99 protein-coding genes, 1 tRNA gene and 1 pseudogene (2 of these 101 running past the window's edge) are annotated in these 115,005 nt (G+C 65.4%); 60 read left to right on the top strand and 41 right to left on the bottom strand.

Annotation, left to right across the window (positions count from 1 at the left end; translation table 11 throughout):
• Nucleotides 1–458, top strand: partial view of a BON domain-containing protein gene (locus ABIC94_RS07340; protein ID WP_354372371.1) — the 3' portion only. The gene continues 64 nt to the left of window position 1, outside the view; only the last 458 of its 522 coding nucleotides appear in the window; the start codon falls outside the window, past its left edge; the stop codon is at nt 456–458.
• A gap of 85 nt (nt 459–543) precedes the next feature.
• Here the strand turns inward: ABIC94_RS07340 and ABIC94_RS07335 are convergent, their stop codons facing one another.
• The 6 genes from ABIC94_RS07335 to ABIC94_RS07310 all read right to left on the bottom strand — a co-directional run bounded on the left by ABIC94_RS07335 (nt 544) and on the right by ABIC94_RS07310 (nt 4,131).
• The gene (locus tag ABIC94_RS07335; protein WP_354372370.1) at nt 544–1,101 is read right to left on the bottom strand and encodes a ferritin-like domain-containing protein; all 558 of its coding nucleotides are present in this window, start codon (nt 1,099–1,101) and stop codon (nt 544–546) included.
• On the bottom strand, nt 1,098–1,589 hold the full coding sequence (locus ABIC94_RS07330) for a hypothetical protein (protein WP_354372369.1): 492 nt from the start codon (nt 1,587–1,589) through the stop codon (nt 1,098–1,100). The genes ABIC94_RS07335 and ABIC94_RS07330 overlap by 4 nt, the downstream gene beginning before the upstream one ends.
• On the bottom strand, nt 1,576–1,959 hold the full coding sequence (locus ABIC94_RS07325; protein ID WP_354372368.1) for a hypothetical protein: 384 nt from the start codon (nt 1,957–1,959) through the stop codon (nt 1,576–1,578). Before ABIC94_RS07325 ends, ABIC94_RS07330 begins: the two co-directional genes overlap by 14 nt.
• Before the next feature lie 52 nt (nt 1,960–2,011).
• Nucleotides 2,012–2,389 (bottom strand): hypothetical protein, encoded by a 378-nt coding sequence (locus ABIC94_RS07320; RefSeq protein WP_354372367.1) that lies wholly within the window; start codon nt 2,387–2,389, stop codon nt 2,012–2,014.
• A gap of 53 nt (nt 2,390–2,442) precedes the next feature.
• Nucleotides 2,443–2,607 carry a DUF1328 domain-containing protein gene (locus tag ABIC94_RS07315; RefSeq protein ID WP_157615369.1) on the bottom strand — a complete coding sequence of 55 codons (165 nt, stop codon included), beginning with the start codon at nt 2,605–2,607 and terminating at the stop codon, nt 2,443–2,445.
• Between the two features lie 204 nt (nt 2,608–2,811).
• Nucleotides 2,812–4,131 carry a CHASE3 domain-containing protein gene (locus ABIC94_RS07310; protein WP_354372366.1) on the bottom strand — a complete coding sequence of 440 codons (1,320 nt, stop codon included), beginning with the start codon at nt 4,129–4,131 and terminating at the stop codon, nt 2,812–2,814.
• A gap of 131 nt (nt 4,132–4,262) precedes the next feature.
• On the opposite strand from ABIC94_RS07310, the gene ABIC94_RS07305 reads away from it, so the two are divergent.
• Nucleotides 4,263–4,895: a response regulator gene (locus ABIC94_RS07305; RefSeq protein WP_007837167.1), complete on the top strand. Its 633-nt coding sequence runs from the start codon at nt 4,263–4,265 to the stop codon at nt 4,893–4,895.
• 67 nt (nt 4,896–4,962) lie between these two features.
• Here the strand turns inward: ABIC94_RS07305 and ABIC94_RS07300 are convergent, their stop codons facing one another.
• Nucleotides 4,963–5,367, bottom strand: coding sequence for a response regulator (locus tag ABIC94_RS07300; protein ID WP_354372365.1), 405 nt, complete (start codon nt 5,365–5,367; stop codon nt 4,963–4,965).
• 236 nt (nt 5,368–5,603) lie between these two features.
• On the opposite strand from ABIC94_RS07300, the gene ABIC94_RS07295 reads away from it, so the two are divergent.
• Nucleotides 5,604–7,616: an AsmA family protein gene (locus tag ABIC94_RS07295; protein ID WP_354372364.1), complete on the top strand. Its 2,013-nt coding sequence runs from the start codon at nt 5,604–5,606 to the stop codon at nt 7,614–7,616.
• A 24-nt stretch (nt 7,617–7,640) separates the two neighbouring features.
• Here ABIC94_RS07295 and ABIC94_RS07290 read toward each other — a convergent pair whose 3' ends face one another.
• From ABIC94_RS07290 to gpmA, 3 genes are all read right to left on the bottom strand, one after another.
• Nucleotides 7,641–8,399, bottom strand: a complete 759-nt coding sequence (locus tag ABIC94_RS07290; RefSeq protein ID WP_354372363.1) for a HesA/MoeB/ThiF family protein — start codon at nt 8,397–8,399, stop codon at nt 7,641–7,643.
• Nucleotides 8,400–8,496: 97 nt separating this feature from the next.
• Nucleotides 8,497–9,939 carry a S41 family peptidase gene (locus ABIC94_RS07285; protein WP_354372443.1) on the bottom strand — a complete coding sequence of 481 codons (1,443 nt, stop codon included), beginning with the start codon at nt 9,937–9,939 and terminating at the stop codon, nt 8,497–8,499.
• 103 nt (nt 9,940–10,042) lie between these two features.
• Nucleotides 10,043–10,786, bottom strand: coding sequence for a 2,3-diphosphoglycerate-dependent phosphoglycerate mutase (gene gpmA / locus ABIC94_RS07280; RefSeq protein ID WP_354372362.1), 744 nt, complete (start codon nt 10,784–10,786; stop codon nt 10,043–10,045).
• Between the two features lie 106 nt (nt 10,787–10,892).
• Between gpmA and ABIC94_RS07275 the strand changes: the two genes are divergently transcribed.
• The 6 genes from ABIC94_RS07275 (at nt 10,893) to nadA (ending at nt 15,248) form a co-directional block, all read left to right on the top strand.
• Nucleotides 10,893–11,279 (top strand): rhodanese-like domain-containing protein, encoded by a 387-nt coding sequence (locus tag ABIC94_RS07275; protein ID WP_436317954.1) that lies wholly within the window; start codon nt 10,893–10,895, stop codon nt 11,277–11,279.
• A gap of 20 nt (nt 11,280–11,299) precedes the next feature.
• Nucleotides 11,300–11,560 carry a glutaredoxin 3 gene (gene grxC, locus ABIC94_RS07270; RefSeq protein WP_354372361.1) on the top strand — a complete coding sequence of 87 codons (261 nt, stop codon included), beginning with the start codon at nt 11,300–11,302 and terminating at the stop codon, nt 11,558–11,560.
• A 128-nt stretch (nt 11,561–11,688) separates the two neighbouring features.
• Nucleotides 11,689–12,153, top strand: coding sequence for a protein-export chaperone SecB (gene secB, locus ABIC94_RS07265; RefSeq protein WP_354372360.1), 465 nt, complete (start codon nt 11,689–11,691; stop codon nt 12,151–12,153).
• A gap of 25 nt (nt 12,154–12,178) precedes the next feature.
• Entirely contained in the window at nt 12,179–13,222 is a 1,044-nt protein-coding gene (locus ABIC94_RS07260; protein ID WP_354372359.1) for an NAD(P)H-dependent glycerol-3-phosphate dehydrogenase, read from the top strand.
• 17 nt (nt 13,223–13,239) lie between these two features.
• Nucleotides 13,240–14,118: a carboxylating nicotinate-nucleotide diphosphorylase gene (nadC, locus tag ABIC94_RS07255; RefSeq protein WP_354372358.1), complete on the top strand. Its 879-nt coding sequence runs from the start codon at nt 13,240–13,242 to the stop codon at nt 14,116–14,118.
• Nucleotides 14,119–14,126: 8 nt separating this feature from the next.
• Nucleotides 14,127–15,248, top strand: coding sequence for a quinolinate synthase NadA (gene nadA, locus ABIC94_RS07250; RefSeq protein ID WP_354372357.1), 1,122 nt, complete (start codon nt 14,127–14,129; stop codon nt 15,246–15,248).
• A gap of 130 nt (nt 15,249–15,378) precedes the next feature.
• On the opposite strand, the gene ABIC94_RS07245 is transcribed toward nadA, so the two are convergent.
• The 7 genes from ABIC94_RS07245 to ABIC94_RS07215 all read right to left on the bottom strand — a co-directional run bounded on the left by ABIC94_RS07245 (nt 15,379) and on the right by ABIC94_RS07215 (nt 20,965).
• The gene (locus ABIC94_RS07245; protein WP_354372356.1) at nt 15,379–15,741 is read right to left on the bottom strand and encodes a 6-carboxytetrahydropterin synthase; all 363 of its coding nucleotides are present in this window, start codon (nt 15,739–15,741) and stop codon (nt 15,379–15,381) included.
• Between the two features lie 19 nt (nt 15,742–15,760).
• A complete protein-coding gene (gene queE / locus ABIC94_RS07240) occupies nt 15,761–16,399 on the bottom strand; it encodes a 7-carboxy-7-deazaguanine synthase (RefSeq protein ID WP_354372355.1) in 639 nt (212 codons plus the stop codon).
• Nucleotides 16,396–17,247, bottom strand: a complete 852-nt coding sequence (gene panC, locus ABIC94_RS07235) for a pantoate--beta-alanine ligase (protein WP_354372354.1) — start codon at nt 17,245–17,247, stop codon at nt 16,396–16,398. Before panC ends, queE begins: the two co-directional genes overlap by 4 nt.
• A 12-nt stretch (nt 17,248–17,259) precedes the next feature.
• Complete coding sequence (gene panB / locus ABIC94_RS07230) at nt 17,260–18,159, bottom strand: 3-methyl-2-oxobutanoate hydroxymethyltransferase (protein WP_354372353.1); 900 nt, start codon at nt 18,157–18,159, stop codon at nt 17,260–17,262.
• Between the two features lie 76 nt (nt 18,160–18,235).
• On the bottom strand, nt 18,236–19,819 hold the full coding sequence (gene nadB / locus ABIC94_RS07225; RefSeq protein ID WP_354372441.1) for an L-aspartate oxidase: 1,584 nt from the start codon (nt 19,817–19,819) through the stop codon (nt 18,236–18,238).
• 32 nt (nt 19,820–19,851) lie between these two features.
• Nucleotides 19,852–20,688, bottom strand: coding sequence for a segregation and condensation protein A (locus ABIC94_RS07220; RefSeq protein ID WP_354372352.1), 837 nt, complete (start codon nt 20,686–20,688; stop codon nt 19,852–19,854).
• A 70-nt stretch (nt 20,689–20,758) separates the two neighbouring features.
• A complete protein-coding gene (locus ABIC94_RS07215; RefSeq protein ID WP_354372351.1) occupies nt 20,759–20,965 on the bottom strand; it encodes a DUF3460 family protein in 207 nt (68 codons plus the stop codon).
• 69 nt (nt 20,966–21,034) lie between these two features.
• Between ABIC94_RS07215 and ABIC94_RS07210 the strand changes: the two genes are divergently transcribed.
• The 7 genes from ABIC94_RS07210 to ABIC94_RS07180 all read left to right on the top strand — a co-directional run bounded on the left by ABIC94_RS07210 (nt 21,035) and on the right by ABIC94_RS07180 (nt 40,644).
• A complete protein-coding gene (locus tag ABIC94_RS07210) occupies nt 21,035–21,508 on the top strand; it encodes an outer membrane protein assembly factor BamE (protein WP_354372350.1) in 474 nt (157 codons plus the stop codon).
• Between the two features lie 421 nt (nt 21,509–21,929).
• On the top strand, nt 21,930–24,113 hold the full coding sequence (locus ABIC94_RS07205; protein WP_354372349.1) for a type I secretion system permease/ATPase: 2,184 nt from the start codon (nt 21,930–21,932) through the stop codon (nt 24,111–24,113).
• Nucleotides 24,110–25,594 (top strand): HlyD family type I secretion periplasmic adaptor subunit, encoded by a 1,485-nt coding sequence (locus ABIC94_RS07200; protein ID WP_354372348.1) that lies wholly within the window; start codon nt 24,110–24,112, stop codon nt 25,592–25,594. Before ABIC94_RS07205 ends, ABIC94_RS07200 begins: the two co-directional genes overlap by 4 nt.
• Before the next feature lie 219 nt (nt 25,595–25,813).
• The gene (locus ABIC94_RS07195) at nt 25,814–26,518 is read left to right on the top strand and encodes a hypothetical protein (RefSeq protein ID WP_354372347.1); all 705 of its coding nucleotides are present in this window, start codon (nt 25,814–25,816) and stop codon (nt 26,516–26,518) included.
• Nucleotides 26,515–39,171: a calcium-binding protein gene (locus tag ABIC94_RS07190; protein ID WP_354372346.1), complete on the top strand. Its 12,657-nt coding sequence runs from the start codon at nt 26,515–26,517 to the stop codon at nt 39,169–39,171. Before ABIC94_RS07195 ends, ABIC94_RS07190 begins: the two co-directional genes overlap by 4 nt.
• 495 nt (nt 39,172–39,666) lie before the next feature.
• Nucleotides 39,667–40,332 (top strand): AP2 domain-containing protein, encoded by a 666-nt coding sequence (locus ABIC94_RS07185; RefSeq protein WP_354372345.1) that lies wholly within the window; start codon nt 39,667–39,669, stop codon nt 40,330–40,332.
• Complete coding sequence (locus tag ABIC94_RS07180; protein WP_354372344.1) at nt 40,333–40,644, top strand: hypothetical protein; 312 nt, start codon at nt 40,333–40,335, stop codon at nt 40,642–40,644.
• On the opposite strand, the gene ABIC94_RS07175 is transcribed toward ABIC94_RS07180, so the two are convergent.
• Genes ABIC94_RS07175 through metG form a run of 3 tightly spaced genes read right to left on the bottom strand, consistent with a single transcriptional unit; the run spans nt 40,641 to nt 44,677 of the window.
• Nucleotides 40,641–42,317, bottom strand: a complete 1,677-nt coding sequence (locus ABIC94_RS07175) for a SulP family inorganic anion transporter (RefSeq protein ID WP_354372343.1) — start codon at nt 42,315–42,317, stop codon at nt 40,641–40,643. The two genes, ABIC94_RS07180 and ABIC94_RS07175, sit on opposite strands and share 4 nt — an antisense overlap.
• 46 nt (nt 42,318–42,363) lie before the next feature.
• Nucleotides 42,364–42,561, bottom strand: a complete 198-nt coding sequence (locus ABIC94_RS07170) for a hypothetical protein (RefSeq protein WP_354372342.1) — start codon at nt 42,559–42,561, stop codon at nt 42,364–42,366.
• A 19-nt stretch (nt 42,562–42,580) separates the two neighbouring features.
• On the bottom strand, nt 42,581–44,677 hold the full coding sequence (metG, locus tag ABIC94_RS07165) for a methionine--tRNA ligase (RefSeq protein WP_354372341.1): 2,097 nt from the start codon (nt 44,675–44,677) through the stop codon (nt 42,581–42,583).
• A gap of 94 nt (nt 44,678–44,771) precedes the next feature.
• Between metG and ABIC94_RS07160 the strand changes: the two genes are divergently transcribed.
• The 5 genes from ABIC94_RS07160 (at nt 44,772) to ABIC94_RS07140 (ending at nt 48,906) form a co-directional block, all read left to right on the top strand.
• Entirely contained in the window at nt 44,772–45,410 is a 639-nt protein-coding gene (locus ABIC94_RS07160) for an LpxA family transferase (protein WP_354372340.1), read from the top strand.
• A gap of 121 nt (nt 45,411–45,531) precedes the next feature.
• On the top strand, nt 45,532–46,563 hold the full coding sequence (locus tag ABIC94_RS07155; RefSeq protein ID WP_354372339.1) for an isocitrate/isopropylmalate dehydrogenase family protein: 1,032 nt from the start codon (nt 45,532–45,534) through the stop codon (nt 46,561–46,563).
• A gap of 25 nt (nt 46,564–46,588) precedes the next feature.
• Entirely contained in the window at nt 46,589–47,329 is a 741-nt protein-coding gene (locus ABIC94_RS07150) for a phosphodiester glycosidase family protein (protein ID WP_354372338.1), read from the top strand.
• Between the two features lie 43 nt (nt 47,330–47,372).
• The gene (locus ABIC94_RS07145; protein ID WP_354372337.1) at nt 47,373–48,071 is read left to right on the top strand and encodes a YceH family protein; all 699 of its coding nucleotides are present in this window, start codon (nt 47,373–47,375) and stop codon (nt 48,069–48,071) included.
• A 40-nt stretch (nt 48,072–48,111) separates the two neighbouring features.
• Entirely contained in the window at nt 48,112–48,906 is a 795-nt protein-coding gene (locus ABIC94_RS07140) for a phytanoyl-CoA dioxygenase family protein (RefSeq protein ID WP_354372336.1), read from the top strand.
• Here ABIC94_RS07140 and ABIC94_RS07135 read toward each other — a convergent pair.
• A complete protein-coding gene (locus ABIC94_RS07135) occupies nt 48,903–49,481 on the bottom strand; it encodes a redoxin domain-containing protein (RefSeq protein ID WP_354372335.1) in 579 nt (192 codons plus the stop codon). The genes ABIC94_RS07140 and ABIC94_RS07135 overlap by 4 nt on opposite strands.
• A gap of 76 nt (nt 49,482–49,557) precedes the next feature.
• On the opposite strand from ABIC94_RS07135, the gene ABIC94_RS07130 reads away from it, so the two are divergent.
• A complete protein-coding gene (locus tag ABIC94_RS07130; RefSeq protein ID WP_354372334.1) occupies nt 49,558–50,208 on the top strand; it encodes a TetR/AcrR family transcriptional regulator in 651 nt (216 codons plus the stop codon).
• Nucleotides 50,209–50,214: 6 nt separating this feature from the next.
• On the opposite strand, the gene ABIC94_RS07125 is transcribed toward ABIC94_RS07130, so the two are convergent.
• Nucleotides 50,215–51,408, bottom strand: a complete 1,194-nt coding sequence (locus ABIC94_RS07125) for a patatin-like phospholipase family protein (protein ID WP_354372333.1) — start codon at nt 51,406–51,408, stop codon at nt 50,215–50,217.
• A gap of 171 nt (nt 51,409–51,579) precedes the next feature.
• Between ABIC94_RS07125 and apbC the strand changes: the two genes are divergently transcribed.
• The 22 genes from apbC (at nt 51,580) to ABIC94_RS07015 (ending at nt 76,429) form a co-directional block, all read left to right on the top strand.
• Nucleotides 51,580–52,671 (top strand): iron-sulfur cluster carrier protein ApbC, encoded by a 1,092-nt coding sequence (gene apbC, locus ABIC94_RS07120; RefSeq protein ID WP_354372332.1) that lies wholly within the window; start codon nt 51,580–51,582, stop codon nt 52,669–52,671.
• Between the two features lie 50 nt (nt 52,672–52,721).
• Nucleotides 52,722–53,666 (top strand): LysR substrate-binding domain-containing protein, encoded by a 945-nt coding sequence (locus tag ABIC94_RS07115; RefSeq protein ID WP_354372331.1) that lies wholly within the window; start codon nt 52,722–52,724, stop codon nt 53,664–53,666.
• A 252-nt stretch (nt 53,667–53,918) separates the two neighbouring features.
• Nucleotides 53,919–55,664, top strand: a complete 1,746-nt coding sequence (locus ABIC94_RS07110) for an NAD(P)H-dependent oxidoreductase subunit E (RefSeq protein WP_354372440.1) — start codon at nt 53,919–53,921, stop codon at nt 55,662–55,664.
• Complete coding sequence (gene fdhF, locus ABIC94_RS07105; RefSeq protein ID WP_354372330.1) at nt 55,661–58,534, top strand: formate dehydrogenase subunit alpha; 2,874 nt, start codon at nt 55,661–55,663, stop codon at nt 58,532–58,534. Before ABIC94_RS07110 ends, fdhF begins: the two co-directional genes overlap by 4 nt.
• Nucleotides 58,535–58,613: 79 nt before the next feature.
• Nucleotides 58,614–58,961, top strand: coding sequence for a winged helix-turn-helix domain-containing protein (locus ABIC94_RS07100; protein WP_157615313.1), 348 nt, complete (start codon nt 58,614–58,616; stop codon nt 58,959–58,961).
• Between the two features lie 109 nt (nt 58,962–59,070).
• Nucleotides 59,071–59,754: a molybdate ABC transporter permease subunit gene (modB, locus tag ABIC94_RS07095; protein ID WP_354372329.1), complete on the top strand. Its 684-nt coding sequence runs from the start codon at nt 59,071–59,073 to the stop codon at nt 59,752–59,754.
• A 28-nt stretch (nt 59,755–59,782) separates the two neighbouring features.
• Nucleotides 59,783–60,532 (top strand): molybdate ABC transporter substrate-binding protein, encoded by a 750-nt coding sequence (gene modA, locus ABIC94_RS07090; RefSeq protein WP_354372328.1) that lies wholly within the window; start codon nt 59,783–59,785, stop codon nt 60,530–60,532.
• Entirely contained in the window at nt 60,529–61,320 is a 792-nt protein-coding gene (locus ABIC94_RS07085) for an ABC transporter ATP-binding protein (RefSeq protein ID WP_354372327.1), read from the top strand. The genes modA and ABIC94_RS07085 overlap by 4 nt, the downstream gene beginning before the upstream one ends.
• A gap of 37 nt (nt 61,321–61,357) precedes the next feature.
• On the top strand, nt 61,358–61,927 hold the full coding sequence (locus tag ABIC94_RS07080; RefSeq protein ID WP_354372326.1) for a DUF3305 domain-containing protein: 570 nt from the start codon (nt 61,358–61,360) through the stop codon (nt 61,925–61,927).
• A complete protein-coding gene (locus tag ABIC94_RS07075; protein WP_354372325.1) occupies nt 61,920–62,570 on the top strand; it encodes a DUF3306 domain-containing protein in 651 nt (216 codons plus the stop codon). Before ABIC94_RS07080 ends, ABIC94_RS07075 begins: the two co-directional genes overlap by 8 nt.
• On the top strand, nt 62,494–64,644 hold the full coding sequence (locus ABIC94_RS07070) for a 4Fe-4S dicluster domain-containing protein (protein ID WP_354372324.1): 2,151 nt from the start codon (nt 62,494–62,496) through the stop codon (nt 64,642–64,644). Before ABIC94_RS07075 ends, ABIC94_RS07070 begins: the two co-directional genes overlap by 77 nt.
• Nucleotides 64,641–65,324, top strand: coding sequence for a TorD/DmsD family molecular chaperone (locus tag ABIC94_RS07065; RefSeq protein ID WP_354372323.1), 684 nt, complete (start codon nt 64,641–64,643; stop codon nt 65,322–65,324). Before ABIC94_RS07070 ends, ABIC94_RS07065 begins: the two co-directional genes overlap by 4 nt.
• Before the next feature lie 113 nt (nt 65,325–65,437).
• On the top strand, nt 65,438–65,668 hold the full coding sequence (locus ABIC94_RS07060) for a formate dehydrogenase (RefSeq protein WP_354372322.1): 231 nt from the start codon (nt 65,438–65,440) through the stop codon (nt 65,666–65,668).
• Nucleotides 65,669–65,682: 14 nt separating this feature from the next.
• On the top strand, nt 65,683–68,670 hold the full coding sequence (locus tag ABIC94_RS07055) for a formate dehydrogenase subunit alpha (protein WP_354372321.1): 2,988 nt from the start codon (nt 65,683–65,685) through the stop codon (nt 68,668–68,670).
• A 9-nt stretch (nt 68,671–68,679) separates the two neighbouring features.
• Nucleotides 68,680–69,303, top strand: a complete 624-nt coding sequence (fdh3B, locus tag ABIC94_RS07050) for a formate dehydrogenase FDH3 subunit beta (RefSeq protein ID WP_354372320.1) — start codon at nt 68,680–68,682, stop codon at nt 69,301–69,303.
• Nucleotides 69,300–69,554 carry an entry exclusion lipoprotein TrbK gene (gene trbK / locus ABIC94_RS07045; protein ID WP_354372319.1) on the top strand — a complete coding sequence of 85 codons (255 nt, stop codon included), beginning with the start codon at nt 69,300–69,302 and terminating at the stop codon, nt 69,552–69,554. Before fdh3B ends, trbK begins: the two co-directional genes overlap by 4 nt.
• 11 nt (nt 69,555–69,565) lie before the next feature.
• Nucleotides 69,566–70,786, top strand: coding sequence for a formate dehydrogenase subunit gamma (locus ABIC94_RS07040; RefSeq protein ID WP_354372318.1), 1,221 nt, complete (start codon nt 69,566–69,568; stop codon nt 70,784–70,786).
• Nucleotides 70,783–71,196, top strand: a complete 414-nt coding sequence (locus ABIC94_RS07035) for a hypothetical protein (RefSeq protein WP_354372317.1) — start codon at nt 70,783–70,785, stop codon at nt 71,194–71,196. The genes ABIC94_RS07040 and ABIC94_RS07035 overlap by 4 nt, the downstream gene beginning before the upstream one ends.
• Entirely contained in the window at nt 71,193–72,068 is an 876-nt protein-coding gene (locus ABIC94_RS07030; RefSeq protein WP_354372316.1) for a formate dehydrogenase accessory sulfurtransferase FdhD, read from the top strand. The genes ABIC94_RS07035 and ABIC94_RS07030 overlap by 4 nt, the downstream gene beginning before the upstream one ends.
• A gap of 70 nt (nt 72,069–72,138) precedes the next feature.
• The gene (locus ABIC94_RS07025; RefSeq protein ID WP_354372315.1) at nt 72,139–74,655 is read left to right on the top strand and encodes an ABC transporter permease; all 2,517 of its coding nucleotides are present in this window, start codon (nt 72,139–72,141) and stop codon (nt 74,653–74,655) included.
• 84 nt (nt 74,656–74,739) lie between these two features.
• The gene (locus ABIC94_RS07020) at nt 74,740–76,200 is read left to right on the top strand and encodes an AAA family ATPase (protein ID WP_354372314.1); all 1,461 of its coding nucleotides are present in this window, start codon (nt 74,740–74,742) and stop codon (nt 76,198–76,200) included.
• Nucleotides 76,201–76,204: 4 nt separating this feature from the next.
• Nucleotides 76,205–76,429: a SlyX family protein gene (locus tag ABIC94_RS07015; protein WP_354372313.1), complete on the top strand. Its 225-nt coding sequence runs from the start codon at nt 76,205–76,207 to the stop codon at nt 76,427–76,429.
• Between the two features lie 397 nt (nt 76,430–76,826).
• Here ABIC94_RS07015 and trhA read toward each other — a convergent pair whose 3' ends face one another.
• Genes trhA through cyoA form a run of 8 tightly spaced genes read right to left on the bottom strand, consistent with a single transcriptional unit; the run spans nt 76,827 to nt 84,389 of the window.
• Nucleotides 76,827–77,489 carry a PAQR family membrane homeostasis protein TrhA gene (gene trhA / locus ABIC94_RS07010; protein WP_354372439.1) on the bottom strand — a complete coding sequence of 221 codons (663 nt, stop codon included), beginning with the start codon at nt 77,487–77,489 and terminating at the stop codon, nt 76,827–76,829.
• Between the two features lie 15 nt (nt 77,490–77,504).
• A complete protein-coding gene (locus tag ABIC94_RS07005) occupies nt 77,505–78,053 on the bottom strand; it encodes a response regulator transcription factor (protein WP_354372312.1) in 549 nt (182 codons plus the stop codon).
• Complete coding sequence (locus ABIC94_RS07000; protein WP_354372311.1) at nt 78,031–79,461, bottom strand: ATP-binding protein; 1,431 nt, start codon at nt 79,459–79,461, stop codon at nt 78,031–78,033. Before ABIC94_RS07000 ends, ABIC94_RS07005 begins: the two co-directional genes overlap by 23 nt.
• Nucleotides 79,418–80,242, bottom strand: coding sequence for an SURF1 family protein (locus ABIC94_RS06995; RefSeq protein ID WP_354372310.1), 825 nt, complete (start codon nt 80,240–80,242; stop codon nt 79,418–79,420). Before ABIC94_RS06995 ends, ABIC94_RS07000 begins: the two co-directional genes overlap by 44 nt.
• A gap of 35 nt (nt 80,243–80,277) precedes the next feature.
• Complete coding sequence (cyoD, locus tag ABIC94_RS06990) at nt 80,278–80,697, bottom strand: cytochrome o ubiquinol oxidase subunit IV (RefSeq protein WP_354372309.1); 420 nt, start codon at nt 80,695–80,697, stop codon at nt 80,278–80,280.
• Nucleotides 80,694–81,359: a cytochrome o ubiquinol oxidase subunit III gene (gene cyoC / locus ABIC94_RS06985; protein ID WP_354372308.1), complete on the bottom strand. Its 666-nt coding sequence runs from the start codon at nt 81,357–81,359 to the stop codon at nt 80,694–80,696. The genes cyoD and cyoC overlap by 4 nt, the downstream gene beginning before the upstream one ends.
• On the bottom strand, nt 81,352–83,364 hold the full coding sequence (gene cyoB, locus ABIC94_RS06980) for a cytochrome o ubiquinol oxidase subunit I (RefSeq protein WP_436317947.1): 2,013 nt from the start codon (nt 83,362–83,364) through the stop codon (nt 81,352–81,354). Before cyoB ends, cyoC begins: the two co-directional genes overlap by 8 nt.
• Nucleotides 83,361–84,389, bottom strand: coding sequence for a ubiquinol oxidase subunit II (gene cyoA / locus ABIC94_RS06975; RefSeq protein WP_354372306.1), 1,029 nt, complete (start codon nt 84,387–84,389; stop codon nt 83,361–83,363). The genes cyoB and cyoA overlap by 4 nt, the downstream gene beginning before the upstream one ends.
• A gap of 177 nt (nt 84,390–84,566) precedes the next feature.
• Here cyoA and ABIC94_RS06970 point away from each other — a divergent pair, with 177 nt between their 5' ends.
• The 6 genes and pseudogenes from ABIC94_RS06970 to ABIC94_RS06945 all read left to right on the top strand — a co-directional run bounded on the left by ABIC94_RS06970 (nt 84,567) and on the right by ABIC94_RS06945 (nt 98,155).
• On the top strand, nt 84,567–85,910 hold the full coding sequence (locus ABIC94_RS06970) for an MFS transporter (protein ID WP_354372305.1): 1,344 nt from the start codon (nt 84,567–84,569) through the stop codon (nt 85,908–85,910).
• 185 nt (nt 85,911–86,095) lie between these two features.
• Nucleotides 86,096–86,326, top strand: a pseudogene (locus tag ABIC94_RS06965) (IS3 family transposase); the annotation flags it as partial.
• 285 nt (nt 86,327–86,611) lie between these two features.
• Nucleotides 86,612–93,991, top strand: a complete 7,380-nt coding sequence (locus tag ABIC94_RS06960) for a VCBS domain-containing protein (RefSeq protein ID WP_354372304.1) — start codon at nt 86,612–86,614, stop codon at nt 93,989–93,991.
• A gap of 52 nt (nt 93,992–94,043) precedes the next feature.
• Entirely contained in the window at nt 94,044–95,756 is a 1,713-nt protein-coding gene (locus ABIC94_RS06955) for a type I secretion system permease/ATPase (RefSeq protein ID WP_354372303.1), read from the top strand.
• Nucleotides 95,753–97,090, top strand: coding sequence for an HlyD family type I secretion periplasmic adaptor subunit (locus ABIC94_RS06950; protein ID WP_354372302.1), 1,338 nt, complete (start codon nt 95,753–95,755; stop codon nt 97,088–97,090). Before ABIC94_RS06955 ends, ABIC94_RS06950 begins: the two co-directional genes overlap by 4 nt.
• A gap of 375 nt (nt 97,091–97,465) precedes the next feature.
• Entirely contained in the window at nt 97,466–98,155 is a 690-nt protein-coding gene (locus ABIC94_RS06945) for an HAD family hydrolase (RefSeq protein ID WP_354372301.1), read from the top strand.
• A gap of 9 nt (nt 98,156–98,164) precedes the next feature.
• Here the strand turns inward: ABIC94_RS06945 and ABIC94_RS06940 are convergent, their stop codons facing one another.
• Genes ABIC94_RS06940 through ABIC94_RS06920 form a run of 5 tightly spaced genes read right to left on the bottom strand, consistent with a single transcriptional unit; the run spans nt 98,165 to nt 102,239 of the window.
• Complete coding sequence (locus ABIC94_RS06940; protein ID WP_354372300.1) at nt 98,165–99,169, bottom strand: isopenicillin N synthase family dioxygenase; 1,005 nt, start codon at nt 99,167–99,169, stop codon at nt 98,165–98,167.
• A 16-nt stretch (nt 99,170–99,185) separates the two neighbouring features.
• Nucleotides 99,186–99,929 carry an amino acid ABC transporter ATP-binding protein gene (locus tag ABIC94_RS06935; RefSeq protein ID WP_354372299.1) on the bottom strand — a complete coding sequence of 248 codons (744 nt, stop codon included), beginning with the start codon at nt 99,927–99,929 and terminating at the stop codon, nt 99,186–99,188.
• On the bottom strand, nt 99,926–100,648 hold the full coding sequence (locus ABIC94_RS06930; RefSeq protein ID WP_354372298.1) for an amino acid ABC transporter permease: 723 nt from the start codon (nt 100,646–100,648) through the stop codon (nt 99,926–99,928). Before ABIC94_RS06930 ends, ABIC94_RS06935 begins: the two co-directional genes overlap by 4 nt.
• A 10-nt stretch (nt 100,649–100,658) precedes the next feature.
• Nucleotides 100,659–101,354, bottom strand: a complete 696-nt coding sequence (locus ABIC94_RS06925) for an amino acid ABC transporter permease (protein WP_354372297.1) — start codon at nt 101,352–101,354, stop codon at nt 100,659–100,661.
• Nucleotides 101,355–101,411: 57 nt separating this feature from the next.
• The gene (locus ABIC94_RS06920; RefSeq protein ID WP_354372296.1) at nt 101,412–102,239 is read right to left on the bottom strand and encodes an ABC transporter substrate-binding protein; all 828 of its coding nucleotides are present in this window, start codon (nt 102,237–102,239) and stop codon (nt 101,412–101,414) included.
• A 174-nt stretch (nt 102,240–102,413) separates the two neighbouring features.
• Between ABIC94_RS06920 and ABIC94_RS06915 the strand changes: the two genes are divergently transcribed.
• Together ABIC94_RS06915 and ABIC94_RS06910 are read left to right on the top strand one after the other, a co-directional pair.
• Complete coding sequence (locus ABIC94_RS06915; protein ID WP_354372295.1) at nt 102,414–102,836, top strand: group II truncated hemoglobin; 423 nt, start codon at nt 102,414–102,416, stop codon at nt 102,834–102,836.
• 37 nt (nt 102,837–102,873) lie between these two features.
• Entirely contained in the window at nt 102,874–104,097 is a 1,224-nt protein-coding gene (locus ABIC94_RS06910; protein WP_354372294.1) for an NAD(P)/FAD-dependent oxidoreductase, read from the top strand.
• 24 nt (nt 104,098–104,121) lie between these two features.
• Here ABIC94_RS06910 and ABIC94_RS06905 read toward each other — a convergent pair whose 3' ends face one another.
• Entirely contained in the window at nt 104,122–104,778 is a 657-nt protein-coding gene (locus tag ABIC94_RS06905) for a Smr/MutS family protein (RefSeq protein WP_354372293.1), read from the bottom strand.
• Nucleotides 104,778–105,455 carry a RadC family protein gene (gene radC / locus ABIC94_RS06900; protein WP_354372292.1) on the bottom strand — a complete coding sequence of 226 codons (678 nt, stop codon included), beginning with the start codon at nt 105,453–105,455 and terminating at the stop codon, nt 104,778–104,780. The genes ABIC94_RS06905 and radC overlap by 1 nt, the downstream gene beginning before the upstream one ends.
• 108 nt (nt 105,456–105,563) lie before the next feature.
• Between radC and ABIC94_RS06895 the strand changes: the two genes are divergently transcribed.
• Genes ABIC94_RS06895 through ABIC94_RS06885 form a run of 3 tightly spaced genes read left to right on the top strand, consistent with a single transcriptional unit; the run spans nt 105,564 to nt 107,931 of the window.
• The gene (locus tag ABIC94_RS06895) at nt 105,564–106,007 is read left to right on the top strand and encodes an FKBP-type peptidyl-prolyl cis-trans isomerase (RefSeq protein WP_157615257.1); all 444 of its coding nucleotides are present in this window, start codon (nt 105,564–105,566) and stop codon (nt 106,005–106,007) included.
• On the top strand, nt 106,004–106,972 hold the full coding sequence (gene ispH, locus ABIC94_RS06890) for a 4-hydroxy-3-methylbut-2-enyl diphosphate reductase (RefSeq protein WP_354372291.1): 969 nt from the start codon (nt 106,004–106,006) through the stop codon (nt 106,970–106,972). Before ABIC94_RS06895 ends, ispH begins: the two co-directional genes overlap by 4 nt.
• Nucleotides 106,969–107,931 carry a threonine/serine dehydratase gene (locus tag ABIC94_RS06885; RefSeq protein WP_354372290.1) on the top strand — a complete coding sequence of 321 codons (963 nt, stop codon included), beginning with the start codon at nt 106,969–106,971 and terminating at the stop codon, nt 107,929–107,931. The genes ispH and ABIC94_RS06885 overlap by 4 nt, the downstream gene beginning before the upstream one ends.
• Nucleotides 107,932–107,962: 31 nt before the next feature.
• On the opposite strand, the gene ABIC94_RS06880 is transcribed toward ABIC94_RS06885, so the two are convergent.
• Entirely contained in the window at nt 107,963–108,364 is a 402-nt protein-coding gene (locus ABIC94_RS06880; RefSeq protein ID WP_354372289.1) for a VOC family protein, read from the bottom strand.
• 62 nt (nt 108,365–108,426) lie between these two features.
• Between ABIC94_RS06880 and serS the strand changes: the two genes are divergently transcribed.
• The 3 genes from serS (at nt 108,427) to ABIC94_RS06865 (ending at nt 110,507) form a co-directional block, all read left to right on the top strand.
• Entirely contained in the window at nt 108,427–109,758 is a 1,332-nt protein-coding gene (serS, locus tag ABIC94_RS06875) for a serine--tRNA ligase (RefSeq protein WP_354372288.1), read from the top strand.
• A 59-nt stretch (nt 109,759–109,817) separates the two neighbouring features.
• Nucleotides 109,818–109,907 (top strand) — tRNA-Ser (locus tag ABIC94_RS06870).
• Between the two features lie 66 nt (nt 109,908–109,973).
• Nucleotides 109,974–110,507: a hypothetical protein gene (locus tag ABIC94_RS06865; RefSeq protein ID WP_354372287.1), complete on the top strand. Its 534-nt coding sequence runs from the start codon at nt 109,974–109,976 to the stop codon at nt 110,505–110,507.
• A gap of 19 nt (nt 110,508–110,526) precedes the next feature.
• Here ABIC94_RS06865 and ABIC94_RS06860 read toward each other — a convergent pair whose 3' ends face one another.
• On the bottom strand, nt 110,527–110,787 hold the full coding sequence (locus ABIC94_RS06860) for a helix-turn-helix domain-containing protein (RefSeq protein ID WP_354372286.1): 261 nt from the start codon (nt 110,785–110,787) through the stop codon (nt 110,527–110,529).
• A gap of 102 nt (nt 110,788–110,889) precedes the next feature.
• Between ABIC94_RS06860 and ABIC94_RS06855 the strand changes: the two genes are divergently transcribed.
• Together ABIC94_RS06855 and shkS are read left to right on the top strand one after the other, a co-directional pair.
• Nucleotides 110,890–111,228 (top strand): hypothetical protein, encoded by a 339-nt coding sequence (locus ABIC94_RS06855; RefSeq protein WP_354372285.1) that lies wholly within the window; start codon nt 110,890–110,892, stop codon nt 111,226–111,228.
• A gap of 217 nt (nt 111,229–111,445) precedes the next feature.
• Nucleotides 111,446–112,861, top strand: a complete 1,416-nt coding sequence (gene shkS / locus ABIC94_RS06850; RefSeq protein ID WP_354372284.1) for a surface-behavior sensor histidine kinase ShkS — start codon at nt 111,446–111,448, stop codon at nt 112,859–112,861.
• Nucleotides 112,862–113,034: 173 nt separating this feature from the next.
• Here shkS and ABIC94_RS06845 read toward each other — a convergent pair whose 3' ends face one another.
• Nucleotides 113,035–113,637: a response regulator transcription factor gene (locus ABIC94_RS06845; RefSeq protein ID WP_354372283.1), complete on the bottom strand. Its 603-nt coding sequence runs from the start codon at nt 113,635–113,637 to the stop codon at nt 113,035–113,037.
• 73 nt (nt 113,638–113,710) lie between these two features.
• On the bottom strand, nt 113,711–115,005 hold the 3' portion of the coding sequence (locus tag ABIC94_RS06840) for a tryptophan--tRNA ligase (protein WP_354372282.1). Its footprint extends 37 nt past the window's final position; the window shows 1,295 of its 1,332 coding nt (coding positions 38–1,332); the start codon falls outside the window, past its right edge; the stop codon is at nt 113,711–113,713.

Below are 115,005 nucleotides of genomic sequence, written 5' to 3'. Positions count from 1 at the left end.
TGGCCGGTGCGGCATTGACGCTTTCCGCCTGCGACAACTCGGACAACCGCACCGCGGGCGAGAAGCTGGACAGTGCGATTTCGAAGACCGAGAAGGCGGCCGATACCGCTGCCGCCAAGACCGGAGAGGCCCTCAAGGACGCCAAGGCAAAGATCGACGCCGCCAGCACGAGCGCGGAGGTGAAGGACGGCGTGGCCAACATGAAGGAAACCGCCAAAAACGCCGGTGCAGCGGTGACCTCGACGGTGGACGATGCCGCGATCACCGCATCGGTTTCCGCGAACCTTGCCAAGGACCCGGACCTGAGCGCCATCAAGATCGACGTGGACACCAAGGCCGGTGCCGTCAGCCTGAAGGGCCCCGCGCCCACGGCGGCCGCCAAGGCGCGTGCCGAGGAAATCGCCAAGGGCGTGCAGGGAGTGACTTCGGTGAACAACCAGCTCGAAGTAAGGAGCTGAGCGCGCTTTCTCCCTTCCAGCATCAAGCAAAAAGCCCGGCTCGTCCGGGCTTTTTTTGGGGCAGTGGCCTTGAGTTAGGCCTTGTTCAGTGGCCGAGCCAGTCCTTGAGCTCGTCCGCGTGCTCTTCCTCGTCGGAAAGAATGTCTTCCAGCATGCGCCGGGTCGTCGGGTCCTTGTCGCCGATGAGGCCGATCATCTGCCGGTACGTCTCCACGGCAATGCGCTCGGCCACGAGATTGGCGCGCACCATGGCCTGCAGGTCGGTCGACTCGTCGTAGCCGGCGTGGCTTCGCTCGAGCAGGTGGTTCGGGGCGAAGTCCGGCTCGCCGCCCAGCTGCACGATGCGCTCGGCAATGCGGTCCGCGTGCGCCGACTCTTCATTGGCGTGGACCAGGAATTCTTCGGCAATTGCGGGCGACGACACGCCGTTGGCGGTGAAATAGTGGCGCTTGTAGCGCAGCACGCACACCAGCTCGGTGGCCAGCGCATCGTTCAGCAGCTTTACGACATCGTCGCGCCAGGGGCCGTAGCTCGGCGTGACCGCACCTTCGTCGAGGCTGTTGGCCGCCGCCTCGATCGCTTTTTCGTCGAGTACCAAGTGCTCGTGCCTTGTCGGGTTCGCACCCGGAGAGTTCGCATTCATGGAGGGTCCTTTCGTGGGCTGGTGTTTTTCTGCTGCATCAACGTGTTGACGACGTCAGCCACGTCGGATGTCTTGAGCACAGCTGCCAGCACTGCGGTGAAAGAGAGCAGGCGCCATGGCTTGACCAGCACGATGGCGGCACCCGTGGCCGCAGCCACGGCCATGAGCTTGGCGGGCTCCTTGCGCGCGTAGTGTTCCAGCAAAGGGCGTGCAAGCTGGCCCACTGCATGGGCCGGATGACGGCGCCACCAGCGCTCGGTCATGCTGCGCGCCATCGATGCCCATCGACGGCGGTTGCGCGAGGAACTCTCCCGATTCGCACCGCCTGAGGCGTGCATCTCGGGATCATCCTCCTGCGCCGCGTCATGCCTGCTGCGAGCGTGGTCCCGCGGCTCGTCTTCCTCGTCGTTCAGGTGTCTGACGATGGCGCGGCGCGAAAGCGCAAGGCGCTCCTGCGGCGTGAGGAAGCTGCGGTCAGTGCCGTTCATGGCGGGCTCCTGCTTCGTGCAATGCCTGCAGATCGGCGTCGACCTGGGCGCGAAGATCGTCGAATGCGTAGCCGGGGAACGGCCGGCTCGCCATCCAGGCGCAAATAGCGGCAATCACCAGCGCAACGCCCGGCACCGCCACCAGCACCCAGTGAAAGCTGCCGTGCAGCACGCCCATCAACACTGCAACACCGATGAGCCCGAGCGCCAGCATGGCACTGGCCGCCGCCAGCACGCCGGCAACGATGCGCGCCACCAAGCCGCGCCCCGCCTCGGAGGCCTCTTGCCTCACGAGGGCGGCATAGTTGGCGGCGTGTTCGGCGATGAGTTCCGGATGTCCGAGCACCGTGGAAAAAATCGGATGAAGCATGGTGCGCGGAATCGGTGGAACGGCGTATCGGCGACTTTGCTATGCCAGCGAATCAGTATTCGTCGCGGCGGCTGCGGCTGGCCAGCACGATGAGTGCGGTGATCGCGGCGCCAGCCGCGGCGGCGATCAGCACCGAGCGCACGGGCTGGTCGGAGATGTAGCGGCCGGTGACGTCCGCAGCCTGCTCCAGCCGGCGCTGTGCGCGCGCGCTGGTGGTCGAAGCCGCATCCAGGCCGCGCTGCACGGCTTGCTGCACGCGCGCTGCCAGTTGCTCGACCGCCGGTTCCGCATCGCGGCGCAGTTCGCGGACCTTCTCGCCGGCTGCATTCACCGCGTTCTGTGCGTAGGCGCGGGTAGTTTCGACAGCCTCGTTGGCGGTCTGGCGTGCGTCGTCGGCGAGTTGCGAGGGAGTCTTGGTGGTCGTGTTCATGAAAATTTCCTTTCCGGGGATATGAATTCGGGAGCCTGTTGATCGTACCTACGCTACTTGCGTCGTAGCAAGCCGGCCAGGAAACTGGCAATGGCAAGTACGGCGAAGATCACGAAAAGGATCTTGGCGATTCCTACCGCGCTGGCGGCGATGCCGCCGAAGCCGAACACAGCGGCAATCAGCGCAATGACCAGAAACACCACGGTGTAGTGCAGCATGTGGACTCCTTCGAGACTTCGCTCGTTGTTTGAAACTGCACGTTCAAAGAGGGAATGAACGGCACAGGAACAACCTTAAGTGCCCCCCCTGCAAGACCCTGTCAGCGGCTGGGCGCGTGGAGCGTAGGAGACGACCGAGTTCCTCCCGGGCCGGCCATTGCCTGGTAGCGACGAGGCGCCGGCGGAGGAGGGGCCCGCAGTGCGTCAGACCGGCTTGACGACGGGCAGCATCGCGCTCAGGCGGGTGCCTCGGCCCGGCGTCGACGAGATCGTGAGCTTGCCCCGCGCGGCTTCCACCCGGTGGCGCATGCCCGCAAGGCCGTGCGTCGAGGGAAAAATGCGCAGCGGGTCGAAGCCCTTGCCGTTGTCGGCAACTTCCACGATCACGTGGTTCGCGTAGTTCTTCAGGACAATCGTCGCCTCGCTGGCCTCGGCGTACTTGCCGATGTTGGTCAGGCTCTCCTGCACCATGCGGTAGATGGTGAGCTGGCGCGACTCGTCCATGGTGACGGGTTCGAGCGCCATCTGCACCTGAATGCCCGAGCGCTCGGCAAATTCGCGTCCGAGGATTTCCAGCGACGCCACCAGCCCGAGGTTCGACAGCGACGATGGCCGGAGATCTTCGATGATCCGGCGCTTGAGCGCGATGCCGCTGTTGAGCAGCTCGGTCAGATGCTGCAGCCGCTGCGTGGCGTCCGGTGCCTCCAGCAGCCTCGACTTGAGGCGGGCGACGTCCAGCTTGGCCGCGGTCAGCAGCGAGCCGAGCTCGTCGTGCAGCTCCCGTGCGAGATAGCCGCGCTCGGTTTCGCGCACGTCCTGCAAGTGGGTGGCCAGCTCGGCCAGCGATGCGGTGCGTTCGCGCACTTCGTCTTCGAGCGCGTTGCGTTCGCGTTGCAGCGTTTCCTGCTGGCGCTCGCCGATGGAACGCAATGCATGCGTCTGGCGCAGATACAGAAAGAAGGCGAACAGGGCCGCCAGCGCCACGATGGCGGTGCCGATGCGCGCTAGCTGCAGCGACTTCATCACCTGCACCTGGCTTTCCTGCAGGGTCTTGTTGCTGGCCGCCACGAGGTCGTGGGCGCTCTTGCGGATCGCGTCCATTTCCTCGCGCCCCACGTCCGTCGTGATGACGAACTTCCAGGCATCCTCCTTGCCGTCCTGCCGCAGGCGCACGCTCATGTCCATTTCGGCTATCTTGCGCAGCACGTGCTTGGAGAGCTCCGCCAATTGGGTACGCTCGGCGGGCCGTTCGGCGTAAAGTTGGCGCAATGTGGCAAGGTATCCATCGACCTGCTTGACGGCCATGTCGTAAGGTTGGCGGTAGCTGGTTTCGCCGGTCAGGAGGTAGCCGCGCTGCCCGGTTTCGGCGTCGAGCATGCTTTGCAGGATGAGGTTGACCGTGGCGCGCACCTTTTGCGCCTCGTCGATGTTCGCCAGGGCCTGGGTCGACTGGCGGTAGCCGGCCTCGTTGATGCCGACGAGGGCCAGCGCAGCCAGTGCCGCGAGCAGGAGGCTCACGGCCATTTTTGGAGGAGCTAGCCAGTGCATGAAACTTTCAAAGGTGCTTTCAGCACAAGTTCGTGAATAATTGATAACAACCAGGGGATCGGCATGTTGCGGCTTCCTCGGCTGCGACACAACGAAGAAAGTAACAGATGATCAAAATTGGAATTGTGGACGACCACGCTATCGTGCGTTCGGGCCTGCGGCAGTTCTTCTCCGAGCACGTCGACTTGCGCGTGGCCGGCGAGGCCGCCAGCGGGCGCGAGGCCATCGAGCTCGTGCGCACCACCGAACTCGACGTGCTGGTGATGGATCTTTCCATGCCGGGACAGAGCGGCATCGACGCCCTCGCCATGATCCGCGCCAAGGCGCCGGACGTGGGCATCCTGATTCTGAGCGGCTACCCCGAAGAGCACTACGCGATGAACCTCATCCGCCAGGGCGCGAGCGGGTACCTCAACAAGGAGTGCGATCCGATCGAGATCGTCAATGCGATTCGCACCATCTCGCTCGGCCGCCGCTACATCACGCCGGCCGTGGCGGAACTGCTGGCTCGCCAACTCGACCGCAAGGACGATGCGGCACCGCACGAGCAGCTGTCGGAAAGAGAATTCCAGGTGTTCCTGAAGCTCGCCAAGGGCGAGACCGCGGGCGACATCGCCAAGACGCTGTCGCTGTCGGTCAAGACCGTCAGCACCTACCGCACGCGTCTCATGGAGAAGATGAATCTGTCTTCCAACAGCGACCTCACCTACTACGCGCTGAAGAACAAGCTGATCGATTGAGAAAAGAATCAGGCTGCGGCTGAAGAAAGAGGCAGGGAGGCCCGGCGCGGCTTCTTCTGCCTCTTTTTCATTCCGTGCCGGTGGCGGGGCGGTGAGCCGCCGCCTCCAGGATGCAGAAGTCGACCAGGGCATCGATCTCGTTCGACTTGTCGAACACCGCATCCACCCCGAATTCGGCGCAGCGCCGCCGGATGTCGGGCGTTGCATAGTTGCTGAGCACCACCACCTTCTGGTTCGGCCTGCGCGACGTGCAGGCCTGGAGCACGCCAAGGCCGCTGCCCTGCTTGAGAAAAAGATCGACCACCGCCAGGTCCCACTCTTCGCCGTGGTCCTGCAGCCATTGGCGTGCGTGCGCCTCGGTCTCGGCAAAGCCGACGACCGTCGTGCAGGTGAGTTCTTCCAGGGTACCAATGAGGTTTTCACGGATCGTGAGGTTGTCTTCGACGATGTATGTCTGCAATCTGGTATCCATGCCGAACCGCGCTTCCTCTGTGGGCAGGTGCTTCTGGCGAACGCCCCTGCGGGCGAAATACCTGCGCATCGAAGATTGAGGTGTCGCCGACCCGCATCATGCAGGGTTCGGAGGAAGGGTGTTGTAGGCGGGTTCTGACGCACAGGCCTCGCCGAAGCTCTCCGTAGGCAATGCCGCACGGTTTCTGCGGCCCATTGCCGACCCGGCAAGATCGACAGCAGGTATATCCACACTCCATGGCAACGAACGTCCTTCGCAATCGGCCGCTCTGGCTCAAGCTATTGGCGGGCTTCGTGCTGCTGTTCGCTGCGCTGGTGATGTTGTTTGCGTTCTTCCCTTGGGACACGTTGCGCGAGCCCATCAACCGCTACGTCAGCGAGAAGACCGGGCGCAAGTTCGAGATCACGCGCCGGCTCGATGTGGGCGTGGGGCTGCGTGGTGCCACCGTCAAGTTCGACGGCATCGAGTTCGCCAATCCTCCTTGGGCCCGCGACCCCTATCTGGTCAAGGCCGAACGCGCCGAGTTCGACATACGGCTCTGGCCTCTGCTTACCCAGAAGATCGTGATCCCGCGCCTCGCGCTGTTCAAGCCCACGCTGGGCCTTCAGATGGAGCCGGACGGGCGCCGCACATGGGCGCTCGGCAAGGACACCTCCGACCCCGGCAGCGTTCCCGTCATCGGGCTGATGGAGGTCGATAGCGGGACGGTCGATTTCCTGGCCACCCACCTGGGCGTCGATCTGCATGCGGAAGTGAGCTACGACACGAGCCGCGGCGACCTTCCGCTCAGCTATCGCATCAAGGGCCGCTACAAGGGCCAACCCCTGACAGCCGAAGGACGCACGGGCAACGTGCTTCAGCTGAGGTCGGCCGGCCAGCAGCCGTTTCCGATGGAGATCGATGCCGCGGCGGGCCAGACGCGGTTGAAGGCGCAGGGCACGGTGACCGACTTCGCCGATCTCGACGGCATCGACGCGAAGTTCGAGCTCAAGGGCCAGACCCTCGGCGCCCTGTTTCCATTGCTGGGCATCGCACTGCCGGAGACTTCTCCGTACGCGCTGGGCGGCGACCTGCGCAAGCGCGCCAAGCTGTGGGAAGTGGCGGGGCTCAAGGGCCGGCTCGGCCTTTCGGACATTGCGGGCGACATGCGCTTCGACCAGGCCGGCCAGGTGCCGCATCTTGCGGGCGAACTGCGCTCGCGCCTGATGGACATGGACGACCTGGGCCCGCTCATCGGTTTGCCGCCCACCGAGCGGTCGGCCAAGGCGGTCGAAGGCGTGGCGCCGCCGCCGACCATCAAGCAGGTCAAGCGTGCCGCGGGCGACAAGGTGCTGCCCACCGCCACGCTCGACTTCGATCGCTTGCGCGCGATGAACGCCGACGTGAAATACACGGCCGAGCGCATCCGCAACGTGCGCGACGTGCCACTCGACCGCGGCAGCGTGCAGATCAAGCTGAACAACAGCGTGCTCGCCCTCGACCCGCTCGATCTGGGCGTGGGCGGCGGCAAGCTGGCCGGCGCCATCCGCATCGATGCCACCCAGAACCCGGCGGACATCCGCGCGTCGCTCGACCTGCGCAACATGCAGCTCAATCGCCTGGTTCCGAAGATCGAAACCATGCGCAGCAGCTTCGGCAAGCTCGATGGCCGCATCAATCTCTCGGGCCGGGGCACCTCGGTGGCCAGCTGGCTCGGCGGGGCATCGGGAGATGTGGCGGCCCTGACCGGGCGAGGGCGGTTCAGCAACCTGCTGCTGGAGTTCATGGGCCTGGACGGCGCCGAGATCATCAAGTTCCTGCTGCGCGGCGACCAGAACGTCGAGTTGCGCTGCGCCGCGATGGCCTTCGACGTCAACAAGGGCGTCATGACCAGCCGCAGCATGGTGCTCGACACCGCCGACACCGTGTTCTATGCCACCGGCCAGGCCAATCTGGCAACCGAAAAACTCGACTTCGTGGTGCGCCCCGAACCCAAGGACGCGAGCATTCTGTCGCTGCGGACGCCGCTGGTCATCGGCGGCAGCTTCGGCTCGCCCTCCGGCGGGGTGCAGGCCGTTCCGCTGGCGGAGCGCGGCCTGGCCGCACTGATACTCGGAGCGATCAATCCGCTGTTAGCGCTGGCTGCGACCGTCGAAACCGGGCCGGGCGAGGATGCGGATTGCAAGAGCGTGCTGTCGCAGGCCAACAAGCCCGGCACCGGTCCGGCGGCGGCGGGTGCAGCCAAGGCGAAAGGCGCAAAGCAGCGCTGACGCCGAAGGCGGGGCCGGGCGCGGTCAGGCGCCCGTGCGCTGCGCGCACACGCTGCAATGCGGATCGCGCGCAACCTGCAGCGTGTCGAATGCGATGCGGCGGCCATCGAACATCAAAAGCTTGCCCGCCAGCGACGGCCCGATGCCCGCGAGCAGCTTCAGTGCCTCGCTGGCCTGGAGCGTGCCGATGGTGCCGACCACTGGGCCGAACACGCCAAGCACCGCGCAAAGCGTTTCCTCGAAGGCCGCGTCGGGCGGAAAAATGCAGGCATAGCAAGGGGAGGCTTCGTCGCGCGTGTCGTACACGCTCAACTGGCCGTCGAAGCGGATGGCGGCGCCTGCCACCAGCGGCTTGCCGTGCGCCACGCAGGCGCGGTTGACCGCGTGCCGCGTCGCGAAGTTGTCGCAGCAGTCGACGACCACGTCCGCGGCCGCGACAAGGCGCGACAGCAGCGCCTCGTCGGCGCGAAGGGCGTGCGTCTCGATGGCAATGCCGGGGTTGATGTCGCGCATGGCCTGTGCGGCCGATTCGACCTTCAGGCTGCCCACGCGTGCGTTCGTATGGGCGACCTGGCGCTGGAGATTGGTGAGGTCGACCTCGTCGTCGTCCACCAGCGTGACCTGCCCGACGCCGGCCGCCGCGAGGTACAGCGCCACGGGAGAGCCCAGGCCGCCCGCGCCGATGACCAGCACACGGCCGGCGCTGACGCGCGCCTGCCCGTCGATTCCGAATTCTTCGAGCAGGATATGGCGCGAATAGCGCAGCAGGTCATCGTCGTTCATGGTGGCTCATCCCGGGCCTGCGCCAAACGAAAAAATACCGCGGCCCGGCAGCGCCGGTTCCGCGGTATTTCTGGATCCGAAGGCGCAGAGGTCCAGATCAGTTTTCTTTCTTCTCGTCCTTGTTCTCGACAATGACCTGCGTCTTGCTGACCAGCACCGGCTGGCCCTTGAGGCGGTTGAGCGCCTGCATCAGCGGAAAGTCCTTGTCGGTGCCGAACTCGGGCACCTTGCGGTCCTGCGGCGGCTTCTTGGCTTCTTCCTCGAGGCGCTTGCGGGCTTCGTCGCGGGCCTTTTCGCGTTCGGGGTCCTTCGTTTCGGGCCCCTGGCCGCTGGCCAGGTGCTTTTCGAGGTCGGCCTCGCGCATACGCAGGGCTGCGAAGGGGCTGCCCTCGGCGCTTTCGTCGATCAGCACGTTGGGCACGATGCCCTTGGCCTGGATCGAGGTGCCGCTCGGTGTGTAGTAGCGCGCCGTGGTGATCTTCAGGCCCGTGTCCGGTCCGAGCGGGCGCACCGTCTGCACCGAGCCCTTGCCGAAGGTCTGGCTGCCCATGACGGTGGCGCGCTTGTGGTCCTGCAGGGCGCCGGCCACGATTTCGCTCGCAGAAGCCGAGCCTTCGTTCACCAGCACCACCAGCGGCACGTTCTTCAGGGCCGCGGGCAGGTTGCGCAGCGGGTCGCTGCCGGAACGGCGCTGGTAGAACTCGGGCGCTGCCTTGTAGACGGATTTGCTCTCGGCCAGCTGGCCGTCGGTCGAAACCACCGTGACGTTCTCGGGCAGGAAGGCGGCCGAGATGGCGACGGCCGCATCGAGCAGGCCGCCCGGGTCGTTGCGCAGGTCGAGCACCAGGCCCTTGAGGTTGGGTTCCGTCTTGTAGATCTCTTCGACCTTTTTCACGAAGTCGTCGACCGTGCGTTCCTGGAACTGCGACAGGCGGATCCAGCCGTAGCCCGGTTCCATGACCTTGCCGCGCACCGACTGGGTACGGATTTCCTCGCGCGTGATTGTGACCGGGAAGGTGCGGCTTTCGTCCTTGCGGAAGATGGTCAGCAGCACCTTGGTGTTGGCCTCGCCGCGCATGCGCTTGACGGCTTCGTTGAGCGACAGGCCGCGCACGGCGGTGTCGTCGATCTTGGTGATCAGGTCGTTCGGCTTCAGGCCTGCGCGGAAGGCCGGAGAGCCCTCGATGGGCGACACCACCTTGATGAGGCCGTCTTCCTGCGAAATTTCGATGCCGACGCCGACGAAGCGGCCCGTCGTGCCTTCCCTGAATTCCTTGAAGGACTTCTTGTCGAAGTACTGGGAATGCGGGTCGAGCCCGGCGACCATGCCGGAAATGGCGTCGGAAATGAGCTTTTTCTCATCGACCGGCTCGACATAGTCGCTCTTGACCATGCCGAAAACGGCGGCGAGTTGCTGCAATTCTTCGAGCGGGAGCGGCGCGAGCGAGCCGCGTGCGACTGTCTGCAACGAGACGGTGGTCAGGACGCCGGCAACGGCGCCAGCGGCGACCCAGCCGGTAATCTTCAATTTCTGGCCCATCATGAGTGATTGTCCTTGTCGGCTGTCGAACCAATATACACAGCTTGGAAGCAAATTGCCTGCCGGGGTTCCACGGGGGAGCGCCGCCGAGGGGCTTTCTTTTTCAGGCCTTGCCTTGCGAAGCCACCGCCGCAGCGGCCTTTTCGGCGGCTGCGGCGTCGCCGAGGTAGTAGTGCCGCAGCGGCTTGAGCTCGTCGTCGAGCTCGTAGACCAGCGGAATGCCGTTGGGAATATTCAGGCCGACGATGGCGTCGTCCGAAATGCCGTCCAGGTATTTGACCAGAGCCCGGATCGAGTTGCCGTGTGCCGCCACCACCAGGCGGCGGCCGGTGCGGATGGCCGGCGCCATCGATTCGTTCCAGAACGGCAGCACGCGCGCCACCGTGTCTTTCAGGCACTCGGTCAGCGGGATCTGCTCGGGCGAGAGCTTGGCGTAGCGCACGTCGCTGCGTTCGCTGCGCGGGTCGTCGGCTTCCAGCGGCGGCGGCGGGGTGCCGTAGCTGCGGCGCCAGACCAGCACCTGCTCGTCACCGTATTTCTTGGCGGTTTCGGCCTTGTTCAGCCCCTGCAGGGCGCCGTAGTGGCGCTCGTTCAGGCGCCACGAGTGCACCACGGGCAGCCAGGTGCGGTCGAGTTCGTCCAGGGTGTGCCAGAGCGTGCGGGTGGCGCGCTTGAGCACGCTGGTGTAGGCCACGTCGAAGTCGTAGCCCTCGGCCTTGAGCAGCCGGCCGGCCTGTTTGGCCTGCTCGATGCCGGTTTCGGTCAGGTCGACGTCGGTCCATCCGGTGAAGCGGTTTTCGAGATTCCAGGTCGATTCGCCATGGCGGATCAGTACCAGTTTGTGCATGTGGGAGGCCTTTGGCAGCGCTTGGGAAAAACCAGCATTCTAAAATCCCGGGTTTGCCATCCAAGGAACCCCCGTGAAATTGATCGAATTCGTCACCGCGAACTGGATGCTGATCCTGATCGCACTCAGCTCGGGTGGCATGCTGGCCTGGCCGCTGATCCGCGGCGGCGCCGGCGGCGGCACCCTCACGGCCCAGGGGGCGGTGCAGCTCATCAACCGCGAACGCGCGGTGCTGGTCGACGTGCGCGAACCCGAAGAGTTCGCCACCGGCCACATGATCGGCGCCAAGAACGTTCCCCTGAACCTGCTGGAAGAAAAGCTGACCGGTACGGTCAAGAACAAGAACGTGCCGTTGCTGCTGGTGTGCGCCACCGGAGCCCGCGCCCAGCGCGCCGTGGCCATGGCCAAGAAACTCGGTTACGAGCAGGCCCAAGCCGTCTCCGGCGGCCTGAAAGCCTGGAAAGAGGCTAACCTGCCCGTTGAAAAAGCCTGAATCTCCCTGAGATACATCCTATGCAAGCCGTCAAGATGTACACCACCGCCGTCTGCCCTTACTGCATTCGCGCGAAGCAAATCCTCAAGTCCAAGGGTGTCGAGCAGATCGAAGAAATTCGCATCGACAGCGACCCCGCGGCCCGCAGCACCATGATGGAGATCACCCAGCGCCGCACGGTGCCGCAGATCTTCATCGGCGACACCCATGTGGGCGGCTGCGACGACCTGATGGCACTCGACAGCCGCGGCGGCCTGGTTCCGCTCCTGCAGGGCGCCTGAAACACAAAGCAGCCGGGCGTCACGGAAGCGGTCCGGGCGCCGGGCGATAATCATCTGCTCATTCATCTGCAGCCCGCTGCGGGAACCTCTCCCCGGCGGGCATTGTTTTGATACTCGAAAGTTCAGCCATGGCCGACCAGCAAGCCCAAGATCCCGTTTTCCAGATCCAGCGCGTCTACCTCAAGGACCTGTCGCTCGAACAGCCCAATTCGCCCGGCATCCTGCTCGAACAAGAGCAGCCCACGGTCGACATCCAGCTCGGCGTGGACGCCCAGCCCGTGGCTGAAGGCATCTTCGAAATCACCGTGTCGGCCACCGTGCAGACCAAGATCCAGGACAAGACCGTGTTCCTGGTCGAAGCCAAGCAAGCCGGCATCTTCGAGATCCGCAACCTGCCTGAAGACCAGATGGGCCCGATCCTCGGCATTGCCTGCCCGCAGATCGTCTACCCGTACCTGCGCGGCAACGTGGCCGACGTGATCCAGCGCGGCGGCTTCCCGCCCGTGCACCTGGCGGAAATCAACTTCCAGGCCATGTACGAGCAGCAGCAGGCGCAGGCCGCCGGCCAGCCCTCGCCGATCGTCACGCAGTAAAACCCGGCACAGCGCCGCAACGCCGATGAAGATCTGCGTTCATGGCGCCGGTGCCTGGGGCACGGCGCTGGCTGTCAACGCGGCAACCCGCCACGAGGTCACGCTCTGGGCGCGCGATGCGGCCCAGGCCGACGCGATTTCGAAGGCGCGTGAAAACACCCGCTATCTGCCCGGCCTGGCCCTGCCGCCCGCACTGACGGTGCGGGCCGGCGATCTTCGCCAGGCCCAGGCGGGCGCCGAACTCGTCATCGTGGCCACGCCGATGGCCGCCTTGCGCCAGCAGCTCACGGCCTTGCGCGGCACGACCGCGCCGGTGGCGTGGCTCTGCAAGGGCGTCGAGCCCGCAATCGACAATTCCCCTGCCACTTTCGGCTTGCTGGCCCACGAGATATGGGCGCAAGTTGCTCCTGAATTGCTAGCGGGCGTGCTCAGCGGGCCAAGCTTTGCGCAGGAAGTCGCCGAAGGCCGGCCCACTGCGCTGGTGGCCGCGAGCCCGCATGCCGCGGTGCGCGAGGCGCTGGTCGAAGCGTTCCACGGCCCGGCCTTGCGCGTCTATGCCAACGACGACATCGTGGGTGTCGAGGTCGGCGGCGCGGTCAAGAACGTGCTGGCGATTGCCACCGGGCTTTGCGATGGCCTGGCCTTGGGGCTCAACGCACGCGCGGCGCTCATCACGCGCGGGTTGGCCGAAATGACCCGTTTCGGGCTGGCGCTCGGCGCGCGGGCCGAGACTTTCATGGGCCTTTCCGGCCTCGGCGACCTGGTGCTGACCGCCACCGGCGACTTGTCGCGCAACCGCAAGGTGGGCTTGCTGCTGGCGCAGGGTCATACGTTGGAGCAAGCCGTGGCTTCGCTGGGCCACGTTGCCGAAGGCGTGTATTGCGCGCGCACCGTGGTGCAGCGTGCGCGCGGCCTCGGGGTGGAAATGCCCATTGCCGAAGGCGTGGTTGCGTTGCTGGACGGCCGGCTGAGCCCGCAAGAGGCCGTCGCCTCGCTGACTGGCCGCGACCCGGTGCCCGAATCGGTCCACGCCCCCGCGGACTCGCGTGGTTCAACCCAACAAGACTGACGAGACAAAAAAGAGCCATGAGCCTTCGCTTTGATTTTTCGGCGCCGGCCGTGGCCGCGCTGGCCCAGGCCGACGCTGCCCGCGCCTTGCAGGAAGACGTGGCCGACGGTGATCTGACCGCTTCGCTGGTCGACCCCGGCCGCCGCGCCCGCGCCCGCGTGCTGGCGCGCGAATCGGCCGTGGTCTGCGGCGCACCCTGGGTCGAAGCCACCGTGCGGCAGCTCGATCCGCAAGCCCGCATCGAGTGGCTGTGCGGCGAGGGCGAGCGCTGCGCGGCCGACCAGACGGTGCTCGAAATCGAGGGCTCGGCCCGCGCGCTGCTGACGGCCGAACGCACCGCGCTCAATTTTCTTCAGCTGCTGAGTGCGGTCGCCACCAAGACCGCGCTTTATGCCGATGCCGTTCGCGGCACGCGCGCAAGCATCGTCGACACCCGCAAGACCTTGCCGGGCCTGCGCCTGGCGCAGAAGTACGCGGTGCGCACCGGCGGCGGCGTGAACCACCGCATCGGTCTTTACGACGCGGTACTCATCAAGGAAAACCACATCGCCGCGGCCGGCGGCGTGGCCGCGGCGCTGCGTGCCGTGGCGCCGGTGGCGGAACGCGCGGCCTTCGTCGAGGTCGAGGTCGAAACGCTGGCGCAGCTGTGCGAGGCGCTGGAGGCCGGCGCACGCATGGTGCTGCTCGACAACATGGACCTGCCGACGCTGCGCGAGGCCGTTCGCATCAACGACGAGGCCGGCGATGGCCGCAAGGCCGTGCTCGAGATATCCGGCGGCGTGACGCTCGAAGGCCTGCGCACCCTGGCTGAAACCGGCGTGGACCGCATCTCGGTCGGTGCGCTCACCAAGGACGTGAAGGCCGTCGATTTTTCGATGCGTTTCCAGGAAGGCTGAGGGCGGCCATGGTTTCTTCTTTCGTCATCGATGTCGACTACGAACAACCGGTGGCCGAAGCCGGCTCGGCCTGCGACACCCGCCACGCATGGGCGCGCGTGCCGCCGGAGCCTTCGCCCGACGAGCGCATCGCCCTGAAGGAGCGCATTCGCCGCCTGCTGCGCGAGCGCAATGCGGTGATGGTCTCGCATTTCTACGTGCATCCCGACCTGCAGGACCTGGCCGAGGAAACCGGCGGCATCGTGAGCGATTCGCTCGAAATGGCGCGCTTCGGCCGCGACCACGCCGCGCGCACGCTGGTGGTGTCGGGCGTGCGTTTCATGGGCGAGACCGCCAAGATCCTCTCGCCCGAAAAGCGCGTGCTCATGCCCGACCTGGACGCCAACTGCTCGCTCGACCTCGGCTGCCCGGTCGATGAATTCAGCGCGTTCTGCGACCAGCATCCCGACCGCACCGTGGTCGTCTACGCCAACACCAGCGCGGCCGTGAAGGCGCGCGCCGACTGGCTCGTGACCTCCAGCTGTGCGCTCGACGTGGTGAACGCGCTGCATGCGCAAGGCCGCAAGATTCTCTGGGGCCCGGACCGCCACCTGGGCGACTACATCCAGCGCCAGACCGGCGCCGACATGGTCAGCTGGAACGGCGCCTGCATCGTGCATGACGAGTTCAAGGCGCTGGAGCTCGAACTGCTGAAGAAGGCCCATCCCGCCGCAAGGGTGCTGGTGCACCCCGAGTCGCCGGCCGACGTGATTGCGCTGGCCGATGCGGTGGGCTCCACCTCGGCCATCCTGAATGCGGCGCAGCGCATGAACGCGAAGGAATTCATCGTTGCCACAGACAGTGGCATGCTGCACAAGCTGCGCACGCTGAACCCGGACAAGACTTTTATCGAGGCGCCCACGGCCGGCAATGGGGGCACCTGCAAGAGCTGCGCGCATTGCCCTTGGATGGCGATGAACGGGCTGGTGGAGCTGGCGAATGCGCTGGAAACCGGCGCGGGTGAAATTCATGTCGACTCGGCGCTGGGGCTGCGGGCGCGGGTGCCGATTGATCGGATGCTGGCTTTTACGGCTGGCCTCAAGAACGGCCAGGCGCCGGGAAGCTTGGTGGCAGGCATCGGCGCCGCCTGATCCCGTATTGCTCCTTCCCCCCTCTGGGGGAAGGCTGGGATGGGGGCTGGCGGCGCTGAATGGGCCGGCGGCGATGTGAAGGCCGCTTGCCCCCACCCCAACCCTCCCCGGAAGGGGAGGGAGAAAAAACTCAGAACTCCAGCGTGCAGCTATCCCCCAGCGCCTCTCTCCACACGCGCACCCGCGCGAGCGAAGCGCGAAAGTCCGGCAGCGCATCCGCAATGAACAGGCACAAGTTTTCCAGCGTCGGCGGATGCAGCCCCGCCACGTCGTCCAGCAGGTGATGGTCCAGGAGCTCGCGCACGTCATCCAGCCGGCGGCGCAGCAGCCCCAGGTCGACCACCATGCCCGTGATGGGATCGCGCTGGCCCGCAAGCCACACTTCGGCGTGGTACGTGTGGCCGTGAATACGGCGGCTGCCTTCGACCTCGATGTCGCGCTTCAGGGTGTGGGCGGCGTCGAAGAAAAAGCGTTGGCTGATGGTGAATCGCATCTGGAAAGTCTCTCCGCGCTCAGCGGATACCGGTGATCTTGTGGGTTTGTACGCTGAGACGCCACGCGGGCTGGCGCATGCATTCGGCAATGCACAGTTCGGTGTTGGCCACGCGGTCGGGCCCGTCCATCGGCTGCAGGAAGCGGTGCGTGAACTCGCCCGTGCGCGCCATGGTGTCGAGGTCGAATTCGGTCTGCGGCCACACCAGCTTCAGCTCTTGTCCGCGCTGCTGCACCCACGGTGCGCCGGCCTTGGGGCTGATGCAGAGCCAGTCGATGCCCTCGGGCGCCGCGACCGTGCCGTTGCTTTCCACGGCAATGCGAAAGCGCCGCGCATGCAGCGCGTCGACCAGCGCGGCGTCCACCTGCAGCAGCGGCTCGCCGCCGGTGAGCACTACCAGGCGGTGCTCGGCATCGCTGGCCGGCCATTGCGCGGCGATGGTGTCGGCCAGCAGGTCGGCAGTCTTGAACTTGCCGCCGAGCGTACCGTCGGTGCCTACGAAATCGGTATCGCAGAAGCGGCAAACGGCCGTATCGCGATCTTCCTCGCGGCCCGTCCACAGGTTGCAGCCCGCAAAGCGGCAGAACACGGCCGGCATGCCCGCCTGGCCGCCTTCGCCCTGCAGGGTGTAGAAGATTTCCTTGACGCTGTAGGTCATGAAGAAGCCGGGCTCCCGATCTCGAGGTTGTCGATCAGTCGCGTACCGCCCAACCGCGCCGCGGCCAGCGCCACGAGCGGTTCGCCAGTCAGCCCGAAAGTGGGCGCCTGCAGGTCGGCGCGGCGGCGCAATACAAGATAGTCCGGTTGCCAGCCGCGCTCCGTGAGCGTCTGCATTGCCCGCGCTTCGATTGCGGCCAAATCGCGTTCACCGGCTTGCACGGCTGCGGCCATGGCCTTCAGCGCCTTCGAGAGCTGCACGGCCTCCGCGCGCTCGGTTTCGCTCAGGTAGCCGTTGCGCGACGACAGGGCGAGGCCGTCGTCCGCGCGGAAGGTTTCGCTGCCGACAATGTCGATGGGCAGCGCGAACTGCCGCACCATGTGGCGGATCATCATCAGCTGCTGGTAGTCCTTCTTGCCGAACACGGCCACGCGCGGCTGCACGCACTGGAAGAGCTTCATCACCACCGTGCACACGCCCACGAAGAAGCCTGGGCGGAAATGGCCTTCGAGGATGTCGGCCAGCGCCGGGTCCGGGTGCACCTTGCAGGTCTGCGGCTCGGGGTAGAGCGCTTTTTCGTCGGGCGCGAACAGCACGTCGCAGCCGGCCGCGCGCAGCTTCTCGCAGTCGCTGTCCCAGGTGCGCGGATAGGTGTCGAAGTCTTCATGCGGCAGGAACTGCAGGCGGTTGACGAAGATGCTCGCCACCGTCACGTCACCCAGCGGCTTGGCCTGCTTGATCAGCGCGAGGTGGCCGTCGTGCAGGTTGCCCATGGTGGGGACGAAGGCGGGGTGCTTGAAAGCGGCCAGATGGCTGCGCAGTTCGGCGATGGTGTGTGCGATGTACATGGTCTCTGTTCCTTACCAGGCGTGGAGTCGATCGTCGGGGAAGCTGCCGTCTTTCACGGCCTGCACGTAGGCCTTGAGGGCGGGCAGCACGCCCGGCGCGTCGGCCATGAAGTTGCGTACGAACTTCGGCATCTTTCCGAGGTTGATGCCCAGCATGTCGTGCAACACCAGCACCTGGCCGGCGGTGCCCTTGCCCGCCCCGATTCCGATGGTGGCGCAGTGCTTCAGTTCATTCGTGAGCTCGGCGGCCAGTGCGGCCGGCACCATCTCGAGCACCAGCATCGTGGCGCCTGCGTCCTGCAGTGCGTGCGCATGCTGCTTCAACAGCGCTCCAGCATCGCCCTTGCCCTGCACGCGGTAGCCGCCCAGTGCATGCACGGTCTGCGGCGTGAGGCCCAGGTGGGCACACACCGGAATGCCGCGCTCGACCAGGAAGCGCACTGTCTCGGTGGTCCAGCCGCCGCCTTCGAGCTTGACCATGTGCGCGCCCGCCTGCATCAGCACCGTGGCGCTGCGCAAGGCCTGTTCGCGCGACTCCTGGTAGCTGCCGAAGGGCAGGTCGGCAATCAGCCAAGCCGTGCCCTGCACGCGGCGCAGGCCCCGCGAGACGCTGTCGGTGTGATAGCGCATGGTGTCCAGGCTCACGCCCACGGTGCTGTTCAGGCCCTGGCAGACCATGCCGAGCGAATCGCCGACCAGCAGGCAGTCGATGCCCGCGGCATCGGCCATGGCCGCAAAGGTGGCGTCGTAGGCGGTGAGCATCGAGATCTTCTCGCCGCGCGCATGCATGTCGGCCAGGCGCGGCAGGCTCACGGGCTTGCGCGATGCGGGCAGCGAGGCCGAGGGCAGCGTGCCGTAGGGCGTGGCGGCCGTCGGCGTTTCGGACGAAGGGGTTGCTGTGGTGTTCGACATGGTTGGGTTTCTCCCTGCGGGCGTCGGTGGCCGGGCATCCTTGAATGAAGAAAAAGTTTGAAAGCGGGTGGGGTGGTCAGCGGGCCGGCGGCGTCAGTACCGTCGGCGAGGAGGGCTCGGCGAGCGAAGGATAGTCGCGGCTGAAATGTAGCCCGCGGCTTTCACGCCTGGCCTGCGCCGAGCGAACGATGAGTTCGGCCACCTGAACCAGGTTGCGCAGTTCCAGCAGGTCGCGTGTGACGTGGAAGTGGGCATAGAACTCGTGAATCTCGGCCTGCAGCAGTGCGATGCGATGGCTCGCGCGCTCCAGCCGCTTGTTGGTGCGCACGATGCCCACGTAGTCCCACATGAAGCGGCGCAGCTCGTCCCAGTTGTGGGAGATGACCACGGCCTCGTCGGCGTCGGTCACACGGCTGTCGTCCCACTGTGGCAACGCGACGCCTGTGCGTCCCGGAGCAGCCGCAATTGCGCCGGCGGCGGCGCGCGCGAACACCATGCATTCGACCAGCGAGTTGCTCGCCAGGCGATTGGCGCCATGCAGGCCGGTGCAGGCGGTTTCGCCGATGGCGTAGAGGCCCGGCACGTCGGTGCGGCCGGCCAGATCGCTCAGCACGCCGCCGCAGGTGTAATGCGCGGCCGGCACCACCGGGATGGGCTCGCGCGTGATGTCGATGCCCAGCTCCGCGCAGCGCGCGAGGATGTTGGGAAAGTGCTCGTTCAGGAACGCCGGGCTCTGGTGCGAGATGTCGAGGTACACACAGTCCAGGCCGTGCTTCTTCATCTCGAAGTCGATGGCGCGAGCCACCACGTCGCGCGGCGCAAGCTCGGCACGCTCGTCGTGCTGGGGCATGAAGCGGGTGCCTCCCGCCGATTCGGGCAGCTTCAGCAGCCCGCCCTCGCCGCGCACGGCCTCGCTGATGAGGAACGACTTGGCATGCGGGTGGTACAGGCAGGTGGGGTGGAACTGGATGAACTCCATGTTCGACACCCGGCAGCCCGCGCGCCAGGCCGCGGCAATGCCGTCGCCTGTAGCCGTGTCAGGGTTGGTCGTGTACAGGTAGACCTTGCCCGCGCCGCCCGTCGCCAGGATGGTGTGCGGCGCGCGAAAGCTCAGCACCTCGTCGGTTTCGTCGTCGAGCGCGTACAGGCCCAGGCAGGCCGGGTCGTCCAGCCCCAGCTTGGGCCCGGTGATCAGGTCGACCAGCGTGTGGTGCTCGAAGAGGGCGATGTTGGGCGTGCGGCGCACGCGCTCGATCAGCGTCTGCTGCACGGCCGCGCCGGTGGCGTCCGTCACGTGCACGATGCGGCGCTGGCTGTGGCCGCCTTCGCGCGTCAGGTGCAGCCCGCCGTCGGCTTCGGCGGAAAACGGCACGCCGAGTTCGCGCAGCCAGTCGATGGCCTCGGGCGCATGCTCGACGACGAAGCGCGTGGCCTCGGGGTCGCAAAGCCCGGCGCCGGCCACCAGCGTGTCTTCCACATGCGCATCGAAGCTGTCGCCCGCAGCCAGCACGGCCGCAATGCCGCCCTGCGCCCAGGCGCTGGAGCCATCGTTCAGTGCGCGCTTGGTCAGTACCGCCACGCGGTGCGTCGGCGCCAGGTGCAGCGCCGCCGAGAGGCCTGCGAGGCCGCTGCCGACGATGAGGACGTCGAAGTCGCGCACGGCGGAGCTCACGGAAATGGACGCCGGCGAGGTCAGGCCGGCGAGTACGCCAGCCGGACGTAAATGGGCGCGAAGGCCTCGGCCTGCGTGATGTCGATCAGCGTTTCCTTCGCGAGCTCGAGCATCGCGATGAAGGTGACGATCAGCACCGGCGCACCGCGCGACACGTCGAACAGCTTTTCGAACTCGACGAAGCGCCGCCCCTGCAGGTGCCGCAGCACGATGCTCATGTGCTCGCGCACGTTGAGCTCCTCGCGCGAAATCTTGTGGTGCTGGATGAGCTTGGCGCGCTTCATGATGTCGGCCCACGCGTCGCGCAGCTCGACCACGTTCACGTCGGGGAAACGGGGCTTGAGCGACTGCTCGATGTAGACCTGCCCCTTCCAGAAGTCGCGCCCGTAGGTCGGCATGGCGCTGATGGAGGCGGCCTGCAGCTTGGTCTGCTCGTATTCGAGCAGGCGGCGCACCAGCTCCGCGCGCGGGTCTTCGGCCTCTTCGCCTTCCGCCACCTTCTTGGGCGGCAGCAGCATGCGCGACTTGATCTCGATCAGCATCGCGGCCATCAGCAGATACTCGGCCGCGAGCTCCAGGTTGGTCTGGCGAATTTCGTCGACGTAGCTCAGGTACTGCCGCGTGAGCCCCGCCATCGGGATGTCGAGGATGTTGAAGTTCTGCTTCCTGATGAGGTAGAGCAGCAGGTCCAGCGGGCCTTCGAAGGCCTCGAGAAAAACCTGCAGCGCCTCGGGCGGGATGTACAGGTCCTTCGGCATCGCGAACAACGGCTCGCCATAGAGCCTGGCGAGCGCGACCTGGTCGACCACTTCGGGCATGCTGGCCACGAGCGTGTCGTTGTCCTCGTTGTCCTTCATCGGGTGCTTGCTATCATTTCAATAGCTGCATGCGCGACGGCGGCGAACGATGGATGCCGGCTGGGCACCATTACTTGACTTGGGTCTGGTAGACGTACGGCTGCTGCGGCACGCGGGCTTCGCTGTATTCCTCGAGCAAGCTGCGGTCGAGGTGCTTGTCCCACAGCAGGGCGCGGCCGGCACGCTGTTCGGCTTCCAGCGTCGGCTTCTTTTCTTTCATCTCCTCGATGAAGCTGGTGATCTCGGAGGTGTAGTGGGGGCGGCGGAAGATGGACATAGACTGGACCTTTGTAGCGCGAATTTTACCGGGGATGGCATGAAGCGACGACAACAGTGGCGGATAGGCATGGCAACGGCCTTGCTGGCGGCAGTCATGGGGCTTGCGGGATGCGATCCGCAGCGCATCAGCGAACTGGAGGAGGGCGTCTCGACCGAAGCCGACGTGCGCGCCAAATTCGGCCAGCCCGAGAACATCTGGGACGCGCCCAACGGCCGCGTGTTCGAGTACAACCGCCAGCCGCAGGGCCAGAAAAACTACATGATCATCATCGGCGCCGACGGCAAGATGAGCGCGCTGCGCCAGGTGCTCACGCCCGAGAACTTTGCCAAGGTGCAGCCGGGCATGATGATGGAAGACCTGCGCAAGCTGCTCGGCAAGCCCGCGAAGGTCACGCCCTACGCGCTCAAGCGCGAAACCGAATGGGAGTGGCGCTGGGTCCAGCCGCCCAGTTCGCCCATGGTGTTTACCGCCACGCTCAACGACGACCAGCGCGTGGTGCGCAGCGGCTCTTCACCCGACCGGAGCACCGAGGCAAATTAGTTGGCTTACTCGGTGCAGCTTGATTGCTAAAGTTAATTCGCGGCCTGTGGGCCGATATCACATCTGCACCGAATTCATTGGGCGGTCCTGGGTCTCCTCGGCACAGTTGCAGATGGAAATAGCGGCGACCTAGCCGTGGGCGACTTATGGCTGAAACTTAATAACTACCTGTCTATGAGGGTTGTGGCTATGTGCTCCCGGGTCATGTGAAATATGTCGCGTTTTCACCTCTGATTTTGTGTGGTAAGTTATTTTGTTAATAGTTATTTCAACCGTCGGCTGACAATCCCAACGATCGCCCGAGGCTCCATGTACTTAGGCGGATAAAAAAAGCCTAGGGAGAAAGAGTTTGGGAGAAGCAGAGATAGCCGTTGCCTTACAGGCAACGGTGCAAGCGAGCGCAAAAACGTCCGCAGCCCCAGTGCCATTGGCGCATCCGTCCTTGGTCGCCCTGTGCACGGTGGCCCGCTTCCACCAGATCGCCGCCGACGCTGCCCTGCTGTCGCATCAACTGGGCCTGACCCCTTCCGAATCCGTCGACACCGCTACGCTGCTGCGTGCCGCCAGGCAGCTCGGCCTCAAGGCCAAGTCCTCCCGCACCACACCCGAGCGCCTGTCCTTGACGCCGTTGCCCGCGCTGGCCGTGCTGCGCCACAAGAGCGAGGACGGCAGCACCAGCGAACGTGTCGTCATCCTGGCCCAGTGCGACGCCCAGCGCGTGCTTCTGCAGGATCCCTCCGCCGCCTCGGCCGAAGCCGCCCGCCCCGTCATCGAACCCCTGGAGGTCTTTGCCGCCCACTGGACCGGCGAACTCATCCTCATCACCAGCCGCGCCAGCCTCGCGGGCGAACTCGCCAAGTTCGACTTCTCCTGGTTCATCCCCAGCCTCGTCAAGCACAGGAAGCTGCTGGGCGAAGTGCTCTTCATCTCCTTCATCCTGCAGCTGTTCGCGCTGGTCAGCCCGCTCTTCTTCCAGGTCGTGATGGACAAGGTGCTGGTGCACCGCGGCATGACCACGCTGGACGTGCTCGTCATCGGCCTTGTCGTCGTCGTCGTCTTCGAATCCTTGCTGAACGGCCTGCGCAGCTACATCTTCAGCCACACCACCAACCGCATCGACGTCGAGCTCGGCGCACGGCTGTTCCGCCACCTGGTGCAATTGCCGCTGGCCTACTTCCAGGCCCGGCGCGTCGGCGATTCCGTCGCCCGCGTGCGCGAGCTCGAGAACATCCGCAGCTTCCTCACCGGCAACGCGCTGACGGTGCTGCTGGACGTCGTCTTCTCCGTCGTCTTCGTGGCCGTGATGCTGTTCTACAGCGTGCCCCTCACCCTGATCGTGCTCGTGAGCATGCCGCTGTACTTCGGCCTGAGCCTGGCAGTCGTGCCCATCCTGCGCCGGCGCCTGGACGAGAAGTTCGCGCGCGGCGCGGAGAACCAGGCCATGCTGGTGGAGACCGTCAGCGCCATCCAGACCGTCAAGGCCACCGCGCTCGAGCCGGCCTTCGGGCGCCGCTGGGACAACCAGCTCGCCGCCTATGTCTCGGCGAGCTTTCGCACCCAGAACCTTGCGAGCTGGGCCCACGAAGGCGTCAGCCTCATCGGCAAGCTCGTCAACGCCGCCACCCTCTGGTACGGCGCCCACCTGGTGATGAACAACGACATGACCGTCGGCCAGTTCGTCGCCTTCAACATGTTCGCCCAGCGCGTGAGCCAGCCCATCATGCGCATGGCCCAGCTGTGGACCGACTTCCAGCAGACCGGCATCTCCATGGCCCGGCTCGGCGACATCCTCAACACCCGCACCGAGGTGCCGCCCAGCACCGCCGCCCAACTGCCCGCGCTCAAGGGCCGCGTCACGCTGGACAACCTCACCTTCCGCTACCGCCCCGAAGCCGCCCCCGTGCTGCACGGCGTCAGCCTCGACGTGCGTCCCGGCGAAGTCATCGGCATCGTCGGGCGCTCGGGCTCCGGCAAGAGCACGCTCACCAAGCTCATCCAGCGCCTCTACAGCCCCGAGCAGGGGCGCCTCCTGGTCGACGGCATCGACATCAGCCTGATCGATGCGGCGCAGCTCAGAAGACAGGTAGGCGTGGTGCTGCAGGAGAACACGCTCTTCAACCGCAGCGTGCGCGAGAACATCGCCGTGGTCGATCCGGCTGCGCCGCTCGAGGCCGTGATGCACGCCGCGCAGCTCGCCGGTGCCCACGAATTCATCAGCGAACTGCCCGAGGGCTACGACACCATGGTCGGCGAGCAGGGCGCGAGCCTCTCGGGCGGGCAGCGCCAGCGCATCGCCATTGCCCGGGCCCTGTTCACTCACCCGCGCATCCTGATCTTCGACGAGGCCACCAGTGCACTCGACTACGAGAGCGAGGCCATCGTGCAGCGCAACATGGCGCACATCTGCAAGGGGCGCACGGTCTTCATCATCGCCCACCGGCTGAGCGCCGTGCGGCATGCCCACCGCATCATCGTGATGGACAAGGGCCGGATCGTGGAAGGGGGCACGCACGAGGCGCTGCTGAACCGGCCCAAGGGCATCTATGCGCACCTGTGGGCGATGCAGGGCGGCGGGCATCCGACCGAAGGGGCGGGAGCGGTATGACACCGGAAGTCTCCACCACCGCCCCCGCGGCCAATGCGCCGCATGCGCGGGACATGCGCCACCCCGCGCTCGAACTGCTCGGGCGCTACCGGGCCGTGTTCCGGGCCGCCTGGCAGCACCGCCATGAACTGGCCGGACCGAAGCGGCTGTCCGACGAGTCGGCGTTCCTGCCCGCGGCCTTGAGCCTGCAGGACACGCCCGTGCATCCGGCGCCCAGGCGCTTGGCCTTCGCGCTGATCGCGCTGTTCCTCATCGCCCTGACCTGGGCCATCTTCGGGCAGGTCGACATCGTGGCCGTCGCGCCCGGCAAGATCATCGTGAGCGAGCGCACCAAGATCATCCAGCCGCTGGAGGTGAGCGTGGTCAAGCGCGTGCTGGTCAAGGACGGCGACCACGTGGAGGCCGGACAGGCCCTGGTCGAGCTCGACCCGACCACGGCCACCGCCGACAAGACCAGCATCGACGAGCAGTTGAAGTCGATGCAGTCCGAGGTGCTGCGCACGCGCGCCTTGCTGCAGGCGCTCAACATGCCCACGACCTCCCGGGCGCCTGAGCTGGGCAAAAGCATGCCAGCCGGTTGGACAGAGGTCGACATCGCCGCCACCCGGGCGCAGTTGAGCGACGAATGGAGCGACATCACCGCCAAGCTCGCCAAGGCGGCTTCCGAGATCCACCGCCGCCAGGCCGAGATCGCCACGGTGCGCGAGATGGTCGCCAAGCTGGAGACGACGGTGCCCATCGCCAAGCAGCGGGAGGCCGACTTCCACCAACTGGCCAACCAGGGCTTCATGTCCAGCCATGCGAACCAGGACCGCACGCGCGAGCGCATCGAGCTGGAGCGCGACCTGGCCACCCAGCGGGCCCGGCTCGCTGAAGCCAACGCCACCCTGCGCGAGAGCGAGAACACCCGGGCCGCCTACATCGCCGAGACCAAGCACAGCCTGCGCACGCGCGAGGCCGCGGCCGAACTCAAGCGCCAGCAAGGCACGCAGGACCTGGCCAAGGCGGGGCAGCGCGAGCGGCTCACCACCTTGAAGGCCCCGGTGGCGGGCACGGTGCAGCAGCTGGCCACCCATACCGAGGGCGGCGTGGTCACGGAGGCGCAGCCCCTGATGGTGATCGTGCCCGACGGGGCGCAGGTGACGGCCGAAGTGACCCTGGAGAACAAGGACATCGGGTTCGTGAGCCCGACCCAGGACGCGGCGATCAAGCTGGAGACGTTCCCGTACACGCGCTACGGCACGGTGAACGCGACGGTGAAGACGGTGACGGCGGATGCGGTGAATGACGAGAAGCGCGGGGCGATCTTCCCGGTGACGCTGAGCCTGAACTCAACCACCATCGATGTGGATGGCAAGCCGATCAAGCTGAGCCCGGGGATGAACCTGACAGCGGAGATCAAGACCGGGAAGCGGCGGATTATTGAGTTTCTGCTGAGCCCGGTTCAAAAGGCGACCGGTGAGAGCTTGAGAGAGCGGTGAGCTTGCACGTGCACAAATGCGCCAATTTAGCGGACCAATGAATCAAGAAACAAACAGCAGGAGGAAGTTCATGAGCCAAGACCGGATGCGGATCAGAACCCACACGAATACGGCCTGGGCGCGAGCCTGCTGCTGTGCGCTCACAATCGATTCATTCACAGTTGCCACTACCGGTTGCGCCAGTCTTACGCGCATGTTGTTGTCTACGGGGGACGGCACATGAGAGACGTCGTCAATGTTGGGTCGCGCCCCGTGCCATCGATCATGGCCAAACTTGTGTTGGGTGTTTGCATCGTGTTGGGTGTTGGCGATATTCAGTACGTTTACGCGCAAGCAGCCGAAGCTGGCTACGTGGCGCTCGGCAAGGGCCAGGCGGAACAGCGCATGCTGAGTCGTCTGGTTGAGATCGCGGAAGGCCCGCCACCAACAACGGAATCTCTCGCCGCAGAGTTCGGGTTTGTGTATCAGAAGGCACCTAACTACAGCGAGGGCATGCAGGACTACTACGCCACAGGGTCACTTCCGTTCGATCCTGGTTTTGCGGCGACGTACCTTCATATGCCGGCAGGCACTCTTCACGCCATGTTGGACATGCCGGCAAGGCCATCTCCAGAGAGCGTGGACATCTCTTTTAAGTTTGCCACGAAGAACGGGGAAGGTTTTCCTTTTTGCGTTTCTCGAGATGAGCTGGATACGCGGCTCAAAAAAGCCAGCTGGAGCTTTCATGTCAGGACAGTTCAGCCGCACAGCTTGCACGTAGAAGGCTATACCAAGACTTTCGGTGGCTATGACCGAAGCGCAAGCATGACGCCCACCTTGCCCAGTTGCATCACCGAGTTCAGAGTCACCTACGCCAAGGTCACCACGCCACTCGGACCCGACGCTCGCCCGACCCGCTCAACCACCCAAGGAGGAAAAAAATGACAACACCCAATTTCACCGCGACGTCGACGCTTTTTCGGAATGTCGATCCGCTAATTCCACGGAATGGTCCAGGGTTCACAGCGCTTCTGGCGGCCATCAATTCCTCCGAGGACATGCGTCAGCGGTTTGCTGCATTTCAAGCCCGCGGAGGCACCTTTCAGAACGGCGGCACGTTCTCCGAAGACGCCAGCATCTTGAATCAGGCGTTGAATTTTCAAGCGGGCACCAATGGCGCACCCGACACGATTCAGATGAGTGACGACTACTTCATCGCATTCGGCAACAAACCCACTGCGCTGGCAGAGTTGATACGGGTGGTGGGCCACGAGGTTTCTCATTCCGCGCGCGCCGTCACGGTGCGAAACGAGTACGCCGCCTTGGCGGCCGCCATTGCGGGGCAAAGCAAGACCCCGGAGAACCTGTCCGCCTACGTACGGAATGCATTGAACGTCAGTTTCGGCGACGAAGCCATGTCCTACATCGACGACTGGAATTTGCGCATCAGCGCACTCAAGGCGAGCGATCCGAACTTCAATGCGGTCCAAGCCGTGAGCTCATTGCAGTCGCAGGGCTTGCAATGGGACGCTTTGCGACAGTATGCCGATGCGACCACGGGCTTGATCGATCCCTTCGGCGCCCAACTCAATGGAAAGACGGCCTACGAAGCTGCAAAGGCCTGGACTGCTGCACAGCAGCCATCCGGCACTCAAACCGACTATGTGGCGTACTACGCCAAGAGTCAAATCCAGTGGTTGATGACCAACAACTATCTGGCCTCCAACCAGATATTGACCGTCGAGGGGCTGAGTCCGAATCGCTTGGTGCTTGCCGGCTTTCAGGGCAGTGTCCGCTTGGCGGATGCAGCGCATGCCGGCGCGTACACAGACGTTGCGGTGGGACGCGCGTCCGGCAGCACAGCGACCAGCGCTCCGGCCGACTACACGCTGACATGGCGCAACGGCAACGACTCCGTGGCGGTGCGCAGAACCTACAGCGCCAGCGCGAGCACCCCCGGAGCGTTTGTGGTGCAGGAGGATGTGCTTGTTGTTCGGAACGGGGTTACTCTGTACGTGCCGAGGATCGGGGCGTTGGGTCTTTCAGATTTGGATAGAGCCGCCCTGACTCAGGGCAACGACACGGTAGTGGCCAGGATCGTCGCATCCGAGTCGGGCGTCTATGTCGCCACGCAGAATGCTGCCGGAGGATTGACCTACTCGAACGAATCGGGACAAGCGATACAGGTGCCGCCGCGCGACATTGCACCTGGCAGCAGCGCCTCAACGAGCAATGCGGCGACCGCCCTTGCTGCCTTGGGCGCCGATACTGAAAACGAAGTTGCGCGTGAGAGCGCATGGTCGGCCATGCTGGCGGACTACCCTGAAGGAAGCTGGCTCCGAACGGATGCCGATGGAAGCATTCGGCTGCTGAGTTCCAACGACGAATTGCTGGGCACTGTGGTACGCACAGGGAATGAGACGAGCGTCGTTTCTGCCAACGGCACGCGATTGCAGGTAAGAACGGATGGATCGTTTTTGAGCAGCTATCTGAATGATGGCACCCGACTCGTCCACCAATTGCAGCCTGACGGGAGTCGTACGACTTTTGTCGAAGACGCGGATGGCAATGTCCGCTCCAGCCAGAACGTCCAGACCTTCGACGACGGCAGCACCATCGTTCGGGATGTCGATTTCTCGACCCATTTTGTGAATGAGACAGCCACCGCCACCGACGGCACTGTTCACAGCAGCGTCACGACCCCGTTCGGACAAGCAGCCAACGGCACGGAAACCAACGCCTTCACCCTTACGACCGCCAACACGCTCGCCGCGGCAGAAGAGGCCGCACATGATCCGAATGCGCAAGCCGCCCAAGTCACCCAAGGTCAGGTTGCAAGTGGTGGAAGCTGGAACCTCAGCTACAACGCCGACGACCTGAACAACGATCAGTATGTCGGTGGCATGGTGGACAACACCAGTGCCGCGGCGATCACTCAAATCCTGGCAGACGGCTGGCGTCCGGGCAACGGCAACACGGTGGCCCCGGTGATCGACCCGAGCGGCAACTTGCTCGGCAGTGGCTTGTACAACCCGGATCCTTGGCTGATCGGCAGTTGGCTCAACACGGCGAACACTCTGGCCCAATTCACACTGCCGACTGACCCGCTGGTGCTCGACCTCGACGGCAATGGCGTCCAGCTCACGCAGTACGGCACGGCCCCTGTGCTCTTCGACACCGACAACGACGGCGGCAGCCTGGAGCAGACTGGCTGGGTCAGCGCCACCGATGGCATCGTCGCTGTCGACCGCAACGGCAACGGCAAGATCGATGACATCAGCGAAACACTTTCCGAATACTTCGGTGGCGCCGCAGGCACAGGCGGTAACGCGGGAGAGAAGCGGTTCAAGGATGGCTTCGCTGCGCTGAAGAGCCTGGACAGCAACAACGACAATCTTTTCACCAGTGCAGACGCGGCGTGGGACAGTGTGAAGGTGTGGGTGGACGGCAACCACGACGGCAAGAGCTGGAACGATGCCAATAGCAACGGCGTCATCGACGGCGGTGAGGCCAGTGAACTCAAGACCTTGAGCGAACTGGGAATCACCCAGATCAACCTCGCCAACACGGCGCAAAGCGGCGAGGTGCGCGACGGCAACGAAGTGCTCGCGCGCGGGACCTTCGTGCAGAACGGGCAAACCAAGGAAGCGATCGCAGCGAACTTCCTGGCCAATCCGAATGGCAGCACCAGCAACACGTCCGGCAGCGGCACCGTCGTCAACACACAGGCAGGCACCAACACATCCGCCACCAGCTCCTACGTGGCTGGCAATGATGCAGGCGAAACCATCGATGTGACCAGCAAGGGGGTGCGCAATGCTGCGGGAGCCGATGGCAATGATGTACTCACTGGCGACGCCAATAACAACTGGCTGGCCGGTGGTTTGGGAAGCGACACTTTCAATGCAGGCGCCGGTGATGACATTCTGCTCATCGATGCGAACGATCTGCAGCAAAACATCCATGGTGGTGCAGGCACGGACATAGTTCAAGTCGTCGGCGACCGGGGTGTCATGTTCAATCTGTCTCAAGCCGAGGTGGAGGTTGCGCAGGGCGGCCGTGGCGACGACATGTTTGTGGCGGATGGCCGGAGCAGTGTTTTCATGCGGGGCGGCGATGGCAATGACGTCCTGATCGGCAGTTCAGCCGCGGACGCCTTGTCTGGCGAGAACGGCGACGACCTGATCGATGGCGGTGCGGGCAATGACGTGTTGCGCGGCCATCGGGGGGAAGACAACATTTCCGGCGGAGCTGGTGACGACCTCCTGGATGGCGGCCTGGGCGACGATGGCCTGTTTGGCGGCCTGGGCAATGACGTGCTCAAAGGCGGGGCTGGCGATGACACCATCGATGGCGGTGATGGCACCGATGCCATCGAGCTCCAGGGCAATTATTCCGAGTACCGCATTCTCAAAACCGAGGGCGGCGTCTGGATCAGCGATAACGTCGCCGGGCGCGATGGCACCGACTTTGTGAAGAACGTCGAGCGGGCCAACTTTGCCGACGTGAGCCGGGTCGAGATTCCCAGCAGCAGCAGCGTCGGGCTGGAGAACCCGCTGCCGGTCAAGGACGTGCTCAGCAAGGACAAGAACGGGATCAGCTTCGACCGCACCAATCCACATCTGATCGGCAAAGCCCAATTGCTCGCGAACGACATCGACTGGCAGGGCGATGCGTTGCAGATCGCCCAGTTGTTCGATGTCACGGGTGGCACGGCCAGCATCACCTCCGCGGGCGACGTACTCTTTACGCCCGATGCCAGCTTCACTGGCTTCATGGGGTTCAAGTACACCGTGATCGACAGCAAGGGCAACGTGGCCGCGACGATCACCGATAGCAGCACCGGCCAATCTGCCGGCATGCGCGCGGCGGTGTACCTCAAAACTCCGGACATGCCGAGCGATCCGCTGGTGACGGACCAGTGGTACTTGGCTGACGCCAATATCCTGCCTGTCTGGAAGGACTACACCGGCAAGGGCGTGCGCATCGGCCAGTTCGAGCCGAGCGGTTCATTCGGCACGACCAAGGAGGTGCTCGACTACCGACATGGCGACCTTAAAGACAACATCGACGCGCAGTGGCTGGCCAACGCGCAGCCGGGTCAGTTGGCCGGCGAAGGCAGCGAAGGTAAATTCAGCGAGCACGCCACGATGGTTGCGGGCGTCATGGTGGGCAGCAGGAACGGCATCGGCGGTGTCGGTGTCGCTTACGGTGCGACCGTGGCAGGCCATTGGCTGAGTGCCCAAGACTTCAGCACGCTGTCGAAGATGCAGCAATACGACGTGGTCAACCACAGCTGGGGCGCGGCCAGCAACTTCGACGTGAAGTTCACCCCGGCAAAGCTCGGGAGCTTGCCGGAGGCCTATGAGGACGCGATCCAGTTCGGACGACATGGATTGGGGACCGTCATCGTCACCGCCGGCGGTAATGACCGTGCGAAAGGCGGCGACACGAACTACTCCAATATCTCCAACACCCGCTCCAGCATCATCGTCGGCGCCATCAATGCGAAGACGGATTTGGGCCTGTTGCAGATCGGTGGCAAGCCCTTCTCCAGCCCCGGTGCCAGCATCCTCGTGAGTGCGCCCGGCTCCAACGTGAGTTCCACCTCTCGTCTGGTGCAAACCAGCAATGGCTCGACGTTCGGGGCGAACGAGACGGTGGCCCAAGGGACCAGTTTCGCGACACCCATCGTGAGCGGCATCGTGGCATTGATGCTGGAAGCGAATCCGTCGTTGGGGTATCGCGATATCCAGCAGATTCTGGCCATCTCCGCGCGCAAGGTCGATGACGCCAGTACTAGTTGGCAGACCAATGGCAGCAAGACCTGGAACGGCGGCGGCATGCACGCGAGCCATGACTACGGCTATGGCGAGGTGGATGCCCGTGCCGCTGTTCGCCTGGCGGAGACCTGGACCAACCAGGAGGCGTACGGCAATGAAAACAGCTTGCTGCAGCCCGTCGCATCCGGTGCCCTGAATCTGGCCATTGCGGACGGGAACCCGAACGGTATCAGCCACACGTTAACCGTGAGCAACTCACCCATCCTCGTTGAGCATGTAGAGGTCCGACTCAACATCACCCACGCTCGGCCGGGCGACCTGATTGTCAAGTTGATCTCGCCGTCCGGGACCGAGTCGGTCCTGATGAATCGGCCCGGCAAAGCACCGGGCAGCGCCGCATCGGATCGAGGCGACGCCAGCTTCAACGGATCGAGCACGCTCGACTATGTGTTCAATACAGCGCTGCTGCGCGGCGAGTCGGTGAACGGCAATTGGACCCTCAAGGTCATCGACACGACGACCGGTGACGTCGGCACGCTCAACAGCTGGAGCATGGATGTCTTTGGGGCAGTCTCCAGGGTGGGGGATGACCAATACGTTTATACGAACGAGTTTGGCCAACTGGCGGCCACAGCTGGGCGCAATGTGCTCAACGATACGAATGGGGGACAGGACACGATCAACGCGGCAGCGATCAGCAGCGCGAGCCGGATTGACCTGAGCGCCGGAACGGCGACGCTGGCCGGCGCCAACCTGACCATTCAGAACCCGGGATCCGTCGAGAACCTGATCGGTGGCGAGTTCAACGACGCATTGACCGGGAATGCTGCAAACAACACCTTGATTGGTGGGCGAGGCAACGACACCCTGTCTGGCGGGGACGGCATGGACGCACTGTTCGGTGGCTTGGGCAGTGACACCTTGGCTGGGGGCAACAGCGGCGACTGGTTTGTGATCGAGAAGGATGCCGGCGCCTCCGATGTGGTGAGTGATTTTGCAGTCGGCGTGGACAGAATCGTGGTGTCTGGATTTGCGGTGGACATCTGGTCCGCGCTGCAATTGACCCAGCAAGGTGCCGACACGAAAATTGATTTCGGCAACGGTCAAACTGTGTTGCTCAAGGGGGTGCTGCCCTCGAGCCTCGGCCCCGGCAGTTTTCTGACGGTTCCGGAGGGCTTCACAGCCAGAGAATATCTGATGGCGAACCGGCCGGCCATCGGAGCGGACGGCGCGACCGATGCCGTGCTGCCGAATGACGACATCACCATCTGGGGGGGCGCTGGTGATGATTCGATCCATGGCGGCACATGGAACGATGTGCTTCATGGCAGCGCGGGCAATGACACGCTGATCGGGGATACCACCACCGATGGTCCGGCAGGAGGCGACGATGTCATCGACGGCGGCGCAGGCGACGATGTGTTGCGGGGCGGCGCGGGCGACGATCAACTGATTGGCGGCGCGGGCTTCGACATCATCAACGGAGACGCCGGTGACGACGCGATCCTCATGGAAGGCGACGAGGCGCTAGACAAACATGCGCAGGCGGGGACCCAATTGCTTGGCAACACGACGCTGACTGGAAGCGCCCTTGTCTTTGCGCAGGTGATCGGCTCGAGTGGCAGTGATCGCTTTGTCCTGAAGGAAGACCTGTCGGCCGGCGCGTCATTGGGTCTGCTGAAAAACCTGGTGACGGACTTCAATGTGGCCGACAGCGCGGAGCGGGTCGACCTGTCGCTCGTTCGCGCGGTCCGCACCTTCGGTGAACTGAACTTCAGCACGGTGACCTACAACAACGAGTCGTACTTGCGCGTCTGGCTGGGACAGCCTGCAGCCGGAACGCAGTACCTGACCCTCAAGGGGGTCACCGCAGCACAGTTGTCCGCTGCGAACTTCATTTTCTCGAACGCCGACACACTGCCCGCGTTGTCGAAGGTTCTCATCACCGGCACCAGCGCAGACGATGTGCTCGTTGGCGATGCGGGTGGGAACACACTCGATGGTGGGCAGGGCGCGGACACCATGGAAGGGCGCACCGGCGACGATACCTATCTCGTCGACAGCGCAGGCGATGTGGTGAAGGAAGTCGCCGGCGGCGGCTATGACGTCGTCAAATCCAGCGTGAGTTACGTCCTCGGCAATGACGTTGAAGACCTGACGCTCACCGGCGTGGCCGGCATCAATGGCACGGGCAATGCGAACGCCAACCGCTTGACTGGCAATGCAGGCAACAACATTCTGGATGGCGGCGCGGGCACCGACGTGATGCGCGGTGGTGTGGGAGATGACACGTACATCGTGGACGACGCATCGGACGCCATTACCGAGCTGGACAACGAGGGAACGGACAGTGTGAAGTCCTCGGTTTCCTACACGCTTGCCGCGGGGCTGGAAAACCTGACGCTGACAGGCACGCTGGACGCTGGGGCCACGGGCAACGATCTGAACAACCAGTTGATCGGCAACGCTGGCAATAACCACCTGTTCGGATGGGCGGGCAACGACATCCTTGACGGCCAGTTGGGCGGCGACGTGATGGTTGGCGGCATCGGAGACGACACCTATGTTGTTGACAGTCGCTATGACACCGTGATCGAGCGAGCCAACGAAGGCAGCGACACGGTGGTGTCGAGTGTGGACTACAGCATCGCGGACAAGCTGAACCTCGAGCATGTGACCCTGACCGGGACGCTGGCCATCAACGCGACTGGGAATGCCGGCGACAATCGTTTGCTCGGCAACAGCGCCGACAACCTGATCGACGCAGGGGCAGGGAACGACTCCCTCAACGGAGGCAGCGGCGCCGACGTCATGATCGGCGGTGCGGGCAATGACGGCTACTTTGTGGACAACGTCGGCGATGTGGTCACCGAACTGGCGAACGGCGGCATGGACACGGTGTATTCGAGCGTGAAGTACACGTTGGCGGATTCGGTCGACGTGGAAAATCTCAACCTGACGGGCAGCAGCGATATCTGGGGTCTAGGCAACAGCGCCAACAACATCATCACGGGTAACACTGGGCGCAACCTCCTCATCGGTGACGGTGGGGTGGACATGATCTCCGGCGGTGCGGGAGATGACATTCTGGTGGGGGCCGGAACCGGACTTGAATACGAGAGCATCAACAATTCCGCCACGGATCGGGTGTGGCTCGCCTTTATGGGGGGATATCCGGGACTGCTGTCCGAAGGCAGCTTCGATTCCTTCGCTGTCAACGCGCCAGGCGGATCTGGGAAGAACACGCTGTACGGAGGCGACGGCAACGATCATTTGTACGCGGGCAATGAAGGCGATGTGCTCAATGGCGATGCCGGTGACGACAAGGTGTATGGCGGGACCGGTCAGGACAACCTGTACGGACAAAGTGGCAACGATTACATCAACGGCGGATCTGGAGACGACCGGCTCTTCGGCGGGGATGGCGCGGATCAGTTGAGTGCGGGCACAGGCGTCGGCAAGGATTTCTTGGACGGCGGGGCTGGCGACGATGTCCTCACCGCCTACGGATTGGAGGCCAACGACATCTTGCTGGGCGGGGCGGGGAATGATCGCTTGACCAGTGGCAGTGGCTTCCTTGACGGTGGCGACGGAAATGACACGCTCACGGGTGGTTTCGGAGTGGACATCCTCGTCGGCGGGGCCGGAATAGACAGGCTTGATGGAGGTGGTGGCGATGACATCATCCTGCTCGAAGGGGATGACGGTTATGTCGACGCGTCCAGCACCGCGACGAGCCCGCCGGCTCCCCCACCTGGCCTTACCCCCAACGAGCTGTTCATTTGGCAGCAAACCCATCCGACTTCCAGCGGATGGTTGGGTGCGCCGAGCGCTGGTGTTCGCATCGGCGGGGCCGGTGCAGATACCTTCCTCATGACCCCCACAGGCGGCGGTGGCAAGTATGCGGGCTTTGCCGGGGGGGAGTTCGCAATGGCCAATCTGATCTATGACTTCGACGGAAGCGCAGACAAGATCGACCTCAGCCAGATCGACTGGCTAACCGATTTCTCGCAACTCAAGACGCTCGTTTTCGATCAATCGTCGGGCCTCCCGGGCGGCCTTCACTTCACGAAAGTATTCGCGGAATTTGAAGGTCAAGGTATCGCGATCGGTTTTTACAACCTGCTGCCGGAGGCTATCTCCGCGAGCAACTTCATCTTCAAGGGGGCAGAGAACGCAACACCGCTGACCTTTGTGCCGAACGGCATCGACGCTGCCAGCGGCGTTCGCTGGGACGTGACCGGCTTCAAAACGGTAGCCATAGCGAACGCAACCCAGGGGGCAGACGCCCTGTACGGTGACAACGCGCAAGCTGATGTGATGAATGGCCTGGGAGGAAACGACACGCTCTTCGGGCAAGGCGGTGACGACATCCTGGACGGAGGCGCTGGCAATGACAGCCTGGACGGCGGCAAGGGCAACGATTCATACCTTGCTTACCGTGGAATGGGGCAGGACGAGGTCAGCGACTATGACCTGAGTCAAGGCAACATCGACGTCGTCAAGTTTGGTGCGGGCATTCTGGCGAGTGACGTGAAGGTGACGCGCGATGTCGATCACCTCTATCTGAGCATCAACGGCTCCGCAGACCGGTTGATGTTGAGAAACTGGTTCAAAGGCGTTGGATACCAAATTGAGCGGGTTCAATTCGTGGACGGAACAGTCTGGAACGCTAACGTGCTTTCCACCGTGGCGAATGGCACCGCGACCGCATCGGCTGACACGCTGTACGGCGCAGATGCGGGTGACACCCTCGACGGCCTTGCCGGCAACGATGTCATCTATGGTGTCAAGGGCGATGACACGATCAATGGTGGAGCGGGCAGAGACACCCTGGACGGTGGAATGGGCAACGACATGCTCACAGGCGGCGCAGATGACGATAGGCTGAGCGGCGGCGCAGGCAACGACGTGCTGGATGGCGGGCTAGGCAATGACAGGCTCGAGGGTGGCCTGGGCGACGATACATACGTGATGTCGCGCGGCATGGGCAAGGACGTTGCGAATGACCGCGGAGAGGCGGGCGGAGAACTGGACGTCGTGCGGATGGCGGCCGATCTCCAGCCAACGCACATACAGGTCACGCGCAACTCGCGAGATTTGATCCTGGCCATCAAGGGAACGGCCGACCAATTGACCTTGGAAAACTGGTTCACTTCCTTCAGCGACGCGGTCATCGATAGGGTGCAGTTCACAGATGGAACCATTTGGAACAAGGGCGAGTTGACAGTGATGGCGAATGGCACGCCGACCGAGAGTGCCGACACGATCTACGGCGACGATAGTTCCAATGTTTTGAGCAGTCTCGGAGGCAATGACGTTGTTTACGGGTTGGGTGGAATCGACGTGCTTAACGGTGGCGCCGGTGACGATCAACTTAATGGTGGCGACGGTGCCGATACCCTGGATGGAGGCTTGGGCAACGACGTGCTCCGTGGAGAGGGAGGTGACGACACCTACTTGATGTATCGCGGGATGGGCAATGATCGAATCGAGGAGCAGCTTGGAATTTCCGGAAACAACACCATTCGATTGGATGCGGCTATTTCTGCTGAGGATGTGACCATCTCGCGAGATCGGGCAAATATCTACTTTTCCATCAAAAACACGTCGGACAGCTTCACGCTGCGAACCAGCGCCACTTGGAGCGAAGACCCATCAACGCTAGTGCAGCGGCTGGAATTCGCGGACGGGACGTCCTGGGACAATGCAACGATCCAGTCGAAAGCCCGCGGCGTTGCCACCGAAGCGAACGACTCGCTGTTCGGAACCAACGGGGTCGACACGATCGATGGGCTCGGCGGCAACGATCTAATTGATGGTGCGGACGGGGACGATCTTGTCAATGCGGGACACGGCTCGGACGCCGCATATGGGGGCAAGGGCAATGATGTCCTGAACGGTGGAGAAGGGGCCGATCAACTCTATGGAGAAGACGGCGCAGATGCGATCGATGGCGGAGCCGACAACGATCAGTTGAACGGGGGCACAGGCAACAACGTCTACCTGTTCGGCAGAGGTGATGGCCAAGACACCATCACGTCGACCTACGACTCGACCGCCGGCAAGCTCAACGTGCTGCAGTTCAAGAGCGGAGTGCTGCCATCGGACTTGGTCGTCAAGCGCGTGACTGATGCTGGGAGCGAGAGCCTAGAGTTGAGCATCACCGGCACGACCGACAAGGTCACGGTGCGTGATTTCTTCTCTTACTCGAATGACCCAAGCAATGCCTCCAATCCGGTGCAGCAGGTCAGGTTCGCGGATGGCACAGCCTGGAATATCGCCGCGCTCCTGTCGGCGGCTTTCGCTGGAACCGCTGCGGCAGATACCATCACTGGCACGAACGGCGACGACACGGTCTATGGCCAGGCCGGCGCGGACGTTCTGAATGGAAGTGGCGGCAACGACAAGCTTGACGGTGGAACCGGCAACGATCAGTTGAACGGTGGTACAGGCAACAACGTGTATCTGTTCGGCAAAGGCGATGGGCAGGACATCATTACCTCTACCTACGATTCAGCGGCCGGCAAGCTCAATGTGCTGCGGTTCAAGAGCGGAGTGCTGCCATCGGAATTGACGGTCAAGCGCGTGACCAGCGCTGGCAGCGACAGTCTGGAGCTGAGCATCGTCGGCACGGCCGACAAAGTCACGGTGCGCGACTTCTTCTTGTTCGACGATCCCAGCTATCCCTCCAATCCAGTGCAGCAGATCGAATTTTCGGATGGCACCGTCTGGAGCATGGCCTTGATTCTGACGGCGGCTCTGGCCGGAACCGCTGCGGCAGATACCATCACAGGAACAAAGGGCGATGACACTATCTCTGGCCTGGCGGGGGACGACGTGCTGATTGGAGGCTACGGCAATGACAAACTCGATGGGGGTGCTGGAAGCGATCAACTGAACGGCGGCGCAGGAAACAACGCGTACTTGTTCGGCAAGGGTGACGGGCAAGACACCATCGTCACCAGTTATGACTCAACCGCCGGCAAGCTCAATATCTTGCAATTCAAGGATGGCGTGTTGCCCTCAGAAGTCTCGGCGAAAGCCACGCTCGACGGCAGTTACGAAAGCCTTGAGTTGAGCATCGCGGGGACGAGTGACAAGATTGTCGTGCGTGGCTTCTTTGATCAGAACAGCGCAAACAATCCAATTCAACTGGTCAAGTTTTCCGACGGCTGGTCAATTGACGCTGACGCAATCAGATCTCTCATCCGCGCGGGAACTGACGGTGCAGACCGAATTCCGGGGACTGTTGCAGCGGACACTCTCAACGGTTGGGCTGGGGCCGATACCATCTATGGGCGCGCGGGGAACGATGTCCTTAACGGTGATGGAGGCGACGACGTTTTGTACGGGGAAGATGGTGTCGACACACTCGTTGGTGGCTCGGGCAACGATACCTTGTCTGGCGGCAATGGGGGCGACGTCTACGTGTTTGGAAGAGGCGACGGCCAAGACCTGCTTCGTGAAGAGGACTGGACCCCTGGGAATACCGATGTGCTGAGCTTTGGGGCGGGAGTCTCGGTGGATCAGTTATGGTTTCAGAGTGTGGGTAATTTTCTTGAAGTGAGCATCATTGGAACAAACGATAAGGTGTCCATTCAGAACTGGAATCTTCAGTATTCGGGCTCGACTCCATATCCCCATCGTATTGAACAGTTCAAGACGAGCGACGGCAAGACTTTGCTTGACAGTCAAGTCCAGAATTTGGTGAATGCGATGGCGAGCTTCTCTCCACCTGCGGCCGGGCAGACTACGTTGCCAGCGAACTATCAGAGCAGCTTGAACTCCGTCATTGCCGCCAATTGGCACTGAGCGGTGCCCGGAGCGCACCAGACGAAGCGTTGCCAGTATTGGCTGTGGCCCCGTCGGCGAGCGCGCGTCGGTTTGCTTGTGTCTCACATGGTCGGTGCCGTCGTCGGCGTGCGCGGCCAGTGGAGCAAGCTGAGCTACGACTCTTCATTGGTGCACTGGGCAGCAAGCTTGAGGGCTGACGAACAAGGCGAGGGCCGAAGGCATGAGGCGTTGAGGCGGCGATGTTACCGTCGCCCGACGGGCCGCTGCATCGTCGACGCCGCGTCAGCCCCCTCGCGTCTTCGCATGCCCAACAACTCTGACGAGTGAACGTGCATGCGTCGACAGTTCCTTTTTGAGAAGAGCTATGTCAATAGCAGAATCGGATACTAAATCCCCCGACATGTACGGCATCACACGAGGTCGGGTCGGCTGGAAGGTAGCGATCAAGCGCCAGCGCACAACCCATTTCAAGATGTTTGTTTTCACCATCTACGGTGCGAGGAAGCGACGCTCTTGCACGCACAAGCGTGGCGCGACGAGATCGTTCGGGCTCACCCACCGACGACACGCGCCGCGCGAGCCGACAAGCTGAGGCGCAACAACACGACCGGCATTCCAGGTGTCGTATGCGCTCTCGGCCAAGACGGTCGACCTTCGTCCTGGCAGGCAAGAACGTACCTTGGGCCGGGCAAGGTACTGAGAAAATGCTTCAGCGTTGGACGGTATGGCGCTGACGAGGCTAAGGCGCTGGCCATTGCAGAGCGTCAAAAGCAGTTGCAGCAGATGCACGGCCTGAATCGGGTGCATCCAGCCGAAGCGGCCTTGCGTGAAACGCCACTGCAGCCTCTGCTCGCAGACCGCCCACCGCCCATCGACAAAGGTTTGTTGCTGCGCAGCACCAACAAGACGGGCTCCTCCGGTGTTCTTTTTCGCAAGGCGTATCAAACTGCCTTGGGCAGCTGGATCGCGCGAACCTATGCGGGCTCCGGACGGTATCTGCAAAAGTCGTTCGCAGTCAGAACGTATGGCGAAGAAGCTGCCAAGGCCATGGCGATTGCCGAGCGGAAACAGCAGTTGGCGCAGGTGGCGCGGAAGCGTCAGCTCAACACACTCTTGACTGCGGCCGTTCGATCAGGTATTAAAGACTTGGCGCAGCATGTGGAAGGGAACGCGCCATGAATGCCCGTTGCCAGTGCTGCAAGCGCCCGGGCACGAAGTCCTCCGGCTGAGATTCAACATGCACTTCACGCCGATCTCGGCGTTGTGGCTGAACATGGTGGAGCGATTCTTTGCGGCATCACCGAAAACCGCCTGCGCCGAGAGGTGTTCACCAGTGTGCCCGTGCTCGTTGCCGCCATCGACGAGTTCATCGCACATCTCAACACCAACCCCCAGCCGTTCATTTGGACCCAGGGCGCCCGCGAAATCCTGCAGAAGGTGATCCGCGCCGATCGCCGATCAAGCTCCAAACAGAACGGAACACTAAACTAGCCTTCCGCCCCGTGCGGCTGGCCGCTCGTCAGCTCATCGGCAAACCCCGAGCGCACGATCACCTCGAGCGGCTGCGGCTGCAGCGACTCCAGGCGCAGCAGCCCGTCGCGCGCCAGCACCGCGCGGTGCAGCTGGCGCAGCGCGTCGACGCCGGTCGCGTCCAGGTAGATCAGGTGCGTGGCGTCGAGCACCACCGTCATGCCGCGCGGCGCGCTCTCGGCCGCGTTGACGGCTTCATCCAGCTTGGCCGCCGCCCCGAAGAACAGCGCGCCGTAGAGGCGGTAAGTGAGCACCGGCGGCTGCATGGTGACCAACTCGACGCTGAAAAGCCCGCTCATGCGGCGGATGAAAAGCGCGCAGGCCAGCACGATGCCCACTTGCACCGCCACCGTCAGGTCGAAAACGACCGTGAGAAAGAAGGTGCCGAGCATCAGCAGCCGGTAGTGGCGGCTGAAGTGCCGCAGCTGGCCCGGCGTGAACTCCCGCCATTCGCCCATGTTCAGGCCCACGAACACCAGAATGCCCGCCAGCACCGCGAGCGGCACATGGCGCGCGAGCGGCGCCGCCAGCAGCACGGCCACCATCAGCGTGACCGCATGCACGATGCCCGCGATCGGCGAGTTGCCGCCGGAGCGGATGTTGGTCACCGTGCGCGCAATGGTGCCGGTGGCCGGCATGCCGCCGAAGAACGGTGTCACCAGGTTGGCGATGCCTTGCGCCATCAGTTCCTGGTTCGGGTCATGGCGCGGCTGTCCGCTGATCTGGTCGGCCACTCGGGCGCACAGCAGCGACTCGATGGCGCCCAGCAGCGCAATGGTCAGCGTCGGCGTCACCAGCTGCTTGACCGTTTCCCACGAGAAATCGGGCAGCGCAAAAGTCGGCAAGCCTTCGGGAATGCCGCCGAAGCGCGTGCCGATGGTTTCCACCGGCAGGTCGAAGCCCCACGACACCAGCGTGAGCGTGACCAGCGCGACGATGGGCCCCGGCATGCGCGCGCCCACCTGCACCGCGCGGGTTCGCGCAATGCGCCCCGCCAGCCGCTGCACCGCGTGCCCAACCTTCGATTCACCGCGCAGCAGCAGCGGCCAGACCACCAGCCCGACCAGGCAGGCCAGCCCCAGCGCGAACGCATAGGGGTTGAAGGTGCCGATCTGCAGCGCCATGGCGTGCAACTGCGAGAACACGTCGGCCGGCATCTTCTCCACTGTGAGCCCGAGCAGGTCTTTCAGCTGCGACAGGAGAATGAGCACCGCGATGCCGTTGGTGAACCCGACCACGATCGACAGCGGCACGAAGCGCACCAGCCGGCCGAGCCCGAACAGCCCCGCCGCGAACAGCAGCACGCCGGCGCAGGCGGTCGATATCAGCAGGTTCGCCAGGCCGTAGCGTTCGACGATGCCGTAGACGATCACGATGAAGGCGCCGGCCGGCCCGCCGATCTGCACCGCGGAGCCGCCCAGGAGCGAGATCAGGAAGCCCGCGATGATCGCCGTCCAGATGCCGGCTTCGGGCTTGAGCCCGGAGGCGATGGCAAATGCCATGGCCAGCGGCAGCGCCACGATGCCGACGGTGGCGCCCGCGCCCAGATCCTTGAAGAAGCGTCCCCGGTCGTAACCCGCCATGGCGTCCAGCAGGCGTGGGCGAAAGCGGGTGATGTTCAGCGGTGAATGCATGGGGCACCCATTGTGTACCCCATGCCGGCATGGCCGGCCGCGCGGTTCAGTCGCTGTCGGGAATCACCGCGTCGGCCGCCGCACCCACGGCCTTGCCGGTGATGCGCGCGGTGCCGATGGCCGCATCCGCTGCCAGGCCCACCGCGCTGGCACCCACGCTCACGGCGGTACCTGCCACGGTCACCACCGCGCAGCCGCTCAGCATGGCCGCGAATGACAACAGAAGGATGGTGCGCTTCAGCATGGTGCGGTCCTCTCGAAAATCAGCGAACCCGCATGCCGGGCGTGGCGCCGGGCCAGGGTTCGAGCACGTGGATGCCCGGGTTGGCTTTTTCGTCGGCATGGCTGGCGGCCAGCACCATGCCTTCGCTGATGCCGAACTTCATCTTGCGCGGCGCCAGGTTGGCGACCAGCACCGTGAGCTTCCCCACGAGCTGCTCGGGTTGGTAGGCCGAGGCGATGCCGCTGAACACGTTTCGCGTCTTTTCTTCGCCGGCGTCGAGCGTCAGGCGCAGCAGCTTGGTCGAGCCTTCGACTTTCTCGCAGGCCACGATCTTCGCAATGCGCAGGTCGATCTTCGCGAAGTCGTCGATGGTGATGACGGGCGCGATGGCCTCGCCGCCGGGCAGCGCACCGGCCGCGGCTTCCACGGCCGCTGCCGCCACCGGCTCGGGCGCATCGAACAGCTTGTCGACCATCTTCGCGTCGGCACGCTGCATCAGGTGCTTGTACTCGCCGATGGCATGGCCCACGGGCAGCGCCTCTGCGCCGTCGGCCCAGGTGAGCGGCGCAATCTTGAGGAAAGCCTCGACGTTGACGGCAAGCGCCGGCAGCACCGGCTTCAGGTACAGCGTGAGCAGGCGGAAAGCCTCGATGCACACCGTGCACACATCGTGCAGGCGCGCTTCCTGGCCTTCTTTCTTGGCCAGCTCCCAGGGCTTGTTCTGGTCGACGTATTCGTTCACCTTGTCGGCCAATGCCATCACCTCGCGCAGTGCGCGGGCGTAGTCGCGGCCGTCGTACAGCGAATGCAGTTGCGGCCCCGCATCGCGCAGCGCAAACAGCAGTGCGTCGCCGTCGGCCGAAATCTCGCCCAGCTTGCCGCCGAAGCGCTTGCCGATGAACCCTGCCGCGCGGCTCGCGATGTTGATGTACTTGCCGACCAGGTCGCTGTTGACGCGCGCCACGAAGTCTTCGGGGTTGAAGTCGATGTCTTCGTTACGGCCGTTGAGCTTGGCCGCGATGTAGTAGCGCAGCCATTCGGGGTCGAGCCCGATCGAGAGGTACTTGAGCGGGTCGATGCCGGTGCCGCGGCTCTTGCTCATTTTTTCGCCGCTCACCGTCAGGTGGCCGTGCACGTACACCGCATCGGGCGCCTTGCGGCCGCTGAAATGCAGCATCGCGGGCCAGAAGAGGGTGTGAAAGGTGATGATGTCCTTGCCGATGAAGTGCACCTGCTCCAGGTCCGGGTCGGCCATGTACTCGGTGTACGAGATGCCGTCGCCGCCCAGTTCGATGCAGCGCTTGTCGAGCAGGTTCTTCAGCGAGGCCAGGTAGCCCACGGGCGCGTCGAGCCACACGTAGAAGTACTTGCCCGGCGCATCGGGAATCTCGATGCCGAAGTAGGGCGCGTCGCGGCTGATGTCCCAGTCGCCCAGGCCGCCCTTGCCCTCGTCGTCTTTGTAGAGCCACTCGCGGATCTTGTTCTGCACCTCGGACTGCACGTGGCCGGGGGCGGCGGTCCATTCCTTCAGGTAGGCCTCGCAGCGCGGGTCCGAGAGCTTGAAGAAGAAGTGGTCCGAGCTGCGCAGCTCGGGCTTGGCGCCCGAGAGGGCCGAGTAGGGGTTGATCAGCTCGGTGGGCGCGTACACGGCGCCGCACACTTCGCAGTTGTCGCCGTACTGGTCTTTTGCGTGGCAGTTCGGGCACTCGCCCTTGATGAAGCGGTCGGCCAGGAACATGCCCTTGGCCGGGTCGTAGAACTGCTCGACGCTCTTGGTTTCGATGAGGCCGTTGGCGCGCAGGTCGCGGTAGATGTCCTGCGCGAGCTGGTGGTTCTCGGGCGCATCGGTCGAGTGCCAGTTGTCGAACGAGATGTAGTAGCCGTCCAGATAGGGCTTGCGGCCCGCGGCGATCTCGGCCACGAAGGCCTGCGGCGTCACACCCGCCTTGTCGGCCGCGATGCTGATGGCCGCGCCATGCGCGTCGTCGGCACAGACGAAGTTGACCTCGGCGCCATTCATTCGCTGGTTCCGCACCCAGATGTCGGCCTGGATGTATTCCATCATGTGGCCGATATGGAACTTGCCGTTGGCGTATGGCAGGGCGGTGGTAACGAAGAGCTTGCGCGGGGCGGACATCGGGGAGGGCGCTTTCGGGGAGTGGCTGACTGGCTTCGGAAGCGGCCAGGGGCTGCTTCCGGGAACCGGGCATTTTAGGTGGCAGCATCGCACCATGCCGAACGCCCTCGATCTCACCGCCTACATTGCCGGTTTTACCGCCTCGCCCCTTGCGCCGTGGAACGGCCTGATGCCCTGGGAAATCACCGCGCGGGCCCCGGAAATCGTTCGCGAACTGCTCGCGGCGCTGCCGGAAGGTGAATTTGCCGTGCAGGACGAGGTGGCCGTTCATCGCAGCGCCACCGTGGAAGCCGGCGCGGTGCTGAAGGGCCCGCTGATTCTCGGCGCCGGCTGCTTCGTGGCGGCGGGTGCCTACCTGCGCGGCGGCAACTGGGTGGGCGAGCGCTGCACCATCGGGCCCGGCACGGAGCTCAAGTCTTCCTTCGTGTTTCCGGGCACGGGTATCGCGCACTTCAATTTCGTCGGCGATTCGGTGCTGGGCGCGGGCGTCAACCTGGAGGCGGGGAGCATCATCTGCAACCACCGCAACGAACGTGCCGCGAAGGAAATTCTGGTTCGAAGCGGCGAGGGCGGTGCATTGAAAGCGATTGGTTGCGAGAAGTTCGGCGCCCTCATCGGCGACGGCGTGCGCATCGGCGCCAACGCGGTAATTGCCCCCGGCGCACTGTTGCGGCCGGGCCTCGTGGTGGGCCGCGCTTGCCTGCTCGACCAGGAGCTGCCGGACCCCGAGTGACCCGAAAGCCCGCGGGGTGTCTCCCGCGCGACGTATGCTCCACCCCGCGCATTTCGCCAGCGCCTCCCTCCTGATATGGCGAAGAGATATACAAGATAGATACACAGAAAGCGAGTTTCCGATGACCAGCCCCATTCCCGCAACCCTGATTCCCGGCGATGGCATCGGCCCCGAAATCGTCGACGCCACCTTGGCCGCGCTCGACGCGCTGAAAGCTCCCTTCGAGTGGGACCACCAGATCGCCGGCCTCGGCGGTGTCAAGGCCTCGGGCGATCCGCTGCCGCAGGCCACGCTGGACAGCATCCGCCGCACCCGACTGGCGCTCAAGGGCCCGCTCGAGACGCCATCGGGCGGCGGCTACCGCTCGTCGAACGTGCGTCTGCGTGAAGAGTTCCAGCTCTACGCCAACCTGCGCCCCGCCCGCACCATCGTTCCGGGCGGTCGCTTCGACAAGATCGACCTGATGGTCGTGCGCGAAAACCTCGAAGGCCTCTACATCGGCCATGAGCACTATGTGCGGATCGACGGAGACCCGCACGCCGTGGGCATGGCCACAGGCATCAACACACGCCAAGGGTGCCTGCGCCTGCTCGAATACGCCTTCGAGACCGCCATTGCCACGGGCCGCAAGAAGGTCACGCTGGTCCACAAGGCCAACATCATGAAGGTGCTGACCGGCCTGTTCCTGGAGACGGGCCTCGATCTGTACGAGAGGAAGTACAAGGGCAAGTTCGAGCTCGACTCGATCATCGTCGACGCCTGCGCGATGAAGCTGGTGCTCAACCCGTGGCAGTTCGACATGCTGGTGACCACCAACCTGTTCGGCGACATTCTTTCCGACCTCGTGGCCGGACTGGTCGGTGGCCTGGGCATGGCGCCGGGCGCCAACATCGGCGCCGATGCCGCGATTTTCGAGGCCGTGCACGGCTCCGCGCCCGACATTGCCGGCAAGGGCATCGCCAATCCGACCGCATTGCTGCTGGCCACCGCGCTGATGCTCGAGCACGTCAAGCTGCCCGACATGGCCACGCGCCTGCGCAAGGCCATCGACGACACGCTCAACATCGACAAGGTGCGTACCGGCGACCTCGGCGGCACCGCGGGCACGGCGGCGTTCACGAAGGCGCTCGTCAGCCGCATCCAGAACGGCTGAAGCGGAGGCGGCTTTCCATAGCTCCATGAGAAAGCTGCTGCTCCTGCTGGCCCTCTGCGCGGCCGGCGTAGCCAGCGCGGCCGGCATGGCCGCCACGGCAGCCGCCGCGGAAGATCCGCCGCGCTACACCGTCGTCAGGGTCGACCTGCGCACGGAACGGCTCGAGTTGTTCCTGCGCGACGACACGGGCCTCGAGTTCAAGAGCCTCGAGCGCCTGGACGCCTGGCTCGCTGCGCGCAACCGCCAGCTGGTGTTCGGGATGAACGCCGGCATGTACCACGCCGACTTTTCGCCTGTCGGCCTGCTGGTGCAGGACGGGCGCGAGGTGGCGCCGCTCAACCTGGCGCCGGGTGCGGGCAACTTCTTCCTCAAGCCGAACGGCGTGTTCCTGGTGTCCGATGCCGGGCCGCGCGTGGTCGAATCGTCGGAATATCCGGCGCTTTTGAAGAAAGAGAAGGGCGTTCGGCTGGCCACGCAGTCCGGCCCGCTGCTGCTGCGCCACGGCAAGGTGCATCCCTCCTTCATTCCCGATTCGGATTCGCGCAAGATCCGTAACGGCGTGGGCGTGTCGGGCCACACCGCCATCTTCGTGATCAGCGAGCAGCCGGTGAATTTCTACGAGTTCGCGCTGTACTTTCGCGACGTGCTGCATTGCCGCGATGCGCTTTATCTCGACGGCACCGTGTCGGCCTTGCATTCGCCTGCGCTGCGGCGCAGCGATATCACGAGGGACCTGGGCCCGATACTCGGCGTGGCGGTGCCGTGAACCGGCCTTTGCCGCCCGCGTTTTCATTCAGGATATTTGAGTCATGACCACCCAGGCCCTTCCCATTCTTTCGCTCGTCGAAACCCGCGTGCTCGGCGTGCTGGCCGAGAAGCAGCGCACCGTGCCCGACAGCTATCCGCTCACGCTCAATTCGCTGGTATCCGGCAGCAACCAGAAGACCAGCCGCAACCCCGTGCTCGAACTGAGCGAGGCGCAGGTGCAGGCTGCCATCGACAGCCTGAAGGGCTACAGCCTGGTGGCGGAAACCAGCGGTGGGCGCGCCTTTCGCTACGAGCACAACATCGACCGCGTGCTGCGCATTCCGTCGCAGTCGGTCATCTTGCTCACCGTGCTGATGCTGCGCGGCCCGCAAACGGCCGGCGAGCTGCGCATTGCCTGCGACCGCATGCACAACTTCGCCGACATTTCGTCGGTCGAGGGCTTTCTCGACGAACTCGCGGAGCGGCCGGCCGGGGCGCTGGTCGTCAAGCTCGCGCGCCTGCCCGGCGCACGCGAAAGCCGCTGGGCACATCTGCTGAGCGGTGCGCCGGCGGAAGAGGTTGCCGGGCCGGCTGGCGCATCGGCCGACGGGGCATATGCCGCATATTCATCGCACGATGCATCGCTCGGCGAGGTCGCCGCGCTCAAGGCCAACGTGGCGCGGCTCGAGGCCGAGCTTGCATCGCTGAAGGCGCTGGTGGGGCGGGTGTGTTCGGAGCTCGGGATTTCCGAAGCGGGCTAGCATGCTGGTGCTCTTCGGACTCAATTAGCCTTAGCCCTTGATGCCCGAGCATTCGATTTTTCCGGCGGACGACCCGCGTTCGCAGGTCTTCATCCGCGACGGCTTCCTGCGTATCGACAACGCCTTTTCACGCGAACTCGCAGAAGAGGCCCGCACGATTCTCTGGCGGGATACCGGATGTGATCCGGACGATCCGTCGACGTGGACGAAGCCCGTTGTTCGGCTCGGTATGTACCCGCAGCAGCCTTTCGTTGAAGCCGCGAACACCCCGCTCCTGCACGATGCCTTCAACCTGCTCGTCGGCCCCGGCGGGTGGCAGCCGTGTCGCAGCATGGGCACCTTTCCCGTGCGCTTTCCTTCGGCCGAAGATCCGGGCGACGCCGGCTGGCACATCGATGTGAGCTTCGGGTTGGAGAACCCGGACTTCATGTCATGGCGCGCGAATGTCCGCTCCAAAGGGCGAGCGCTGCTGATGCTCTTCCTGTTCTCGGATGTGGGCGAGGACGACGCGCCCACGCGTATTCGCGCCGGCTCGCATACCGATATCGCACGGCTGCTGATGCCGGCCGGCGAGGAGGGCCTGTCGCTCGGTGAACTGGCGCGCAACGGCTTTGCCGAGTCCGCCGGGCGGCCCGAGGTGCTGGCGACGGGCGCGGCGGGCACCGTGTACCTGTGCCATCCGTTCCTGGTGCATTCGGCCCAGCCGCACCGCGGCACGCGGCCGCGTTTCATGGCCCAGCCGCCATTGCTGCCCGCGCAACCGTTCAATCTCGATGCGCCGCGACAGGCGCGCTGTCCCGTCGAAGAAGCGATCGTGCAGGCGGTGAGCGGCTAGGCCGGCATCACAGGCGCCACGTCCGACGCCGTCTGCGCAAGCTGCGGCTCTTTGCTGGCCAGCTGCAGCAGTTCATCGACCTCCCAATGGTCGTCCGCATGCGCACCGTACTTGCAGGCCACGATGCGGCCCTGCGCATCCACAAGAAAATCCGCGGGCAGGCCGAGGATGCCGTTCTCCGCCCTTCTGTAGAGGCGTCCGGTCGTCAGCACCCACCGCAGTCCGCTCCAGAAGACGCGGGGGTTCAGCAGCGCCCGCACGGACGTTTCGACCCCGAAGGCCTTGAAGTGCTTCTTGCTTGCGTCGGCAACGCAATCGAACGGCAGCTGCGCCTGGTACTTGAGCATTTCTTCGCGCGAAGAATGAAAGAAGACGACCTGGCGAATGCCAGCGGCGGCAATCTCCGCTTGGCGCCTGCTCATCGTGAGCAGATGGAAGTTGCACACGGGGCAGCCCGCAAAGCGCCGGAACTGCAGATGCGCATAGCGTTGCACCGAGTCCGGAAGGTCGACCGGCTTGCCATGGATGGTGCTTGCGGCAATGACGGGGGCCATATCCCCGGGCGCGAGTTTCATTTAAATTCTCCTTTAACGTACGATGTACGTAATCGAATATACTCGCCTCTTTCAAACTGCGTCAACATCCGTCTTCATGGGACGACCCGCCAAATTCACGCATTCGCAGCTCCAGGCCGCCGCATTGGCGCTTGTCGACCGGGAAGGGCTGGCGGGGCTTTCCATGCGCGCACTTGCCGGCGAGCTCGGCACCGGCGCCATGACGCTCTACAACTACGTGTCGCAGCGCGAGGACATCGATCTGCTGGTGGTGGAGGCGGTGATCGGCGAGGCGCGCTGGCCGCTCGTCGACTATGCGCAATGGCAGGACGAGGTCCGGGCGATTGCCACGGCGCTGTGGCAGGCGGTGCGGGCGCATCCGCATGCCATTCCGCTGATCCTCACGCGCCGAAGCCGTTCGCCAGCCGTGTTCGAGGTCACCGAGGCGATGCTGCGCGCCCTGGCCCGCAGCGGGCGCTCGGGGCAGGCCTTGCTCGTTGCATTCCGCGCGGTGTCGGGGTTGATCACGGGGCTTGCGCAATCCGAACTGGCCGGCCCGCTGGCACTGCAAGCCTCGGAATCGGCGGAACTCACCATCGCGCGGTTCAGGGCCTTGCCGGGCGACCGCTTTGCGCATCTGATCGACATTGCGAACGCGGCCGCCGGCAGCACGGCGGACGGCGAATTCCAGGCCAGCCTGGATCTGCTGCTGGCGGGGCTGTCCGCGAACGGCGGCGGCATGCGCTGACCTGCGTCAGGCGGCGGCTTCCCACCCGAAGAACCGCAGCACTTCATCCTGCTGCCGCATCGCATCGGCCCGCCCGAGCGCCATCAGCTCGCGCGTGTAGCCCGACTCGAACAGCAGATAGCTCGCAAGCGCGCCGCCCTTCACGTCGGCTGCGACCTTGGAGCCGCCCAGCAGGTGGCGCACCGCGCCAGGCAGCGCGTCGACATGGCGCGCCGCAATCACGTCGAGCCGCTCCGACGGCGCGATCACCAGCAGATCGAGCGGACGCAGCGAGCTCGACTTGCGGGCTTCTTCGGGAATGAGGCCGAGCGTATGGTTGATGCGCCGCAGCCGCTCGATGTCCACGGCCAACGCATCGAGAAAGATGCTCGAAAGCGCATGGCCCGCGATCTGCGCCATGGTGGGGTAGCCGCTGTAGGTGTTGGGCGCGTCGGTGTCGCGCGGCTCATGCATGCGGCCGGCGCCGATCACCAGGATGCGCTTGGCGCCGAGGTGAATCGCCGCCGCGATGGGCGCCGATTGCCGCATCGAGCCGTCGCCGAAATACTCGGTGTGTTCCTGCATCGGCAGTGCGGTGGCCGGGAACACGAAGGGAATGGCCGATGAGGCCAGCAGGTGCGCGTGACTGATGCGGTCGCGCACCGACAGCCGCTGCGAACGTACCCATGGTTCCATCGGCACGGCGGCTTCGAAGAAGGTGACGTGCTCGCCCGAGCTGTAGCTCGACGCGGTCACGGCGAGCGCCTGCAGGTGGCCTTCCCGCATGAGCTGCGGCAGGCGTTCGAGCGGCACCATGCGGGCCAGCAGGTCGGCCAGCGGCGCGTTGTCGAGCAGGGAGCGCGGCTTGATGCGCATCCAGTTGGCGGCAAAGCGCCCGAGCCCGAGCAGCATGCGCCAGCGCGTGCCGCTGCCGAGGACCGAGAACGAATCGGCGCGGTAGACCTGCCCGGCGCGGAAGTCGCGCCAGACCTGCGCAATGTTCGCGACCGCGCCGTCGAAATCGTCGGCGCCGCAGGCCAGCGCGGCGGCGTTGATGGCGCCGGCCGAGGTGCCGGTGATCACGGGAAAGGGATTGCGCTGGCCCGAGAAACCGGCTGTACGCCTGATTTCGGAAATGGCTTCGAGCACGCCGACCTGGTAGGCAGCCCGGGCGCCGCCGCCGGTGAGCAGAAGACCGGTGGCGGGAGGTGTCTCGGGCATCTTCTTGTTGCTGTTTGCTGTTGAAAAAGGGGCTCGCGCTCCGGGGTTGGGGAAATCCTGCCTTGCCGGGCCGCCGGTTGTTGCCCCCAAGTCAAGGAAGGCGAAGCAACACAAAGTGCGCGAAGGCCGCGGGCGACCCACTAGACTACCCGCCATTCAGGAGTTAGATCAATGGCACTCACCCCAGAAGGGCTCATGGACGCGCTCAAGGCCGTCTCGGACCCTAACACCGGCAAGGATTTCGTGGCGACGCGGTCGCTCAAGAACCTGCAGATATCAGACGGCGACGTGTCGTTCGACCTGGAGCTCGGCTACCCGGCCAAGAGCCAGCATGCCGCCATGCGCAAGGCGCTGGTCGCGGCCGCAAAGACGGTACCGGGCGTGAGCAACGTCTCCGTCAACATCGTCACCAAGGTCATCAGCCATGCCGTGCAGCGTGGCGTGCAGCTGATGCCCAACGTGAAGAACATCATCGCGGTGGCGTCCGGCAAGGGCGGCGTGGGCAAGAGCACCACGGCCGCCAACCTGGCGCTGGCGCTGGCGTCCGAAGGCGCGGCCGTCGGGCTGCTCGACGCCGACATCTACGGCCCGAGCCAGCCGATGATGCTGGGCATCGAGGGCCGACCCGAGAGCGAAGACGGCAAGACCATGGAGCCGCTCGAAAACCACGGCGTGCAGGTCATGTCGATCGGTTTCCTGGTCGACCAGGACGAAGCCATGATCTGGCGCGGCCCCATGGCCACCCAGGCGCTGGAGCAGCTGCTGCGCCAGACCAACTGGAAAGACCTCGACTACCTGATCGTCGACATGCCGCCCGGCACCGGCGACATCCAGCTGACCCTTTCGCAGCGCGTGCCGATGACCGGCGCGGTGATCGTCACCACGCCGCAGGACATCGCGCTGCTCGATGCCAAGAAGGGCATCAAGATGTTCGAGAAGGTCGGCGTGCCGATCCTGGGCATCGTCGAAAACATGGCGGTGCACATCTGCTCCAACTGCGGCCACGTCGAGCACATCTTCGGTTCCGAAGGGGGCAAGAAGATGGCGGCGCAGTACGAGATGGAATACCTCGGCGCACTGCCGCTGGACATCAACATCCGCTTGCAGGCCGACAGCGGCAAGCCCACGGTGGTGGCCGACCCCGACGGCGAAGTGGCCGGCATCTACAAGGCCGTTGCGCGACAAGTGGCCGTGGGCATCGCCGAGAAGGCCAAGGACTTCTCGTCGAAGTTCCCGACCATTTCCATCAGCAAGAACACCTGAAGAATGGTGCGCCCGCCCAGGTTTCGTGAGCACATGCCGGAGCAAGTGAAGTGAACCTGCTTGCTTCGATGCGCTACCTGGTCGCGCTGAGCGAGCACAAGCATTTCGGGCGTGCGGCGCAGGCCTGCCACATCACGCAGCCGGCGCTTTCGAACGCGCTGCGCTCGCTCGAAGGCGAGTTCGGCGTGGTCATCGTGAAGCGGGCGCGCGTGTACGTGGGCCTCACGCACGAAGGCGAGCGCGTGCTGGCCACGGCGCAGCGCATGCTGCGCGACAACGAGGTGCTGCAGCAGGAGCTGCGCAGCGAAGAGGGGCATCCGCGCGGGCGGCTGCGCATGGCGGCGGTGCCCACCGCGATTCCGATGCTGTCGCGCTTTGCGGCCATGCTGCACGAGCTGCACCCGGGCATCGTGCCGGCCGTGCTGTCGATGAGTTCGCAAGACCTGGAAACGGGGCTCGAGAGCCTTTCGGTCGATCTGGCGCTCGGCTACACCGAACGCATGCACCTGCCGGGCATCAAGCTCACGGCATGGCCGCAGAGCGTGGAGCACTACTACCTCTTGCGGCGCGCGGAGCGGCCCTCGGCCGACCGCCTGCGCATCGGCCAGCCGATGTCGTGGGCCGAGGCCGGCAAGCTGCCGCTGTGCCTGCTCACGCCCGACATGCACAACCGCTCCATCATCGACCAGGCGTTGCGCGAAGCCGACACCGCCGTGGCGCCGGCCATCGAGACGAACTCGGTACTTACCCTTGCCTTGGCCGTGCTCGCGGGCACCGTCAGCAGCGTGCTGCCGGGGGCGATGGTCGCGGCCGTGCGCAGCTACCGCGAGCTGGAGGCGTTGCCGCTGGTGGGCCCCGAGGTCAAGACCCCGCTGGGCTTCATGACCCAGACCGGCGTGCGCCCTTCGCGCGCGCTCGATGCCGCCCTGGTGTTCCTGCAGACGCCTGCCTGGCGGGAGCAGGTGCGGCTGCACAGCGGCGCCCTCGGCGAATAGCCGCTCCGCCGGCCCGTGTTTTCGGCCGATCCCGGCCTGCCCCGGCCATTTAGTTATTGAATCGATCGATGCGCCGATCGAATTTGACGCGCCCAGGGCGGCCCCACACACTCGGTCAGCCCTCAAGCATTGGGGGCAGTTCCGAGACATCGAGAAAAGGCCCAGGCAGTGAACAACCACCCAGCCACGACCCGCGAGACAACCAAGGCGGCCCCGACGCACACCATCGTGCCGCTCGCCACCGCCGACGAAATGCGCGAGCGCATTCGCCGCAAGAGCAAGCTCAAGGGCCGGCAGCCCGAGGAAGCGGCGCTGCTCGAAGTGCGCACGCTCATCGGTGCGCCCCCGACTGAGGGCCACCGGCGCGACCTGCTCATCGAGCACCTGCACAAGCTGAACGACGCTTTCCGCTGCCTGCACGACCGCCACCTGGTGGCGTTGGCGAAGGAAATGAACATTCCGATGGCCGAGGTGTACGAGGTTGCGACCTTCTATCACCACTTCGAGGTGGTTCGCGGCGGCGACGAAGCTCCGGGCCTCACCGTGCGCGTGTGCGACGGCCTGGCCTGCGAGCTGGCCGGTGCCAAGGATCTGCTGGCGCGGCTGCCCGAACTGCTTGGCGTCGACGGCGACGATGTGCGCGTGATCGCGGCGCCCTGCGTCGGCCGCTGCGAACAGGCGCCCGCGGTGGTGGTCGACCGGCAGGCGGTGCCGCTCGCGACGACTGCCAAGGTGCTGCAGGCCCTGAAGTCCGACCCCGATGAAGCCACGGTCGCGTATTTCGATGCGGCGGAGTTCGCGCTGAAAAGCGTCTCGCCGCTGCCCGGCGCCATCGAGCGCATGCCGGCGTTCACCGACTACGCCACCTACCGCGCGAATGGCGGCTACGCGCTCGCTTCAGCGCTGGTCAACGGCGAGGAAGACGCCGAGGCCATCATCAAGACGATGGAAGACTCGGGCCTGCGCGGCCTGGGCGGCGCGGGCTTTCCAGCCGGGCGCAAGTGGCGCATCGTGCGCGACCAGCCCGCGCCCCGGCTCATGGCCGTGAACATCGACGAAGGCGAGCCCGGCACCTTCAAGGACCGCACGTATCTCGAGCGCGATCCGCACCGCTTTCTCGAAGGCCTGGTGGTGGCGGCGCAGATCGTTGGCATCGAGCAGTGCTACATCTACCTGCGCGACGAATACCACGACTGCCGCGCACTGCTGGAACGAGAGCTGGCCCGGCTCCAGGCCGATCCGCCGTGCGCGTTGCCGCGCATCGAGCTGCGGCGCGGCGCGGGCGCCTATATCTGTGGCGAAGAGTCGGCCATGATCGAAAGCATCGAAGGCAAGCGCGGCGAACCCCGCATGCGCCCGCCGTACATCGCGCAGGTGGGCCTCTTCGGCCGCCCGACGCTGGAGCACAACTTCGAAACCCTCTATTGGGTGCGCGACATCGTCGAAAAAGGCGCGGCCTGGTTCAGCGGCTTCGGCCGCAACGGCCGCAAGGGGCTGCGCAGCTTCAGCGTGAGCGGCCGGGTGAAGCACCCCGGCGTCAAGCTCGCGCCGGCCGGCATCACCGTGCAGGAACTCATCGACGAATATTGCGGCGGCATGCTCGACGGCCACTCGCTGTATGCGTACCTGCCCGGCGGCGCGTCGGGCGGCATTCTGCCGGCGCGAATGAACGACATTCCGCTCGACTTCGACACGCTGCAACCCTACGGCTGCTTCATCGGATCGGCCGCCGTGATGGTGCTGAGCCAGCACGACCGGGCACGCGACGCCGCACTGAACGTGATGCGCTTCTTCGAGCACGAAAGCTGCGGCCAGTGCACGCCATGCCGCGTCGGCACCGCCAAGGCCGCGGCGCTGATGCAGGCCCCCACGTGGGACAACACCACGCTCGAAGACCTGGCGCAGGTGATGGGCGACGCTTCCATCTGCGGACTCGGACAGGCGGCCCCCAACCCGATTCGCTGCATCCAGCAATATTTTCCGGAGGAGGTGGCATGAACGCCCCGTCCAAGCTCGCGGAGCTCATGCCGCAAACCATCGAATTCACACTCGACGGCCAAGCCATCCAAGCCTTCGACGGCGAGACCATTTTCAAGGCGGCCGAGCGCCACGGCGTCGACATTCCCCATCTGTGCTTCAAGGACGGCTACCGTCCCGACGGCAACTGCCGCGCCTGCGTGGTCGAGGTGAAGGGCGAGCGCACGCTGGCGCCCAGCTGCTGCCGCAACGTGACGGCCGGCATGGAAGTGAAGGCCACCAGCGAGCGCGCCCTCAAGAGCCAGAAGATGGTCGTCGAGATGCTGCTGTCCGACATGCCCGACCAGGGCTACAAATGGATCGGCGACGACGCCACCCAGCAGCACGGCGAACTCAGCGCCTGGGCCAAGAAGCTCGACATCGCGGTGCGGCCCGAACTCAAGGCGCTGCGCCGCGAGCAGCCCAAGACCGACATTTCGCACCCGGCGATGGCCGTCAACCTTGACGCCTGCATCCAGTGCAACCGCTGCGTGCGCGCCTGCCGCGAAGAGCAGGTCAACGACGTGATCGGCTACGCCATGCGCGGTGGCGACAGCAAGATCGTGTTCGACCTGGACGACCCGATGGGTGACAGCACCTGCGTGGCCTGCGGCGAATGCGTGCAGGCCTGCCCCACGGGCGCGCTCATGCCCAAGAGCCACATCGGCTCGCAGGAGGTCGATCGCAAGGTCGATTCGGTGTGCCCGTTCTGCGGCGTGGGTTGCCTCGTGACCTACAACGTGAAGGACGAGAAGATCGTCAGCGTCGACGGCCGCGACGGCCCGGCCAACCACAACCGCCTGTGCGTGAAGGGCCGCTTCGGCTTCGACTACGCGCACCACCCGCAGCGCCTGACCAAGCCGCTGATCCGCAAGGCCGGCGTGCCGAAGGACTTCGGCGATACGCCGCGTCCGGACGACTGGAGCGAGTATTTCCGCGAAGCCACCTGGGAAGAAGCGCTCGCGCTCACCACCGGCAAGCTCTCGGGTCTGCGCGACACCTACGGCGCCAAGTCGCTCGCGGGCTTCGGTTCGGCCAAGGGCAGCAACGAAGAGGCCTACCTGTTCCAGAAGCTCGTGCGCACGGGCTTTGGCAGCAACAACATCGACCACTGCACGCGCTTGTGCCACGCATCGAGCGTGGCCGCGCTGCTCGAAGGCGTGGGCTCGGGTGCGGTGAGCAACCAGGTCAACGACGTGGAGCATGCGGGGCTGATCTTCGTCATCGGCTCCAACCCCACGGCCAACCACCCGGTCGCCGCCACCTGGATGAAGAACGCCGCGCAGCGCGGCGCGAAGATCGTGCTGGCCGACCCGCGCCGCACCGACATCAGCCGCCACGCCTGGCGCACGCTGCAGTTCAAGGCCGACACCGACGTGGCCATGCTCAACGCGCTGATCCATGCCGTGATCGACGAGGGCCTGGTCGACCAGGAGTTCGTGCGCACGCGGGCCAGCAACTACGAGGCACTGCGCGAGAACGTGAAGGGCTACAGCCCCGAGGCGATGGCGCCCATCTGCGGCGTGCCGGCCGAAACGCTGCGCGAAGTGGCGCGGGCCTTTGCCACCGCCAAGGGCTCGATGATTCTCTGGGGCATGGGCGTGAGCCAGCACGTGCACGGCACCGACAACGCGCGCTGCCTCATTGCGCTGGCCACCGTCACCGGGCAGATTGGCAAGCCGGGCTCGGGGCTGCATCCGCTGCGCGGCCAGAACAATGTGCAGGGTGCGAGCGATGCGGGGCTGATCCCGATGATGTTCCCCAACTACCAGCGCGTCGACAACCCGGCGGTGCATGCGTGGTTCGAGAACTTCTGGGGCACGCCGCTGGACGCCACGCCGGGCTACACCGTGGTCGAGATCATGCACAAGGCGCTCGCGCCCGACACCGATCCGCACAAGGTGCGCGGCATGTACATCATGGGCGAAAACCCCGCCATGAGCGACCCCGACCTGAACCATGCGCGCCATGCGCTCGCGAGCCTGGAGCACCTGGTGGTGCAGGACATCTTCATGACCGAGACCGCGTGGCTCGCCGACGTGGTGCTGCCCGCGAGCGCCTGGCCCGAGAAGACCGGCACGGTGAGCAACACCGACCGCATGGTGCAGCTGGGTAAGCGCGCGCTCAACCCGCCGGGCGATGCGCGGCCCGATCTCTGGATCATCCAGCAGATCGCCCAGGGCATGGGCCTGCAGTGGAACTACCAGGGCGAAGAGTCCGGCGTGGCCGCGGTCTACGAGGAAATGCGCCAGGCCATGCATGCGGTGATCAGCGGCATCAGCTGGGAGCGGCTGCAGCGCGATTCGAGCGTGACCTACCCTTGCCTGAGCGAGGAAGACCCGGGCCAGCCCACGGTGTTCATCGACGATTTCCCGACCGCAGACGGCCGCGTGAAGCTGGTGCCGGCCGACATCATTCCGGCCAACGAGCGGCCCGATGCCGAATACCCGTTCGTGCTCATCACGGGTCGTCAGCTGGAGCACTGGCACACCGGCAGCATGACGCGCCGCGCCACCGTGCTCGACGCGCTGGAGCCGATGGCGACCGCATCGATGAACCAGGCCGACCTGCTGAAGCTGGGCCTCCAGGCCGGCGACGTGATCACGGTGCAGTCGCGGCGCGGAGAAGTGGCCATCCACGTGCGGCGCGACGACGGCACGCCGAACGGCGCGGTGTTCGTGCCCTTCGCCTACTACGAGGCGGCCGCCAACCTGATGACCAACGCCGCGCTCGACCCGATGGGCAAGATTCCGGAGTTCAAGTACTGCGCGGTGCGCATTGCGCGCGGCGGCCAGCCCGTGGCTGCGGCCGGCTACGGAACCGGCTCGGGCGTGCTGGCGAAGGTGGAGTGACACGGGGCGGTGAGGGCATGGGCGCGGGCATGGTTTAACCTTTGCGCTCATCCCTTCCGCACCGCTCATTACCACCGGCATGAAAACCAGAGTCCAGTTCCGCCTTCGCATCTACAGGGACGACAGCATCGCCTTCGGTCCCGGCAAGATCGACGTGCTGGAAGCCGTGGCGGAGACCGGCTCGATCTCGGCCGCGGCGCGCAAGCTGGGCATGTCGTACCGGCGCGCCTGGATGCTCATCGACGAGATGAACAACGCCCTCAGCTCCCCGGCGGTGAACACCGCGGCCGGCGGCTCGCGCGGCGGCGGCACCGCGCTCACGCCCGTGGGTGAGGAAATCGTCAAGCACTACCGCGCCATCGAAAACGCCGCGCGCCTGGCCACGGCGGCAGACGTCCGCGCGCTGACGCGCCTGCTGGCACCCTGATTCGTTCCCGCGCTGTATCCGGAAGGATATCGGCGCCATCTCCCGCACCTGCCACGAACACCCCTCCGAGGGGGGAAGGCTGTTCGTGCAACAATTGCGTTGTATCTTCATGAATACGACGCACGCCCTCATCGCCTCGACCGACTGGTTTCCGCTGGTGCTGTCGCTCAAGGTGGCCGCGGTCGCGACCCTGCTGGCGCTCATTGCCGGTGTGGCACTCGGCTGGGTGTTCGCGCGCAAGCGTTTCCCGGGCCGTTCGGTGCTGGAGGCGGTGTGCATGCTGCCGCTGGTGCTGCCGCCCACGGTCATCGGCTATGCCATCCTCGTGGCGGCGGGGCGCCACAGCCCGCTCGGCAGCTGGCTGCGCGAGCACCTCGACTACAGCATCATCTTCAGCTGGCATGGCGCCGTCGTGGCCTCGGCGGTGGTGGCGCTGCCGCTGGTGCTCAAGTCGGCCAGCGCCGCCTTCGCGGGCGTGGACCGCTCGCTCGAAGCCGCCGCCAGCACGCTGCGCCAGTCGCCGTTCTCGGTGTTCGTGCGCGTCACGCTGCCGCTGGCCTGGCCCGGCATCCTGGCCGGCACGCTGCTCGCGTTCGCGCGGGCCATGGGTGAATTCGGCGCCTCGCTGATGGTGGCGGGTTCCATTCCCAAGCAGACCCAGACCCTGTCGATGGCCATCTACGACGCCGCGCAATCCGGCAATGACGACCTGGCGCTGCTGCTGGTGGCGGTGACCTCGCTGCTGTCGATCACCGTGCTGGTGCTGTCGAACCGGTTCTTCTCGCTGCGCTGACCGGCTCATCCCCAATCCGAAAACCAACATGCGCCCGCTCCGCCTCTTGTCTCTCGTCCTGGCCATGGCATTGCCGCTGGGCACGGCGGCCCAGCAGATCACCGTGTCCGCCGCCGCCAGCCTGACGGATGCGTTCAAGGAGCTCGGACCGAAGTTCGAAGCCGTGAAGCCGGGCGCCAGAGTGCGCTTCAACTTTGCGGCTTCGGGCGTGCTGCTGCAGCAGATCGCGCAGGGCGCGCCGGTCGATGTGTTCGCGAGTGCCGACCAGGAAACCATGGACCGCGCTGCGGTGCAGAAGCTCGTCGATGCGGACACGCGCCGGAACTTCGCCGGCAACAGCCTGATGCTGATCGAGCCGCTCAGGGATGCGGCCGGCGTGAAATCGCTGCAGGACCTTGCCGGCGCGGGCGTCCGGAAAATCGCGATCGGCAAGACCGCCACGGTGCCGGTCGGCCGCTACACGCGGCAGGTGCTGGAGGGGGCAGGGCTCTGGAGCGTGCTCGAGCCGAAGTTCGTGCAGGCCGACAGCGTGCGCCAGGTGCTCGACTATGTGGCCCGCGGCGAGGTCGAGGCCGGGTTCGTCTACCGTACCGACGCGGCCATGGCGGGCGACAAGGTCAAGACCGCGTTCGCGCCCGCAGGCCACATGCCCGTGACCTATCCCGCCGCCGTGGTGGCCGACAGCAGGCAGAAGGCATTGGGCGCGGACTTCATCGCCTTTCTTTCCAGCGATGCTGCGCGCGAAGTCTTCGCGGGCTACGGGTTCACCAGGCCATGATCGACGTCGACCTGAAGCTCACGGTCACCGACGGCACGCGCCGCTTCGACCTGGCGGCGCGCTTCGCGACCGACGTGCCTTTTGCCGCGCTGTACGGCCCTTCGGGCGCGGGCAAGACGCTCACGCTGCAGGCCATCGCGGGGCTGCTGCATCCCTCCGAGGGCCACGTGCGGCTCGACGGCCGCACGCTCTACGACTCGGCGCGCGGCATCGACGTGCCGGCGCCGGCGCGGCGCATCGGCTACCTGTTCCAGAACTACGCGCTGTTTCCGCACCTGTCGGTGCGCGAAAACGTGGCTTTCGGCCTGACCGCATGGCACCGGCGCAAGCTGCCGCCGCGCGAGGCCGACATGGTGCAGTCGCTGCTCGAAGGTTTCGGCCTCGCGGCGCTGGCCGACAGCCGCCCGCAGAAGCTTTCGGGCGGCCAGCAACAGCGCGTGGCGCTTGCCCGCGCGCTGGCCTGCCAGCCGCAGGTGCTGCTGCTCGACGAGCCCTTTGCCGCGCTCAACCCCATGCTGCGCAGCGAATTGCGCAACGAGCTGGCCCAGGTTCGCCGCCAGTGGGGCATTCCGGTGCTGATGATCACGCACGACATCGAGGACGTGCTGGCCCTGGCCGATGTGGCCTTCGTCTACAACAACGGCCAGGTGGTGCGCGAGATCGACCTGCACAACGCCGAAAGCCGCGATTTCGCGCTGCGCGAAGTGGGCGGCGTGCCGGCCGCGGAAGCCACGCCGCTGCACCGAAAACTCCGCAGTCTGTTGCTGCACGGCGCATCCGGCGCCTGAGCCGTTCGGCGCGGATGACCCTCGGCGCGAAAGCGGCATGCGGCGGCGCTACGATCGGCGGATGAATCCTTCCATTGACGTTGCCGTCGTGATGCGCCGCGAGCGTGTCGACAGCCGTTGGCAATCCTGGCGCTGGATTCTCGAAAGCGTCGGCCCCGACCAGCCCGGTTTCGGCACCGAGCCGCGCCTGCTCGAAGCGAGCGAGAGCGCGCAGCGCTGGCTGCACCCGGGCTTCAAGACCGAACTGTTCCGCGACGACGTCGAGGGTTACCACCTGAACGCCACCACGCCCGCGCCCTGCTGGTTCGTGCTGTGGCGCATGGAAGAAGAACCCACCATCGCCGACGAGCCTCTGGCAAGGCCCGTGGTGGTGAGCCTCAGCTACAACGAGGCCGGCCGCTGGCTCGACGCGCAGGAAACGGTGGAGCAGGTGCCCGCGCCCGAAGAGGTGATCGAGTGGATGCGCGATTTCGTGCAGGCGCACTACGTGATCGAACCCAAGCGCCGCAAGCGGCCCGAGAGTTTCCGCCCGCTGGTCGACCGTTTCGGCAACGCGGCCAGCGTATCGACCGAGAAAAAGCGCGGAGGCGGAGCGGGCGATGTCTGAGAATTTCTTCGACCGGTGGTCGCGGCGCAAGAAGGAAGCGCGCGAAGAAGTGCCGCCCCCTCCTGCCGTGGAAGAGGTGGAAAAGCCGGCGGATCCGCGCGTCGAAACCCCGGCGTCTTTGCCCGAAGTCCGGCATCCGACGGCCAGCCTTCCCGCCGAAGGGCAGCAAGAAGTTCCCCCACCCACGCTCGCCGACGCCCAGGCGCTCACGCCCGAGTCCGACTTCCGGCCTTTCGTTGGCAGGAATGTCGCGCCCGAGGTGAAAAACACTGCATTCAAAAAGCTTTTTGCCGACCCGCAGTTCAACGTGATGGACGGCCTGGACACCTACGTCGACGACTATTCCAAATCGACGCCCATTCCCGACAGCGTGCTGCGCCAGATGGCAAGCGCCAAGTTCCTCAAGCTGTTTGAGCATGAGGAAGAAGAGCAGGCGCAAAAAATCGAAGAACCCGCGGAAACCCCACAGGACGACGTGCCGCCGGACGTGGCACAGTCCGAGCACCCGGGAGATCTCCTCCCCAGCCAGCAGGTTGCCGACGCGCAGCCCGCAAGCCAGAAGACCGATGACCACAACGCTGATCTGCGACTGCAACCAGACGATGCCGCTCGAGCCGAAGACGCTCGGCGCGGCGCTGGCTGAGTCGCTGCCCCTTCACTCCACCCTGTGCCGCCGCGAGGCGCCTGCTTTCCAGCGCGCCATCCGCTCGGGCGACGACGTGGTGGTCGCCTGCACGCAGGAGCGCAAGCTGTTCACCGAGTTGGCCGAACAGACCGAAGGCGCGACCTCGCCGATCCGCTTCGTGAACATCCGCGAAACCGGCGGCTGGAGCCGGGACGCCAGGAACGCCAGCCCCAAGATCGCCGCGCTGCTGGCGGTGGCGCATCTGCCCGAACCCGATCCGGTTTCGACGGTGAGCTACGCGAGCCAGGGCCGGCTCCTGATCGTCGGCCCGCTCGACGGGGCTGAAAAGGCCGCGGCGCTGGTGGCCGATTCGCTGCAGGTCTCGATCTTTTCCACTGGCGCCGGCCTTATCGGCGGCGGGCAGGAGCGCCGCTGGCCCGTGATGGCGGGCCGCATCGCATCGCTCACAGGCTGGCTCGGCAAGTTCTCGCTGCGGTGGACGCGCGACAACGCCATCGACCTCGACCTGTGCACGCGCTGCAACGCCTGCATTGGCGCCTGTCCCGAGCAGGCGATCGGGCTCGACTACCAGATCGACCTGGCCAAATGCACTTCGCACCGCGACTGCGAAAAAGCCTGCACCGTGGCCGGCGCCATCAACTTCAGCCGTGCACCCGAGGCGCTCGATGCGGATTTCGATCTGGTGCTCGACCTGGGCGCGAACGCGCTGATCGACTGGCACGCGCCGCCGCAAGGTTACTTCCACCTGTCGGGCGGACTCGCGCACGCGGAGGGCCTTTCGACGCTGCTGCGCCTGCGCGAGCTGGTGGGCGAGTTCGAGAAGCCCAAATTCTTCGACTACAAGCAGAAGCTCTGCGCCCACAGCCGCAACGAAGTGGTGGGCTGCAATGCCTGCGTCGAAGTGTGCTCGGCGCACGCCATCTCGAGCGACAAGGAACGCCAGCGCATCGTCGTGAATCTGCAGCTTTGCGTGGGCTGCGGCGCCTGCACCACCGTGTGCCCGACCGGCGCGCTGGGCTACACCTATCCGCGCACGCCCGACCAGGGCCGCAAGCTGCGCACGCTGCTGTCCACCTACACCGGGGCCGGCGGCCGCGATGCCGCGGTGCTGCTGCACAACGAAGAGGGCGGGCAGGCGCTCGTCGAACAACTCGGCCGCGCGGCGCAGCTCTCGCGCGGCAAGAGCGATGGCCTGGCCGGCGTGCCCGCGCATGTGCTGCCGGTGGCGCTGATGCATGTCGCCAGCACCGGCATCGACCTCTGGCTCAGCGCCATTGCCTTTGGCGCCTCGCAGGTGGCGGTGCTTTCCACCGGCGAGGAAGCGCCGCAGTATCTCGATGCGCTGAAGAAGCAGATGGCCGTCGCGCAGGCGCTGCTCACGGGCCTGGGCTACACCGGAACACATTTCCACCTGATCGAGGCCGGTACGCCGGCCGCGCTCGATGCGGCCCTTGCCGGGCTGCGCGCCACGCGCCAGCGGGTGCCTGCCACTGCGGCGCGCTTTGCCGTCGGCGGCGAGAAGCGCGGCACGCTCGAGATGACGCTCGACCACCTGATGGCGCAGGCGCCCGTGCTTTCGGCACCGACTGACGATGCGGCCGCCTCGCTGGCCGCACCCCTCGCCATTCCGCTGCCTGCCGGTTCTCCTTTCGGCGCAGTCACGGTCAACAAGGACACCTGCACGCTGTGCCTCGCCTGCGTGAGCGCCTGCCCCGCCAGCGCGCTGCAAGACAACCAGAATGCGCCGCAGCTGCGCTTCATCGAAAAGAATTGCGTGCAGTGCGGCCTGTGCGAAACCACCTGCCCCGAGAACGCAATTGCGCTTGTGCCGCGCCTCCTGGCCGCGCCCGAGCGCAAGCAGCCCGTGGTGCTCAACGAGGCCAAGCCCTGGGCCTGCATCCGCTGCAGCAAGCCCTTCGGCACGCAGAAAGCCATCGAAGCGATGCTCGGCAAGCTGGCGGGCCACGCCATGTTCCAGGGCGAGGCGCTCGAGCGGCTCAAGATGTGCAGCGACTGCCGGGTCATCGACCTGTACAGCGCGCAGAACGAAATGAAGATCACACAGTTATGAGCCAGTTTCCTCCCCATGAGCGAAGTGCCGGGCCGCCCCAAACGAGCTCGCACCGCAGTGCGAAGCACGAAGGTTCTCCAATCTCCTCCGCGCTCGACGAGGAGATTGCGCGTGCCGAGGTCTACGGCCTGCTCGCGCGGCTCTGGTATGCGGCGCCCGATGCAGAGTTGCTCGGCGCCTTCAGCGTGGCGCCCACCGAGGCGCCGGCAGCCGGCGCTTTCCTCGAGGAACCCTGGCGCCAGCTGGTCGGCGTGGCGCGCGGCACCGATGCCGCCGCGCTGCATGCCGAGTACGACGCGCTGTTCGGCGGCATGGGCAAGCCCGAGATCTATCTGTTCGGCTCGCACTACCTGAGCGGTTTTCTCAACGACAAGCCGCTGGCGCAGCTGCGCACCGACCTGGCGCGGCTGGGGCTCGCGCGGGGCGACGCCGTCTCCGAAAGCGAAGACCACATCGCCTGCCTGTTCGAAGTAATGCGCTACCTTATTGCCGGTGACGACGCGGCGGTGTCCAACCTCGCGCAGCAGCAGACATTTTTTGCGGCGCACCTGCAGTCCTGGTTGCCGACCTTGTGCGACGCGGTTGCGCAACATCCCAAGGCGCATTTCTATGCGTCGCTGGCCGTGTTCACCCGCGCCTTCGCCGAGGTCGAAGTCCAAGGGTTCGACATGCTCGGATGAGCATTTTTTGCTTCGTAGAAATACGATTGTTAGAAATTAGGGTCTAGACTAGTATCCAGATGTACAAACATCAGTTCACATCTGGTTTGCCCCCAGCCACTCCTGGAGATCACATGCAGGACAGCCAAGCGGTCGGTATCAAGCCGGCCTCGCGTCGAGGTTTCTTTTTTGGTGCAGCCACCGCAGGTGCCGCGGTCGCCGCGGTTTCGGTGCTTCCCAAGGTTGCCGAGGTCCCCGCGGCCGTCGAAGCCGCCGCGCCCGTGCTCAAGCCTGCCCCTGAAAAAGGCGGCGGCTATTCGCTCAGCGAACACGTCAAGCACTACTACAAGACCGCTTCGGCCTGAAGCGGACACCCACGATGCTGCTGACCAAGAAAACGACGCCCGCGAACACCGTCTCGCGGCAAGGCGAACGTGAGTCTTCTCCGTTCATTCACAGCCTGCGGCGCGGCCTTTCCGGCGCGCTGCCGACCATGGACCGGCGCGCCTTCCTCCGGCGCTCCGGGCTCGGCGTGGGCGTGGGGCTGGCCGCGAGCCAGCTCACGCTGATGCGCAAGGCCGAAGCGGCAGGCGATGCACGACCCACCGCGGTGGGTGCCGGCAAGGTTGAAATCAAGCGCACCGTGTGCTCCCACTGCTCGGTCGGCTGCGCCTCCGACGCCGTGGTCGAGAACGGTGTGTGGGTGCGCCAGGAACCGGTGTTCGATTCGCCCATCAACCTCGGCGCGCATTGCGCCAAGGGCGCCGCGCTGCGCGAGCACGGCCACGGCGAGTACCGGCTGCGCTACCCGATGAAGCTGGTCAACGGCAAGTACGAGCGCATCAGCTGGGACACCGCGCTCACCGAGATCACCGCCAGGCTGAAAGACCTGCGCCAGGCCAGCGGCCCCGATTCGGTCTACTGGATCGGCTCGTCCAAGCACAGCAACGAGCAGTCGTACCTGCTGCGCAAGTTCGTGAGCTTCTGGGGCAGCAACAACTGCGACCACCAGGCACGCATCTGCCACTCGACCACCGTCGCGGGCGTGGCGAACACATGGGGCTACGGCGCCATGACCAATTCGTACAACGACATGCGCGGCTCCAAGGTCGCGATGTACATCGGCTCCAACGCGGCCGAGGCCCACCCGGTCAGCATGCTGCACATGCTGCATGCCAAGGAGCACGGCTGCAAGATGATCGTGGTCGACCCGCGCTTCACGCGCACGGCGGCCAAGGCCGACGAGTACGTGCGCATCCGCTCGGGCTCGGACATCGCCTTCCTGTTCGGCATCCTGCACCACATCTTCAAGAACGGCTGGGAAGACAAGAAGTACATCAACGACCGCGTCTTCGGTATGGAAAAGGTGCGCGAAGAGGTCCTGGCCAAGTGGACGCCCGACAAGGTCGAAGAGGCCTGCGGCGTGAAAGAGGCGCAGGTGCTCAAGGTAGCCACCTGGCTCAATGAAAACCGCCCCGGCACCGTCGTGTGGTGCATGGGCCAGACGCAGCACACCATCGGCAACGCGATCGTGCGCGCATCGTGCATCCTGCAGCTAGCACTCGGCAACGTGGGCAAGTCGGGCGGCGGCACCAACATCTTCCGCGGCCACGACAACGTGCAGGGCGCCACCGACGTGGGCCCGAACCCCGACTCGCTGCCCGGCTACTACGGAATCGTCGAAGGTTCGTGGAAGCACTTTGCCGCCACCTGGGGTGTCGACTACGAATGGATCAAGGGCCGCTTCGCGTCGCCCGCGATGATGACCAAGCCCGGCATCACGGTGTCGCGCTGGATCGACGGCGTGCTCGAGAAGAACGAGCTGATCGACCAGGACTCGAACCTGCGCGGCGTGTTCTATTGGGGCCACGCGCCCAACTCGCAGACCCGCGGTCTCGAGATGAAGCGCGCCATGGACAAGCTCGACCTGCTCGTGGTGGTCGACCCGTACCCTTCGGCCACGGCCGCCATGGCCGCCATGCCGGGCCGCCCGGAAGACCAGAATCCCAACCGCGCCGTCTACCTGCTGCCCGCATGCACGCAGTTCGAGACCAGCGGCTCCGTCACGGCGTCGAACCGGTCGATCCAGTGGCGCGAGAAGGTGATCGAGCCGCTGTGGGAAAGCCGCAGCGACCACATGATCATGCAGCAGTTCGCCGACCGTCTGGGCTTCGGCAAGGAACTGAGCAAGAACTTCAAGATGCAGAAGGTCAAGGGCATGGACGAGCCCCTGCCCGACGACATCCTGCGCGAAATCAACAAGACCTGCTGGGCCGTGGGCTACACCGGGCAGAGCCCCGAGCGGCTGCAGGCGCACATGCGCAACATGGGCGCCTTCGACGTGCGCACGCTCAAGGTGAAGGCCGGCGTGAAGGACAAGGTCAACGGCTACGACCTCACGGGCGACTACTTCGGCCTGCCGTGGCCCTGCTACGGCACGCCCGAACTCAAGCACCCGGGCTCGCCCAACCTCTACGACACGTCCAAGCACGTGATGGAAGGCGGCGGCAACTTCCGCGCAAACTTCGGCGTGGAGCGCGACGGCAAGAACCTGCTGGCCGAGGACGGCTCGCATTCGCTCGGCGCCGACATCACCACCGGCTACCCCGAACTCGACCACGTGCTGCTCAAGAAGCTGGGCTGGTGGGACGAGCTCACCGAGGCCGAGAAGCCGAAGGCCGAAGGCAAGAACTGGAAGACCGACAGTTCGGGCGGCATGATTCGCGTGTTCATGAAGAACCACGGCTGCCATCCCTTCGGCAACGCCAAGGCGCGTGCGCTGGTCTGGAACTTCCCCGACGCCATTCCGCAGCACCGCGAACCGCTGTACGGCAACCGGCCCGACCTGATGGCCAAGTACCCGACGCACGACGACAAGATGGCGTTCTGGCGCCTGCCCACGCTCTACAAGACCGTGCAGCAGAAGAACATCGCCGACAAGGTGGCCGAGAAATTCCCGTACGTGATGACCTCGGGCCGGCTCGTCGAGTACGAAGGCGGCGGCGAGGAAACCCGTTCGAACCCCTGGCTGGCGGAACTGCAGCAGGAGATGTTCATCGAGATCAACCCGAAGGTCGCGGCCGAGAAGGGCATTCGCAACGGCGAGCGCGCCTGGGTGCACACGCCCACCGGCGCAAAGCTCAACGTGCAGGCCCTGGTCACCGAGCGCGTGGGGCCGGATACGGTTTTCATGCCGTTCCACTTCTCGGGCCATTGGCAGGGCGCCGACATGCTGGGCTATTACCCGGCGGGCGCTGCCCCGGTGGTACGCGGCGAGGCCATCAACACCGGCACGACTTACGGTTACGACAGCGTGACCATGATGCAAGAGACCAAGACCACGGTCTGCAATGTGGAAAAGGCATAAGGAAGCACCATGGCACGAATGAAATTTGTCTGCGACTCGGAACGCTGCATCGAATGCAACGGCTGCGTCACTGCCTGCAAGAACGAGAACGAAGTGCCCTGGGGCGTAAACCGCCGCCGCGTGGTCACGCTGAACGACGGGGTACCGGGCGAGAAATCGATCTCGGTGGCCTGCATGCACTGCTCCGACGCGCCCTGCATGGCCGTGTGCCCGGTGCAATGCTTCTACCGCACCGACGAAGGCGTGGTGCTGCACGACAAGGACGTGTGCATCGGCTGCGGCTATTGCTCGTACGCCTGCCCATTCGGCGCGCCGCAGTTCCCGTCGCAAGGCACCTTCGGTGTGCGCGGCAAGATGGACAAGTGCACCTTCTGCGCCGGCGGCCCCGAAGCCAACGGCTCCGAAGCCGAATTCGAAAAGTACGGCCGCAACCGGCTGGCCGAGGGCAAGCTTCCGGCCTGTGCCGAGATGTGCTCGACCAAGGCATTGCTGGCCGGTGACGGCGACGTGGTGGCCGACATCTTCCGCACCCGCGTGGTCCAGCGCGGCAAGGGCGCCGAAGTCTGGGGCTGGGGCACCGCCTACGGTTCGCAGCAGGCTGGCACGCCGCCGGCCGGTGGAGCGCAGAAGTGAAGCGGCAGGGCCTCATCGTCGTGGGCGCTGCGCTGGTCGCAACGTGTCTCGCGGGCTGCGGCGAGAAGCCGCAGACCAACGCGCAGGGCGTGAAGCACGACGCCGTTCCCTGGAGCGGCACCGGCACCAAGGAGAACGCCGGCACGGTGTTCACCGCGCCCGACTGGAAGGTCGGCGACAAGACCGCCTGGCAGCAGCAGCTCAAGACCCGCACGCAAAACGGGCAGAACGAATACAACAAAGAGAACTGAACGGAGAGCCCATGAAGCAAGCGCTGACCGCTCTCGTTCTTCTTGCCGCGCTGGGTACGGCCTTCGCGCAGGCGCAGCCGCCGGCTGCACCTGGAACCACGCCCGCAGCCGCTGCTCCTGCTGCAACCGCCGCACCGGCGCCCGCCGGCGGCATCCGTAGCCAGAACATCTTCGAGGTCAAGCCCGAAGCGAGCGCCGACCCCAACTACGCGAACCAGACCAACGGCGAGCGCATGAAGGTGCAGCCCGGCAACAACGCGCCCATGTGGCGCCAGGTGGGGCAGGGCGTCACCGGCTACAGCAGCCTGCCGAAAAGCGAGGCTCCCGAAGCCGGCAACCTGATTCAGCCGTTCGTGCAGTACCCGGGTTCGCGCTTCACCAATGCCGGCGAAGCCTGGCGCCAGGTGCGCAACGACTGGATCATTCCCTACGGCGCCGCACTGCTGTTCGTCGTGCTGCTGGCGCTGGCCATCTTCTATTTCACGCGCGGCCCCATTCGCCTGCACGGCCAGGAAACCGGCCGCAAGATCGAGCGCTTCACACCGTTCGAGCGGGCCACGCACTGGTCGAACGCCACTGCGTTCGTCACGCTCGCCATCTCCGGCATCGTGATGGCCTTCGGCAAGTTCTTCCTGATGCCGTGGATGGGCGCCACGCTCTTCGGCTGGATTGCCTACGCGCTGAAGAACGTCCATAACTTCGTCGGCCCGCTGTTCGTGGTGACGACGGTGTTCATGGTCTTCACGTTCATCCGCGACAACCTGCCGCGTGCGAGCGACCTGAAATGGCTCGCGCGCTTCGGCGGGCTCTTCGGTGGCAAGGAAGTGCCGTCGCATCGCTTCAACGCGGGCGAGAAGCTGGTCTTCTGGGGTGGCGTGCTGTTCCTCGGGCTCTTCGTCATCGGTTCGGGGCTCTTCCTCGACAAGCTGCTGCCGGGCTTCGTCTACACGCGCGGCGAGATGCAGGTGGCGCACATGATCCACGGCATTGCAACCTTGCTGATGATGGCGATGATCATGGGCCACATCTACATCGGCACGCTCGGCATGACCGGTGCCTACAAGGCCATGCGCACCGGCTACGTCGATGAGACCTGGGCCAAGGAACACCACGAACTCTGGTACGACGACATTGCCGCGGGCAAGATCCCCGCGCAGCGCACGGTTGCGGCCGATGCGTCGGCACCTGTCGCAGCGCGGGCGCCGCAGCCCGCCGAAGGAACGTCCTCATGAAGAAGCTGTCTCTGTCGTTGAATCTTTCCGCGCTGGTGCTCGCACTGGCCGTGCCCATGGCATGGGCCAAGTTGCCGCCGCCGGCCGCCACGCCCGAGGCCAAGGCCAAGGCAGCGGAAGCCGCCGCCAAGACGGCGTGGAACGGCAAGGTCGATTCCTACAAGCTCTGCCTGGCGCAGGACCGCGTGGCCGCCGCATACCGCGCCAGTGCGGCCTCGTCGGGCAAGCCGGTGCCCACGGCCGTTGCAACGCCGCCTTGCGCCGACCCGGGTCCCTTTGCCTTCACGCCGCCGGCAGATGCCAAGCCCCTCGAGGCCGCGGGTGCGCATTCGCCGGCCACCACGGCGGCATCGCCGCCCAGCACCAATCAGCCGGCCGCAGTCGTCAATCCCACGCCCAAGGCGCAGTGACGACGCATCTGCCGTTGTTGCCGCTCCCACGTCTCACCGAGGCCCGCGCCGCGCTCACGCGCGAAGTCGAGGTCGTCGATGAGCATGGCGCGCACGGCACCGTTTCCATTCCCGCCGAGCGCGATCTCACGGTGTATGTGGACCGGCGCGAGCTCGTCACGCTGATGACGCTCGGCGCCCAGCCCGAATTGCTGGTGCTGGGTTACCTGCTGAACCAGCGCCTCATCGAATCGGCCAGCGATGTCGAATCGGTCACGGTCGACTGGGAAGTGGGCGCCGCCGCCGTCAAGACGCACACCGGCATCGACCGCATCGAGGAGCGCACCGCAAAAAAAGTGGTGACCACCGGCTGCGGCCAGGGCAGCGTGTTCGGCGACCTGATGGCCGACATCGACAGTCTCCGATTGCCGCCCACGCGGATGACGCAGGCGCAGCTCTATGCGCTGGTCAACGCCATCCGGCTCCAGGAGAGCACCTACAAGTCGGCCGGGTCGGTGCACGGCTGCGCGCTGTTTACGCTCGAGCCCGGCGGTACCGAAGCGACGATGCACTGCTTCGTCGAAGACGTGGGCCGCCACAACGCCATCGACACCATCGCGGGCTGGTGCGCCATGCAGCCGCCGGCCGCGCTGGCCGGCGACCGCGTGTTCTACACAACGGGCCGGCTCACGAGCGAAATGGTGATCAAGTCGGCGCAAATGGGCGTGCCCATCGTGGTTTCGCGCAGCGGTATCACGCAAATGGGCCACGAGGTGGCCACGCGCGTCGGCCTGTGCGCCATCGGCCGCGCCACCAACCGGCACTTCGTCTGCTACGCGGGTGTCGATCGACTCGTGCTGCAGCCGGAACTCGCGCGCCGCAATCCGGCCTAAGGCCTGTTCCCCTACTTGCGGTAAGCCCCTGAAAGGCGCCGGCGCACCCGCGTCGGCTATCGTCTCGCCCATGAATGCCTCCCTCCGCCTTGGCTGGCGCACCCTCTGGCGCGATTTGCGCGCCGGCGAACTGCGCCTCTTGATCGTTGCCGTGCTGCTGGCCGTGGCCGCACTCACGGCCGTCGGCTTCTTTGCCGACCGATTGCAGGGCGGCTTGCAGCGCGATGCGCGGCAGCTGCTCGGCGGCGATGCGGTGATAGTGAGCGACAACCCCACGCCTGCGACCTTCATCGCGCAGGCCCACGCGTTCGGGCTCCAGGGCACCGGCACCTTCGGCTTCCCGACCATGGCACGGGCCGACGATGCGAAGGGCGGCGCCAGCAAGCTGGTGGCCCTGAAGGCCGTGACCGCGGGCTACCCGTTGCGCGGCAACCTGCAAACCGCGCACGCCCCCGATGCGCCCGGCACCGTCACCCGCGACATTCCGCCAGCGGGCGAGGTGTGGGTCGATGCCTCGCTGCTCGACTCGCTCGCGCTCAAGGTGGGAGACATGCTTCTGCTCGGGGACACCGGCCTGCGCGTCGGACGCGTGATCACGCTCGAGCCGGACCGCGGGGCAGGCTTCATGAGCTTTTCGCCGCGCGTGATGCTCAACCAGGCGGACGTGCCGCGCACCGGGCTCGTACAGCCCGCGAGCCGCGTGGGCTACCGCTACGCCGTGGCGGGCGAAGATGCGGCCGTCAAGCGCTTTTCCGACTGGGCCGAGGCCACCATCAAGAAGGGCGAACTGCGCGGCGTGCGGCTCGACTCTTTCGAAGGCGGGCGCCCCGAAATGCGCCAGACGCTGGACCGCGCCGAGAAATTCCTGAGCCTGGTCGCGCTGCTCGCGGCGCTGCTGTCGGCCGTGGCCGTGGCGCTGGCCGCGCGCGGCTTCGCGGCCAGCCACCTCGACGACTGCGCCATGCTGCGCGTGCTCGGCCAGAGCCAGCGCACCATCGCGATGGCTTACTCGTTCGAATTCGCGGTCGTCGGTGTCGTGGCCAGCAGCCTCGGCGTGGCGATCGGTTTCGCCGTGCACTACGTGTTCGTGGTGCTGCTTGCCGGGCTGGTCGAAACGGCGCTGCCCGCGGCCACCTTGTGGCCCGTGGCGTTCGGCCTGGGCATGGGGCTCACGCTGCTGTTCGCGTTCGGCCTGCCGCCCGTGCTGCAACTGGCCAAGGTGCCTCCGCTGCGCGTGATCCGGCGCGACGTCGGCGGGCTCAAGCCTGCGTCGCTCGCGGTGCTGGGCATCGGCGTGGCCGGCTTCGCGGCCTTGCTGATCGCCGCCAGCAGCGACCTGAAGCTGGGCCTGATCGCCGTGGGCGGCTTCGCGGGCGCGGTGGCCGTGTTCGCGCTTTTGAGCTGGCTCGCGGTGAAGGTGCTGCGCCGCAGCGTCAATGAAACCACCGCGCCGCGCTGGCTGGTGTTGGCCACGCGCCAGATCTCGGCGCGCCCGGCCTACGCGGTGGTGCAAGTCAGCGCGCTCGCCGTCGGCCTGCTGGCGCTGGTGCTGTTGGTGCTGCTGCGCACCGACCTCGTCGCGAGCTGGCGCAAGGCGACGCCGCCCGATGCGCCGAACCGTTTCGTGATCAACGTCATGCCTGACCAGAGCACCGCGTTCCAGAAGTCGCTGCGCGATGCCGGCGTGAACAAGTTCGACTGGTACCCGATGATCCGGGGCCGGCTGGTGGCCGTCAACGACAAGCCGGTGTCGCCCGACGACTACGTGGAAGACCGCGCCAAGCGCCTGGTGGACCGCGAGTTCAACCTCAGCAACAGCGTGGAAGCGCCGGCGCACAACAGCATCGTGGCGGGCGCATGGAAGCCTGGTGCGCCCGGCGAAGTGAGCGTGGAAGAAGGCCTGGCCGAAACGCTCGGCCTGAAGCTCGGCGACGTGATGCGCTTCGACATCGGCGGCATGCAGAACGATGCGCGCATCACCTCGCTGCGCAAGGTCGACTGGGGTTCGATGCACGCGAACTTCTTCGTGATGTACACCGTGGCCGCATTGCCCGATGTGCCGGTGACCTACATGGGCGCCTTCCGCGCGCCCGAAACCCGGGGCTTCGACAACGCGCTGGTGCGCAGCTACCCCAACGTGACCAACGTGGACATGAGCGCCACCATCAACCAGGTGCAGCGCGTACTCGACCAGGTGATTCGCGCGGTCGAGTTCCTTTTCGGCTTCACGCTCGCGGCGGGCCTGGTGGTGCTGTTCGCCGCGGTCACCGCCACGCGCGAAGAGCGCGCGCGCGAGTTCGCGGTGATGCGCGCGGTGGGCGCGCGCGCCAGCCTGCTGCGCCAGGTGCAGCGTGCCGAGCTGGCGGGCGTCGGCCTGCTCGCGGGCTTTCTGGCGAGCATCGTGGCATCGGTCATCGGCTGGGGCCTGGCGCGCTACGTGTTCGACTTCACCTGGACCGCGTCGCCCGTGGTGCCGATAGCCGGCGCGCTCGCGGGTGCGGTGCTGGCGCTGGCTGCGGGATGGTGGGGCTTGCGCGACGTGCTGCGCAGGCCGGTGGTGGAAACGCTCCGGCGCGCGGCCGAGTAGATTTTTCTTCGGGCATGGGCGGGAAGGGCCTGGGAATGCAATACATTCCCCGGCCCTGCATTCATTCGATGAGAACCCCCTTACATGCGCTTGGCGTCATTCCAGATCACCAACTTTCGCTCGATCAACGACAGCGGCCCCATCGATTCCACACAGATCACGGCGATCCTCGGTCGAAATGACAGCGGCAAATCGAACCTGCTGCGCGCACTTCACAGCCTGAACCCTGCCGAAGGCATTACCGAACTCAGTCCGATCAAGGACTTTCCGCGGCACCGCCGCCTCGAAGAGTGCCAGGGCGATACGCCGGTCGTCGCTACGCGCTGGGCCCTCGAAGACAGCGAGCGGGCCGAATTGACGCAGATGCTTCCGCGCGCCGCCAACGTGCGCCACGTCACGGCGGGTCGGGGCTACGGCACGGCGCGCTGGACCGGGCTCGAAGGTTTGGCGGAGCTGTCGCTCGACGTGTCGGACATCAAGGGCAAGGTCCGCAAGATCGTGCCCGCGGTGAAGGCCGCGGCCGAAAAAGTCGCCGAGGAGGCAAGGGCGACGCTGGAGCAGGAGGCCGACGCCTTCGACGCTGCAATGATCCTGAGCCCCGACTACATCAGGTGGTCGGAAGGTGCGGTCAAGGCGCTGCAAACCCTGCGCAAGGCGCTGGCCGTGGCAGACGCCGAGCTCAGCGACAAGCAGGAGCAGATGCTGGTCGAGCTCGAGGACATGGCCCGCGCGATTGCCAACGACACGCCGGCGCTCGCAAAGGCCAAGCAATGGGTGCTCGAGAAGCTGCCCAGCTTCGTTTACGTGGACGAGTATCCGGCGCTGCCCGGTCGGCAGAACATTGCCGACCACTTGGTGCGCAAGGGCTGGGGCCAGGCGGCGCCCGAACAGCAGAGCTTCGAGAAACTCTGCAAGGTGGCGGGACTCGACGCCCAGCAGCTGCAAGATCTGCTGGAGAAGAACGACCTGGCCACGCGCAACCAGCTCGCGAATCGCGCAGGCGCCGTCGTCACGTCCGAAATCCGCCGGCTCTGGAAAGACCGCGAACTCAAGGTGCGCTTCAACCTCGACGGCCCCTACATGGACACGCTGGTGTCCGACCCGAACGGCGCCTACGAGGTGGAAGTGAACCTCGACGAGCGCAGCCGGGGCTTCCAGTGGTTCTTCTCGTTCTACATCGCCTTCTTCGCGGACACCCAAGGCGGACGCGCCGGCGACGCCATCCTGCTGCTGGACGAGCCCGGCCTGCACCTGCACGCGCGCTCGCAGGCCGACTTGCTCGAACATTTCGAGAAGGACTTCGGCAACCAGATCATCTACACGACGCACTCGCCATTCATGGTGCCCGTGCATCGGCCCGATGCGGTGCGCACGGCCAGCATGAGCGAAGCTGCCGGCACCACCGTGAGCAACAAGGCGGAAGGCGATGCGCGCACGCTGTACCCGCTGCAGGCCGCGCTTGCGCTGAGCCGGATGACCGACGAATTCGCCACGAGGCCGCTGGTCAAGGAAAATGTTCAAGCGGCGGGTCTTCCTGTCCAATAGCGGCATGGAACATCCACCGCACGAGCTCGCAGAGCGCCTGACTGAACTCGAGATCAAGTCGAGCTACGCCGAGGACCTGCTGGAGCAATTGAACATGACGATCTACCGGCAACAGCAGCAGATCGACAGCCTGATCCTTCAGGTCACCCAACTGAAGCAGCAAAGCCAGAACGCGGGGCAGGAGGGGGCTGCGCGCAACTTGCGCGACGAGTTGCCGCCGCATTACTGAGAGCCTTGTCTACGATTGGTGCCTTGTTTCCGGGCGCTGCTGTTCAGGGCGCGCACCCGCCGACGGGGTACCTTGCTCCGCGAATGTCCCCCGGGGCTGCGCCCCTCCTCCTTTATTTCGCTGCGCAAGGCACCCCATCGACGGAAGCGTTGCACAGAGCGGTGGTTGATCGACCACGCACCAGCGGCTTGCCCTAGTGCACAGGGCATCGGGTGCTCCCCGCAGCGAAATAAAGGAGGAGGCCGCAGGCCGGGGGACATTCGCGGAGGGGAGTACCCGGTGGCCTTTGCACGTGCCCTGGACAACAGCGCCCTGGACAACAGCGCCCGAACAACAGCGCCCCGAAACAAAGACGCCCCGAACAACAACGCTTCAGCTCACCCAGCAAACAACAAGATCAGCCGTGCGAATGCCAAAGCACGGCGAAAAAGTGGCAGGTGCTGCCCGCCAGCACGAACAGGTGCCATACCGAATGGGCAAAGCGCACCTTGTTGTCGAACAGGAAAACCACCGCACCCGCGGTGTAGAACAGCCCGCCGGCCACCAGCCAGCCCAGGCCCGCCGGTGACATGCGTTCGTACAGCGGCACAGCCGCCATCAACGCCATCCAGCCCATCGCCACATAGAGCCCGGTAGACCACAGCGGGTGCTGCAGCCGGTTGAACAGCTTGGCGCCCACGCCCAGCGCTGCCGCGGCGCAAATCGCTCCGAACAGCGTCCAGCCCCAAGGTCCGCGCAGCACGCCGAAGAGAAACGGCATGTAGCTGCCCGCGATGAACAGGTAGATGGCTGCGTGGTCGAGCCGGTTGAACCAAGCCTTGGCCCTGCCGACCGGCAACGCGTGGTACAGCGTGGAAATAAGGTACAGCACGATCGCCGTGCCCGCGAAAAGCGATGCACCGACGATGCTGGCAGCCTGATCCTTCTGGGCGGCGCTGTAGACCAGGACCGGCAGCGACGCAATGGCCAGCAGCAGCCCGAGGCCATGGCTCAGCGCGTTGAAGAGCTCTTCCAGCGCAGTCTGGTTGCGGACCGCTGACGTGGGCTTGTTCGGATTCATCATGCTGCTCATTTTCTACTTGACCTGCTGCTTTCCCAGCTTGCGCGCCAGGGTGCGCCGATGCATGCCGAGCCGCCGCGCGGTCTCTGAAATATTGAAGCCGGTTTCGGCGAGCGTCTCGTGAATGCGCTCCCACTCCAGCGTCTTGATCGAGGTCGAGCGGTTGGTCAGCTCGACTTCGGTGGTGCCCGTCGCACGGCCGAAGGCGGCCTCGATGTCGTCGGTGTTGGAGGGCTTGGCAAGATAGTGGCAGGCACCGAGCTTGATGGCCTCGACCGCGGTGGCAATGCTCGCAAAGCCCGTGAGCACCACGATCAGCATCTCGGGGTTGTGCCGGTGCAGCATCTGCACACAGGCCAGGCCCGAGGCTTCGCCGTTGAGCTTCAGGTCGACCACCGCATAGCCGGGCGAATGGGTCTGCAGCAGCGTTTCGACCTCTTCGGCATTGCTTGCATGCGTGACTGTGTAGCCACGGCGCTCGAACGAGCGGCCGAGCGTGCGCGCGAAAGCGGCGTCGTCTTCGACGATCAGCAACTGGCGCTCAGCTTCTGCGGCTTCGGTCATGGGCTTCCGTTTCAGTCATTGCGATGGTGTTGTCGATGGCTTCGTCGTCCTCTTCCTCCAGCACGACAGCCGCGAGCGGCAGCGTAATGGCCACGACGGCGCCGCCCTCGGGCCGGTTGCGCACCTCCACCCGGCCTCCCAGCGTGCGCGCCACGTTCACCACCAGGAACAGGCCGAGCCCGCCACCCGGCCGGCCCTTGCTCGACTGGTAGGGCTTGCCGAACTGCTTCAGCATCGCGGCCGGAAAGCCGGGGCCCGCATCGGTCACCGTGAGCGTCAGCGCGTCGGTGTCTTGCTCCGCTTCGAAGCGCAGCCAGTGCGGCGAGGCCTCCAGTGCATTGTCGAGCACGTTGCAGATCATCTGCTTCACGGCCGAGTCGGAAACCATGGGCAGGTCCCGGCCAAACCGGTTGTCGTAGTCGAAATCTTCCACCGGGCGCGTGGTGCGCCATTCCTCGACCAGCTCGTCGAGAAAGGTGCTCACGGTCGTTTCTTCCGACGATTCGCCACGCGCCTCGCCGGCCGACAGCAGGATGCCGCTCACGATGCTCTTGCAGCGCTGGATCTGCAGTTCCATCTCGGCCACTTCGGTCAGCAGCTCGGGGTCGGAGCTGAAATGCGGCAGCCGGCGCCAGTCGCCGAGGATCACCGCCAGCGTGGCAAGCGGCGTGCCCAGCTCGTGCGCGGCGCCCGACGCGAGTAGGCCCATGCGCACGATGTGCTCTTCTTCCGAAGCGCGCTGGCGCAGGTCGGCCAGCCGCGCATCGCGTGCGCGCAGGTTGCGGCTGATGCGCGTGATGAACACCACCAGCAGCGCCGCATTGAGCGCAAAGCAGATCAACATGCCCTGCACATAGGGGCTCCAGAGCCCGCGGTCGTGGTCGAGCGGCAGTGCGAGAGGGCGCGAGAAAAGCGCCAGCCCCGCGAAGCACAGGCTGGTGACGACGACGATGGTCCACGTCGACCAGGCCTTGAGCAGCACCGCGCCCAGAATGACCTGCAGCAGATACAAAAAGACGAAGGGATTGGTGGCGCCGCCGCTCAGGTAGAGCTGCGCGGTGAGCGTGGCCACATCGACCAGCAGCGCGAGAAACAGTTCGCCGTTGGTCACCCTGCGAAGGGTGCGCGAGCGCAGCAGGCTCACCACGTTGAAGAGGGCCAGGCAGGCCAGCACCAGTAGCATCTGATCGAGCGGCAGCCGGATGCCGAAGCCGTAGTGCACGAACAGAATGGTGACCACCTGCCCGACCACCGCGAACCAGCGCAGCTGGATCAGCTGCTGCATGTTCTTGTGGCCCGTGGCGTTGTCCAGGCTCGCGACGCCCGCGCGAGATGCGTGCAGTTCCCCCGCCACCGCGGAGAGCTCAGTCGGGGCGGCGGCCGTCTTGGCGGGTTCTTCCGTCGGCATGGGAGGCATTGTCACCGTTGCTGTCGGCTGGGTCGGCGAGCTTGCGGCGGCGGCGATCGTCGCGCCACACGAACCAGGCCGCGCCCGCGACCATCAGCGCCAGGCCGTACCAGGTGATGGCGTAGACGAGGTGGCTGTTGGGAAAGGCAATGACCGTCAGGCCGCCTGCGGGCCATGCCGGCGTTGCGCCGGGGGCGGAGGGCATGGCCTCGGCATCGACGAAGTAGGGCGCCGCATCGTTCAAGCTGCGCGCGGCGGCAATGGCCTGCACGTCGCGCGAGAACCAGCGCCCGGCGGCGGGATCGTTCTTGCGCAGGAAGCCGCCCTTGGGCTCGGTGATGCGCAGCAGCCCGGTCACGGCGGTCTCGCCCTTCGGCTCGGTGGCAGTGCGCGACGAACGGTCGCGCGCCTCGGGCGGCACGAAGCCGCGGTTCACCAGCACCGTGGTGCCATCGGCGGCCTGCAGCGGCGTCAGCACCCAGAAGCCGGCACCGAGCCTGGTGCTGGCTTGCACCAGGGTTTCCTTGTCGTGGAGAAAGGTGCCGGAGATGCGCAGGTGCCGGTATTCGTCGGCGGCCGCGTTGATTTGCGGCCAGCGGTCACGCGCCGGGGTTTCGGAGGCCGGTGCATGCACGCGCTGCTCGACGCGGGCAATGAGATCGAGCTTCCAGGCCCTGCGCTCGACCTGCCAGTTGCCGAGCGCGACGAAGCCGGCAAAGGCAAGCGCCGCGCAGACCATGAAGATCACCCGTGCGGCCGTGGAGCGCTGGCGGCCGGCCATTGTGTTGCGAGTGCTGTGGTCTGGCGGCAGGGTCGTCAAGGCATGTTCTTCATGTCGTGCACCGACATCGGCATCATGTTGGCGTTCATGTGGTACATGACCCAGAGCGAGCCGGCCAGCGTGATGACGACGAGCACGATGGTGAAGATCAGCGCCAGCATGTTCCACCCGCTCTCGGACTTGGCGTCCATGTGCAGGAAGTAGATCATGTGGACCACGATCTGCACCGCGGCAAAGCCGAGGATGACGAGCGAGGTGGTGTGCGTGTTGGAAAGCACCTTGCCCATCACGAGCCAGAACGGAATTGCGGTCAGGATCACGGCCAGCACGAAGCCGGTCATGTAGCCCTTGAAGGTGCTGTGGCTCACGGGGCCATCGTCGTGATGGTCGTCGTGGGCATCGTGTGCGCCGTGGCCATGGCCGTGCGCTGCGGTTTCAGTGTGGGCGGTGCTCATGCCATCGATCCCATCAGATAAACGAAGGTGAAGACGCCGATCCACACCACGTCCAGGAAGTGCCAGAACATCGAAAGGCACATCAGGCGGCGGCGGTTGGCGGCGGTGAAGCCGTGCTTGGGCAGCTGGATCATCAGCACGACGAGCCAGACGATGCCGAAGGTCACGTGCAGGCCGTGGGTGCCGACCAGCGCGAAGAACGACGACAGGAACGCGCTGCGCTGCGGGCCCGCGCCTTCATGGATGAGGTGCGCGAATTCATACAGCTCCAGGCCGATGAAGCCCGCGCCCAGCAGGCCCGTAATGGCCAGCCACACCAGCGTGCCGCCCATGCGCTTTCTCTGCATTTCGAGCACGGAGAAGCCGTAGGTGATGGACGAGAGCAGCAGCAGTGAGGTGTTCACGGCCACCAGCGGCAGGTCGAACAGGTCGGCGCCCGAGGGGCCGGCCGCGTAGCTGCGGCCCAGCACGCCGTACACCGCGAACAGGCAGGCGAAGATGAGGCAGTCGCTCATCAGGTAGAGCCAGAACCCGAGCAGCGTGCCGTTCTCGGGGTGGTGGTCGTTGCCGACGTGGAACAGCTCGAACACGGGCGGCTTGCCCGTGACGTCGCTGTGGGCATGCACGCCCGCGGGCGTTTGGAGTGCGGTGGTATCAGACATGGGCGGCTCCCAGCAGGCGGGTGCGTTCGGCCTCGGTGCGAACGACGTCTTCCGCGGGAATGTAGTAGTCGCGCTTGTAGTTGAAAGTATGGATGATCACGGCGGCCAGCATGGCGACAAAGCCGATGCCTGCCACGAGCCACATCTGCCAGATCAGCGCGAAGCCGCACACCGCTGCCAGGGCCGCGATGATGAAGCCGGCGCTGGTGTTCCTGGGCATGTGGATGGGCGTGAAGCCTTCGAGCGGGCGGGCGTAGCCGCGGCGCTTCATGTCGGTCCAGGCGTCGTTGTCATGGATGCGCGGCGTGAACGCGAAGTTGTAGGCCGGCGGCGGCGACGAGGTCGACCACTCGAGCGTACGGCCGTTCCACGGGTCGCCCGTGGTGTCGCGCAGCGATTCGCGGCGCACGAAGCTCACCACCAGCTGGATGAGGAACGACGCAATGCCCAGCGCGATCAGCACCGCGCCGAAGGCCGCAACCTGGAACCAGAACTGCAGCGACATGTCCTGGAAGTGGCTCATGCGACGCGTGACGCCCATCAGGCCCAGCACATACAGCGGCATGAACGCGACCCAGAAGCCCACGAGCCAGAACCAGAACGAGCACTTGCCCCAGAACGGATCGAGCTTGTAGCCGAACGCCTTGGGGAACCAGTAGGTAATGCCCGCCAGCATGCCGAACAGCACGCCGCCGATGATCACGTTGTGGAAGTGGGCGATAAGGAACAGGCTGTTGTGCAGCACGAAGTCGGCCGGAGGCACCGCGAGCAGCACGCCCGTCATGCCGCCGATCACGAAGGTGACCATGAAGCCGACGGTCCACATCATGGGCAGCTCGAAGCGGATGCGGCCGCGGTACATGGTGAAGAGCCAGTTGAAGATCTTCGCGCCCGTCGGGATCGAGATGATCATCGTCGTGATGCCGAAGAACGAGTTCACGCTGGCGCCGGAGCCCATGGTGAAGAAGTGGTGCAGCCAGACGAGGTACGACAGGATGGTGATCACGATGGTGGCGTACACCATCGAGGCATAGCCGAAGAGGCGCTTGCCGCTGAAGGTGGACACCACTTCCGAGAAGATGCCGAAGGCCGGCAAGATCAGGATGTAAACCTCGGGGTGGCCCCAGATCCAGATCAGGTTCACGTACATCATGGCGTTGCCGCCGAGATCGTTCGTGAAGAAGTTGGTGCCGACGTAGCGGTCGAGCGACAGCAGGGCGAGCACGGCCGTGAGCACCGGGAAGGCGGCCACGATGAGCACGTTGGTGCAAAGGGCGGTCCAGGTGAACACCGGCATCTTCATCATCGTCATGCCGGGCGCGCGCATCTTCACGATGGTGGCCAGCAGGTTGACGCCGGAGAGCAGGGTTCCGACCCCCGCTATCTGCAACGACCATATGTAGTAGTCGACCCCCACGTCGGGGCTGAAGAGAATGCCCGAGAGCGGCGGATAGGCCAGCCAGCCGGTCTTGGCGAATTCACCCACGAAGAGCGACGCCATCACCAGGCCGGCGCCGAAGGTGGTCATCCAGAAGCTGAAGTTGTTCAGGAACGGAAAGGCCACGTCGCGCGCGCCGATCTGCAGCGGCACCACGAAGTTCATGAGGCCCGTGACCAGCGGCATGGCCACGAAGAAGATCATGATCACGCCGTGGGCGGTGAAGATCTGGTCGTAGTGGTGCGGCGGCAGGAAGCCGGCGTTGTCGCCGAAGGCCACGGCCTGCTGGGCGCGCATCATGAGTGCGTCGGCAAAGCCGCGCAGCAGCATGACGAGGCCGAGCACGATGTACATGATGCCGATCTTCTTGTGGTCGATGCTGGTGATCCAGTCGCGCCACAGGGTGCCCCAGAGCTTGAAGTAGGTGACCGCGCCCAGGATGGCGAGGCCGCCCAGCACCACGGCCGCGAAGGTCGCCAGCAGAATGGGCTCGTGGAGGGGAATCGCCTCCCACGTGAGGCGGCCGAAGATGAGCTTCGTCAGGTCAAGGTTTTCGAGCATCGTCATTCTTCGGTGGTGCACATCGCCGTGACGTACTTGCGCTTCGGCGAATTGATGAGGGTGTCAGCCTGCCAGGCTTGCGTGGTGGCGATGTTGAACGCGCCGGGCTTGCCCAGCCCGCCATTCGCGTCGATGGCCATCATTTCCTTCATGCACATCTTGTTGCGGTCCACGCAGAGGTTGAGGATGGCGTCGTACAGGTCGGGGGCCACCGCGGCGTAGTGCCGCACCGGCTCGCGCTCGCTCGGCACTTCGAGCTTCTTGTACTGCTCGCGCGTGAGTTCGCCGTCCTTGCCGGCCTTGACCTTCTGCACCCACTGGTCGAAGTCAGTGTTGCTCAGGCCGTGGAACTTGAAGCGCATGCCCGAGAAGCCGGCGCCGCTGTAGTTGGCCGAGAAGCCCTCGAACTCGCCCGGCTTGTTGATGACGGCGTGCAGCTTGGTTTCCATGCCCGGCATGGCGTAGATCTGGCCGGCCAGCGCGGGGATGAAGAAGGAGTTCATCACCGAGGAGGCCGTGATCTTGAAAGTGATCGGCCGGTCGACCGGCGCGGCCATTTCATTCACCGTGGCAAAACCCTGCTCGGGGTAGATGAAGAGCCACTTCCAGTCGAGCGCCACCACTTCGACCACCAGCGGCTTGGCTTCGGCGGGAATCGGGCGCTCGGCGTCGAGCCGGCTGAGCGGCCGGTACGGGTCGAGCGTGTGCGTGCTGATCCAGGTGATGGCGCCGAGCGCGATGATGATCAGGAGCGGCGCGCCCCAGATCGCCAGTTCGAGCTGGGTGGAATGGTCCCAGTCGGGGCTGTAGTCGGCCTCCTTGTTCGACTGGCGGTAGCGCCAGGCGAAGAAGAGGGTCAACGCGATCACCGGAACGATGATGATCAGCATCAGCACGGTAGAGACGACGATGAGGCGTCCCTGCTGATTGGCGATGTCGCCGGAAGGGTTCATGAGCACCGTGTTGCAGCCTGCCAGCAAGGCAAGGGGAAGCAACAGGAGCCATCGGCGAAGAGTTTTGAGGGTGGGCATGCCGGAAGAAAGAAGTGCAGGGGCTGCGCAAAGAACCCACAATCTACGACCAAAGGTTGCGCCCGGCTATTGGACGTTTTGTCCTATGGCGGGAATCCTCATTCGGTGAGACGCTTGGAGCCTCTGTTCAATGGCCTACCTTTGTCACTGCACGTGACACCCGGATTACAAAACGCAATGACGACGACGTCCAGCATCCTTCCGCAAGGCGCACCGCCTGTGCCGAACACGTCCGAAAACGACGCCCGGCAGGGCGACGACGGGCATTCCCATATCGCACCGGGCGAGATCGCCGTCGGCGTGATCATCGGGCGGGCATCGGAATACTTCGATTTCTTCGTTTACGGCATTGCCTCGGTGCTGGTGTTCCCGGCGGTTTTCTTTCCGTTCGAGGCACGCCTGGAGGGAACCCTTTACGCCTTCGTGGTTTTTTCGTTCGCGTTCATTGCGCGGCCGTTCGGAACCGTCATTTCCATGAGCATTCAGCGACGGTTCGGGCGAGAAGCCAAGCTGACCATCGCCCTGTTCCTGCTGGGAACCTCCACCGCGGGTATTGCCTTTCTGCCGGGGTACGCGAGCATCGGGTTCACGTCGATCGTGCTGCTGTCGGTGTTTCGCTTTGCCCAGGGCCTGGCGCTCGGCGGCTCGTGGGACGGGCTACCCTCGCTGCTGGCGCTCAATGCGCCGCAGAACCGCCGCGGCTGGTACGCCATGCTCGGCCAGTTGGGCGCACCGCTCGGCTTTTTCGTGGCCAGCGCACTTTTTGCCTATCTCTACAGCAGCCTGGCGCTCAAGGACTTTCTCGATTGGGGCTGGCGCTACACCTTCTATGTTGCGTTCGCGATCAACGTGGTGGCACTGTTCGCGCGCCTGCGGCTGGTGGCTACCGAAGAGTATTCGCGCCTGCTCGAAGAGCGCGAGTTGCAGCCCACCAGCGTGGTCGAGCTGACCCGCTCGCAAGGCACCAACCTGCTGATCGGCGCGTTCGCCGCGCTGGCCAGCTATGCGCTGTTCCACCTGGTCACGGTGTTCCCGCTGTCGTGGATCACGCTGTATTCGGACCAGTCGATCACCGAGTTCCTGGTGGTGCAGATGATCGGCGCGGTGCTCTGCGCCGGCGGCATGGTGGCCTCGGGCCTGATTGCCGACCGCGTGGGGCGTCGTTTCACGCTGGGCGGCCTTGCAGGGATGATTGCGGTGTTCAGCGGCTTTGCGCCCACGCTGCTCGACGGCGGCCATATCGGGCAGGACATCTTCATTCTGCTGGGCTTCGTGCTGCTGGGGCTCTCGTACGGCCAGGCGGCCGGCGCGGTGACGTCGAACTTCGAGCCCAAGTACCGCTACACCGGTGCCGCGCTCACGGCCGACCTGGCCTGGCTCATCGGTGCGGCTTTTGCGCCCCTGGTGGCTCTGGGGCTGTCGGCGAATTTCGGGCTGGCGTATGTCAGCGTCTATCTGCTGTCCGGTGCGGTCGGCACGTTGGCGGCGCTGGGCTTGAACCGGGCGCTGGTGCGGGACTGATCGCCGTCAACGCGAGTGTTCGGACCTATCTAGCTGATGCACAAGACATTCCTCAAGGGCGATGCGACCCTTGAGGGATGAGAAGTAATTGTGACTACACAGGCCTTGAGCGCACGCCTTCTTCAATGGCATGGCTGACTAGAGTGCGCGCTATCTACAAGGGAAAACTCGACAAACTGCTAGCGTTTCAGATGTCTCGCAAGGGGTGCTCGCCCGACAACGCGGCGTGCGAAGGCTTCTTCGGCCGACTGAAAACGGAACTGTTCTACCCTCGGGACTGGAAGGCCACGACCATTGAGCAGTTCATCGAGGTAGTTGATTCCTACATCCGCCGGTACAACGAGAAGCGGATCAAGATCTCCCTTGGCTCTCTCAGCCCTATCGAATACAGACAAAGTCTCGGACTCGCGACATAAAACCAGTCCAAGTTTTTTATCCGCACCTCCCAACACAATCATTGAGCTCGCTTTGGCGAGCTTTTTTTTTGTCCGGCCGACGAAATAGGGGGCATGCCCGCGCGTGCGGATGCATAGGCAGGACAAGGGTACCGGGCTTTTCAGATCGTCCCGGTACTTATTGCTCAGGAAGGAAAGGGCATTTCTTCCATGTGCCCGCGTCGCTGGCGCTATCTAATTTGCAAACAAGAACTGCAGCGTCGAGACAGGCACGCGCCGGCCTTTCGGCGCTCACCAAGGAAGCACATGACCGCGATTACCGGCTCCAACGGCAACGACCTTCTCACCGGAACGGCCGGCAGCGACACCATCAACAGCGGCAACGGGGACGACAGCGTCAGCGCCGGAGCCGGGAACGATTCTGTGAATGGTGGCGCGGGAAACGACACGCTCGATGGCGGCAGCGGCAGCGACCAGCTCAACGGGGGATCGGGGAGCGACACCCTGATCTACAACGTCAGCGAAAACATCGCGGGGGGCACCAAAGACGTGTACACGGGCGGGGCGGATGTTGACACGCTCCAGTTCCAGTTCACGAGGGCGCAGTGGCTGGAGTCTTCCACCCAGACGCAGATTGCCGCCTATCTGGCCCATCTTGCAGCAGTGACCAATGCCAGGACCGGTGAGGTTTCCAACGGCTCGGCCAGCGATTTCGTTTTCAGCTTCGGGTCGTCCACGCTGACCGTCCAGATGACCGAAGCCCTGAGAGTCTTTGTGGACGGGGTCGAGGTGAATCCGGCCAACGAGGCGGTGAAGGCGCTGGGCGATGCGGGCGCGACGACCGAAGACGGCCCGGGGATTCAGATCCATGTGCTGCAGAACGATCTGGTCCCTGACCTGGTCAAGAGCTTGACGCTGGCCTCGGCGCCGGCCCACGGGACGGCGACGCTCGTTCAGCCGGCGATGGGCGATCCGTCGACCTGGTATTTCCAGTACCAGCCCCATGCAGCCGATTTCCAGTACCTGGCAGCGGGCGAGCACGCAACCGACACCTTCAGCTACGAGGTGAAGGACGCCGATGGCGGGACGGGGCTGGCCACGGTGACCATCACCATCACCGGTACCAACGATGGTCCGGTGATCACAGCCCAGGACCTGGCGGGTGCGGTGAGCGAGCAGGTCGCGCCGGCGGGCAATCTGAGCGACAGCGGCGTCATCGGCTTCAGCGACCTGGACCTGAGCGATGTGCACCTGGTGAGCGCCACCGGCACGCCGGTCGGCAGCGTGCTGGGCAGCCTGACAGCGGTCAAGAACGCCGACACCACGGGGACCGGCACGGGCGGCCAGCTCACCTGGACCTACACCGTGAACGCCACGGCCGTCGAGTACCTGGCCGCGGGCCAGACCCGGGTCGAGAGCTTCACCATCACGGTGAACGACCAGCACGGCGGCGTCGTCAGTCGGCAGATCGACGTGACCATCACCGGCACCAACGACGCGCCGACGATCGGCGCGGCCGATGCCGCTGCGGCGGTGACCGAGGATGCGGCGACGCCGACCCTGAGCGACAGCGGCACGATCACCTTCGACGACGTGGACCTGAGCGATGCGCACAGCGTCAGCGTGGCGGTCGGTCCAGGCAACACGCTGGGCGGTGTCTTGACGGCCGGCGTCAGCGATGCAGCCACGGGCGCGGGCGACGGCACGGTGACGTGGAACTACAGCGTAGCCAACGCGGCCACGCAGTATCTGGCCCAGGGCCAGACGGCGACGGAGACCTTCACCGTCAGCATCAACGATGGCCATGGCGGCACGGTCAATCAGCAGATCACTGTGACGGTGACCGGGACCAACGATGTTCCGGTGATTGGTGGTGTGGCCAGTGGCGCGGTCAGCGAGGATGCCTCGACACCGAACTTGAGCACCAGTGGTGCGCTGACGATCGCCGATGTTGACGCAGGACAGTCCAGCTTCACAGTCCAGCCCGGCACCGCTGGCAGCAACGGCCACGGCAACTTCACTCTGGCGGCCGACGGCAGCTGGACCTACACGGCCAACAACAGCCAAGCGGTGATTCAGCAGCTGGGCGCGGGTCAGTCGATCAGCGACAGCTTCACCGCTGTGTCGTCCGACGGGACAGCCAGCCAGGTGGTGACGGTGACCATCACCGGCACCAATGACGTGCCGGTGATCGGTGGCGTCGCCACCGGAGCGACGAGCGAGGATGACTCGACCCCGAACCTGAGCACCAATGGTGCGCTGACGATCGCCGATGTCGATGCAGGACAGTCCAGCTTCACAGCCCAGGCCGGTACCGCCGGCAGCAACGGCTACGGCAGCTTCAACTTGCTGGCCGACGGCAGCTGGAGCTACACGGCGGACAACAGCCAGGGCGCGATCCAGCAGCTGGGTGCCGGCCAGTCGCTCAGCGACAGCTTTACTGCAGTCTCGTCCGATGGAACGGCCAGCCAGCTCGTGACCGTGACCATCACCGGGACCAACGATGTGCCCGTGATCGGCGGCGTGGCCAGTGGTGCGGTGCAAGAAGATCTTGCGGTGGCTGCTGGCAACCTTGCGACCGGTGGTGCACTGACGATTGCCGATGTCGACCAGGGCCAGTCGAACTTCGCATCACAGGCAAGCACCGGCGGCACCAACGGCCACGGCAACTTCACACTGGCAGCCGACGGCACCTGGACCTACACGGCCAACAATGGCCAGGCGGCGATCCAACAGCTGGGCGCCGGTCAGTCGATCAGCGACAGCTTCACTGCAGTCTCGTCCGACGGCACCGCCAGCCAGGTGGTAACCGTGACGATTACCGGCACCAACGATGTGCCGGTGATTGGTGGTGTGTCCAGCGGCGCGGTCAGCGAGGATGCTTCGACCCCGAACCTGAGCACCAGCGGTGCGCTGACGATTGCCGATGTCGACCAAAGCCAGTCGAACTTCGCGCCTCAAGTGAGCACCGCTGGCAGCAATGGCTATGGCAGCTTCAGCTTGCTGGCTGATGGCAACTGGAGCTACACGGCGGACAACAGCCAGGTAGCGATCCAACAGCTGGGTGCCGGGGAGTCGATCAGCGACAGCTTCACCGCAGTTTCCTCCGACGGTACGGCCAACCAGCTCGTGACGGTGACCATCACTGGCACCAACGACGTGCCGGTGATTGGTGGTGTGGCCAGTGGCGCGGTGAGCGAGGATGCTTCGACCCCGAACGTGAGCACCAGTGGTGCGCTGACGATTGCCGATGTCGACCAGGGCCAGTCGAACTTCGCGCCCCAAGCGAGCACCGCTGGCGGCAACGGCTACGGCAACTTCACGCTGGCGGCCGACGGCAACTGGACCTACACGGCCAACAATGGCCAAGCAGCGATCCAGCAGTTGGGCGCCGGCGAGTCGATCAGCGATAGCTTCACTGCAGTCTCGTCCGACGGTACGGCCAGCCAGTTGGTGACCGTGACCATCACCGGGACCAATGACGTGCCAGTGATCGGTGGCGTCGCCACCGGCGCGACGAGCGAGGATGAATCGACGCCGAACCTGAGCACCGGCGGTGCATTGACGATCGCCGATGTCGATGCCGGTCAGTCGAACTTCGCGCCTCAAGCAAGCACCGCCGGCGGCAACGGCTACGGCAGCTTCACGCTGGCGGCCGACGGCAGCTGGAGCTACACGGCTGACAACAGCCAAGCGGCGATCCAGCAACTGGGTGCCGGGGAGTCGCTCAGCGACAGTTTCACGGCAGTGTCGTTCGATGGGACGGCCAGCCAACTCGTGACCGTGACCATTACCGGGACCAACGATGTGCCGGTGGTCGGCGGCGTGGCCAGCGGTGCGGTGCAAGAAGATCTTGCGGTGGCTGCTGGCAACCTTGCGACTGGTGGTGCGCTGACGATTGCCGACGTTGATGCCGGTCAGTCCAATTTCACCCCCCAGGCCGGCACCGCCGGCAGCAACGGCTATGGCAGCTTCAGCTTGCTGGCTGATGGCAGCTGGAGCTACACGGCCGACAACAGCCAGGCGGCGATCCAGCAGTTGGGCGCCGGCGAGTCGATCAGCGACAGTTTCACCGCCGTGTCGTCCGACGGCACCGCCAGCCGGCTCGTGACGGTGACGATTACCGGCACCAACGACGTGCCGGTGATCGGCGGGGTGGCCAGTGGCGCGGTCAGCGAGGATGACTTGACACCGAATCTGAGCACCGGCGGTGCGCTGACGATTGCCGATGTCGATCAGGGCCAGTCCAACTTCGCGCCCCAAGCGAGCGCCAGCGGCAGCAACGGCTACGGCAGCTTCACGCTGGCGACCGACGGCAGCTGGAGCTACACGGCCAACAATGGCCAAGCAGCGATCCAGCAACTGGGCGCCGGTCAAACGATCAGCGACAGCTTCACCGCCGTGTCGTCCGACGGCACGGCCAGCCAGCTCGTGACGGTGACCATCACTGGCACCAACGACGTGCCGGTGATTGGTGGTGTGGCCAGTGGCGCGGTGAGCGAGGATGCTTCGACCCCGAACCTGAGCACCAGTGGTGCGCTGACGATCGCCGATGTTGACCAGGGCCAGTCGAACTTCGCGCCGCAGGCGAGCACTGCCGGTAGCAATGGCTACGGCAGCTTCAACTTGCTGGCCGACGGCAGCTGGAGCTACACGGCGGACAACAGCCAGGGCGCGATCCAGCAGCTGGGTGCCGGCCAGTCGCTCAGCGACAGCTTTACTGCAGTCTCGTCCGATGGAACGGCCAGCCAGCTCGTGACCGTGACCATCACCGGGACCAACGATGTGCCCGTGATCGGCGGCGTGGCCAGTGGTGCGGTGCAAGAAGATCTTGCGGTGGCTGCTGGCAACCTTGCGACCGGTGGCGCGCTGACGATTGCCGATGTCGATGCAGGACAGTCCAGTTTTGCAGCCCAGGCCGGCACCGCCGGCAGCAATGGCTACGGCAGTTTCGCGCTGGCAACCGACGGCAACTGGACCTACACGGCCGACAACAGCCAAAGCGCGATCCAGCAACTGGGCGCCGGCCAGTCGCTCAGCGACAGCTTCACTGCAGTCTCGTCCGATGGGACGGCCAGCCAAGTGGTGACTGTGACCATCACCGGGACCAACGACGTGCCGGTGATCGGCGGCGTCGCCAGCGGCGCGCTGAGCGAGGATGCCTCGACCCCGAACCTGAGCACCAGCGGTGCGCTGACGATCGCGGATGTCGACCAAGGCCAGTCGAACTTCGCGTCGCAGGCGAGCACCGGCGGCAGCAACGGCTACGGCAACTTCACGCTGGCGGCCGACGGCAGCTGGACCTACACGGCTGACAACAGCCAAAGCGCGATCCAGCAACTGGGCGCGGGTCAATCGATCAACGACAGCTTCACCGCGGTGTCGTCGGATGGCACCGCCAGCCAGGTGGTGACCGTGACAATTACCGGGACCAACGACGTGCCGGTGATCGGTGGCGTTGCCAGCGGCGCGGTGAGCGAGGACGCCTCGACGCCGAACCTGAGCACCAGCGGTGCGCTGACGATCGCCGATGTCGATGCAGGGGAGTCCAGCTTCACAGCCCAAGCCGGCACCGCCGGCAGCAACGGCTACGGCAGCTTCGCGCTGGCGGCCAATGGCAACTGGACCTACACCGCCAACAACAGCCAGACTGCGATCCAGCAGCTGGCCGCAGGTCAATCGATCAGCGACAGCTTCACTGCAGTCTCGTCCGATGGAACGGCCAACCGGGTGGTGACCGTGACGATCGCCGGCACCAACGACGCACCCGTCCTGAGTGCTGCTGCGACACCCGCTCTGGCGTCGGTCAACGAGGATGCCGGTGCACCGGCCGGGGCCGTGGGGACGCTCGTATCAAGCCTGGTGAACCTGAATCCGCCAGCCGGCGGGCTCGACAACGTGACCGATGCGGACAACGGCGCCATCACCGGCATCGCGCTGACGGGTGTGAATGCCGCCAACGGAAGCTGGTGGTACTCCACCAATGGCGGCGCCAACTGGGCGGCGGTGGGTGCGGTGTCGGACGCGTCTGCACTGCTGCTGGCTGCGAACGCGAACACGCGTGTCTACTTCCAGGGGAATTTGAACTTCAACGGGACGCTCAGCGATGGCATCACCTTCCGCGCCTGGGATCAGACGAGCGGCGTGGCGGGAACCACGGTGAGCACAGTCACGAACGGGAACAGCTCCGCGTTCTCGAGCGCGACCGACACGGCGAGCATCACCGTCAGCGCGGTGAACGACAACCCGGTCGCCGTGGCCGACAGGATCATCGTGTCGAACAGCACGCTTGTCACGCTGTCGGCGAGCTCGCTGCTCGGTAACGACACCGACATCGACGGCCTCGCCTTGACGATCACCAGCGTCGGCGGCGCGGTCGGGATTTCCGGCCTGACGCTGGATGCCACCAACGGCACGATCAGCTTCACCAGCGGCAGCACGGCGGGAGCCACGGCCGGCAGTTTCCAGTACACCGTGTCGGACGGCGCCGGGGGGACCGCGACGGCGACGGCGACGATCGACGTCAGGGCGGTGTCCACCGGAAACGGCGCCGACACGATCGATCTCAGCACGGCCGGCACGTATCAAGCCTCCTACATCGATGGCCGCGGGGGGGCCGATGACCTGACGGGTGGTGCGGCCGGTGACGTCTTCATCGGAGGAAGCGGCAACGGCAACGACGACCTGACCGGCTCGGGGGGCAATGACCTTCTGGTCGGCGGCGGCGGCGACGACACGTTGTCCGGCGGCGCCGGCAACGACGTGCTGCGTGGTGGCACCGGCAACGGTGACACGATGGACGGCGGCGCCGGAAGCGAAGATCTGCTCGACTTCTCGGACGGTACCGTGGCAGTCAACTTCACGCTCGTGCAGAGCGCTGGTTCGACCAGCATCGCCAACGACACGGGTGGTCTCGGCCAGAACGACGTCTATCAGAACATCGAAGGCGTGATCGGAACGAGCCTGGCCGACACCCTCACGGGCAGCACCTCGAACGACATCATCCGCGGCGGTGCCGGCAACGACATCCTCGACGGCGCCAGTGGCAATGCAGACCTGCTCGACTTCTCAGGCGGCCAGGCCGGCCTCACGTTCACGCTGATGCAAAGCAGCAGCGCGACGAACTTCAATACCGGTGCCGCCGGGCTAGGCACCGACAGCTACAAGAACTTCGAGGGCGTCATCGGCACGACCTTTGCCGACACGATCACCGGCTCGGCATCGAACGACCAATTGCGCGGCGGCGGCGGCAACGATGTGATCAACGGCCTTGCGGGCGACGACCGCATCGTCGGTGGGGCCGGCGCCGACATACTCACAGGCGGCGCGGACAACGACACCTTCGTCTTCGACTCGGCGCCCAACGCGGTGGACTCGGTCACCGACTTCAATGCTTCGGGATCGGCGGCGAGCGGCGATCTGGTCGAGCTGTCGCTCGGCACGTTCACCGCCCTCACGACCGCGAGCGGCAACACGCTCTCAGCGGCCGAGTTTGCGTCCTCGGACGGTGGCGGTGCGGGAGACATGGTGGGCGCGGGCGTGCATGTGATCTACGACAGCGCGACGGGCAACCTGTACTACGACGCCGACGGCCAGAGCGCCGCCAACCGCACGCTGGTTGCAACCTTGACGCTGACCAATCCGGCCGACACCTTCGACAGCAACGACATCAAGGTGGGCCTGTGAGTTTTCGCCAGCCGCCCGCGGATGCGGGTGGCAGCGCGCGCGAGACATCGACATGAAGCCACTTCTCCAGCTTCTCAAGCGACCGCTTCTCTTTGTCGGCGGCTTCTCGTTCTTCGTGAACCTGCTGCTGCTGGCCCCCGCGCTCTTCATGCTGCAGGTTTTTGACCGGGTGCTGACGAGCCAGAGCCGGGAGACGCTGCTGGTGCTGTTGCTGGGTGTCGGCGTGGCGCTCGGCCTGATGCTGATGCTGGACTATCTGCGCAGCCGGCTGCAGGGCGTCGCGGGCAACCTGATCGCCGAGCAGCTGTCTCCGGTGGTTGCCAAAGTCATGCTGGTGCACACGGCGCGCCGTGCCGAGCGCGCGCCCTGCGAAGGCTTGCGCGACGTCGCGGCGCTGCGCAACCTGTTTTCCTCCCAGGGGCTGCTGGCCTTGTTCGATGTGCCATGGGTATTCGTCTATGTCGCGGTCATCTGGCTGGCGCATCCGATGCTGGGTGTGGCCGCGGCCGCCGCGTCGTTGCTGATGCTCGTCCTTGCCGTGGTGAACGACCGCATCACGCGCCGCGATATTGAAGCCCTGCAGAAGGAAGCCGCCCGGGCCACGCGCTACCTCGAATCTTCGATGCAGAACGCAGAGCTGGCGCAGTCGCTCGGAATGGGGGAGGCGGTGATCGGGCGCTGGCGGACTCTCAACGCAGGCGTCGCAGCGCTGCAGGGGCCGACTGCGCGCAAGTCGGTGGCGATGGCCGCGCTCACGCGGACCACGCGCCAGGCGGTGCAAGTGCTGTTGCAGGGACTGGGCGCCTACCTCGTCATCACGGGCGAAGGCACGCCGGGCATCCTGGTGGCCTGCACTATCCTGCTCGGCCGGGCTCTGGCGCCGGTCGAACAAGTGGTGGGGAGCTGGCGCGTGCTGGCCGAGGGGCGCCTGGCTTTCGCGCGCCTGTCCGAGGTGCTGGGCGCCGCCGAGCGTCAGCCGCAACGCATGGCGCTGCCGGCTCCGAGCGGCCGCCTGCACGCGGAAGGCCTCGTGTTCCGGCCTTCGCAGGGCGAGCGGATGATTCTCGCCGGCGTGTCGTTGAGCCTGGAGCCGGGCGAGTCGCTGGCCATCACCGGCGCCAGCGGTGCCGGCAAGTCGACGCTGGTGCGCCTGCTGACTGGCCTGTGGAGGCCCCATGCAGGTGTCGTGCGGCTGGACGATGTCGACATCGCGCAATGGCCGCGCGAAGAACTCGGCCCCTGGCTCGGCTATGTGCCGCAGGATGTGGAGCTGTTCGCCGGCACCGTTGCCGACAACATCGCGCGGCTGGGCGAGGTCGATCCGGACAAGGTCGTGCAAGCGGCGCAGCGTGCCGGCGTGCATGCGCTGATCCTGACGCTGCCCGAGGGTTACGACACCGTCGTCGACAACATGGGCGTGATGCTGTCGCCGGGCCAGCGCCAGCGTATTGCGCTGGCACGCGCGCTCTATGGCAACCCGAAGCTGCTGGTGCTGGACGAGCCCAACTCCAACCTCGACGGGGCGGGCGAACTGGCGCTGGGCGAGGCCCTGAAGGCGCTGCGCGGCCAGGTCACGGTGATCGTCGTCACGCACCGCAGCGCGCTGGTTCAGCAAATGGACAAGCTGATGGTGCTGGAGGCCGGCCGCGTCAAGCAGTACGGGCCGGTGGCGGAAGTGATGCAAACGATCAGGCGTGCGGGCCAGAGCCCGGGCGGCGCCCAAGTGGTGATGATGCCGGCGCGCGCTTCGGAGGTTGCCCGATGAATCACATGGCGCATGCGATCGCGGCCAACGACCCGCTGGCGCTCCATGTGCGCGAAGCGCGTCACCTGGCGCACTGGGGCTTGGCCGTGCTGGTCTGCGGGCTGCTGCCGGCTGCCTCCTGGTTGAGCTTTGCCCCGCTGTCGTCCGCCGTGGTGGCGCAGGCCCATGTGAAGGTGGACCTGAACCGGCGCCCGGTGCAGCATGCCGAAGGCGGCATTGTGCGCGAAGTCCTGGTGCGCGACGGCCAGCATGTGCGGCAGGGAGAGCCCTTGCTCGTGCTGGGCGACGTCTCGGTCGATGCCGACAGGAACCGGTTGGACCACCGCGTCAAGACCGAGCGTGCCAGCCTCGCGCGGCTCGACGCGGAGCAGACCATGGCGCGCGCAATCGCCTTCCCGCCCGACGTGGTCGAGACCGCCGCAGCCGATCCGCGCCTGGCCGCGCAGCTGGACAAGGAGAACGCACTGTTCGAGGCGAGGCGTGATGCACTGGTGGGGCAGGTGCGCCTCTTGCGTTCGCAACGCGAGAAAGTGGCCGAGGAAATCGTGGCACTGCGCGCCCAGATCATGCGGGCGAGTGAGTCGATGACCTTCCAGAAAGGCGACCTGGAGACCAACCGCAAGCTGCTCAAAGATGGCTTCATCTCGGCCGCGCGCATTGCGCAGCTCGAAGGTACCGTGGCCGACTACGGCGTGAAGATCGAGGAGCGGCGCGCGGAACTCGCGCGCGCCGAGCAGCGCACGGTCGATGCCGATCTGCGCATCCGCTCGCTGGAGAGCGAGTACCGCCAGCAGGCGAGCGACCAACTCAAGGTCACGGCGGCCCGGCTGGCGGAAATCGAGCAGGAGCGGCGCAAGTCGACCGATGCCTCGGCGCGGCAGGTAATCACGGCGCCGGCCAGCGGCGAGATCATCGATCTGAAGTATTCGACGCCCGGCGCGGTGATTCCGCCCCGCGAGACCATTGCCGACGTTGTGCCCGACGACACCCGCCTGGTGACCGATGCGCGCGTTCGTCCAGAGGACATCGGCCGGATCCAGCGCGGCCAGCCGGCCGAGATCCGTTTCACGGCATTCAAGTACCGCACCACGCAGCTGGTGCATGGCAAGGTGGTCTACGTGTCGGGCGATCGCCTGATCGACCGTGCGACCAGTGCTCCCTACTACTCGGTGCTGGTCGAGGCCGATGCGGCTTCGCTCGCGACGGCGGGAGACCTGAAGCTGCTCGCCGGCATGCCCGCCGAGATCTACCTGCAGGGGGAGGAGCGCACCGCACTCCAGTACCTGGTGGAGCCGGTCACCCAGGTGCTGCGCCGCGCCGCGCGCGAGCGTTGATGCGCCGCGAGCGCTCAGCCGGGCTTGCCGTCCAACCGGGCCCGGGTCAGCACGGGCCAGTAGCGCACGGCAAACAGGCCGAAGCCCAGGCTGTTAGCGCCAGTGCAATCGTGATCAGCGGGGGATGCGGATAACCGGTTCGAAACGGCCCCGCAAGGCGCTTCGAACAAGCCAGCAGCACGCCAGCGTGGATAGCCTGAGCGGCTCCACGCTGCGTGGGCTTAACCAGACCGTAACGATGCCCAACCTTTCAAGCTGTCGATTTCATTGGTTTTGTGCATCAGCTAGATAAGTCCGCGGGTGTTCGAAAAAGGGGCCGGTCGGCCCCTTTTGTGTTTCAGGCGCCGAGGCGCCCGCTGGCTTAGGATTCGCTTCATGTTCACCGCCGCCATCTTCGACATGGACGGGCTGCTCATCGATTCGGAGCGGCCCATCATGGCCGCCTGGATCGAAGCCGCCCGCACGCTCGACATCGAGCTTTCGCACACCCAGTACCTGCAATGCGTGGGGCTGGCCATGGGCGAGTCGAGGCAGATCCTTGCGACGCTGCTCGGCGGCACGGCCGCCTACCAGCACGCGGCGACGCAAGTGACCGCCGCGCTGCAGCTGCAGCGCGCCGACGGCGACGCCCGGCCGCTCTTCCCCATCAAGCCCGGCGCGGCCGAGTTGCTCACCGCCTTGCGCGGACTCGGCACACGCTGTGCGGTTGCCTCGTCGTCCACGCGCGGCCAGATCGCGGCTTGCCTGGGTAGCCTTGACGTGCTCCATCATTTCGAGGCTTTCGCGGGCGGCGACGAGGTAGCACGCGCCAAACCAGACCCGGCGCTGTACCTGCTTGCGGCCGAGCGCCTGGGTGTGGACCCTGCGCAATGCGTGGCCTTCGAAGACAGCGAGAACGGCGCGAAGGCGGCGCTGGCGGCTGGCCTCAGGGTCGTCATCGTGCCGGACCTCAAGCACCCGCCGGAGTCGATCATCGGACAGGCGTTTCATGTGCTCGATTCGCTGCACGACGCCATGGCGCACCTGCCGCTGTGGTTTCCCGCCCCCGAGCAGAAGCGCGCCTGACCTGCCGGCTCAGAGCACTTCGTCGCGCAGCTGCGGAAACACCTTCGACACCTTGGCGAGCAGGTAGTCGCCATAGCGGCCGCTGAAGGCGTGCACATTGGCGCGGTCCCAGCGCTCGGCGCTGTCGTCGCGCGCCTCGGCACCGGCCAGGCCCTCGATGCGCTGCACGCGGGCTTCGAAGTTCGGATCGAAGAACAGCGGGAACGAAAGCCGGTCGCGGCCCGAGGTGTTGCGCTTCACGCGGTGGGAGGTCGATTTGTAGAGCCCGCCGGTCATGCGGTCGAGCATGTCGCCGATATTGCAGACGAACGATCCGGAAATCGGCGGCGCATCGATCCAGCCGCCGGGCGTATGCACGGCGAGGCCGCCCACGTTGTCCTGGTGCAGGATGGTGAGCAGGCCGTAGTCGGTGTGCTCGCCCACGCCCCATTGCACGTCCAGCCCTTCGGGCACGGGCTGCGAGGGGTAGTTGAAGAGGCGGAACAGGATCAGCGGATCAGCGGTGTAACGCTCGGCGAAATACGTGGCCGGCAGACCGAGGCTCAGCGCGATGCCTTCCATCAGCCGGTGGCCCAGCTGCGTCACGGCCGCCATGTAGTCGAGGATGGTTTCGCGGAAGCCCGGCACGTCGGGGAACAGGTTCGGCCCGTGCACCGGCGTCTTCGCCAGCACCAGCGGGTGCGTGGCGGGCAGCTCGGTGCCCAGGTAGAGGCCTTCCTTCCAGTCGGGCCGGCCCGAGGTCAGCTCGCCGCCCAGCGGGAAGAAGCCGCGCCAGGCGCGTCCGCCGAGGGCCATGCGCCATTGCATCTTGGTTTCCTCGGGCAATTCGAAAAAGCGGTGGCTCAGCACTTCGAGCCGCTGCACCAGCGCCGCATCGACGCCGTGGCCCGTGACATAGAAGAAGCCGTGCGCGCGGCAGGCGGCGCCGATCTGCATGGCTACGCCGTCGCGTTCGGGCGTGCCGGCCACGAGCGGGGCGACATCGATCACGGGGAGCGTCTGTGTGTCGGTCATGGTCGAAGAGAGCATGTCACGCGCCGCGCGCGAAGGGCGAACGGATGTCCGAAAGAAACTGCTGCGCGCGGGGGTGCTGCGGCCGGTTGAAGAAGTCGTCGGGCGTCGCGCGTTCGAGCACCTTGCCCTCGTCCATGAAGATCACGCGGTCGGCCACCTCGCGGGCAAAGCCCATCTCGTGCGTGACGCAGACCATGGTCATGCCGTCGCGCGTGAGGTCGCGCATCACCAGCAGCACCTCGCCCACCATCTCGGGGTCGAGTGCGCTGGTGGGCTCGTCGAACAGCATCAGGGGTGGCTGCATGGCGAGCGCGCGCGCAATGGCCACGCGCTGCTGCTGGCCGCCCGAGAGTTCGCTGGGCCACGCGTTGGCCTTGTTCGCGAGGCCCACGCGCTGCAGCAGTGCCATCGCGCGCTCCTCGGCTTCCTTGCGCGAGAGGCCGCGCAGCTGCATCGGCGCCATCGTGCAGTTCTGCAGCACCGTGAGGTGCGGAAACAGGTTGAACTGCTGGAACACGAAACCGATGCGCGAGCGGAACGCGTTCACGTCGGTGCCCGGTGCATGGATGTCCTGGCCTTCGAAAAGGATGCGGCCCGACTGGATCGGCTCCAGCCGGTTGAAGGTGCGGATCAGCGTCGATTTGCCCGAGCCCGAGGGGCCGCACACCACGACCACTTCGCCCTTGTGAATGGTTTCGTTGATGTCGACCAGGGCCTGGTAGCTGCCGTACCACTTGTTGACGTTCTGGAGTTCGATCATGCGGACACCTTGGGAGCCGAGGCGGGGTCGGCGATGGACATGCCGCGCCGCGCGAGCCGGCGTTCGAGCCAGTAGGCGAAGCGCGACAGGCCGAAGCACAGAATGAAGTAGGTCCCGCCCAGGATCAGGTAGATCTGGGCCGGCTTGGTGAACACCTGCGTGTTGATCTGCGTCGCGATGAACGACACCTCGGCCAGCCCGATGATGTAGCCCAGCGAGGTCTCCTTGATGGTCGAGACGAACTGGTTCACCAGCGAAGGCAGCATGCTGCGCAGTGCCTGCGGCAGCACCACGAGACGCATCGCGCGGCCATAGTCCAGGCCCAGCGCGCGGGCGGTTTCCATCTGGCCGCGCGGCAGGCCCTGGATGCCGGCGCGCACGATCTCGGCGAGGTAGGCGGCGTCGAAGATCACGAGCGCGATCAGCATGGTGGTGAACTGGTCGGTCTTCACGCCCGTCACGCTGGGCAGGAAGAAGTAGGCCCAGAAGATCACCATCAGCAATGGCAGCCCGCGCACGACGAAGACGAAGCCCGTCACCGGCCAGCGCAACCAGCGCCACGGGCTTACGCGTGCGAGGCCAAGCATGATGCCCAGCGGCAGCGCGAGCACCAGCCCGCAGGAGGCCAGCAGCAGCGTGAGCACCAGCCCGCCTAGCGGGCCGTTCGGGTACTGCCCGATGAGAAAGTAGACCCAGTAGTCGTTGATGATTTCGAGCATCTGGTGGGCCTCAGATGGTTCGCACCGGAAAGCGGTGGTGGTACCAGGTGGCCAGCCCGGTGATGGCCAGCGACACGGTCAGGTACGCCGCACTCGCGAACGCGAACGACTCGAAGCTGCGAAACGTCGCGCTCTCGACCTGACCGGCCTGGTACATCAGCTCGGCCACGCCGATCACCGTGGCGATCGACGTGTTCTTCCAGAGGCTCAGCGTCTGCGAAATGAGCGGCGGCACCGTCACCCGCAGCGCCTGCGGCAGCACCACGCGGCGCATGGTGCCCATGAAGCCGAAGCCCAGCGCACGGCCGGCTTCGAACTGCACCGTGGGAATCGCGCGGATCCCGCTGCGGATGTCTTCCGCCATGAAGGCGGCCGTGTAGAGCGCAAGCGCGATGATGGCGCTGTAGGCCTCGATGTGCCCCGCATACAGCCATTGCTTGATGCCCTCGGGCAGAAGCTCGGGCGCACCGAAGTACCAGAACAGCATGTGCGCGAGCAGCGGAATGTTGCGGATCGATTCCACGTACGCAAAGCCGAGCCAGCGCAGCGGCGCGAGGGGCGAAAGGCGCAGCAGCGCCACCACCAGTGCGATGGGCAGGGCAAGCAGCAGCGAGGCCGCCAGCAACTGCAGCGAGAGCAGCAGGCCCGCGACCAGCATGTCGTGGTACTTGCCGGTCAGCAGCAGCGAATAGTCGAACAGGGGCATGGGGGGCGACAGTATCACCGCCGCGGCGGGTTCCGCTCCCTCCCTCTCGACCCGAGATCAGTCGATCTTGTCGCTCTCGAGCTTGAAGTCGCGCGTCTGGAAGCCCGAAGCCGTGTTCGGCCCGTACCACTTGACGAAGATCTTCTGCGCTTCGCCCGACTTCTCGAGCTCGCGCAGCGTGTCGTCCACCACCGCCTTCAGTCCGCTCTCGCCCTTCTTGATGCCGATGGCCAGCGCCTCGGTGCTCAGGTTCTGCTTGAGCACCACGTACTTGGCCTTCTGCGGGCCGAGCTTGGCGTAGCTGCGCAGCAGCGCGGCCTCGTCGTCCACATAGCCCACGCCCTTGCCCTGCTGCAGCGCCTGGAAGGCCTGCTGGCTCGTGTCGAAGGTCACCACCTCGGCGGTAGGCACGGCCTTGCGGATGTTCGGCTCCTGCGTGCCGCCGCGAATGGTCAGCACCTTCTTGCCGGCGAGTTGCGGCACGTCGGTAATGCCGCTGTCCTTCTTCACGATGGCCTTCTGGCCGGTGACGAAGGTGGTGAGAGAAAAATCGATCTGCGCCTCGCGCTCCTTGTTGTGCGTGAGGCCCGCGGCCACCAGGTCGACGTGGCCCTGCTGCAGCTCGGGAATGCGCGCGGCCACCGCGATCTGCTTGAGCACCGGCTTAACGCCGATCTTCTTGGCAATCGCGTTCACCAGGTCGACCTCGTAGCCGACGATCTGGCGGGTCTTCGGGTCGATGAAGGTCGCGGGCTCGTCGGTGCCGAGCACGCCGACCACGAGTTCGCCCTTTTTCTTGATGTCGGCGAGCTGGTCTGCGTGGGCGGCGATGCCCGTCAGCAGGGCGGAGGCGGCGAGGGCCGCGGCAATGAGGTTCAAGCGCATGTTCTTCTCCTTCTTGGAAAACAAGGACGGGACCATATCAATAAAACCGTGGATTATTAAATCCTCAATCGACATATACATATGGGCACCCGAATGGTCCTGATGCCGGTACTGGAATCGCGAGAATTCAGTCGGCGTGCGGGCCGGGGAGGCTGCTGGAGGGATACTCCCGCCATGCAGATTCACGAAAAGCCTCCCGTCGACACCCCCTTCGAATGGATCGGCGGCGAACCCAAGGTACAGGCGCTGGTCGACCGCTTCTACGACCTGATGGAGCTCGAACCCGCCTATGCGCAGCTGCGCGCGGTGCACGGCGCCAGCCTCGACAATGCGCGCCAGCGTCTCTTCTGGTTTTTGTGCGGCTGGCTCGGCGGGCCGCAGCACTACACCGACCGCTTCGGCCACCCGATGCTGCGCGCGCGCCATCTGCCGCAGAGCATCGGCGGGCACAGCATCGGTATCAAGGAGCGCGACCAATGGCTGGCCTGCATGGACCAGGCGATGGGCGAGACCGGGGTGCCCGAGGGATTGCGCGCACGCTTGCGCGATTCGTTTTTCCAGACCGCGGACTGGATGCGCAATCGCGGCGAGCAGTAAAACAAAACAGACAACGACTCCGAAAGATTTTTCTCCCATGAATTCCATCGTCATCATCGGCGGCGGCCACGCCGCGGCCCAGCTTTGCGCCGGATTGGCAGAGGCGGGGCAGGGCGCGCGCGTGCACCTGGTCTGCGAGGAGGCTTGCGAGCCCTACCACCGGCCGCCGCTGTCCAAGGCCTTTCTCAAGAGCGCCGAGGAAACCACGCAGCCGCACAAGGCCGCCGGCTGGTACCGCGAAGCGGGCATCACGCTGCACTTGGGCGACGCGGCCGTGGCCATCGACCGCGAGGCGCACACCGTCACGCTGCGCTCGGGGGCGATATTGCCGTGGGAGCGGCTGGTGCTGGCTACCGGCACGCGCGCACGCCAGATGCCCGACCTGAAGCCGGGGCTGGAAAACGTCGCGAGCCTGCGCGCCGCCGATGAAGCGCATCGCCTGCGTTCGCGGCTCGCCGATGCGCAGCAGGTCACGGTGCTGGGCGGCGGCTTCATCGGGCTCGAAGTGGCGGCCACGGCCAAGGCGCTCGGCAAGAGCGTGCAGGTGATCGAAAGCGCGCCGCGCCTGCTGGGCCGTGCCGTGTCGCCCGAGCTGTCGGCCCATGTGCTCGCAACGCATCGTGCAGCGGGCATCGACGTTGTGCTCGGCGCGCGCACCGGCGCGTTCGAGGTCGAAGGCGACCGGCTGCTGTCGATCCAGGTCGACGGCGTGAAGCAATCGGTGGATCTGCTGCTGCTCGGCATCGGCGCCGTGCCCGAGACCGCATTGGCGCAGGCCGCGGGCATCGAGTGCGCGGACGGCATCGTGGTCGATGGCCACATGCAGACCAGCGCGGCCGACGTGCTCGCGGTGGGCGACTGCACGCGCTTCCCCGACCGGCGCGCGGGCCGCTCATTGCGGCTCGAATCGGTTCAGAACGCGAACGACCAGGCGCGCACGGCCGTGGCCACGCTGACCGGTGCTGCGCGCCCGCACGATGCCATGCCATGGTTCTGGTCCGACCAGGGCGGCATGCGGCTGCAGATGGTCGGGCTGATGCCGGCCGAAGGCACGCTGGGGCTGGCCAGCGTGCGTCGGCCCGGCCCGAAGCCCGAGGCGTTCTCGCTGTTCCACTATGTCGATGGAGAGCTGGTGTGCGTCGAATCGGTCAACGCGCCGGTTGACCACATGATGAGCCGCAAGCTGCTCGAAGCAGGGCGCAGCCCGGATGCGGCGGCGGTGGCGGATGCGGCCATTCCGCTCAAGAACCACTTGGCATAGCAGAAGCGCGTCGTAGCGCGGCGTTCAGCGTCGCGCTGGAGCCAGCAGCACCACGAGGGCGCCCGCGCCGCCCTCGGCCGGCTTGGCTTGCACGAAGGCCAGCACCTCGTTCTTCTGAATGAGCCAGCGCTGTGCTTTGGTCTTGAGCACCGGCTGCTTGCCGGGTGAGCCCAGCCCCTTGCCGTGCACCACGCGCACACAGCGCAGACCTTGCTTGTAGGCGCTGCGAATGAAGCCGCCGAGCGCCTCGCGGGCCTCGTCGCTGCGCAGGCCGTGCAGGTCGACCTGCGCCTGGATGCTCCAGTCGCCCTTGCGCAGCCGCGCGGTCACGTCGGTGCCGATGCCCGGGCGGCGAAAGCTCATGGCGTCGTCGACATCGAGCAGGGTCGTCACGTCGAACTCGTCGGAGAGCGATTCGCGCAGCACGCGCTGTTCGTCGAGCTGGTGCTGCACCGGAATGGGCGCCGGCGGCTCGGGTGCGAGAGGCACCACGGCCTTGCGGCGAAGCGGCTCCGTGGCGCCGATGGCGCGCGTGAACAGGTCTTTCTCGGCCGCGCGCTTGCGTTCGGCCGCGGCCTTGGCGGCTGCGGCAGCCGCTTCGCGCTCGCGGGTTTCGGCCAGTGTGCGCTGCACCTGCTTCAGGTCTGCCAGGTTCTTGATGGGCGGCGTGCGAGAGGCCATCAGAGCAGCCCTTTCTCGGCCATCGAAAAGCTCTGGCCGGCGCTGACGATCACATGGTCGAGCACGCGCACGTCGATCAGCGAGAGCGCAGCCCTGAGCGTTTGCGTCAGGGATTCGTCGGCGCGCGAGGGCTCAATGCTGCCGCTGGGGTGGTTGTGCGAAAGCACCACGGCCGCGGCGTGGTGGTGCAGCGCACGCGTGACCACCTCGCGCGGGTAGACGCTGGTCTGGGAGAGCGTGCCGCGAAACAGTTCTTCAAGCACGATCAACCGGTGCTGGGCATCGAGAAACAATACCGCGAACACCTCGTACGGACGTGAGCCGATGTGCATCTGCAGGTACTCCTTGACCGCCCCCGGCGAGTCGAACACCGTGCGCTCCTTCAGGCGCTCGGCCATGGCGCGGCGTGCCAGCTCGAGCACGGCGATGAGTTCGGCGCGCTTGGCGTCGCCGCCCATGCCCTTGATGACCTTCAGGTCTTCGGCACCGGTTTGCAGCAGGCCTGAAAGACCGCCGAAGTGGTCGAGCAGCTCCTGGGCCAGCTGGAGCACGTTTTTTCCCGCCACGCCCGTGCGCAGCAGCAACGCCAGCAGTTCGGCGTCGGCCAGCGCGGCGGCGCCTCGCGCGATGAGTTTTTCGCGCGGGCGGGCGTGGGCGGGGAGATCCTTGAATGCCATCGAAAACCTGGTGAAACCTTGAAAGAGCGGGTGGAAGCCCCGGCTCCTTAAAATGCAGTCCAGTTTATCGGGACACCCACCTTGTCTTTGCCTACCTCCGCTGCACCCATGTCCCACGTTGTGACTTCCGGCTCGTTCCTTACCCTGCATTACCGGCTGGCCGGTCCGGCGGGCGACATCATCAACACTTTCGCTGACAAGCCCGCCACGCTGTCGCTGGGCACCGGCGAGCTTTCGCCCGCCATGGAACAGCGGCTCATGGGCCTGGAAGAGGGCACGCACGCCACCTTCGAGCTGCCCGCCGGCGAGGCTTTTGGCGAGCGCAACCCCGAAATGCAGCAATGGGTGGCCAGGAAGCTGCTGGCCCAGATGGGCGACCCCGACGAGCAATATGCAGTCGGCGACGTGGTGCAGTTCCCCACGCCCGACGGCACGGGCAGCTACGCGGGCGCGGTGGTCGAATCGAACGAGACCGCGGTGCGCTTCGACTTCAACCACCCGTTGGCCGGGCAGCCCGTGACCTTCGAGGTGCGGCTGATCGGAGTTCTATGAACAAGGGCCTCGAAGAAGTCGTTCTTGCCGAGCCGCGCGGCTTTTGCGCGGGCGTGGACCGTGCCATCGAAATCGTCGAGCGCGCGCTGGCCAAATTCGGCGCGCCCATCTACGTGCGCCACGAGATCGTGCACAACACCTACGTGGTGAACGAACTCAAGGCCAAGGGCGCGATCTTCATCGAAGACCTGGCCGACGTGCCGCCCGGCGCCACGCTGGTGTTCAGCGCCCACGGCGTGAGCAAGGCGGTGCAGCAAGAGGCGCGCGACCGCGGCTTCGACGTTTTCGATGCCACCTGCCCGCTGGTGACCAAGGTGCACGTCGAAGTCGCCAAGCTCGCCAAGGAAGGCTACGAGTTCATCATGATCGGCCACAAGGGGCACCCCGAGGTCGAAGGCACCATGGGCCAGCTCTCGAGCGGCATCCACCTGGTGGAAGACGTGGACGGTGTGGCGAAGGTGTCGCCCGCGCAGACAGAAAAGCTCGCCGTCGTCACGCAGACCACGCTCAGCGTGGACGACGCCGCCGAAATCGCGGCCGCCGTGCGCGCGCGTTTTCCGATGGTGCGCGAGCCCAAGCAGCAGGACATCTGCTACGCCACCCAGAACCGCCAGGACGCGGTAAAGATATTGAGCCCCCAGGTCGACCTGGTGATCGTGGTCGGCAGCCCCACCAGCTCCAACAGCAACCGGCTGCGCGAACTGGCACAGCGCCTGGGCACCGAAAGCTACATGGTCGATTCGGCCGAAGAGCTCAAGCCGGAGTGGTTCGAAGGCAAGACCCGGGTAGGCCTCACGGCCGGTGCCTCGGCGCCCGAAGTGCTGGTGCGCGAGGTGATCGAACGCGTGCGGGCGCTCGGCGCGGTGTCGGTCCGCAAGATGGACGGCATCGAGGAAACCATCAAGTTTCCGCTCCCCAAAGGCCTCAAGCTCGACGACATTCCTCCTCCGGGACACATCTCTTGAACAACGACACGACGAATTGGCGCCTTGAAACCGAGAGCGCCTCCCGCAGGCTGCGCGAGGGTGCCGCTCATTTCCTGCGCGAAACCCCGCTCTGGAAGCTGCCGGCTTCCGCTTTCGGCATCGAGGTGCCGGGCGTGGAGGTGTGGCTCAAGCTCGAGCACATGCAGGTAAGCGGCAGCTTCAAGGCGCGGGGCATGATGAACCGCCTGTTGGCCAATAACATTCCCGAAAGCGGCGTGGTCGTGGCTTCGGGTGGCAATGCGGGCATTGCCACCGCGGCGGCGGCCAAGGCGCTGGGCGTGCGTTGCCAGGTGTTCCTGCCCGGCGTCTCGCCCGAAGCCAAGCGCGCCCGGCTGCGAGCGCTCGGTGCCGAGGTGGTCGTGGTCGGCGAGCTCTATCCCGATGCCCTTGCGGCCTGCCTCACGCGCCAGAAGGAAAGCGGCGCCTTGCTGACCCATGCCTACGACCAGCCCGAAGTCGTGGCCGGCGCGGGCACGCTGGGGGTCGAAATCGAAGCGCAGGGCGGCCTGCCCGATTCCGTGCTCGTGAGCGTGGGCGGCGGCGGCCTGATCGGCGGCCTCGCCGGCTGGTTCGAAAAGCGCGCCCGCGTGGTGGCGCTGGAGCCCGAAAAAGCGCCCACGCTGCTCCGTGCCCGCCAGGCCGGCGAGCCGGCCGACGTCGACGTGGGCGGCATTGCCGCCGATTCGCTCGGCGCACGCCGCATCGGCGCCATTTCCTGGGAAATTACCCAGAAGTACGTGCAGGATGCACTGCTGCTGTCCGACGAGTCCATTCGTGCCGCTCAGCAGTGGCTGTGGAAGGAACTGAAGCTCGCCGTGGAGCCTGCAGCCGCGCTGCCGCTGGCGGCGCTGCAGACCGGTGCCTATGTGCCGCGCGAAGGCGAGAAGGTGTGCCTGATCGTCTGCGGTGCGAACGTCGATCCGGCTACGGTCGCCTGACCGCGCAGCCTCGGCTTATCGCAGCCTCGGCTTATTTCTCGCAGTTCACCATCCAAGAGACGCCGAATTTGTCGGTCAGCATGCCGAAGCCGACGGCCCAGAACTGTGGGCCGTAAGGCATCGTCACTTTGCCGCCCTCGGCCAGCGCGTCGAAGAGCTTTTTCCCTTCGTCCACGGTGTTGCCCTGCACCGAGAGCGAAAAACCCTTGTAGCCTTCGAACGCCATGCCCGGCGGCATGTCGGAGGCCATCAGCTGGTGGCCGCGGGCTTCCAGGGTGGCGTGCATGATCTTGCCCTTGTAGGCATCGGGCGTTTCGGCGCCCATCGGGCTTTCGCCGAAGGTCATGCTGAAGATGACCTTGCCGCCCAGCGCCTTGGCGTAGAAGGCCAGCGCCTCGGCGGCGTTGCCGTTGAATGTCAGATAGGCTTGCATCGCTTTTTCCCTTGGCTGAGTTGTGGGGAGAGAGAGATGCTACGCCCCCCTAAAATCTCCCCATGCTTGACATCACCCTGCTCCGCAAAGACCTGGCCTCCGCTGTGGCCGGCCTCGAAAAACGCAAGAAGAACCAGCCCTACCTCGATGTATCGGCGTTCACCGCGCTCGAGGCCGAGCGCAAGACGCTGCAGACCCGCACCGAGGAAATCCAGGCCCGCCGCAACACGCTGAACAAGCAGATCGGTCCGCTCAAGGCCAAGGGCGAATCGGTCGATGCGTTGATGGCCGAGGTCAATGCGCTCAAGGCCGAGCAGGAATCCCAATCCAAGCGGTTGGAAGAAATCCAGCCCGAGCTGCACGCGTTGCTGCTGGCTGTGCCCAACCTGCCGCACGCCAGCGTGCCGGTCGGCGAGGACGAGGCCGGCAATGTCGAAATGCGCCGCTGGAGCCCGCAAGGCGGTGCCGGCGCCAACGCAACGCCGCTGGCCTTTGCCGCAAAGGACCATGTCGACCTGGGCGCGCCGCTCGGGCTCGACTTCGAAATGGGCGCCAAGCTCTCGGGCTCGCGCTTCACCGTCATGAAGGGGCCGATTGCCCGGCTGCACCGCGCGCTTGCGCAGTTCATGCTCGACACCCAGACCGAGAAGCACGGCTACGCCGAGTGCTACGTGCCCTACATCGTCAACGCCGCCACCCTGAGCGGCACCGGCCAGCTGCCCAAGTTCGAGGGTGACCTGTTCGCCGCCAAGAAGGGCGGCCAGGACGGCGAGCCCGCGCCCGACCATTCGGCGCTCTATCTCATTCCCACCAGCGAAGTGCCGCTGACCAACTTCGTGCGCGACGAAGTAGTGGCCGAGTCGCAACTGCCGATCAAGCTCACCGCCCACACGCCGTGCTTCCGCTCCGAAGCCGGCAGCGCGGGGCGCGACACGCGCGGCATGATCCGCCAGCACCAGTTCGACAAGGTCGAGATGGTGCAAATCGTCCACCCCGAAAAGAGCTACGACGCGCTCGAGCAGATGACCGGCCATGCCGAAGCCGTGCTGCAGGCGCTGGAGCTGCCGTACCGCCTGGTGCTGCTGTGCACCGGCGACATGGGCTTTGGCGCCACCAAGACCTACGACCTCGAGGTGTGGCTGCCGGCGCAGAACACCTACCGCGAGATCAGCTCGGTTTCGAACTGCGAAGCCTTCCAGGCGCGCCGCCTGCAGGCACGATTCAAGAACGCGCAGGGCAAGAACGAACTCGTCCACACGCTCAACGGCTCGGGGCTGGCCGTGGGCCGCACGCTGGTCGCGGTGCTGGAAAACCACCAGAACGAAGACGGCTCGATCAACGTGCCTGCGGCGTTGCGGCCGTACATCGGCGGGCTCGAAGTTTTGCGCGGCTGACAAAAACGGGCTTCAAAAGCCCGTTTTTAGCCTGCTATAATCGCAGGCTCGACAGCACCGGAGAGGTGGCAGAGTGGTCGAATGTACCTGACTCGAAATCAGGCGTACTAGCGATAGTACCGAGGGTTCGAATCCCTCCCTCTCCTCCAAGAATGGCCCCGCATGGGGCTATTTTTTTGCCTGTTCCCCATCGGAACGCGCGGCTACCATCCGGCATGCGCATCGCTTTCCTCTCCTTGCTGGTTATGGCTCTTGGCTCGATCGCCCAAGCTCAGGCCCAGCAGGTCTACCGCTGCGGCAACCAGTACGGCAGCGATCCGTGCGAAAAAGGCCGGGTCGTGGATGTGTCGCCGCCGGTGCGCAATCTCGATTCGGCTGGTGCGGCCCAGGTGTTTCTCTGCGTGACCAACAGCGGCGGGCGTTTCTGGTCGCCGAGCCACTGCAGGGAGCAAGGTGCGTTGGTGGAGCGGATAGAAGCTGTTCCGGGCGGGCTTTCGTGGGAGCAGCGGGTCCAGATTGCCGACCAGCAAACCCAGCAAGGCTATGCGGTGCAACGACAGGCGATGGAGCAACGCGGCGCAGCCACGGCCGGCGTGACTGCTGGCGATTCTTCACGCTGCGCGCACTGGAACCAGCAGGTCGAGTACTACGACCGGCTGGCGCGACAGCCGCAAAGTGGCGCATCCCAGTCCTGGATCGCCGAACGGCGAAAGGACGCCAGGGATCAGCAGTTCAGGGCGAGGTGCTGATGGCTACAGCGCGAAGGTCTCATTCGCCTTCGTCGTAGGTCTCCGCCAGAGCCACAAAGTCGGACAGCTTCATGCCGTAGGCGTTGGCAATTCTGGAGGCGGCCAATATCGTCAGATTGCGTTGCCCGCGTTCCAGGAGGCTGATGTAGCTCGTACTCATGTCGGTCAGTTCGGCAAGGGCCTCCTGGCTGAGGTCGAGGTCTCTGCGGCACTTGCTGATGGCGCTTGCGAACATCCGCCGCAAGGCTTGCTCGATCGGATCAATTGCGGGCTGAGGCATTGGCCTGCAGTTTCCCGGCGCGCACTATAGTACGCCAGCGACTATAGTACGTGTTGCCGTTCCTCTTTCAACTTCTTCGCCATCTCTACCGCTGGAGCCTTGATGCCTATCGACCGCGTACCTGCGCCCTCTCAAGGCATCGAAGTCCTTGAGGCTGCCGCGCCGCTGTTCGACCTCGGCTCCGTGCTGATTACCCCAGCTGTCCTGGCATTCCTCTCGAAGCACGCGATCTGCCCGGCGGCGCTGCTGTCTCGTCACCAGCAGGGCGATTGGGGCAGCGTGGACCACGAAGACGCGAAAGCCAATGATTGGGCGCTCCGATCGGGCGCGCGGCTGATGGGAGTCCATGTGGTGGATCACGTCGTGATCTGGGTGGTCACGGAGGTAGCCTGCAGCGGCAACCGGGCCAGCACTCGCTTGCTGTTTCCCGACGAGTATTGAGGCAGCGTCTACGCCAGATGCGACTGCCGAATCGGGCAGTCGTCGGCAAAAGCGGACACTTTCGTTTTCGTCGCCTCGCGCCTCGTTGCGCCCCCTGGCACGCCGCGCCTCGTTCTTCCCCGAGACGGCGGCATCGGCCCGTTAAGATCGCCACCTCTTCATGCCTGACATGCCGAGAGATTTTCCTGAGTCGAATGAAAAAGGGGCGGAGCGCCACATGGCCAATGCGTCGATCACAAGCGTGACACCGGTTCCGGCCTCGGCTGACGAGGCCGAATCGTGGGTGCGCGGCGAGCTGATCCGCAGCCTGATGCGCTCCGCGCGCGGCTCCTACATCGTCTCGGCGGCGCTCATGCCGTTGATGGTCGGCCTGAACTGGAGCTACGTGCCTCACTGGGAGCTGCTCACGTGGCTCGCCGCCGGCTTCATTGCCACAGCCTGCCGGGCCTGGGGCGCCAGGGTTTATGCGGTGCGCTATGCCGGCAGGAGCGCGGCGGCGCAGCTGCAGTTCACCGAGCGCTACGGCTTCGTATGGAGCACCAGCGCGATCGTGTGGGGCTTGTCGATCCTGCTGTTCTTCGAGCGCACGCCGCAGGTCAACCAGTTCATGAGCTGGCTCATCGTGGCCGGTGTGGGCACGTTCCCGCTCAACGGCCTGGCGCTGCACCCGCCGCTGCTCAAGCGCTACGTCAACACGCTGTTCATCACCATGCTCGGGGCGGTTCTGATCCGGCTCGTGAGCATCAACATCGTGGAGCCGCATTTCCAGTACGGCTTCCTGATGCCGATACTGCCCATCCTGCATTGGTTTTTGCTGCTGCGCGCGGGGCGCCATATTCACGAGACGGCGCGCAACAGCCTGGAGCTGCTGTTCCACAACCACATCCTGATCAAGTCGCTCACGCAGCAGCGGCAGGCTGCGGTGGCGGCCGTGGCCATGAAGAACCGCTTTCTCGCGAGCGCCGCGCACGACATGCGCCAGCCAGTGCTGGCGTTATCGCTCTACGCCGACTGGCTGCGCAACGAGCCTGAACTGGTGCTGGAGCTTGCGCCCAAGATCGTTCGCGCCACGCACGCCGTGAATGCGCTGTTCGATTCGATGTTCGACCTGGCACGCATCGATTCGGGCCAGGTGCGCCTGCACATCGAGCGCGTGGACCTGGCCGAGCTGCTGCACGACCTGGAGCTGCAATACCGTCCCGTCGCCGAAAGCCGGGGCCTCGATTTCCGCGTGCACGTGACCGAAGGCAGCTTCCTGACCGACCCCATCCGCGTGCGCCGCATGATCGGCAACCTGCTTGCGAACGCCATCAAGTACACCACCGACGGTGGCGTGCTGCTCGCCTCGCGGCAGACGCGCGACGGCTTGCGCATCGAGGTGTGGGACACCGGCATCGGCATTGCGCCCGAACACCTGCGCGACGTGTTCCTGGAGTTCTACAAAGTGGCCGATCACGCCGGCACATCCGACGGCTTCGGCCTGGGCCTGGCCATTGTCGCCCGGCTCTCGCACGTGCTCGGCCATCCCGTGAGCGTGCGCTCCCGGCTGGGCAGCGGCAGCGTGTTTCGCGTCGCGCTGCACGACGCCGACGAAGCCGTGGCCCAAGCCCGCGTCAGCGCCTCCGGCGGCTGACCCATAAAAAAACCGCGCCCAGCGCGGTTTTCAGCAGCCAACAATTCGCGCCAGTCTCCCTTCCAGAAACACCGAGGAACCGGCTTTGCCGGGCCTCTGGTGTTGCCCCCGGTAGGGGGTTGGCGTAGCGACACGAAGTGCGCGCAGACTGGGGGCGAGCCCCAGTCTCGGGCTTAATTTCCTGAAAGCAACCCGTTGGTCCGCGCGTAATGCAGCGCCTGCGTGCGGCTCTTCACGCCCAGGCGGCGGAACAGGCGCCACAGGTGCACCTTCACCGTGTGCTCGCTGATCTCCAGGTCGGTCGCGATGTCGCGGTTGCTCATGCCCTTGTCGAGCATGGCGATCAACTGCGTCTGGCGCTTCGACAGCTTGCTGTTGTTGGCCAGCGCGGGCTCGTCCGCCTCTTCAGAGCCGGCCATCAGCAGGCCGCGCAGCACGGCGGCCAGTTCGGCCGAACTGGCCGACTTCTCGATGTAGGTGTCGGCACCTGCTTCGATGCACGCGTCTTCCATGTCCGCAGCCGGTGCCGCCGAGTAAACGGCGATCGGCACGTTGGGATAGACCTGCTTGACTGCGACCACACCCGAAACGCCGTTGGTGTCGGGCAGCTTCAGGTCCAGGCAGAAAAGGGTTGGCTCGCCGCGCTGCTGAACCGAGCTCGCGAGCTTGTCCAGCCGCTCGAGCTCGACGATATTTTCGGCCGGCCGCAGGCGCCGCAACACCATCACGATCGCGTCGCGCATCAGGGGATGGTCGTCGATGACATAAATGCTCATGTTTTCTTCCTTTGTGATCGCCCGTCTACTCTCGTCTGTCCCCCGGCGGGTGAGCCGATGGACATATGACGGATCAACTTCCGCTGGTTGCGGTCGTTGCCTCCGCCAGTGCTTCCAGCGCCGCATTCGCGGCGCTCAATTCTTCCGTGCCGACCGGCTCGAGCTGGTCGGCGAGCGCGGCCAGTGCCGCGCCGCGCTGTTGCTGCAAGGCGGCGATGGCACGCCCGGCTTCCTGCGGCGATGCGAAGCCACGGCTTTGCAGCAGGGCCGCGCCGTTCGCATCGAGCAGTTTGAAATAGAACAGCCCGTCGCGCTCGCGATACTGCTTGAAGCTGGGCTTGGCGACCTTGGCCGCCTTGCGTGCACCGCCCTTGTCGCGGCCTGCCGCAAGGTTGCGCAGCCCCACCGCATGGCGCAGCTCGGTCATGAAGGGGCGCGAGAGCTTGCGGGCTTTTTCGGCACCGATGAGCAGAATGCGCTCGATCTCGGCCGGGTCGTTCATCAGCTCTTCGTAGCGCGCGCGCATCGGCGCCATCTCGTGGTCGATACGCTCGAACAGCATTTGCTTGGCGTCGGCCCAGCTGATGCCTTCGGCGTACGCCTTGCGCAGCGCTTCGGTTTCGTCGGCGGCGGCAAAGGCCTGGTAGATCTGGAACAGGGCCGAGCCTTCGGTGTCCTTCGGCTCGCCGGGCGCGCGCGAGTCGGTCACGATGCTGGCAATCTGCTTTTGCAGCTGCCCGCGCGGTGCGAACAGCGCAATGGTGTTGCCGTAGCTCTTGCTCATCTTGCGGCCGTCCAGGCCGGGCAAGGTGGCGACGGCATCGTCGATTTCGGCGTCGGGCAGCGTGAAGTGCTCGCCGTACTGGTGGTTGAAGCGCTGCGCCATGTCGCGCGCCATTTCGATGTGCTGCACCTGGTCGCGTCCCACGGGCACTTTGTGCGCGTTGAACATCAGGATGTCGGCGCCCATCAGCACCGGGTACATGAAGAGGCCGGCCGACACATCGGCGTCCGGGTCTTCGCCCTTGGCGACGTTCTTGTCGAGCTGCGCCTTGTAGGCGTGGGCGCGGTTGAGCACGCCCTTGCCGGTCACGCAGGTGAGAAACCAGGTCAGCTCGGTGATCTCGGGGATGTCCGACTGGCGATAGAAAGTCACGCGTTCGGGGTCGAGCCCGCAAGCCAGCCAGCTGGCGGCAATTTCGAGCGTGGAGCGCTGTATGAGCGCCGGCTCCTGCACCTTGATGAGCGCGTGGTAGTCGGCCAGGAAGAAGAAGCTCTCCACGCCCGGCGCAACGCTCTGCCGCACCGAATGGCGGATCGAGCCGACGTAATTGCCGAGGTGCGGCGTGCCGGACGGCGTGATGCCGG

Origin of the sequence: Variovorax paradoxus, from assembly GCF_040544635.1 — a bacterium.
In the GTDB taxonomy this organism is placed as follows: Bacteria; Pseudomonadota; Gammaproteobacteria; order Burkholderiales; family Burkholderiaceae_C; genus Variovorax; species Variovorax paradoxus_R.
This window is presented reverse-complemented; position numbering and strand designations above follow the sequence as displayed.

Coding starts and splice junctions, on each gene's coding strand:
- ABIC94_RS07335 (WP_354372370.1), bottom strand. CDS start 1,101: ATGAATGCGAACTCTCCGGGTGCGAACCCGACAAGGCACGAGCACTTG.
- ABIC94_RS07330 (WP_354372369.1), bottom strand. CDS start 1,589: ATGAACGGCACTGACCGCAGCTTCCTCACGCCGCAGGAGCGCCTTGCG.
- ABIC94_RS07325 (WP_354372368.1), bottom strand. CDS start 1,959: ATGCTTCATCCGATTTTTTCCACGGTGCTCGGACATCCGGAACTCATC.
- ABIC94_RS07320 (WP_354372367.1), bottom strand. CDS start 2,389: ATGAACACGACCACCAAGACTCCCTCGCAACTCGCCGACGACGCACGC.
- ABIC94_RS07315 (WP_157615369.1), bottom strand. CDS start 2,607: ATGCTGCACTACACCGTGGTGTTTCTGGTCATTGCGCTGATTGCCGCT.
- ABIC94_RS07310 (WP_354372366.1), bottom strand. CDS start 4,131: ATGGCCGTGAGCCTCCTGCTCGCGGCACTGGCTGCGCTGGCCCTCGTC.
- ABIC94_RS07305 (WP_007837167.1), top strand. CDS start 4,263: ATGATCAAAATTGGAATTGTGGACGACCACGCTATCGTGCGTTCGGGC.
- ABIC94_RS07300 (WP_354372365.1), bottom strand. CDS start 5,367: ATGGATACCAGATTGCAGACATACATCGTCGAAGACAACCTCACGATC.
- ABIC94_RS07295 (WP_354372364.1), top strand. CDS start 5,604: ATGGCAACGAACGTCCTTCGCAATCGGCCGCTCTGGCTCAAGCTATTG.
- ABIC94_RS07290 (WP_354372363.1), bottom strand. CDS start 8,399: ATGAACGACGATGACCTGCTGCGCTATTCGCGCCATATCCTGCTCGAA.
- ABIC94_RS07285 (WP_354372443.1), bottom strand. CDS start 9,939: ATGGGCCAGAAATTGAAGATTACCGGCTGGGTCGCCGCTGGCGCCGTT.
- gpmA (WP_354372362.1), bottom strand. CDS start 10,786: ATGCACAAACTGGTACTGATCCGCCATGGCGAATCGACCTGGAATCTC.
- ABIC94_RS07275 (WP_436317954.1), top strand. CDS start 10,893: ATGCTGATCCTGATCGCACTCAGCTCGGGTGGCATGCTGGCCTGGCCG.
- grxC (WP_354372361.1), top strand. CDS start 11,300: ATGCAAGCCGTCAAGATGTACACCACCGCCGTCTGCCCTTACTGCATT.
- secB (WP_354372360.1), top strand. CDS start 11,689: ATGGCCGACCAGCAAGCCCAAGATCCCGTTTTCCAGATCCAGCGCGTC.
- ABIC94_RS07260 (WP_354372359.1), top strand. CDS start 12,179: ATGAAGATCTGCGTTCATGGCGCCGGTGCCTGGGGCACGGCGCTGGCT.
- nadC (WP_354372358.1), top strand. CDS start 13,240: ATGAGCCTTCGCTTTGATTTTTCGGCGCCGGCCGTGGCCGCGCTGGCC.
- nadA (WP_354372357.1), top strand. CDS start 14,127: ATGGTTTCTTCTTTCGTCATCGATGTCGACTACGAACAACCGGTGGCC.
- ABIC94_RS07245 (WP_354372356.1), bottom strand. CDS start 15,741: ATGCGATTCACCATCAGCCAACGCTTTTTCTTCGACGCCGCCCACACC.
- queE (WP_354372355.1), bottom strand. CDS start 16,399: ATGACCTACAGCGTCAAGGAAATCTTCTACACCCTGCAGGGCGAAGGC.
- panC (WP_354372354.1), bottom strand. CDS start 17,247: ATGTACATCGCACACACCATCGCCGAACTGCGCAGCCATCTGGCCGCT.
- panB (WP_354372353.1), bottom strand. CDS start 18,159: ATGTCGAACACCACAGCAACCCCTTCGTCCGAAACGCCGACGGCCGCC.
- ABIC94_RS07220 (WP_354372352.1), bottom strand. CDS start 20,688: ATGAAGGACAACGAGGACAACGACACGCTCGTGGCCAGCATGCCCGAA.
- ABIC94_RS07215 (WP_354372351.1), bottom strand. CDS start 20,965: ATGTCCATCTTCCGCCGCCCCCACTACACCTCCGAGATCACCAGCTTC.
- ABIC94_RS07210 (WP_354372350.1), top strand. CDS start 21,035: ATGGCAACGGCCTTGCTGGCGGCAGTCATGGGGCTTGCGGGATGCGAT.
- ABIC94_RS07200 (WP_354372348.1), top strand. CDS start 24,110: ATGACACCGGAAGTCTCCACCACCGCCCCCGCGGCCAATGCGCCGCAT.
- ABIC94_RS07195 (WP_354372347.1), top strand. CDS start 25,814: ATGAGAGACGTCGTCAATGTTGGGTCGCGCCCCGTGCCATCGATCATG.
- ABIC94_RS07190 (WP_354372346.1), top strand. CDS start 26,515: ATGACAACACCCAATTTCACCGCGACGTCGACGCTTTTTCGGAATGTC.
- ABIC94_RS07180 (WP_354372344.1), top strand. CDS start 40,333: ATGCCCGTTGCCAGTGCTGCAAGCGCCCGGGCACGAAGTCCTCCGGCT.
- ABIC94_RS07175 (WP_354372343.1), bottom strand. CDS start 42,317: ATGCATTCACCGCTGAACATCACCCGCTTTCGCCCACGCCTGCTGGAC.
- ABIC94_RS07170 (WP_354372342.1), bottom strand. CDS start 42,561: ATGCTGAAGCGCACCATCCTTCTGTTGTCATTCGCGGCCATGCTGAGC.
- metG (WP_354372341.1), bottom strand. CDS start 44,677: ATGTCCGCCCCGCGCAAGCTCTTCGTTACCACCGCCCTGCCATACGCC.
- ABIC94_RS07160 (WP_354372340.1), top strand. CDS start 44,772: ATGCCGAACGCCCTCGATCTCACCGCCTACATTGCCGGTTTTACCGCC.
- ABIC94_RS07155 (WP_354372339.1), top strand. CDS start 45,532: ATGACCAGCCCCATTCCCGCAACCCTGATTCCCGGCGATGGCATCGGC.
- ABIC94_RS07150 (WP_354372338.1), top strand. CDS start 46,589: ATGAGAAAGCTGCTGCTCCTGCTGGCCCTCTGCGCGGCCGGCGTAGCC.
- ABIC94_RS07145 (WP_354372337.1), top strand. CDS start 47,373: ATGACCACCCAGGCCCTTCCCATTCTTTCGCTCGTCGAAACCCGCGTG.
- ABIC94_RS07140 (WP_354372336.1), top strand. CDS start 48,112: ATGCCCGAGCATTCGATTTTTCCGGCGGACGACCCGCGTTCGCAGGTC.
- ABIC94_RS07135 (WP_354372335.1), bottom strand. CDS start 49,481: ATGAAACTCGCGCCCGGGGATATGGCCCCCGTCATTGCCGCAAGCACC.
- ABIC94_RS07130 (WP_354372334.1), top strand. CDS start 49,558: ATGGGACGACCCGCCAAATTCACGCATTCGCAGCTCCAGGCCGCCGCA.
- ABIC94_RS07125 (WP_354372333.1), bottom strand. CDS start 51,408: ATGCCCGAGACACCTCCCGCCACCGGTCTTCTGCTCACCGGCGGCGGC.
- apbC (WP_354372332.1), top strand. CDS start 51,580: ATGGCACTCACCCCAGAAGGGCTCATGGACGCGCTCAAGGCCGTCTCG.
- ABIC94_RS07110 (WP_354372440.1), top strand. CDS start 53,919: ATGCGCGAGCGCATTCGCCGCAAGAGCAAGCTCAAGGGCCGGCAGCCC.
- fdhF (WP_354372330.1), top strand. CDS start 55,661: ATGAACGCCCCGTCCAAGCTCGCGGAGCTCATGCCGCAAACCATCGAA.
- ABIC94_RS07100 (WP_157615313.1), top strand. CDS start 58,614: ATGAAAACCAGAGTCCAGTTCCGCCTTCGCATCTACAGGGACGACAGC.
- modB (WP_354372329.1), top strand. CDS start 59,071: ATGAATACGACGCACGCCCTCATCGCCTCGACCGACTGGTTTCCGCTG.
- modA (WP_354372328.1), top strand. CDS start 59,783: ATGCGCCCGCTCCGCCTCTTGTCTCTCGTCCTGGCCATGGCATTGCCG.
- ABIC94_RS07085 (WP_354372327.1), top strand. CDS start 60,529: ATGATCGACGTCGACCTGAAGCTCACGGTCACCGACGGCACGCGCCGC.
- ABIC94_RS07080 (WP_354372326.1), top strand. CDS start 61,358: ATGCGGCGGCGCTACGATCGGCGGATGAATCCTTCCATTGACGTTGCC.
- ABIC94_RS07075 (WP_354372325.1), top strand. CDS start 61,920: ATGTCTGAGAATTTCTTCGACCGGTGGTCGCGGCGCAAGAAGGAAGCG.
- ABIC94_RS07070 (WP_354372324.1), top strand. CDS start 62,494: ATGACCACAACGCTGATCTGCGACTGCAACCAGACGATGCCGCTCGAG.
- ABIC94_RS07065 (WP_354372323.1), top strand. CDS start 64,641: ATGAGCCAGTTTCCTCCCCATGAGCGAAGTGCCGGGCCGCCCCAAACG.
- ABIC94_RS07060 (WP_354372322.1), top strand. CDS start 65,438: ATGCAGGACAGCCAAGCGGTCGGTATCAAGCCGGCCTCGCGTCGAGGT.
- ABIC94_RS07055 (WP_354372321.1), top strand. CDS start 65,683: ATGCTGCTGACCAAGAAAACGACGCCCGCGAACACCGTCTCGCGGCAA.
- fdh3B (WP_354372320.1), top strand. CDS start 68,680: ATGGCACGAATGAAATTTGTCTGCGACTCGGAACGCTGCATCGAATGC.
- ABIC94_RS07040 (WP_354372318.1), top strand. CDS start 69,566: ATGAAGCAAGCGCTGACCGCTCTCGTTCTTCTTGCCGCGCTGGGTACG.
- ABIC94_RS07035 (WP_354372317.1), top strand. CDS start 70,783: ATGAAGAAGCTGTCTCTGTCGTTGAATCTTTCCGCGCTGGTGCTCGCA.
- ABIC94_RS07025 (WP_354372315.1), top strand. CDS start 72,139: ATGAATGCCTCCCTCCGCCTTGGCTGGCGCACCCTCTGGCGCGATTTG.
- ABIC94_RS07020 (WP_354372314.1), top strand. CDS start 74,740: ATGCGCTTGGCGTCATTCCAGATCACCAACTTTCGCTCGATCAACGAC.
- ABIC94_RS07015 (WP_354372313.1), top strand. CDS start 76,205: ATGGAACATCCACCGCACGAGCTCGCAGAGCGCCTGACTGAACTCGAG.
- trhA (WP_354372439.1), bottom strand. CDS start 77,489: ATGAATCCGAACAAGCCCACGTCAGCGGTCCGCAACCAGACTGCGCTG.
- ABIC94_RS07005 (WP_354372312.1), bottom strand. CDS start 78,053: ATGACCGAAGCCGCAGAAGCTGAGCGCCAGTTGCTGATCGTCGAAGAC.
- ABIC94_RS07000 (WP_354372311.1), bottom strand. CDS start 79,461: ATGCCGACGGAAGAACCCGCCAAGACGGCCGCCGCCCCGACTGAGCTC.
- ABIC94_RS06995 (WP_354372310.1), bottom strand. CDS start 80,242: ATGGCCGGCCGCCAGCGCTCCACGGCCGCACGGGTGATCTTCATGGTC.
- cyoD (WP_354372309.1), bottom strand. CDS start 80,697: ATGAGCACCGCCCACACTGAAACCGCAGCGCACGGCCATGGCCACGGC.
- cyoC (WP_354372308.1), bottom strand. CDS start 81,359: ATGTCTGATACCACCGCACTCCAAACGCCCGCGGGCGTGCATGCCCAC.
- cyoB (WP_436317947.1), bottom strand. CDS start 83,364: ATGACGATGCTCGAAAACCTTGACCTGACGAAGCTCATCTTCGGCCGC.
- cyoA (WP_354372306.1), bottom strand. CDS start 84,389: ATGCCCACCCTCAAAACTCTTCGCCGATGGCTCCTGTTGCTTCCCCTT.
- ABIC94_RS06970 (WP_354372305.1), top strand. CDS start 84,567: ATGACGACGACGTCCAGCATCCTTCCGCAAGGCGCACCGCCTGTGCCG.
- ABIC94_RS06960 (WP_354372304.1), top strand. CDS start 86,612: ATGACCGCGATTACCGGCTCCAACGGCAACGACCTTCTCACCGGAACG.
- ABIC94_RS06955 (WP_354372303.1), top strand. CDS start 94,044: ATGAAGCCACTTCTCCAGCTTCTCAAGCGACCGCTTCTCTTTGTCGGC.
- ABIC94_RS06950 (WP_354372302.1), top strand. CDS start 95,753: ATGAATCACATGGCGCATGCGATCGCGGCCAACGACCCGCTGGCGCTC.
- ABIC94_RS06945 (WP_354372301.1), top strand. CDS start 97,466: ATGTTCACCGCCGCCATCTTCGACATGGACGGGCTGCTCATCGATTCG.
- ABIC94_RS06940 (WP_354372300.1), bottom strand. CDS start 99,169: ATGACCGACACACAGACGCTCCCCGTGATCGATGTCGCCCCGCTCGTG.
- ABIC94_RS06935 (WP_354372299.1), bottom strand. CDS start 99,929: ATGATCGAACTCCAGAACGTCAACAAGTGGTACGGCAGCTACCAGGCC.
- ABIC94_RS06930 (WP_354372298.1), bottom strand. CDS start 100,648: ATGCTCGAAATCATCAACGACTACTGGGTCTACTTTCTCATCGGGCAG.
- ABIC94_RS06925 (WP_354372297.1), bottom strand. CDS start 101,354: ATGCCCCTGTTCGACTATTCGCTGCTGCTGACCGGCAAGTACCACGAC.
- ABIC94_RS06920 (WP_354372296.1), bottom strand. CDS start 102,239: ATGCGCTTGAACCTCATTGCCGCGGCCCTCGCCGCCTCCGCCCTGCTG.
- ABIC94_RS06915 (WP_354372295.1), top strand. CDS start 102,414: ATGCAGATTCACGAAAAGCCTCCCGTCGACACCCCCTTCGAATGGATC.
- ABIC94_RS06910 (WP_354372294.1), top strand. CDS start 102,874: ATGAATTCCATCGTCATCATCGGCGGCGGCCACGCCGCGGCCCAGCTT.
- ABIC94_RS06905 (WP_354372293.1), bottom strand. CDS start 104,778: ATGGCCTCTCGCACGCCGCCCATCAAGAACCTGGCAGACCTGAAGCAG.
- radC (WP_354372292.1), bottom strand. CDS start 105,455: ATGGCATTCAAGGATCTCCCCGCCCACGCCCGCCCGCGCGAAAAACTC.
- ABIC94_RS06895 (WP_157615257.1), top strand. CDS start 105,564: ATGTCCCACGTTGTGACTTCCGGCTCGTTCCTTACCCTGCATTACCGG.
- ispH (WP_354372291.1), top strand. CDS start 106,004: ATGAACAAGGGCCTCGAAGAAGTCGTTCTTGCCGAGCCGCGCGGCTTT.
- ABIC94_RS06880 (WP_354372289.1), bottom strand. CDS start 108,364: ATGCAAGCCTATCTGACATTCAACGGCAACGCCGCCGAGGCGCTGGCC.
- serS (WP_354372288.1), top strand. CDS start 108,427: ATGCTTGACATCACCCTGCTCCGCAAAGACCTGGCCTCCGCTGTGGCC.
- ABIC94_RS06865 (WP_354372287.1), top strand. CDS start 109,974: ATGCGCATCGCTTTCCTCTCCTTGCTGGTTATGGCTCTTGGCTCGATC.
- ABIC94_RS06860 (WP_354372286.1), bottom strand. CDS start 110,787: ATGCCTCAGCCCGCAATTGATCCGATCGAGCAAGCCTTGCGGCGGATG.
- ABIC94_RS06855 (WP_354372285.1), top strand. CDS start 110,890: ATGCCTATCGACCGCGTACCTGCGCCCTCTCAAGGCATCGAAGTCCTT.
- shkS (WP_354372284.1), top strand. CDS start 111,446: ATGGCCAATGCGTCGATCACAAGCGTGACACCGGTTCCGGCCTCGGCT.
- ABIC94_RS06845 (WP_354372283.1), bottom strand. CDS start 113,637: ATGAGCATTTATGTCATCGACGACCATCCCCTGATGCGCGACGCGATC.